Origin of the sequence: Flavobacterium channae, assembly GCF_021172165.1 — a bacterium.
Lineage (GTDB): Bacteria > Bacteroidota > Bacteroidia > Flavobacteriales > Flavobacteriaceae > Flavobacterium > Flavobacterium channae.
In genome coordinates this window covers 403699-519041 of the sequence record NZ_CP089096.1, presented here as the reverse complement: position 1 = coordinate 519041, position 115343 = coordinate 403699, and the positions used below count along the sequence as shown (strand labels likewise).

Here is a 115343-nt window from a genome sequence, read left to right as displayed (position 1 = left end):
GATGTAAAAAAAGGAGCAATTCAATCCGACATTTTACCTAGTTTAGCCACCAGAGTAAAGCATGGATTAAAAATTAAAAATCCGAAATGCGTTGCATACGATATTCTTTTCGGTTGCCCTGGTTGGGTAGAAGGTGTTATACAAGCTTATGCCTTTATCAAAGCGGGAATGGCTAAAAAATGTTTAGTAATCGGCGCCGAAACTTTATCAAGGGTGGCAGACTTACATGACAGAGATTCCATGATTTATTCGGATGGTGCTGGTGCTACAATTGTAGAAGTAACCAATGATGAAGGCGGAATTCTAGCACATGAAACAGCTACATTTACTTATGACGAAGCCTATTATTTGTTTTTTGGAAATTCATTCAACAAAGATCATGACCCAGATGTTCGATACATTAAAATGTATGGTCGTAAAATATATGAATTCGCTTTAAGCAATGTTCCAAAAGCTATGGCTTCTTGTTTGGAAAAAAGTGATATTCCAATTGAAAAAGTAAAAAAAGTATTAATTCATCAAGCCAATGAAAAAATGGACGAAGCTATTATTCATCGTTTTTTCAAACAATACAAACAAACTCCTCCTGAAGGAATTATGCCAATGAGTATTCATAAATTAGGAAACTCGAGTGTCGCAACTGTTCCTACTTTATTTGATTTAATGATTAAAGGACAATTAGACAATCAAGAATTAAATAAAGGTGATGTAATTTTATTTGCATCGGTTGGAGCTGGAATGAACATTAATGCGATTGTGTATCAGATGTAAAAAAGTTAGAAGTTCGAAGTTGGAAGTTGGAAGAAAAAAGTAAATTTGTACTCCAATTTTATTTCAATGTACGAAAACACATATCCGAGTAAACGATTCAATATCACTTTAGATTTTCTAAAAAAACATATTGCAACTTCTGAAACCATTTTTGATTTAGGTGTTCCAAATCCTTTTTCAAAAATTATGGTTGAGAACAACTATTCTGTTATTAATACTAAAGGTGAAGATGTTGATAATGATCAATCAGCGCTTCAAAGTGAAAACTATGATGTGTTTACTGCATTTGAAATTTTCGAACATTTATTAAATCCATACACTGTTTTACAAAATGTAAAAGCGGATAAAGTTTTAATTTCTATTCCGTTACGCTTGTGGTTTTCTCCCGCATATAGAAGCAAAACCGACATGTGGGATCGTCATTATCACGAATTTGAAGATTGGCAATTGGATTGGCTTCTGGAAAAAGCTGGCTACAAAATTGTTGACCGAGTAAAATTTACACATCCAGTTAAAAAACTTGGCTTTAGACCTTTGTTAAGATGGTTTACTCCAAGATATTATTTAGTTTACGCAGAAAGAGTGACTAGTAATTAGCAAATAGTGATTAGTCAAATGAAATACTATATTATCATTCCCGCCTATAATGAAGAAGCTTTTATGAGCTTGACGTTACAATCGTTAGTAGAACAAACTGTTTTACCAACGAAAGTTATAGTTGTGAATGATAATTCTACAGATAAAACTCCAGAAATTGTTTCTAATTTTGCTTCTAAATATCCTTTCATAAAATTAGTTAACAAAAAATCAGATGCTATTCATTTACCCGGAAGTAAAGTAATCCAAGCATTCCATGAAGGAGAAAAAAACATTGATGACAACTACGACATCATTGTAAAAGTTGATGCTGATTTGATTTTTCCAAATAATTACTTTGAAACCATCATCCAGCATTTTCAATCAGATGAAAGAATTGGAATGGTTGGTGGATTTTGTTATATCGAAAAAAACGGTAATTGGGTTTTAGAAAATTTAACCGACAAAGACCATATTCGCGGTGCGTTGAAAGCTTACAGAAAAGAAACTTTCAAACAAATTGGTGGATTAAAACCACAAATGGGTTGGGATACAGTTGACGAATTACTTTGTAAATTTTACAATTGGAAAGTCATAACCGATGGAAGTTTACATGTAAAACATCTAAAACCAACTGGCGCCAGCTACAACCAAGCAGCCAGATTCAAACAAGGTGAAGCATTTTACACCTTGGGATACGGATTTTTCATTACTTCAGTTGCTTCTTTAAAATTAGCAATGCGAAAAGGAAAACCTTTATTGTTTTTAGATTACATCAAAGGGTTTTGGAAAGCCAAAAGAGAAAACAAAACCATGTTAGTTACTCCTGAACAAGCAAAATTTGTTAGAAAATATCGTTGGAAAAAGATGAAGAAAAAGATATTTTAATCTTTTCCATAAAAATATAGTATTTTTACAACTTACTAAATCAGAAAACCATTAGCAGTATATGATGCTCATTCGCTACTTATCGCAAATAGGAAAGTACTTTATTATGTTGAAAGAAATTTTCAACAAACCAACCAAATGGTCGGTTATGAGACAATTGATATTTAAAGAAGTTGATGATTTAATTATCGATTCATTAGGAATTGTTTCTTTTATATCCTTTTTCGTGGGTGGAGTTGTTGCAATTCAAACTGCTTTAAACTTAACAAACCCTTTAATTCCAAAATATTTAATTGGTTTTGCTACTCGTCAATCTGTTGTTTTAGAATTTGCACCTACTTTTATTTCCATCATTATGGCAGGAAAAATGGGTTCGTTCATCACTTCAAGTATTGGGACAATGCGTGTAACAGAACAGATTGATGCATTAGAAGTTATGGGAGTAAATTCTTTAAACTATCTGGTTTTTCCAAAAATAATCGCACTACTTTTATATCCTTTTGTTATTGGATTAAGTATGTTTTTAGGTGTTTTTGGTGGATGGATGGCTGCTGTTTATGGTGGTTTTACGACTAGTTTTGAATTCACAACCGGACTTCAAACTGAATTTATTCCATTTCACATTACTTATGCGTTTATAAAAACGGTTGTTTTTGCTTTACTATTAGCAACTATACCTTCATTTCATGGTTATTACATGAAAGGTGGCGCTTTGGAAGTTGGTAAAGCAAGTACAGTTTCTTTCGTTTGGACGTCAGTTGTGATTATTTTAATGAACTTTATATTAACCCAACTACTATTGAGCTAATGATTGAAGTAAAAGACATTATAAAAAAGTTTGGCGAACAAACGGTTTTAAAAGGCGTTTCTACTCGTTTTGAAGCTGGAATGACTAATCTTATCATTGGACAAAGTGGTTCTGGGAAAACGGTATTTTTAAAGTCACTTTTAGGATTACATACCCCTGATAGCGGAACGATTTCGTTTGATGGCAGAATTTATTCTGAACTATCAAATGATGAAAAAAGGAATTTACGAACAGAAATAGGAATGGTATTCCAAGGAAGTGCATTATTTGACGGCATGACCGTAGAGGAAAACATTGGATTTCCATTAAAAATGTTTTCCAACAAAACACCAAAAGAAATTAAAGAACGTGTTGATTTTGTTATCGACAGAGTTCACTTGGTAAATGCACACCATAAACGCCCTTCTGAAATTTCAGGAGGAATGCAAAAACGTGTAGCCATTGCAAGAGCTATTGTAAACAATCCTAAATACCTTTTTTGCGACGAACCTAACTCTGGTTTGGATCCAAAAACAGCCATCGTAATTGACAATTTGATTCAGGAAATTACCGAAGAATACAACATTACTACCGTGATTAATACACACGATATGAACTCGGTAATGGAAATTGGTAAAAAAATTGTGTTCCTAAAAAATGGTTTATTAGAATGGGAAGGAAGTAATAAAGAAATTTTCAAAACTGATAACGAAGCCGTTACCGATTTTGTTTATTCATCTGAATTATTCAAACGTGTAAGAAAAATGTATCTTGAAGAAGATATTACTTAACAGCTTCAACTCGCAATTTTTGATTTTCGGTTTTAACTCTAAGCCAATTTTGAATTTTATCATTTTTCTCTTCCACATCAACCGATTCTTCACGCCATTGAATGTAGAAAGTAGGTATTGTGTCAATCATGTTGAAATTTGACTTTAAAATCCTACCATAGGAAACCTCAACTATGTTGGTATCCAATGCATGAATTTCTTTGCTTATATCTTCAAAAACAGCTGCTATAGGATATTGATTATTAGCAATTTTTTGAGAAGTTAATAAGATTTTTTCATCTTCATTTAACTTTTTATTCCCTTCTGACTCCTGATAATTCTTAACGATATTTATTTTTACATTATCGTATCCTTTTTGAGATAACAATATCTTTAAACCATTTAAATCTTTATCATCAATTTTATTACCAATAATTGCAAACGAAATTTCTTTCTTTGAGTAATCTTTATCGATGTCAAAAATTAGAACCCCTTTATTCTCTTTCTGATCTTGAATAAAATGACTAATCGTTTGATTAAAATCGGTTTGCTTATACAGTTTATAGAAGAAAAAAACACTTGGAACTAAAATCACAAAAGCGGAAACATAAATTACATTTGAAATCACTTTTTTCCTCTTAGAATCTAAGTAATGCTCAAAAGGAAATTTTAAAAAACGAACAATTGTAAAAGTTGCTGTAGCAATAAAAATTGTATTGATTGAAAACAAAAACATTGCTCCTCTAAAAAAATGCCATTTCCCAGTTGCCAATCCAAATCCAGCAGTACACAATGGTGGCATTAAAGCAGTTGCAATTGCTACTCCAGATATTGTAGTTATTGCTTTAGAACGTCTACTAAAAGCAATAATTAAAGCCAAACCTCCAGCAAATGCTATAATTACATCTCGAACATCTGGACCTGTTCTTGCAATTAATTCTGGCGTTTCGTGTTGGAACACCGGAATACTAAAGTATAAAAACGAAGTAATCAAACTCAACGCGACCATAATCGCAAAATTCTTTACTGCTTTACGAAGTAAAAAAACATCATTAATTCCTAATGACAATCCCATTCCCATAATTGGTCCCATCAAAGGAGAAATAAGCATGGCACCAATAACAACAGCTGTTGAACTTGTATTTAATCCTGCAGATGCAATTAAAATTGAAAATATCAATACCCAAGCCGTTTGTCCTTTAATAGGAATACCTGCCTTAATATCATCAATAGTTGCATTTACATCGGTATCGTCTATAATGTTGAAAGTTTCTTTTAAAAAACCTCTCACACTATTTTTACGATATTCTGAGGATTGTTCTCCGTTAACTTTCATAAATAAATTAATTATTTAATTTAGAAACTATTTTCTTAATGTCTTGTTCTTTATTCTTAGGATAAATTAGCAAAACATCATCTTTATCAACAATAATATAATCTGTTAAACCATCAACCACTACAAGCTTTTTACCTTCAGTTCTGATAATATTATTAGTAGCATTTTCCAAATAAACAGAAGCATTTACTACTGCATTCTCTTGTTCGTCTTTTGGTAATTTATCATATAAAGAACCCCAAGTCCCTAAATCATTCCAATCAAACGTTGCTGGCAACACATATACATTTTGTGCTTTTTCTAAAATTGCGTAATCAACAGAAATGTTTTGAGCTAAAGCGTAATTTTCTTTCACAAATGCTTCTTCATTTGGTGTATTCAACACATCGTAACCCTTCATAAAATGGTCAAACATTACTGGTTGAAATTCTTCAAAAGCTTTTAAAACAGAATTAGCACTCCAAACAAAAATTCCAGCATTCCAAAGGAAATTTCTACTCTGAATAAACTTTCTCGCAGTTGCATAATCTGGTTTTTCACGGAATTGTTTCACTTTTTTTATAGGACGTGAATCCAATTTATCAAATTCAATATAACCATAACCTGTATTAGCGAAGGTTGGTAAAATCCCTAAGGTCATTAAATTTTCATCACGTTCACAAAAATCAAATGCATATTGAAGGTTTGAACAAAACTGGACTTCATCTTCAATCCAATGATCTGAAGGCGCTACTACCATTACCGCATCTGGATTTTGTTTTTTGATTTTCAATGACGCATACAAGATACAAGGCGCAGTATTTCGCATTACAGGCTCTAAAATAATTTGCTCCTGCTTTACCATTGGTAATTGCTCTAAAACAATAGCATTATAGTCTTCATGAGTCAAAATCAAAATATTCTCTTTTGGAATAATTTGAGAAAGACGAGCAAATGTCTTTTGAATTAAAGTCTCACCTGTTCCCAACATATCATGAAATTGTTTAGGAAACTCGGTTGTACTCACTGGCCAGAAGCGAGAACCAACTCCACCAGCCATTAATATTGCGTAATAATTTTTGTTCATTATCATTATTTTTTACCTCAATTAATTAGGTAATAATTCTACTTCAGCATTTGGTTGAAACAAATACAAACGACCAGAACTTATTTCTAAACATTCATATCGTTTTACGCGTAATGCTATTTTCTTAAAAATTTTCCCATTGTGAATTCTAAAATGACTTCCCATCGGAATTTCAAAGATATAATTTTTATCGGTTTCTTTTTGATCAAATTGTTTTAATGCTATAGCTAACTTTGCATCAGTATCACTACTTGCTTTAGGGTTTCTGAAATGCTTTGCTAATAAAGGCAACAACTGATGCGGAAAAATCTCTGGTCGAATAAACGGTATCATTAAACGTTGAAAAGTAAGTTTCCATTCATCGCCATGAGGTTTTATATTTCGACCATATTTTTCAAAAGCAACTAAATGCGCAATTTCATGAATTAAAGTAATTAGAAAACGATATTTATTTAAGCTCGCATTTACAGTAATCAAATGATAACCTTGTGCATCTTTTCGATAATCACCATGACGTGTTTGTCGTTCATTTACAATTTTAAGATGCACATGATTGGCTTTGATTAACTCAAAACAATGATGAACCGCGTGTTCGGGAAGGTATTTTTGTAATATATCCATAAATGGTAATGGGTAAAAGGTGAAAGGTGAAAGGCAAAATCCATTTACCTAATACCCAAAACCTTTAACCTCTTTAAGGTGTTGATGATGAAACCTGCAATACTTTTCCGTTGTAATATTTATTTCCTGTTAAAGCAAAATTAAAAATATAATCAGCCATTTCATTTGCTGAGAGTGGTGCTTCGTAACCAGGAAATGCTTCTTGTAACATTTCAGTATTTACTGCTCCAAGTGCTAAAACATTAAATGCAATTCCTTGCTCTTTGTATTCTTCCGCTAATAATTCCGAAAGTGTAATTACAGCTCCTTTACTTGACGAATAAGCCGCCAATCCAGCAAACTTCATGCTTCCTTGTATTCCTCCCATCGAACTAATTGTTACCACATGACTTCCTTTTTCCATAAAAGGAATACAGATTCTTGTTAATTCTGCAACAGCAAAAACATTTACTTTATAAACTTGCTCAAAATCACTTGGAGTCAATTGCGAAAAAGGTTTATTAACTAACAAACCAGCATTATGAATTAAAACATCTACTTTTTTCCAAATACTATTGATAAAATTTTCTACTTGAAGCAATTCATTTGGATTTGAAATATCAATAGACAAACATGTAATATTTTGATTTTCCATTAACTCCTTAGGTGTCTTACGTGAAATTGCTAACACATTGTGTCCAGCACTTGCAAATTGCAAAGCCATTTCGTAACCTATTCCACGTGAAGTTCCAGTTATGATTATATTTTTACTTTTCATTTAAATTGATTTCTTTTTCTGAAGCGTTAATCATTTTTTCTAAAACAGGAATTGTCTTAGAAATTACATTAGTCATATGTTTTGTATCCATCAATTCGAATTCATCATCAGGTTGGTGATAAAATTCAAAATTTTCAAAATCAAATGTAGAAACTGTTTGAGCAGGAACATTAAATTCAGTAAAAAAAGGATAATTATCCGAAGCTCTAAACAACATATATTTAGTTTCTATTGGCAAGTAACCAACTAATTTTTCTCCAGCATACTCATTCATTTTAGCCGCCATATTTGTTTTACCAAAACCTGTCAAATAGAAATCCATTCCTTTGTCTTTCATTGGTACGCCAATCATCTCGAAATTAAACATAAAATACAAATTCATGTTTTGCTCTTTCAATTTAGCCGCTAAATGTTTAGACCCTAAAAGTCCTTTTTCTTCTGCTGAAAAGAACACAAAAAGCACACTTCTTTTATTATTTTTAAACTTAGCAAAATACTTTGCTACTTCAGTTACCGCAGTTGTTCCAGATGCATTGTCATTAGCGCCATTACCAATACCATCTCCATTAACCGCTTTTATTCTTCCGATGTGATCATAGTGAGCACCAATAATTATAAACTCATTTTTTAGTTTTGAATCTGATCCTTCAATATAACCAACAACATTATAAGAAGGTTTATCATAATTAGATAATGTATCACGATACGTTTTGAAGTAAGGTTTAATTCCGTTTTCTTTAAGTAGATTTTCTAAAAAAACAGCAGCTTTTTCAATTCCTTCACTACCAGAATCACGACCTTCTAATTCGTCAGATGTTAAATACGAAAGTGTTTTGATTACATTTTCTTCAGCAACTCGATATGATTTTGATTCAGATTGAACAACTTTTGTAGACTGTGATGCACATGATGCAAATACAAAAAGCAATAAATAAGAGAAATAACGCATATTGTTAGTTTTTAGTAAAAATAAAAAAATCCCGATTTAAATCGGGATTTTGTATAATAATTTTAATACGCATTACGCTAACATTGTAACTGGATTTTCCATAAACGCTTTGAACGTTTGTAAGAATTGAGCTCCAGTTGCACCATCAACTGTTCTGTGGTCACAAGCCAAAGTAACAGTCATTGTATTACCTACTACAATTTGTCCATTTTTAACCACTGGTTTTTCAATAATAGCACCAACAGATAAAATAGCAGAATTAGGCTGATTAATAATCGATGTGAATGATTGAATTCCGAACATTCCTAAATTAGAAATTGTAAATGTACTTCCTTCCATTTCAGCTGGCTGAATTTTTTTCGATTTAGCTTTACCTGCTAAGTCTTTTACATTAGCACCAATTTGAGACAAACTCATTTGGTCTGTAAATTTCAATACAGGAACCATTAATCCATCTTCAACGGCAACAGCAACACCAATATTTACATGGTGATTAATTACCATAGCATCTTCTCTCCATTGAGAATTTACTTGAGGATGTTTTTTCAATGCCATTGCACTTGCTTTGATTACCATATCATTGAAAGATACTTTAGTATCTGGCAAGCCATTAATCATATTTCTTGAAGCAATCGCATTATCCATATCTAACTCGATAGTTAAATAATAATGAGGTGCTGTAAATTTAGATTCTGATAATCTTCTCGCAATGGTTTTACGCATTTGCGAATTTTTAATTTCTTCTTGGAACACTTCACCAGCAGGAACAAATGGTTTCACAGCAGCAACTGTACTTGTTGCTTCAGCTACTGCTTGAGACGGAGTTGCAACAGCAGATGGAGAGAAGTTCTCAACATCACTTTTTACAATTCTTCCATTCTCACCAGAACCTTTAACCTGAGATAAATTAATTCCTTTTTCTTGAGCAATTTTTTTAGCCAATGGCGAAGCAAAAACTCTTCCACTAGCTTTTGCAACTGGAGCTTGAACACTTGAAGCCTCTACTTGAGCAACAGCTTTTTCTTCAGCTTTTGGAGCTTCAGCAACAGCACCAACTTTATAGTTAGCTGCAATTCCTGAAACATCAGTTCCAGCAGGACCTAAAATTGCTAAAATTGTATCAACCGGAGCAGAATCACCTTCTTGAACTCCAATATATAATAAAGTTCCTTGATTAAAAGATTCGAACTCCATCGTAGCTTTATCTGTTTCGATTTCAGCTAAAATATCACCTTCTTTAACAGCATCACCAACTTTTTTCAACCATGTTGCAACAGTACCTGTTGTCATAGTATCACTTAAGCGAGGCATTGTAATTACTTTAACACCCGCTGGTAATTCAGCAGAAGTTGCTACAGGAGTCGCCTCAACATTAGAAGCAGCAGGAGCTTCTTCTTTTGCCGCAGGAGCACCTCCTCCACTTAATAATGCAGAAATATCTTCACCAGCAGCACCAATAATTGCTAATAATGAATCTACAGGAGCAGATTCTCCTTCTTGAATTCCAATATGTAATAAAACACCATCATAGAAAGATTCAAATTCCATGGTAGCTTTATCAGTTTCAATTTCAGCAAGAATATCGCCAGTTTTAATAGTATCACCCACTTTTTTTAACCAAGAAGCAACAACACCTTCAGTCATTGTATCACTCAAACGGGGCATAGTTATAATTTGTGCCATAGTTCTTATAATTTATGTGGGATAAATGGATAATTTTCTTGTTCGTAAACTACATCGTACAACTGTTGTGCTTCAGGGAATGGAGATTCTTCAGCGAATTTTTCACATTCTGCAACTAAATCAGCAACACGTTGATCGATTACTTCAATTTCTGCTTCAGTAGCATAATTGTTTTCTTTAATAACATCTAAAACTTGAATAATTGGATCGATTTTTTTATACTCTTCCACTTCATCTTTCGTTCTATATAATTGTGCATCAGACATTGAGTGTCCTCTGTAACGATATGTTTTCATTTCAAGGAAAGTTGGTCCATCTCCACGACGTGCTCTTTCCATTGCTTCATGCATAGCTTCAGCAACTTTAACAGGGTTCATTCCATCAACTGGTCCACATGGCATTTCGTATCCTAAACCTAATTTCCAAATATCTGTATGATTAGCCGTTCTTTCAACAGAAGTTCCCATTGCATAACCGTTATTTTCAACGATAAATACAACTGGTAATTTCCAATTCATAGCCATATTGAAGGCTTCGTGTAATGACCCTTGACGAGCAGCACCATCTCCAAAATAAGTTAAAGTAACACCTCCAGTATTAAAATACTTATCTGCAAAAGCAATACCTGCTCCTACAGGGATTTGCGCTCCAACGATACCATGACCACCATAGAAACCATGCTCTTTTGAAAAGATATGCATAGAACCTCCCATACCTTTAGAAGTACCTGTTACTTTTCCGTATAATTCAGCCATTACCTTTCTTGGATCAACTCCCATACCAATTGGCTGAACGTGATTACGATAAGCAGTAATCATTTTATCTTTAGACAAGTCCATCGCATGTAAAGCTCCAGCCAAAACAGCTTCTTGTCCATTATATAAATGTAAAAAACCTCTAACTTTTTGTTGGATATAAACTGCTGCAAGTTTATCTTCAAACTTTCTCCAAAATAGCATATCTTCATACCACTTTAGGTAAACTTCTCTTGTAATTGGCTTCATTTTAGTTTGTTTTTATAATACAATTTAATCGCAAATTTTTCATTTAATTTTTACGATTTTACGAACAGCAAAAATACTACATAGAACCTGATTGAAAAAATTAAATTCTATGATTTTTGTAATTTTTATAACAAAATCGAAAAAAAAAGTTACGAAATCGTTATAGATGATTCTTGTCAAAAACCAAAGGCAAGATATTTTTCAAAGAATCTGATTTATAAATATTTCCTTTAGCTCCCATAAAGAAAATTGCAATATCTAAATCTTGCTTAAATTCATATTCAGCGATTGCTTGTCTACAACTTCCACATGGAGGAATTGGCTCATCTAATTCTCTATCTTGAGGAGAAGCCGTTATAAACATTTTTACAATCTTAGCATCTGGGAAAGTTGCACCAGCATAATAAATTGCAACACGCTCCGCACATAAACCAGATGGATAAGCTGCATTTTCTTGATTAGAACCTTGAATTACTACTCCATTATCTAATAATAAAGCTGCACCAACGGTAAATTTTGAATAAGGAGCGTAAGCCTTAGCTCTTGCTTCAACTGCTTGATCCATTAAACTAACTTCCTCTTGAGATAATTCATCTTTAGAAAGTACCGAAATTGTTGTGTTAATTGAAATTTGCTTCATATGTAAGGAAAAAAAATCCAAATTCTAAAAAAGAATTTGGATTGTTTATTAATTTATTTTTTTAATTATAACTCATCGTAATTATCACCAAAGTTAAACGTTAAAGAAAAACGTAATGTGTTTTCTAATGGGTTTCTAACTTTAGATGCAGAGAACAAGTACGATACATCGATTTTTACTACGTTGTATTTAAAACCTGCTCCTAATGTAAAAAACTTTCTTGCTCCTTTTAATTCATTTTCATTAAAGTAACCTAAACGTAGCGCAAATGAATCTTGATACCAATATTCTGCTCCTAACGCCCAAGTAAACTCTTTTAATTCTTCCGAAAAACCATCAGGCGCATCTCCAAAAGATTTAAAAATACCACTTGTCCAACTAGTTTTTCTATATTCAGAAAGTGCTTGATCATTAGCTTGTTGTGCAGCTGAAGGAGTAATATCTCCAGGATCATCAAAATCTCCATCACCATTCGAGTCAAATTCAAAAACTGTTTTAGGGGGTGTCGGAACTAAAAGTTTAGTAACTTCAGCAATTACTCCTATTTTATTATACTCATCAAATATAAAATCAAAACCAGCCCCTAAACGCATATTAGCCGGTAAAAAGTTATCATTTAAATCATCACTATCATAACTAATTTTTGGACCTAAATTTTGAAAGTTAAAACCAGCTCTCCATCTCCCATTAAAATCCGTGTAAGCCATTTCTTCAGATTGATAATAACCTGCAATATCAACTGCAAAAGTTGTGGCAGCTTTAACATCATTATTTACATCTGGAATTCTTAATGCAGAACGAATAAATCTTCCGCCAACAGCCATAGAAAATCGTTCACTTAATTTTAACGAATAAGAACCATCTAAAGCAAATTCATTTGGGTTAACCGTTTGAACAACCTCATAAGGATCTGGAGTTTGTCTCAATTCAATATCTCCTAAACCAAAATAACGAAACGATGCTGCAAAAGCGCTTCGTTCGTTAATTCTATTATAATATGACAATTGTCCTAAAGAAATATCGTTTGCAATACTAGACAAATAAGGCGTATAACTTACAGAAAAACCTTGTTTTTGAAGTGAAAAAGCAAATTTAGCAGGATTGTATTGTTGCGAAAAAGCATCGGCAGAAGTTGCTACTCCCATATCTCCCATACCAGCCGAACGAGCATCAGCAGCAATTAACAAGAAAGGAACTCCAGTAGTTATTACTCTATTTTCTTGCGCTTTAACATATTGACCTACAATAAATAAGGTTAATAATATAGCAATTTTTTTCATTTTATTCATAGAAATTAATTTGACAAATATAGTATTTTATTACAGTATTACAAGTTTCTCATACTTTTCAACGGTATTCCCGTTTGTAGTAGAGCGAACTTTTAATTTATAAACATAAACCCCTTTTCCGATTTTGTCACCAAAATCGTCTCGACCATCCCATTTTATATCTCGACATAAAAATCCATCAGTTACTACTTGCTGATTGATTGTTTTTACCAATTTACCTGAAATAGTTAAAATTTGCACTTGAACATCTAAAGGCTCAAAAGGCATGTTGTGATTGAACCAAAATTCAGTATAACTCACAAAAGGATTTGGATAATTTAAAACCTTTTCAATTCTTAAGCCATCGTCTGAACAAATAGCGTTGAACTGAATTTCAGCTGTTACCAAATTATTGTAAACATCCCAAGCTTTAAATAAAATCGTATGCATTCCAGGCGTTAAATCTCGAAATGGGAATCTCACAAAACCTTTTGTATAATCATCGTTTTCAGTTTCATAATATTCATTCAACACATACGGATTTGACTCATCTCCATCTAAAATTGCAACAATATCATGACCAATACCACTTGCCGTATTTATTCCGTTTTCATCTTCTAGAAAAGCTAACAAAATAGGAGAACAATTGGTAATTCCACCCGAAACAAAGCCTTCATCATTCATGTGCAATCTTACTCTTGGAGGATTTGCATCACTAACCGCATTTACGTTTACACCACCAATTTGGATTGCTCTATCATATCCTGTTTGATTATCAAGATTTGGAATATTTCGCTTAGCGTAAAAACTTATTTTACCGTTTCCGACAGGAATTCTAATATCTTGCGGAACTACAAAACTAAATTCAAATTGCCCATTATTTACGGAAGCATTACCTCTAAATATAGTTTCGCCCAAAGTTTCAAAATCCATTTTTATTAGCTGACCAGCAGCAAAAAAATTACCCATTATTGACATTCCGCCTGGACTTGGCGCAACAACCCCATTATTAGCCAAAGTAGTTCTATCAATATCTTTATCAAAAATCTGAACCGCCAAATCTCCATTATAACCCGAGATTAAAACATTGTTTTCATCTCTTACTTCACCATTAATTTTAACCAAACTCAATGCTTGCATAACAGGCAAAGGCTGACCAACCGGCACATCGTTAACTTTTGTCAACACCACTTGTTTTCTTGGAATTGCTAATTTTAAAGCAGGATCACCAATACAAAATACAACGCGTCTATTATCAGAACCAGTACTTAACTTTGTTAATCTTAACGCTTCAGCAATTGTTGGATAATCATCAGAACCAAAAGCATATAAATCTTCACTAAAAAGATTATTCATTACAAAACCAGTAGTAACACCTATTTGTCTTGTAGTAGCAATCAACCCAATAGCTCCTCCACTTTTATTCCAATACATGTACTCACCTCCCGTAAAACGGTTTGGATCATCAAAACGTGTAAACTCACATGTTATTGTAATAAATAATGGATATCTGTAGCGATTGATTAAGTTTTGTGCATCTAATTTTTCAAAAAGTCTTTCTCTTGCTAACGATTCTTCATTTCCATGACCAAAATAATTAAAAACTAAAGCACCAAGCTCCAAAGCATCTAAAAAGTCATTTTTAGCCTCTGGGTAACGTTCTCCTCCAGCAGCAACTTGTTGTAAATAAGCATCGGTATGGATTTTTTTAACGTTTACAAATGGTTTTTGAGTTGTTAAAACATCTGCTAAATTATCCAAACCAAATTGTAATGTTGCATCAGTTGTATTATCAGCATCATCCGAATAGATAACATAATTATTTCGCCATCTACCATATGATTTTTCATCATGGTACTCAATTACTTTATCAACCATTTCTTTTGCTTGAGAAACGCTTGAAACCAACATTCTACCAACAGCAACATCAATTCCATCAAAACCACCTAACATTTGCCCTTCCCCATTATCCATAAGACCATAGAAATCATCTGACATAAAAGAAGAATACAATGAAAAATTAGAAATATTATTTACTTCAGAAGCCAAAGGATTGAATCCATGAAAAACCGGAACTATATTCGTATTATTAAAAAGTCTGCTTTTGTAATCATAAGACGCATCTCCAAAAAGATTCACATATTTAACACTTGTAATTCCAGGATTTGAAGCATTCCAATAAACATATTTAACCAAATTTCGGATAGCCGCAATATCTTGTTTACCAGATGAAAATTCTTGGTAAACCTTTTCTAAAGTAATAACTCGAACTCTAAGACCCGAATTGTTTCTATGAAATTCCGCCAAACGTTCCGCTTGTGCAAGTAAAAATTCAGGAGTAAAAATTAAATAATCGATATCTTGAAAATTTCCTTGCGCATCTTTAAAGATTGTTCCTTTGATATTTTGATTAGCTACGTTAGCATTTGACTCACGTAAAGGAGCATAAACATCGGCTAAATCAACAGCTACATATTTTCTTGCCGAACCTAAATCAACTTTGAAATTAAAATTAGCACCAGTTGTATTTTGATAAGTTGTTACATTATACAAATCGGTAACATCCCAAACTTGAGAAATTCCGGAAGCATTTGTAATAGCATATTCACCTATTCCTATATTAGTTTGCTCTTGGTCATTAAAAAACAAAAACTGTTTAGAATAACCAACTAAATTTCTCTTTACTTTTAGTCGAATAAAATCCAAATACCCATTTGAACTTGGAACGCCACCATTATTATAAGTTAATGCAATCGAAACATTTGGACTTGTTGCATTAAAAACATTATTCAATGCTGATTCATAACCTTCAATACCACTACCAGTTGTTAACTGAGGAAAAATAACGGTTCCTAAATCGACATTATTAGCTTTAATATTAAATGATGTATTCCCAAAAGACTTTGAAGCCATATTTACTTTTACCTGTACTGGCACAGAAGTATCTATGTTTGGAAAAGAAAAATCAAATGTTTGTAAATTATTAATATTGAACTGTTCACCAAACCATCTTCTCCCTACTTTTCCAGCATTAACTAAGTCTTTTTCATAATAATGCACATCATCAAATTGAGTAAAAACCATACTCGATGCATTTGTAGGTTGTTGCGCATTAGCAATCCTTTTACCTGCACCTCCTGTAGAAGTAACATAATAATACGATTTATCAGCAAATAAATTCACACTAGTCAAACTCTCTTCATTCCAGGTATCAACACCTTCAGCATAAAAAAGTATATAATCGCTGTTATCAAAAACCCCATCATCCTCACCAATAAATTGAACAGCATTTTCTTCTAAATCTTCAGAATAAGGAAGTGAATTATTCAAAGGCAACATTCTTCCTCCATTACCATAAATTTTAATATTACGCGGATCTACATTTACATTAAAACCTAAACTTTGCAAAAATGTCTTTGAGATTTTATAAATCCCAGATTTTTCAACATAAAAACGATACCAGCTACCCGAAGCTAAAACCGAATTAGAAATTGATTGTGTAACATTTTGAAATTGAGACCGATTTGTTAAATTTCCATCTAATGAATAAGTAAAAGAAACCACTTTCTTAAAAGTATTTCCCTCTTTAATAATAGGATTCAGCGTTAAAACACCTTTTATATCGTTTCTTGCCTGAACAATTTCTACCAAAGGAGATAATGTTGTAGCAATTAAAGTTTTATCTAAATCGTAAAGTTCAGACAAAGAAATAGTTTGATAATTAACATTCGTTATTCTTAAACTACTAGGATTAGACGAAGCCGAAACCTGAATTATCTTTCTAAATTGTATTTTCTTTAAAGGAACATCAATATTATAATATTGCATATCAAACTGAGGAACTTTGATTGAAGTTTCACTTAAATCAAAATTTACATTTGAATTCCAATTAATAGTAATATTATCTGACTGCTGTGCAAAAGCAAGCGTAAAACCAAATAATAACAAGTTTAAAATAATCTTTTTCATCAGCAATAAAACGCGAATAACATATATATATTACAAAGAGAAAAAAAATATTCATTTTATTCTAATTTTTTATAATAAAACTTAGCATAAAACGTTGTAAGAGAAAGGATTTTAACATAGAATTATTTTTTTTTTACAAAATTTTAAAAACATGTTGCATTTTAATTCATTATTATTATCTTGCGACACTAAAATTATTACCTACTAAAGTATGAAAATTAAGAAAATTATGGCTTTAAAAGTGTTAGTAGTATTAGCACTGGCATTAGGTTTTACAGGGTGTAGCAAAAAAGGAAGCACTAAAGGTGGTTCTACTGCTACTGGATGGAAAATCAATGACAAAAAGGGTGGATTTCAGTTTAACGACAAGTTTAAACAGCAAGAAACTCCTCCAGGAATGATTTCTATTGAAGGTGGTACTTTTACTATGGGTAAAGTACAGGATGATGTTATGCATGATTGGAATAACTCTCCAAATCAACAACACGTACAATCTTTCTTCATGGATGAAACTGAAGTTACAAACAAAATGTATTCTGAATACTTGTTTTGGGTAAAAACAGTTTTCCCTCCAACAGAAGAAAATTACAAACATATTTATAATGGAGCTATTCCAGATACTTTAGTATGGAGAAATCGTTTAGGATATAACGAAACGATGACTAACAACTACTTAAGACACCCAGCTTACGCTGATTATCCTGTAGTAGGTGTTAACTGGATTCAAGCTGTTGAATTCAGCAAATGGAGAACTGACCGTGTTAACGAAAATATCTTAGAGCGCGAAGGCTACCTTAAAAAAGACAACAAAATTAAATTAGGTTCTGACGTAACTGCTGAGAACTCATTCAGTACTGAAACTTATATCAATACTCCATCAAAAGCTTTTGGTGGTAATGAAGAAGTTGTATTGAAAAAAGAAATGGGTAAAGGTAGAAGACAAGCTGCAGATACTGCTAAAAACGTTTATGCTCAAAGAAGTTCTGGTTTAATTTTACCAGAGTACAGACTTCCTACTGAAGCTGAATGGGAATATGCTGCAACAGCTTTAGTTGGAAACAGAGAATACAACATTTACAAAGGACAAAAGAAATACCCTTGGAGTGGTCAATATACTCGTTCTTCTAAAAGACAATATAGAGGTGACCAATTAGCGAACTTCAAACAAGGAAAAGGAGACTACGGAGGAATTGCTGGATGGTCTGATGATGGTGCTGATATCACTAATAAAGTAAAAAGCTATGCTCCAAATGATTTTGGATTATACGATATGGCAGGTAACGTTGCTGAGTGGGTACAAGACGTTTACAGACCAATGGTTGATGACGAAGCAAATGACTTTAACTACTTCAGAGGTAACGTTTATACTAAAAACAAAATTGGAGAAGATGGAGTTGTTGAATTAGTAACTTCTGATAACATTACTTATGATACTTTAAGTAACGGTAGAATTATGGCTAGAAATTTCCCTGGTCAAATTGCTCAAGTTCCAGTTGATGAAAACGAAACTTATTTAAGAACACAATTCTCTACTTCTGACAACAGAAACTATAGAGATGGTGATAGACAATCTACTCGTTTCTACAAATTCAATGATTCTGAAGAAGGTGAAGGAGAAAGCGCAGGTGGTTCTGAGAAATTCAGAATGTACGAAGCTCCTAAACACTCTATTACTGCTGACAGTTTAGGTAAAATGAACAAGAAATTTGATAAATCTAACAAAAGAACTACATTAATTGATGACAATGTTAGAGTTTACAAAGGAGGTTCATGGAGAGATAGAGCTTACTGGTTAGATCCAGCTTCTAGAAGATTCTTCCCTCAAGATATGGCTACTGACTACATCGGATTTAGATGTGCAATGTCTAAAGTAGGTCCTAAGTCAAACAAAAAGACTCCTAGAGGAAATCCTAAAAAATAATTTTCATACAAAATACTTAAAAAAGCCCTTTCGATTGAAAGGGCTTTTTTTTATCTTCGTTTCTTCAAAAACACAAACATGACCACTATTAACACTTTACATTCTTTATTTTTAAATTGCTCAGGCGTTTCAACTGATACAAGAAAAATAGATCAAGACTGTCTATTTTTCGCGCTTAAAGGCGAGAACTTTGATGCAAATACTTTCGCTAAAGAAGCAATTGAAAAAGGAGCCAAATATGTGGTTATTGATAATCCAGAATTTCAAATAGAAAACAAGACTTTATTGGTAGAGAATTCATTAGTAGCCCTACAGGAACTAGCTAAATTTCATAGAAACCACTTAGGTTTACCCATTATAGCCTTAACTGGTAGTAATGGAAAAACAACAACTAAGGAACTGATTCACGCGGTCTTATTAAAAAAGTTTAAAACTCTAGCAACAATAGGTAACTTAAACAATCATATTGGAGTACCACTTACACTACTTCGTTTCACAAAAGAAACTGAAATTGGAATCGTAGAAATGGGAGCTAATCATCAAAAGGAAATTGAGTTTTTATGTCAAATTGCGCAACCAGATTATGGTTATATAACCAACTTTGGAAAAGCGCACTTAGAAGGATTTGGAGGAGTTGAAGGCGTTATTAAAGGTAAAAGCGAAATGTATGATTATTTAAGAACAAATAACAAATTAGCGTTTGTCAATTTAGACGATTCTATTCAAAAAGAAAAAACAAAAGACATTAAACAATATAGCTTTGGACTTAACTCTAATGATTCCAATGTAATAATTACCAATATTGAAGCAAATCCAATGGTAAAAATTACTTTTAATGAAATTACAATTCATTCACATCTGATTGGAATTTATAATGCAAATAATATTAATGCCGCTATAACTATTGGAAAGTTTTTTGAAGTTTCAGATGAATTAATTAAAGAAGCTATTGAACATTATATCCCTGAAAATAATCGTTCTCAATTAATTCAAAAAAACACTAATGAAATAATTCTTGATGCTTACAATGCCAATCCAAGCAGTATGGCAGCAGCTATTGAAAATTTTAAACAATTAGACAAAGAAAACAAAATTGCTATATTAGGTGATATGTTTGAATTAGGAGAAGAAAGCTTAGCTGAACACAAAAAAATTGTTGAATTATTAGAAAACAATAGCAACATAACAACTTACTTTATAGGAAAAGATTTTTACTCGAATCGAATCAAAAGTAACCATCTTCATTTCTTTGAAGATTTCAATTCTTTTTCAAAATTCATCGAAGTAAACAAACCAACGAATAGTCTACTTATTATTAAGGGTTCAAGAGGAATGGCTTTAGAGAGAATTTTAGAAAGTATATAAACCAAAAAACTCATGTTAATTTTTTTGCTTTGGGCTAATAAAGCTAAAACGCATTAATAAAAAAAATCACAAAGAGTTGAAATCAAATATTTTGAAAATAAAAAATCCTACATTTCTGTAGGATTTAATTTTTGTGGGCAATAAGGGATTCGAACCCCTGACCCCCTCGGTGTAAACGAGGTGCTCTGAACCAGCTGAGCTAATTGCCCCAATAAAGTGCTTTACTATTTCTGTATTGCGAGTGCAAATATACAAGGATTATTTGTTTCTGCAAGTCTTTTTTAAAAAAAATTAAACAATTTCTGCTACCACAAAAGTACTTCCTCCAATATAAATAAAATCCGATTTTTTAGCCGATTGCATTGCCGTTTCATAAGCTTCTGAAACAGAATTAAATGCATTACCAACTAATCCAAAAGCAGCTGCTTTTTCCTGTAAAACTTTAGCATCTAATCCTCTTGGAACATTTGGCTTACAAAAATAATATTTTGCATTTTTAGGAAACAAAGGCAAAATACTTTCCAAATCTTTATCATTTACAACACCTAAAACAAAATGCAATGTATCAAAATGGTGCTTTTGAATTTGATTTAAAACAATTTTCAAACCATGACTATTATGTGCAGTATCGCAAACCACAAATGGCTCTTTATTTAATATTTGCCATCTACCTAATAATCCCGTATTCTCAACAACATGCTTAAACCCAAGTTTAATATGTTGTTCTTCTATTTTAAAATGTGTTTGAAGAAGTTGAATCGTTTGTATAACAGTTTTCTTGTTATGAAACTGATAATCTCCTAACAAACCACACTCATACAGTACTTCCGAATTTTCAGATGCGAAATAAATAGGTGCGTTTTCAGATTTTGATTTTGAAATAAACACTGGTTTTGTTTCTTCTGTAAATTCTCCAACAACAACAGGAACATCTGGTTTAATAATCCCAGCTTTTTCACCAGCAATTTTATCTAATGTATCTCCTAAAAATTGTGTGTGATCAAATCCAATGTTTGTTATTACAGAAACTAATGGTGTTATAACGTTGGTTGAATCCAGTCTTCCTCCCATTCCAACTTCAATAATAGCCACATCTACTTTTTCAGTTGCAAAATAATCAAAGGCTAAACCTACAGTCATCTCAAAAAAGCTAAGTTGATTTGATTCAAAAAAAGACTTGTTTTGAGCTACAAAATTGACCACATAATCTTCAGAAATCATTTCACCATTAATTCGGATACGTTCACGAAAATCTTTTAAATGAGGAGAAGTATACAATCCAACTTTATATCCTGATTCTTGAAGTATAGAAGCAATCATTGAAGACGTTGAACCTTTTCCATTAGTTCCCGCAATATGAACCGATTTGAATTTAGTTTCAGGATGATTAAGGTGTTCAACTAACAGCAATGTATTTGTTAAGTCCTTCTTATAAGCAGAAGCACCTTGCATTTGAAACATAGGTAACTGGTTAAACAACCACGTTGTAGTTTCTATATAAGTCATTTTTATTATTTGAAACGAATGGTTTGGGCATTCTTGTGGTCCATATTCCCGCTATACATTACAAGCCATGCTAATGCATTGGATTTTCATTACTATCGGGGTTAGTTGGTAAAATTATGGGATTTCTTGTCTAAAAACAAAAACAACATAACCAATTTGAACATCAGGAGCATTTTTGTCTTCTTTCCACTTAAACATCTTAGCTTTATCAATACTTGCCTTAATCAAACAAGAAGAACTATTTGTTGTACCACGTGATACTTGAGCCGTAATAACTTTTCCTTCTTTATTTACTTTAACTTGTATTACAACTTTACCTATCTCTTCACATTTTAAATCCGTAAAATTAAAATCTGATTTCTCTGTAATTCTACCGTTTAAATGAAGATTTGTTTGAACATTGTTATTTCCATAAAAACTATTAGCATAGGTTGATTTTTCGGGCTCACCTTTTCCATAACCATCACCATCAGAATTTTGCCCAAAAGTCATTATAGAAAACAAAATGAAGAAGTAAAATGATTTCATATTTACTCACCCACTTGAAAGTTAACAACCACAAACCCAATTTGAGTTTCTGGAGCATTGGCATCGGGTTGCCATTTGAAAGTTTTAGCAGTTTCAAGTGCAGGGTTAACTAAACATGGATTCGTATTTGTAGTACCTTGAGAACGCTCGGCCTTAATAACATTTCCTTGACGGTTTACCCAAATTTTAACAACTACTTTTCCAGATTCATTACAATCTTGAATCTTTTTACTATTTCCAGATAATTTTCTTCCAGCTAATCCCCAACCTGTTCCTTTTCCTGTTCCAATTCCATCACCAGAACCGTTTCCATAGAAACTATTCGCGTACAAACTTCCGTTAGGATTGCCTTTATCGCCTCCTTCATCATCATCACCATGACCACTTTGAGAAGTTCCATCTTGTTTAGGTCCTTTCAAAATACTATTTAAAGCACTGTTATTTGGCTTTGTTGGTTTTGTTTCAACTGGTTTAGTAACAGGTTTTGTTTCAGAAGGTTTCGTTACTGGCTTTGTTTTCTCTTTTTTAGGCAAAGTTATTGGTGCTTCTTCATCTTGCGTTAAAACATCATCTTCCTCTGCAGGAGTTGGTTGCGACTGCGCTTGATCAGGAGATGTTTGCACAGGTTCTGTAGGTTGTATTTCACCACTTCCGGTATCACTTGTTCCAAAATTAACAGCAATACCATTTTCAGGTGGCGGATCCATATATGTTAATCCTAGAACTGCAAACAATAGAAAAAGTATCACAAAAATAACTGATGTTATTGTGAAAGATTTTTTTTCTTCTGGAGTTTCTAGAAAATTCATTTTACACTATTTAGGATTAACCGCAATAACCATTTTAATCTGATTTCTATAAGCAATTTCCATAACCTTTACCACTTTTTCATGTGGAACCGATTTTTCAGCTCTTAAAACAATCGCTTTATTTTCGGAATTTGCCATTAAAGCCATTAATTGACTTTCTAAATCTGCTTCATTGATTTTATCTTTATCAATGAAAAAATTCAAATCTTTATCAATACTAACAGACGTACTTTTATTACTATCTGTTTTTCCTTTTGCTTTTGGCAAAACCAAATCTAAAGCATTTGTTGTAACCATTGTAGAAGTTAGCATGAAAAAGATTAACAACAAGAATACAATGTCGGTCATAGACGACATATTAAATTCTGTTGAAACTTTATTTCTTGTTTTACCTAACTTCATTATACTGGCTCGTTTAATAAATCTAAAAAGTCTACTGCATTAGCTTCCATTTGATTTACTACTTTATTTGTTTTTACAACCAAGTGATTGTATCCAACGTAAGCAATAATACCAACAATTAAACCAACAACTGTAGTTGTCATAGCAGTATAAATACCTTCAGCTAAAGCGCCTACTTCAATTTGACCACCACCACTTGCCATTTTATGGAAAGCAAGAATCATACCAAGTACTGTTCCTAAGAATCCAACCATTGGACCAGCTCCTGAGATAGTAGCTAACATACTTGTATTTTTCTCTAATTTATACAATTCTAAATTACCTGCGTTTTCAATAGCAGTGTTTATATCTTCAAGCGGTTTTCCGATTCTCGAAATTCCTTTCTCGATTAATCGTGCAACAGGAGAATTTGTTTGAGCACATAACATTTTGGCAGCATCAATTTTTCCAGACATAATATTCATTTTAATATTATTCATAAAACTAGCATCAATTTTAGATGCTTTATTGATTGCCATTAAACGCTCAAAATATAGAAAAAGGGCAGCAAATAATAGTGTAAATAAAACTATCATTATCATTTGACCTCCAATTCCTCCACTGGTTAACAAACTCCAAATAGACAATGTTTTTTCAGTTGGTTGTGCTTCTGTTGCTACTTGACTTGCTACAGCCAAACTATCGGCTTGAAGAAATAAACTCATAAATTACTATTTTGTATTAAAAACGTATATAAATTTCAATTATTGTTTTAATGTGCATTAAGAAGAAAATCTCTTAAAATTACAAACACTGCACTACCTGCTAAAAATCCAATTAAAGCTAATCCTCCAATTTTTTTCAAATACCAGAAGAAGTCGATTTTTTCCATTCCCATTGCTACAACACCTGCAGCAGATCCAATGATTAAAATACTTCCTCCTGTTCCAGCTGCATAAGCAATAAAATGCCAAGCAGGCTCATCCATACCAATTTGAAACATTCCGATACTTGCGGCAACTAAAGGTACATTATCAATTACTGCAGAACCAGCACCTAGTAAAAGTACTACTAAATCAGAAATTTTAGTTGACGCATGTTCTGTACCTAAATAAGGAACATTTGCTTCTAAAGCTCCTGCAAAATCAAATAACATTCCTAATGATTCTAAAGCAGCAACAGCCATTAAAATCCCTAAAAAGAATAGTAAACTAGGCATTTCAATTTTAGATAATGATTTATGAACTGGACTTTGATGTGAATGCGTATCCTCACCCATTGCATGTCCCACTCTAAATTTTCTATTACTTAAATATTCTGCAACTGCAGCTACAACTGCCAATGCTAACATCATACCAACATATGGAGGTAAATGCGTAATTGTTTTAAAAATAGGAACAAAAAGAATTCCACCTAATCCTAAATAAAACATTAATGCGCTACTCGTGTTTTCTGGCTTATCATCCATTGGAATTTCTTCAATCTTTCCTTTAAAAATTGAAAGACGAGAAGCAATTAATGTTGGTAAAGCATAACACACAATAGATGGTAATAAAACATGAATTATTAATTGATTTGCAGATACTTTATTTGCAATCCAAAGCATTGTTGTTGTAACATCACCTATTGGAGACCAAGCACCACCAGCATTTGCAGCAATTACAATTAATCCTGCAAACCACAATCTTATTTCTTTATCACTAATAATTTTTTGTAAAATAGTGATTAAAACTATAGTAGCTGTTAAATTGTCAATGATTGCAGACAATACAAAGGCTAAAGTAGAAAACAACCATAGTAATTTTATTTTACTCTTTGTTCTAATGAAAGATTTGATTGTAGAAAATCCATCAAAATAATCAATGATTTCAACAATTGTCATTGCTCCCATTAAGAAAAATAGAATCTCTGCTGTTTTACCTAAATGATGAAGCAAAACTCCTTCTAAATGATGACTTTCTTTTCCTACACCTGGGATGATTTCAAAAACATCCAAATGATTTACAGCGATTAATGCCCACAAAATAGCCATCATAGCTAATGCGGGAATTAGTTTATCTATTTTAAACGTATGTTCCATAGCTATGGCCACATAACCCAGAACAAAAACTGACACTAATAATAGTTCCATTTATATATAATTAAACAAGTTGTTTTAAAGCAATTTCAAAAGCAGTAGCACTAATATTCTTTTTATCAGAATTTAATTCGTAGGCTTTTTGAATTGCATTTTTTATTGTGTTTGAAGTATCTGAAAAAATAGCTTCATCTGTCATTTGTACTTTTTTCTCCATGAAATAAGCAAATACTCTTGCCATTCCACAATTTGCGATAAAATCTGGAATTAAACTAACTTTTTTATCAGTTTCTTCCATAATTGGACCAAAGAAAATTTCTTTATCTGCAAAAGGAACGTTAGCACCACTTGAAATAACTTCTAAACCTGAAGCCACCATACTATCTACTTGCTCTTTTGTAACCAATCTAGAAGCAGCACATGGAGCAAATACTTGTGCACCCATAGACCAAATCTTCTCATTAATTTCAGCAAAAGGAATCATGTTATCGGCCACCAATTTATTACCATCTTTATTCAAGAATAAAGTTTTAATCTCTTCAAACGAATAACCATTTTCATTAATTAAACCTCCATCTCTATCGATAATACCAACTACTTTAGCACCCATTTGAGCTAAATAAAAAGCAGCTGCTGAACCTACATTTCCAAATCCTTGAACAATTGCTTTTTTACCTACGATACTACCACCATAAATATCATAATAATGACGCGCTGCTTCAGCCACACCATAACCTGTAATCATGTCGGCAACTGTATATTTTCTATTTACATCTGGAGAAAAGTTTGGATTTTCAATTACCTTAATTACACCTTGACGTAATTGTCCAATTCTATTAATTTTATCTGCTTCAGTTGGCTTAAAATGTCCGTTAAAAACACCTTCTTGCGGATGCCAAACACCACAATCTTCTGTCATTGGAATAACTTCGTGAATTTCATCAACATTTAAGTCACCACCTGTTCCGTAATAATTTTTTAATAATGGAGAAACGGCTTTATACCATCTTTCTAAAACGCCTTTTTTTCTTGGGTCATTTGGATCGAAATTAATACCAGACTTAGCTCCACCAATTGCTGGTCCAGAAACTGAAAACTTTACTTCCATTGTTTTTGCTAATGAAAGTACTTCATTCATATCTAATCCTTTACGCATTCTAGTTCCACCACCTGCAGCACCACCTCTTAACGAATTGATTACTGTCCATCCTTCTGCATCTGTTTCAGGGTCTTTCCAATTAAATACTATTTCTGGTTCTTTATTCTCAAATTTTTTTAATAAATCTTTCATTGTGTTGGTTAAATTTTCTGTTTTACAAATATACATATTCTGTTTAAGCCTTAAAACCTAAACGTTTTTTTTTGGTTTTTTATAACAATTACATAAACACTACTCCTGACGAATGATCTTTATTTGCACCTGTTACTGAGGACAGTACATTAATTTCATTTCGTAATTTTAAAACTCCTAAAAATCCAAAAATCAAAGCTTCTTTAAATTGAATTGTCTTATCATCTGGAATAACAATCTGTGCTGTAGGTAAATAATTACATAATCTTTCGATTAAAAATTGATTATAAGCTCCTCCACCAGTTATCAATAACTTTGCATTAGATTTTGAACAAATTTCAGCGATTTGAAAAGCGACATGCTCTACAAAAGTTCTAAGTTTATCTTTAACATCTATTGAAAATGAATTCATAATTGGAAAGATTTCCTGATTAACAAACTCCATTCCTAAAGATTTTGGATAGGACGCTTTATAGAAATCTAAACTGTTTAATTTTTGCAATAAATCTTCATTAAGGTTTCCTAATTTTGCCAAATTTCCTTTGTCATCGTAATCAAAACCTAATTGATTAGCATAAAAATTTAAAACAGTGTTTACGGGAGAAATATCAAATGCTATACGATTGCCTTTTTCATTAAATGATACATTTGAAAACCCTCCTAAATTCAAACAATATTCATAATCAGAAAAAAGTAATTCATCTCCAATTGGCACTAAAGGAGCCCCTTGACCTCCAAACATTACATCTTGCACTCTAAAATCACAAACAATAGTTTGATTAACCAAATCTTTAATGATTGGAAGATTTCCTATTTGAAGCGTGAAACCATTTTGTGGTTGATGTAAAATGGTATGACCATGACTACAAACTGCATCAATTTCTGTAATGTCATTTCTGGAAATAAAATCTGAAATTACTGAGGCCAATAATTTTGTATAAGCCACATTCAAATCCTGTAATTCCTTTTCATTATAATGAATTGCTTCTTTTAAAATATTTAGCCACATATCAGAATACGAAACGGTTTCGGAATGTCCAATTTCGAATACCCAATGTCCTGAATAATTGAATTTTATGCAAGCTAAATCGACTCCATCTAACGATGTGCCCGACATAACTCCTATAACGTTATAGTTTTCTTTAAACATGGGTTAAAATTACAAATTGTTATTGAAAATTTGGTAATAAATATTTACATTTGGTTCCTGAAATTAAAAAATTATCAAACATTACATCTAAATAATATGGATTTTAAATTAACCGAAGAGCATTTAATGATTCAGCAAGCTGCTAGAGATTTTGCTCAAACAGAATTATTACCTGGAGTTATAGAACGAGATGAGCATTCAAAATTCCCAACAGAGCAAGTAAAAATGATGGGAGAACTTGGGTTCTTAGGAATGATGGTTGATCCAAAATATGGTGGAGCTGGTTTAGATAGCGTTTCTTATGTTTTAGCTATGGAAGAGATTGCTAAAGTTGATGCATCAGCTGCAGTAATCATGTCGGTAAACAACTCTTTAGTTTGTGCAGGATTAGAAAAATATGGTTCTGAAGAGCAAAAAGTAAAATACTTAACTCCACTTGCTAAAGGTGAAGTTATTGGAGCTTTCTGTTTATCTGAGCCTGAAGCAGGTTCGGATGCAACTTCACAAAGAACAACAGCAATCGATATGGGTGATCATTATTTAGTAAACGGGACAAAAAACTGGATTACTAATGGAGGAACAGCTTCTACATATTTAGTAATTGCGCAAACTGACGCATCAAAAGGCCACAAAGGAATCAACGTTCTTATCGTGGAAAAAGGAATGCCAGGTTTTGAAGTAGGTCCAAAAGAGAAAAAAATGGGAATCCGTGGTTCAGACACTCATACTTTATTATTTAACGATGTAAAAGTTCCAAAAGAAAATAGAATCGGTGCTGACGGATTTGGATTTGCTTTCGCAATGTCAACTTTAAACGGAGGAAGAATTGGAATTGCATCTCAAGCGTTAGGTATTGCACAAGGAGCTTACGAATTAGCGTTAAAATATTCTCAAGAGCGTGTTGCTTTTGGAAAACCAATTTTTAATCACCAAGCTATTGCTTTCAAATTAGCTGATATGCATGTAAAAATTACATGTGCTAGATTATTAATTCACAAAGCTGCAACTGAAAAAGATTTAGGCGAAGATATCGCACACTCTGGAGCTATGGCAAAATTATACGCTTCTGAAATTGCATTAGAAGTAGCAAACGAAGCTGTACAAATTCATGGTGGTAATGGTTACGTAAGCGAATACCATGTTGAAAGAATGATGCGTGATTCAAAAATTACTCAAATTTACGAAGGAACATCTGAAATTCAACGAATTGTAATATCTAGAGGATTAGTAAAATAATCATATCTAAAACAAATACCTAAAGAGCCTAAACTAAAAGTTAGGCTCTTTTTTTATATCTTTAAAATAAAAAATGCTTTTTAACGAAGAATGGGATATAAAACTCTTACCGATTTTAAATTTGTATAAAGGAAGAAAACATCCTTTAAATTACGAAAATCATTATCAATTACTAATAATGGTAATTTTATCTACTCAAGATTCAGATGCAAATATTAATAAAATAGCACCTAATCTTTTTGCTATTTATCCAAATTTAGAAAGTTTGGCTGTTTCTAATACCGAAGCATTAATACCACACATTTCAAAAGTTAGAAATTTTAGTACAAAAGCAAATTGGATAATTAAAATTGCACAACATTTAAAAGAAGATAAAAATATTCCATCAATCATGGAACATTTAGTTGCTCTTAAAGGAATTGGTAGAAAATCTGCTAATGTTATTATGAGAGAAATGAAATTACCTGCCGAAGGCATAATAGCAGATTTACATGTAATAAGAGTAGCACCCAGAATTGGCTTAATATCTGAGTCAAAAGACGGAAATAAAGTAGAAAAACAATTAATACAGGTGCTTCCTAAAGAAATTTGGAGTGAAATAGGAATGTCACTCTCTTTTTTAGGACGTGAAATTTGTCGTCCAACAAATCCAAAATGTGATATTTGTCCTATAAATACTAACTGTAATTACAACAATAGTTCAAATACGTAGTTATAAATATCATTTTACACGAAGTATTATTTCCAAAACCATATAAAAACAAAAAAGCCTGTCTAAAACTAGACAGGCTTTTCAAAAGAAAGGCGGCGACATACTCTCCCACATAACTGCAGTACCATCTGCGCAGTCGGGCTTAACTTCTCTGTTCGGAAAGGGAAGAGGTGAGCCCCGACGCAATAACCACCTTAAGAGGTTAAATTGCTTTGAGCAATTTTTCAATAGTTAATTACTAATTATCCATTGAACAATATCTTAACATACTGAGATAAATTAATTTAAAGAAAGTTTCACTCCCCCCGAAGGGGGAGTCTTATACATAAGCTTACGGGTTATTAGTACTACTCGGCTATGACATTACTGCCTTTACACCTATAGCCTATCAACGTGGTCATCTTCCACGACCCTTAAAAGAAATCTCATCTTGTGGTGGGTTTCGCGCTTATATGCTTTCAGCGCTTATCCCTTCCGAACGTAGCTACTCAGCAGTGCCCCTGGCGAGACAACTGATACACTAGAGGTTCGTCCAACTCGGTCCTCTCGTACTAGAGTCAGATCCACTCAAATTTCTAACGCCCACAGTAGATAGAGACCGAACTGTCTCACGACGTTCTGAACCCAGCTCGCGTGCCACTTTAATGGGCGAACAGCCCAACCCTTGGGACCTTCTCCAGCCCCAGGATGTGACGAGCCGACATCGAGGTGCCAAACCCCCCCGTCGATATGAGCTCTTGGGGGAGATCAGCCTGTTATCCCCGGCGTACCTTTTATCCTTTGAGCGATGGCCCTTCCATGCGGAACCACCGGATCACTATGCTCTACTTTCGTACCTGATCGACCTGTATGTCTCTCAGTCAAGCTCCCTTATGCCATTGCACTCTACGCACGGTTACCAAGCGTGCTGAGGGAACCTTTAGAAGCCTCCGTTACTCTTTTGGAGGCGACCACCCCAGTCAAACTACCCACCAAGCAATGTCCCCCGCACTGCGGGGTTAGGCCTCAGACAAGCAAAGGGTGGTATTTCAACAATGACTCCAGAACTCCTAGCGAAGCCCCTTCATAGTCTCCCACCTATCCTACACATCACGTGTCCAAGGTCAATACTAAGCTATAGTAAAGGTGCACAGGGTCTTTTCGTCCCACTGCGGGTAATCGGCATCTTCACCGATACTACAATTTCACCGAGCTCATGGCTGAGACAGTGTCCAGATCGTTACACCATTCGTGCAGGTCGGAACTTACCCGACAAGGAATTTCGCTACCTTAGGACCGTTATAGTTACGGCCGCCGTTTACTGGGGCTTCAATTCAATGCTTCTCCGAAGATAACATCTCCTCTTAACCTTCCAGCACCGGGCAGGTGTCAGGCCCTATACTTCATCTTACGATTTTGCAGAGCCCTGTGTTTTTGATAAACAGTCGCCTGGACCTCTTCACTGCGGCCAGCTTGCGCTGGCGACCTTTCTCCCGAAGTTACAGGTCTATTTTGCCTAATTCCTTAGCCATGAATCTCTCGAGCACCTTAGGATTCTCTCCTCAACTACCTGTGTCGGTTTACGGTACGGGTACTTATAATCTAAGTTTAGAAGATTTTCTTGGCAGCCTTTAGGTACACTATCTCGTTGTCCGAAGACTCTGAGTACTATCGCATTTCACCAGTCCCAGCGGATTTGCCTACCGGGCCTATAGCTAAGTGCTTTAACGAACTATTCCGTCAGTTCGCGGTACTTTCACCACTGCGTCTCTCCATCACAATTATAAGTAGTACGGGAATATTAACCCGTTGGCCATCGACTGTCCCTTTCGGGTTCGCCTTAGGACCCGACTAACCCGCAGCTGATTAGCATAGCTGCGGAAACCTTAGTTTTTCGGTGTGCGGGTTTCTCGCCCGCATTATCGTTACTTATGCCTACATTTTCTTTTCTAAACAGTCCAGCATGACTCACATCACACCTTCGACCCAGTTTAGAATGCTCCCCTACCACTTGTATTACTACAAATCCATAGCTTCGGTAGTATGCTTATGCCCGATTATTATCCATGCTCGTCCGCTCGACTAGTGAGCTGTTACGCACTCTTTAAATGAATGGCTGCTTCCAAGCCAACATCCTAGCTGTCTGGGCAGACAAACCTCGTTTTTTCAACTTAGCATACATTTGGGGACCTTAGCTGATGGTCTGGGTTCTTTCCCTCTCGGACATGGACCTTAGCACCCATGCCCTCACTGCTGGTAAACATTATATAGCATTCGGAGTTTGTCAGGAATTGGTAGGCGGTGAAGCCCCCGCATCCAATCAGTAGCTCTACCTCTATATAACTTATACCCAGCGCTGCACCTAAATGCATTTCGGGGAGTACGAGCTATTTCCGAGTTTGATTGGCCTTTCACCCCTACCCACAGGTCATCCGAAGACTTTTCAACGTCAACCGGTTCGGACCTCCACTATGTGTTACCACAGCTTCATCCTGCCCATGGGTAGATCACACGGTTTCGCGTCTACCATTACTGACTAAAGCGCCCTATTCAGACTCGCTTTCGCTACGGATCCACACCTGAAGTGCTTATCCTTGCCAGCAACGGTAACTCGTAGGCTCATTATGCAAAAGGCACGCCGTCACCCCACGAAAGGGCTCCGACCGCTTGTAAGCGTATGGTTTCAGGATCTATTTCACTCCGTTATTCACGGTTCTTTTCACCTTTCCCTCACGGTACTGGTTCACTATCGGTCTCTCAGGAGTATTTAGCCTTAGCGGATGGTCCCGCCAAATTCACACAGGGTTTCACGTGCCCCGCGCTACTCAGGATACCACTATCTATATCTTCTCTTACCCATACAGGACTATCACCCTCTCTGGTTAACCTTTCCAGGTTATTCCGGTTCAATCCGCATAGAATCTCGTGGTCCTACAACCCCAAAATTGCCGTAACAACTCTGGTTTGGGCTAATCCGCGTTCGCTCGCCACTACTTACGGAATCACTTTTGTTTTCTTCTCCTCCGCCTACTTAGATGTTTCAGTTCAGCGGGTTTGCCCCCATACCTGGGTAATGCATCTTCAATGCATTGGGTTGCCCCATTCGGATATCTACGGATCAATTCGTGTGTGCCAATCCCCGTAGCTTTTCGCAGCTTATCACGTCCTTCATCGCCTCTGAGAGCCTAGGCATCCCCCATACGCCCTTATTTTGCTTATGTGCCGCCTATTTCTATTTTCATAAAAACAGGGCTTTCTTTATAAATACGCGATAAATCGCGCATCTACTGTACTTTCTACTTTTTAAATGTATTTTATCTCAATATGTCAATGAACTTGTGGCGCGTCGCCACTGACAAAAATTATCAGCTTTGACTCTATAGCCGTTGTGGAGAATATCGGAGTCGAACCGATGACCTCCTGCGTGCAAGGCAGGCGCTCTAGCCAGCTGAGCTAATCCCCCGTTGTTTTAGTGTTTTCGTTAACAGTTCTAAGTTAACACTACTTCAAACGGTTACTCAACCTCTAAAATTTCCTTCAAACAAGCTTAAAAAAGTAGTCCCGGGCAGACTCGAACTGCCGACCCCTACATTATCAGTGTAGTACTCTAACCAGCTGAGCTACGAGACTCTGTTTTCTTTGCTTATTCTTATTTTTTAAATTAACAGCGAGAGTAATATCTTCCTTTCAACCAAAACCTTGCGGCTCTAATCTTCTCTAGAAAGGAGGTGTTCCAGCCGCACCTTCCGGTACGGCTACCTTGTTACGACTTAGCCCTAGTTACTAGTTTTACCCTAGGCAGCTCCTTGCGGTCACCGACTTCAGGCACCCCCAGCTTCCATGGCTTGACGGGCGGTGTGTACAAGGCCCGGGAACGTATTCACCGGATCATGGCTGATATCCGATTACTAGCGATTCCAGCTTCACGGAGTCGAGTTGCAGACTCCGATCCGAACTGAGATAGGTTTTGTAGATTCGCTCCTGCTCGCGCAGTGGCTGCTCTCTGTACCTACCATTGTAGCACGTGTGTGGCCCAGGACGTAAGGGCCGTGATGATTTGACGTCATCCCCACCTTCCTCACAGTTTACACTGGCAGTCTCGTTAGAGTTCCCGACATGACTCGCTGGCAACTAACGACAGGGGTTGCGCTCGTTATAGGACTTAACCTGACACCTCACGGCACGAGCTGACGACAACCATGCAGCACCTTGTAAATTGTCCGAAGAAAAAACTGTTTCCAGTCCTGTCAATCTACATTTAAGCCCTGGTAAGGTTCCTCGCGTATCATCGAATTAAACCACATGCTCCACCGCTTGTGCGGGCCCCCGTCAATTCCTTTGAGTTTCACACTTGCGTGCGTACTCCCCAGGTGGGATACTTATCACTTTCGCTTAGCCACTCAACTTGCGCCGAACAGCTAGTATCCATCGTTTACGGCGTGGACTACCAGGGTATCTAATCCTGTTCGCTCCCCACGCTTTCGTCCATCAGCGTCAATCACTTAGTAGTAACCTGCCTTCGCAATTGGTATTCCATGTAATATCTAAGCATTTCACCGCTACACTACATATTCTAGTTACTTCCTAAGCATTCAAGTCCTACAGTATCAATGGCAGTTCCATCGTTGAGCGATGGGCTTTCACCACTGACTTATAAGACCGCCTACGGACCCTTTAAACCCAATGATTCCGGATAACGCTTGGATCCTCCGTATTACCGCGGCTGCTGGCACGGAGTTAGCCGATCCTTATTCCTACAGTACCGTCAAGCTCCCACACGTGGGAGGGTTTCTTCCTGTATAAAAGCAGTTTACAATCCATAGGACCGTCTTCCTGCACGCGGCATGGCTGGTTCAGTCTTGCGACCATTGACCAATATTCCTCACTGCTGCCTCCCGTAGGAGTCTGGTCCGTGTCTCAGTACCAGTGTGGGGGATCTCCCTCTCAGGACCCCTACCCATCATCGTCTTGGTAAGCCGTTACCTTACCAACTAACTAATGGGACGCATGCTCATCTTGTACCGTTGGAACTTTAATTACAAAACGATGCCGTTTCGTAATACTATGGGACATTAATCCAAATTTCTCTGGGCTATTCCCCTGTACAAGGTAGATTGCATACGCGTTACGCACCCGTGCGCCGGTCTCAAACACCGAAGTGTTCTACCCCTCGACTTGCATGTGTTAGGCCTGCCGCTAGCGTTCATCCTGAGCCAGGATCAAACTCTTCATCGTATATTGTTTGATAGATTACTCTATCTTGTTTTATTCGATTCAAGTCGCTAGGTTGTTTTCAATTTACTCGAAAAATCTTACTCTCTCTTATTTTCAAAATTACATCACTGTAATTTTGTGCTGTCAATTCAATATGTCTATGAACGTGTCATTCTTTTTTTTAATCTCGCCTCTCATTCGATTAGCGGGTGCAAAAGTACAACTCTTTTTTAATCTGGCAAGCTTTTTTGAAAAAATTTTTTGATTATTTTTTCATGACCACTTTTCCACTATTTTTAAGAACCTGCACTCCCCAATTCTTTCGTTTCGGGTCGGCAAAGATACTACCTATACTTTCTATTATCCAAATCTTTTTTCAACTTTTTTTAAAGTTTTTTTGACTCGGTCAATTTCTCAGTTTGTGTATGAACTTCTGCTTTAATGCGGGTGCAAAAGTAGAAATCTTTTTCATAACCACAAGCCTTTTACCAAACTTTTTTTGTCTTTTTTTTACTTCTTTTCTTAACTCGCTGATAACAAGAACTTAATACAGGAAAGTTTTTTTCTTAAAAAATGGCATAAAAAAATAACCACCCTAAATATTATAGAATGGTTATAAGGTTTTATTCACTAAATAAGAGAAAAGCTATTGTTTTGGACTTTTAGAAAAAACAAATTAATCGAAACGAATTGCTTTTACAGGTGAAATTTTAGTGATTATATAGGATGGAATTAATAAAACTAATAAACAAACAGCAACTGTTCCTACATTTAAAAGTAATATATGTAGCAAATTAATACTAACTGGAGCTTCGTTTACATAATAATTTTCAGGATTAAGTTTTATTACACCAAATATTTTTTGAATAAACAATAATGAAAGTGCTATTGCATTACCCCAAAATAATCCTCGAGCTATTAAATAAAAAGCATTGTAAAGAAAAATTTTTCTAACATTCCAATTATTCGCTCCCATCGCCTTTAAGATTCCTATCATTTGAGTTCTTTCTAAAATAAGAACTAACAATGCTACAACCATATTTATAGTAGCAACAATTATCATTACAATTAATATGACCAAAATATTAAAATCGAAAAGTTTTAACCATTCGAAAATACTATAATACTTATCTTCTATAGTTATACTATTATATGTAGGGGGAATTTCGCTGTACACTTCCTCTCCTTTTTCTTTGATTTTTGTAAAGTCGTCTACAAAAACCTCGAATGCTCCAACTTCTGTTGGTTGCCATTTATTGATAAGTTGAATATGTCGAATATCTCCTATTATATAGGTAGCATCAAATTCTTGAAAACCCGAATTGAATATTCCAGTGATTAGAAAGTTTCTTTTGTTAGGCATTTTCCCATTCTCCTTCATAAAGAACGCCAAAAATTTATCGCCAACTTTTAATTCTAATCGTTTTGCTAAATATTCCGAAATCAAAACCTCGGTATTTAATTCGGATTTTAAATTTGGGATTTTCCCTTCGACCAAATATTCTTCCAAATTGGAGAAATTATAATCTTTTCCTACTCCTTTATATATAATACCTTCAAAAGCTTTTTCTGTACGAATGATTCCTGCCTTACTTGCTACCGCTTGTACATGACTTATCCCTGAAACATTTTTAAATTTTGGATAAAAACTTTGATTGATAGAAATAGGTTCTGAAGTAACCTGAGATTGGTTATCATCAAAATTTGAAATAATTATATGTCCGTTGAATGCCGAAACTTTCTCTCTAATCTTATCTTGCAACCCTACACCAGTTGCTACAGCCATTATCATCATTATAATTCCGATAGCTATAGCAGTAATCGCAATTTTTATAATTGGTGAAGAAATACTACTTTTATAACTTTTAGCAGCAATTAGTCTTTTGGCTATGAAATATTCTAAATTCAAGGTTTTTATGACATCTAAATTATTCTTCAAAAGTACATTTTTATTTTTTTCTTTACTAATCGTTTCGTGCGGAAGTAGTAAAAAGGCAATAGCATCTAAAAAAGTAACTACCGATAATGTAACTTTGAATGTAATTCCTACTGATGCTACTTTTAAAACTGGAGCCGAAAATTTTGAAAGTTATTTACCATTATTAAAAGATAAACGTGTTGGAATTGTTACAAATCAAACGGGAATTCTTTCAAAGGAAAAACATTTGGTTGACTTCCTAATAGAGCAAAATATTAATCTTCAAAAAATATATGCTCCTGAACATGGTTTTAGAGGAACGGCTGATGCTGGCGAATTAATCGTAGACGGAAAAGACACCAAAACAAATTTGCCGATTATTTCCCTTTACGGAAACAACAAAAAGCCAAAACCTGAACAATTAGAAGGAATAGATATTTTGGTTTTTGATTTGCAAGATGTAGGAGCGCGATTTTACACCTATATATCTTCTTTACATTATGTGATGGAAGCTTGTGCTGAAAACAATATTCCACTTTTGGTTTTAGACCGACCAAATCCGAATGGAACTATTATTGATGGACCAATTTTAGAAAAGGAACACAAAAGTTTTGTAGGAATGCATGAAATTCCGGTTTTGCATGGCATGACAATTGGTGAATATGCTAAAATGATTAATGGCGAAAATTGGTTAAATCCTTCGACAAGCTCAGGACAAGCTTTGCAATGTGATTTGAAAATAGCGCCTTGTTTGAATTACTCGCATGATATGAAATATAGTTTACCTATAAAACCATCACCAAACTTACCAAACGATCAATCGATAAATTTATATGCGAGTTTGTGCTTTTTTGAAGGTACAAATGTAAGTTTAGGTCGTGGAACAGAAAAGCAATTCCAAATTTACGGTTCACCCTTTTTACCCGAAAGTGAATTTGATTTTAGTTTTACACCAAAACCAAACTTTGGTGCAAAAGATCCAGTTCATAATGGAAAAGTATGTTTTGGAGAAGATTTAACTGAAATCAGAAAAGTTCACCGATTGGAATTAAAATGGTTATTGAAAGCTTACGAAAACACGTCAGACAAAACCATTTTCTTCAATGATTTCTTTACCAAATTAGCCGGAACCAAAAAACTCCGCGAACAAATTGAAGGCGGAATGACCGAAAAAGAAATTAGAAAAACCTGGCAAGAAGGTTTAGAACAGTTTAAAAAAGTTAGAGCGAAGTATTTGATTTATGAGTAAAAGAAAATAGAGAAAAGATGAAAGAGAAAAGACTACTAATTTTACTTCTATTAATATCTTTAGGGTGTTCAAAAGAAAACAGAACAATTTCTATTAATAATTGGAATAATCAAATAGTTAGTCAATTGAATAAAACTGATTCTTCAATCTATAAACAAGAAGAATTAAAGAATAATATTGATTTTCTTTTAGAATTCAGAAAAGATATTATTAAAGAGATAGACAAATTAAAATCTAAAGAAAAGTTTTCTGAATTTGTTTTTTACGAAAATTATAATTGTGAGTTTAATCCAAAAGACACTTTACAAACCGATATACCATTTACCAAAAACAAGTTTTATTATAACATATTAATTGTTTCTAATAACGAAAATTATTTATACGAATTGAAAGGGTTTTCAGAAGGTAAAAACTTTAATATTATTAAAACCTATATCTATAATAAAGAAGACTATATTCAATTTTTAGACCTTGAAAATATTGGAATTAAAAAGACAAAATATCTTTTGAATGATTTTTCCGTTACTTCAAAAATTACTTGTAATGGAAATGATTTAAAAACAGAAGTTATCTCAACAAGATTAAACTAAGCTTTTGAGATTCCTAGCGGAATGACAAGATTGCGAATAAAACTGAACACTTTCAACTGAACACTGACCACTTTTAAAGCGGCAACTTCTCCTTCATTTTCTCCACAATATTATAAGCGGCTGGACAAATAGCAACGTTCTTCAACGTTAAATCAGAGATTTGTTGGAATTTCTTTCTATCTGTGTGTGGAAATTCACGGCAGGCTTTTGGGCGAACATCGTAGATGAAACATTTGTTGTCGCTATCTAAAAACGTGCACGGAACACTTTTCAACACATAATCATTATCTTCATCAATACGAAGATATTGATCAATAAATTGCTGTGGCTTTTGTCTGAAACTTTTCGAAATTCGTTCAATATCGGCCGAAGTAAATAACGGCCCAGTTGTTTTGCAACAATTGGCACACTCTAAACAATCCGTTTTTTTAAATTCGGCATCGTGTAAATCTTGCATTACATAATCCAAATTCTTTGGTGTTTTCTTTTTTAGCTTGTCAAAATACTTTTTGGTTTCGTTATGCGTATCTTTGGCAAGTTTTCCGAGTTCGTTTAAATTTGGCTTTAGCATTTTATGAATTTTCTACTGCAAAGTTACGATTTTGAATTCCGAATTTAGAATAACGAATGTTGAATTTTGAAATATAAAGCATGAAAGACCTTTTCGGAAAAGCCATTTTAGATTACCAAACAAATAACTCTCCAGAAGATTTAATTACAGAAACTTCTATTTCAGAAGCGGATGAAATGAGCGTTGCTTATTTGTTTCGCGATTTTAAAGAAATGCCAAAATTGGAAAAAAAAGCATTACAATTAGCCAAAGGAAAAGTATTAGACGTTGGATGTGGCGCGGGAAGTCACGCTTTGTATTTGCAAGAAAAAGGTTTTGAAATTACTGCAATAGATATTTCGGAAAACGCGATCAAAGCTTGTAAATTAAGAGGTTTGAAAAATTGTAAAGTTTCAGATGTTTTGGATTTGGACGCTTCAGAAAAATTTGACACCATTCTACTTTTAATGAATGGAACTGGAATTTTTGGCAAAATGAATCAGATTTCGAAGTTTTTACAAAAAATAAAATCGTTATTAAACGAAGGTGGCCAAATTTTAATTGATAGTTCGGACTTGATTTATATGTATGATCAAGACGAAGATGGTGCTTACGAAGTTCCAGCGAATGGTTATTATGGTGAATTAACGTTTACCATTCAATATAAAGGAGAAACCGAAGATACTTTTGATTGGTTGTATTTAGATTACAACACCTTGCAAAATGCAGCATTTGCAAACGGTTTAGAATGCGAGTTGGTTATAGAAGGCAACCATTTTGATTACTTAGCGAAGCTTAGTAATCTTTAATTATAAACACATAGACACATAAGATTTTCTTTATGTAGAAAAGGCGTTTCACTTTACATAGCATTCAATAGAGAAACTTAAAACAGAAACACAGATTCAAAAAATTTTAAAGATTAATCTAATTTCTTAAATCTGTGTTCCGAAAAAAAATGAATTTGAGATTTCCGTTATGGGATATTCAAATATTTATGTGTTTGTAATGATACTCGCCATTTTGGATTATTCATAACGTAATCAACAATCAAAGGCGTCATTTCTTCTTTTTTGCTCCATTCTGGTTGTAAGAATAAAATCGCGTTTGGATTTACTTTAGCTGCTTGCTCTTCTGCAAAAATAAAATCGTGTTTGTTGTAGATGATAACTTTTAATTCGTGAGCCATATCGTAAGCGCTTTGAACTGGTAATTTATTTTTCTTTGGCGACAAACAAAACCAATCCCAAGTTCCGGTTACTTCATAAGCACCCGATGTTTCGATATGAACTTTTAAATTTTGCTCTTTTAATTTTGAAGTAAGCAATTTCATATCCCAAGTTAAAGGCTCTCCACCAGTAACTACAACTGTATCGGCATATTTTTTTGCATTGGCAACAATAATATCAGTATTTGTTGGCGGATGCAATTCTGCATTCCAACTTTCTTTTACATCACACCAATGGCAACCTACGTCGCAACCACCAATTCTTATAAAATAAGCAGCCGTTCCAGTATGATAACCTTCACCTTGAATGGTATAAAACTCCTCCATTAAAGGTAACATTTCACCTTTTTCAACTGCCAATTGTATTTCTTTCTTTAACATTTCAAATAAAAATAGTGGGCAAAGATACAACTTGGAAGTTAGAATTTAGAAATAAGAAGTCAGAAATTATTTTTCTACTTTGACTTACTCTTGAAATTTCCTTCAATTTTAATTACATTTGAAATTAAAATACATAAAAATGAGCAATACTGAAGATTTTAGCAAACATATAAACGAAGGATATACTTGTAAAGGAGAATTTATAACACTAGGAGGTGGGATTTTAGATGGTGAAGCAATTCCAAATACGCATGTAAACATTCCTTTAAAAACTTTAAACCGTCATGGATTAATTGCTGGAGCAACTGGAACAGGAAAAACCAAAACCATTCAAGTGCTTTCGGAACAGTTGTCGCAAAATGGAATTCCTGTTTTGATGATGGATATTAAAGGAGATTTTTCTGGGATTGCAACTCCAGGAGAAGAAAAATCATTTATTACAGAACGTCATGCTAAAATTTCAATTCCATACGAAACAAAGGGCTTCCCTGTTGAATTAATGACGATTTCTGAACAAAACGGTGTTCGACTACGCGCAACTGTTTCAGAATTTGGACCTGTTTTATTTTCAAGAATTTTAGATTTGAACGACACGCAATCAGGAGTTGTCTCGGTAATTTTTAAATATTGCGACGATCATAGTTTACCATTATTGGATTTAAAAGATTTCAAAAAAGTATTGCAATACGCAACAGAAGAAGGAAAATCAGAATTTGAAGCCGAATACGGAAGAATTTCTACAAGTTCAACTGGTTCTATATTAAGAAAGATTATCGAATTAGAACAGCAAGGTGCTGCCTTATTTTTTGGTGAAAAATCATTTGATATTCAAGATTTAATGCGAATTGACGAAAACGGAAACGGTTACGTTAATATCATGCGATTAACGGATATTCAAGATAAACCGAAATTATTCTCGACTTTTATGTTGAGTTTATTAGCCGAAATCTACAACACTATGCCAGAGCAAGGTGATGCTGGCCGACCAGAATTGGTTATTTTCATTGACGAAGCGCATTTGATTTTTGATGAAGCAAGTAAAGCGTTACTAAATCAAATTGAAACGATTGTGAAATTAATCCGTTCGAAAGGAATTGGAGTTTATTTCATTACGCAAAACCCAATGGATGTTCCAACTGGTGTTTTGGCGCAATTGGGTTTAAAAATTCAACATGCTTTAAGAGCTTTTACTGCAAATGATAGAAAAGCAATAAAAATGACAGCGGAAAACTATCCAGAAACTAAATTTTACAAAACTGACGAAGTGTTAACGGCTTTAGGAATTGGAGAAGCTTTTGTAACTGCATTAAGCGAAAAAGGAACACCAACACCTTTAGTTGCAACTATGATGCGTGCACCAATGAGTAGAATGGATGTTTTAACAGAAGCCGAAATTGAAGCGAGTATTGCAAAATCGAAATTGGCTAAGAAATACAATGAAGTTGTTGACAGAGAAAGTGCTTACGAATTATTGAACAAAAAAATTGCTGAAGCACAAGAAGTAGCTGCCGAACAAGAAGTTGAAAAACCAACCAGAAAAACAAAACAAGAACCAAGTACAGCAGAAGTTATTGGTAAATCAGTTACTAAAGTAGTTACAAGTGCAAGTTTTATTCGTGGTGCTTTTGGTTTGCTAATGAAAATGTTTAAGAAATAATGAAAAAATATTTTATACAAAAATCGCCATTCGTAGTTCCAACAACCGATGGCAAATTAATAGAAGAACACCACGGATTAGCAACTACAAGTAATTCAGAAATTTCAATTGCACATATGATTGCGCCTCCTGGATGGAGCGAACCTTTTCAAACACCTGAATTTGATGAATACACGTATATCATTAAAGGGAAAAAACAATTTACCATTGAAGACGAAGTGGTGATTTTAGAAACAGGCCAATCGATAAAAATAGAAAGAAATACAAGAGTTCAATATTCAAATCCTTTTGATGAACCTTGCGAATATATTGCGATTTGTACACCAGCTTTTGATTTTAATAAAGTTCATAGAGAAGAAAATTAATTTTTCTTCTCTACATCTTTTAATAAACCTAAAGCAAAATATCCGATAATAATTCCTGCTATAACAATTGCCGTCCACAAAAACCATTGTGTTTGCCAAAAAGGTTTTGGTTTTTCTTGTTTAGAAACAGTTTCAATTGGTTTAAAATTATCAATTGCAATCACATCTAACATTTCATCCGAATTTGGAATAAAATTCACGATATCATAATTCGGTTTTGTAAAGTCTTTAGAAACTATTATTTCATAATTTTCGCCTTCATTTAAATTAGCTAACACATATTTTGGCGTTTGAAATAACTGTATTTTTTCAATTTCTAAAGTTGGATTGTCTTGATTGTCAATTTCAATTATAAACTCTTTTTCAAAAAACTCTGGAAAGGCAAAACTTGCATTCATTTTTGAATTTAGCACAAAAGTGAAAATTTCGTCTTGATACTTTTCGGTTTTATTCTTTATTTTTCTTTCTCTATTTACCAAAATTCGAGCGGTTCTAAAATACATGTCAGAACGTATATCGAAATCCAACCTTGAAATTAATTGCGGCTTTTCAAAAGAAACCAAAATCACTGATTTTTTTCTTGAATTATCTACGATTGCCTTTTGAACAAAATCTGTTAATTCTAATTGCTCAACGTAATTTATTTTAGATTGATAAACTCCAAAATCTTTGCATTCTATTGGCAAACTAATTTTATCATTAAAATCCAATTTCAGAAACTTGTAATTGTTTAATGGTAATACAATCGATTTTTCTACATGTTGCAATTTCGTATCTTCTAAATTCGACAACAAATGATTCTGAACCAATCCAAACCATTCTTTTCCGTCATTACTTCCAGAAATGTTTACCGATTTTGAAACCGAAGAATTAGAAATCACAACAAACAATTCGTTCAATTGTATTTGTTTCTCATTTGAAATTACAAATGATGTTAACGAATCGGTTTTTGTTTTTGAAGCTATTGGAAAACTTAAAAAAGATTTCTTTGTAGTTTCTGGTTTTGAATATACCGCATATGGAACTTCTTTTTTACTTTTTGTTTCATTAATTCTAATAAAATCAACATTGTTTTCTGCTTCTGAAATCACTTGTGGCGATAACAAAACCAATTGCAAACCTGTTTTTTGTACATTCTTGATTTCGCCAATTTTAGCTTCTTGGCCAAACAAAATTTGTATCAAAAAAAGACATACTATACTAATTACTCTCTTCATTTGAACTAACATTTTGAGTTTCATCTACCACTAATTTCTTGATTTTTTGATATACAAATGAGATTATCAAAATAAGCACTCCTAATAATATGAAGGCAATTATTTTTCCAGTTTCTGAAACGTTATTAATATCGTATGCAAACAATTTCAAAATGGTTAATCCTAATAACGAAAGTGCGATAATTCGCAATTGTTTCCATTGTCTTTTTATACCATAAATCAACAAAGCAAACGATAAAATTCCCCATAAAATTGGATAACCAATCTTAACTACTTGAGTTTTTATTATGTCTAATTTTCCTTGAACAACATATTCGTCCAAATAAAATGTTTCCATTGGTAAATTTGATCCTTTATAATCCTCATCAATTTGTTTTAGAATTATAGCTCTGTCAACACTAAATAAATGATGAACTATTAATTCGTTACTTAAAATGTAAACTCCACAAAAAACCAATAACCAAATCGCTATTTTAGATTTCAAAAATGCAACATGCGTTTTATCTAAAATTTGATTAGCTAAAATTACTATGTAATAAATTAAACATCCCAAAATAATGTAATGCAAATTGAAAGCTATTGATGAATTCCAATTTTTGGTTATATTCCAAAGAACTTCTTTTGATGGAATATTGTACCACCAAACAACATATAATACTATGTTTGCCATTGCTAAAACGGTTGCAATTTTTTGAAGTAATTCTTCTTTCGATTTCAATCCTAAGAAAATGAAAACGGTACTGAAAATAAAATGATAGCAAACCGATAGCGAAAAAGCGGTTGACTCGTTTTCAAAATTTTGACCGGCTTGATGTATGATTTCAAGAATTCCAACAAAATATCCTATAATTAATGCAATCCATAAAATCCCATTGCGATACATTACAGGATCAAATTCGAATTTAAAAATAGTTGCTACTTCGTTTTCTTTCTTAAACAAGAAGTATGTTCCAATTAAAGAAGCTAACACTACAATTCCGGTGATGAATATCGGATTTATTAAAATAGACAATTCTGTATTTGAAAAGCGATATTGTTTTTCCCAATCAATAATTAAACTAATAATAGCCAAAAACTGAACTAACATGGCACTTAGTTTAAACAAACTAATTTTAGATTTTTGGGATAACCAAAATAACAACACCGCTTCAATTGCCCAGAACAATGTAATTTGATTGCCTTCAAACTGAATTGGAATAGTTAACGTTAAAAATGTCAGAACCAAACCAATTAACAAATACACTGCATTTTTGTCCAATCCGAATTTCTTAAACAAAATGGCAACGTAAATAAGGTTGTAAACAGCTAATGAAAGTGTAAATAATCCTTTATAATTGATTCCCCAATTATGTAAAATTCCCATTCCTATTCCAAAATAAAGGAATGTATTGGCTACAACTATGAAATAATCTATCGTTGAAAATTCGCCTTTTCGTCTTACATTATTTAAAACAGCAACAATACTGAAGATAAAATAAAACAAGGTTGCAAATACTAAAGCGCCTTGATGTGGTAATTTATCCGCATACAATTCTTTATTGTACCAAGAAAATAATAACAGGTTTGTAAACACAAAAGATAGTATTGTTACGATATTCCATTTTTTGAAATAAGCAATTCCAAGTATTCCAATATTTAAAATAGCGATGTATGTAAACAGCACAACGTAATTTCCTTCACCTGTACTTACCATAAACGGAACTGCAAAACCTCCAATTGATGATAAAACTGCCAATTCTTGTCGATTATAAACTACCGAAACAAAAGTGCTAAAAGCAGTAATTACAACCATTATTGCAAATGCAACTGTTTGAGAAAACAAATGATAATCGTGAAAAGCAATTGCAATTGTAAAATAGAATATACTTATTGCTCCAGCAACCATTACCGAACTAAACGCTTGGTAGTTTTTCTTTAATTTGTGAGCTACACCCATAACCAAAGAACCTGCTAAAATTCCAATTCCAACACGAGCTGTTTCGTTTATCCAATCTTTATCAATTGCATATTTTACAAAGAAACTAATCCCTAAAACCAAAATTAAAATACCGATTTTATTGATTAAGTTTTCACCTATAAACTTCTCTAAATCTGGATTGTTTTCTTTAAATGTTTCAAACCATGATTTTTCAGGTTCTCTTGGAAGAACTGGTTCAATTTTTTCTACTTGTGGAATTATTTCTTCTCTTATCTCCTCTTTAACCGATTCTACAACAGGAACAATTTCAGGAGCTTTCTCAATAACCTCAATAGGTTTTTCAACTACTTTTTCTTCTATTACAGGTTCAACAACAGAAACTGTTTCTTTTTGAATTTCAGTTGTAATCTTAGGCGTTTCTTGAATTGTTTTCGAATACAATTCATCTCGTAAATCATTTATTTTTTCGTGAAGACTATAAACGGTTTCTTGAAGATTTTGAAACTTTGAATTGATACTTGTTAGAATAACAATAACAATTATTAAAATGGCAATTAGAAGAATAGTTTCCATAAGAGCGAATAATTAGCAATCTCAAAGATAAACTATTTTGTAAGAAAAAAATCCAAATTTCAAATTAATGAAACTTGGATTTTGATTTATTGTAGTAACTCTAAAATTCGATTTTCAACTTGTTCTGAATTCCAAATCTCTTCTATATTATCAATTTTTAGTACATCTTGCATAATTTCATTCTGAAAATCACCAATGGCTAATGCTTCAGAATAAGGTTGCAAACTAAAAGTTACTCTGCTGTATAAAGGCATCCATTTATCTGGATGTTTATCTGAAAACCATTTTTCGATTTTCTTTTGCAATAAAAACTTCTCATCGGCAGTTTTATTACTCATTTCTTCGAAATTTCTGCGAGAAAGTTCTGCAATTGCATCGGCATTAGGCTTTCTTGAAACTTCATATTCTGAAAATATTTTACCCCAATCATCACCATATTCATTCATCAACTCGCTCAAAATGGTAATATCTTCAAAACCGGCATTCATTCCGTGACCATAAAAAGGAACTATTGCATGAGCTGAATCTCCAATTAAAGCTACTTTATCCTCGAAAGTCCAAGGAAAACACTTCATAATTGCCAAATAACTCGTTGGATTTTTAAAGAAATCACGAACTAAATCTGGTATTACTTCTTTAGTATCAGGAAAGTATTTAGCAAAAAAATCAACTAATGATGTTTCATCTTTTAATGATTCAAACGAATTTTCACCTTCAAACGGCATGAATAAAGTACAAGTAAACGAACCATCTAAGTTTGCCAACGCCATTAACATGAAATTACCTCTTGGCCAAATGTGCAATGAATTTTTATCTACTTTATGAGTACCATCTGAATTTGCAGGAATATGCAATTCTTTATAACCAATTTTCATGAACTCTTGCGAATAATCAAACATGGATTGACGTTGCATTCTATGTCTTATTCTCGAAAAAGCACCATCAGCACCAAATACTTTATCGTATTTTAATTCTGTCCATTCTCCTTGTTCGGTTTCTCCTTCAAAAAGTGTAGCGGTTGCCAAACTTACATCCCAAATTTTATGTTCAAAGAAAAACTCCACTCCTTCCGCTTCAGCCAAATCCACCATTTTTCGATTCAAAACGCCTCTCGATAACGAAAAAATAGCTTCACCTTCTTTCCCGTAGTATTGATAATTAAGTTTTCCATCTTGTAAATGAATTGCTCTTTTATCAACAGGGATTCCAATATTTCGAATTGCTGTATCTAAGCCTACATCTTCCAGAGCTTTCCAACCACGATCTGACATTACCAAATTTATAGAACGTCCTGAAAATTGAATTGTTCTTATATCTGGACTTCTGTCATAAACATGAACGGTATGTCCGGCTCTTTTTAAATAGATTGCCAATAAAGTTCCAACTAATCCAGAACCTACAACGGCAATTTTTTGTGGCGTTTGCATGAAGTTTTTGTAAAAATTCGGACTACAAAAATACATAATAATAAATTTTAATACCTGACTTTTATCAGATTTTTGTTTGTGAAATATTTTTTTGTTTAATATTTTTTATTATTTGTTAAACAAAATGTATATTTGAATAAAAATGCTATGAGAAAAATTACTAGAGAGGAATTATTTACTATGTCAAAAGTTCCTAGACTAAATTTAATTAATTGTGTTACTGGTTATAAATCGGCTAATTTAATCGGAACCGTTTCAAATGAAGGAGTTTTAAATTTAGCTATTTTTAGCAGTGTGACGCATTTAGGAAGCGAACCACCATTATTAGGATTCATTTTAAGACCAACGACTGTTCCAAGAGATACTTATAAAAACCTAAAAGAAACAGGCTATTTTACTGTAAATCATATTACTGAAGAAATGATTGCCGATGCGCATCATACATCTTCAAGTTATGACGAACATATTTCAGAATTTGACAAAACAAATTTAGAACCAGAATTCATTGAAAATCATAAAGTCCCTTTTGTAAAAAATAGCCCTGTTCAATTGCTTTGTAAATATGTAAATGAATACAAAATTGAAGAAAATGATTGTATACATATTATTGCTTCAATAGAAACCATATATGCTAATGAACATCTGTTTTATGATGATAATTGGCTGCAATTAGACAGAGGAAATGTTATTGCTATTAACGGATTAGATGGTTACGCATTGCCAAAATTGGTGGATAGATTTCATTATGCGCGACCAGATAAAACAACTTTATCAATGTTGTAATGGCGCATAAAAAAGTAAACCTTCCCGAAAAAATCTGTAAAACCTGTAGTCGGCCTTTTTCATGGCGCAAAAAATGGGAGAAAAACTGGGAAGAAGTAATGTATTGTAGTGACAAATGTAGGATGAATAAAATCAAATAACATGAACGGATTAGTATGGTTTAGAAACGATTTGCGCACGATTGACAATCATTCGTTGTACAATGCATGTCGAGAAAATGAAAAGGTAATTGGTATTTATTGTCTAGATCCGAGACATTTCGAAACTACACAATATGGTTTCAAGAAAACAGAAAAATTCAGAACCCAATTTCTTTTAGAAAGCCTAGGTGAATTACAACAAAATTTAGAAGAGAAAAAGATTACGTTACTAGTTTATTATGGATATCCTGAACAATTGATTCCAGAAATTGCTGCAAAATATCAAATTGACACGATTTACATTCAAAAGGAATGGACACAAGAAGAAGTAGATGTAGAAACTGAAGTGCGAAATCAAATTCCAGCTGTGAATTGGAAAACGTATTATGATCAATTTTTATTTCATCCTGATGATGTTCCGTATGAAGATTGGGAGAAAATTCCTGAAGTTTTTACCGAATTTAGAAAGCAATTGGAAAAGAAAATTCGAATACGACCAACAGTTTCAAATGCGGCAAAACCCACTTCAAATCTAATTGAAGAAAAAACAAGTATTCCAACTCTAGAAGATTTAGGATTTGAAGAGTTTAAACAACCGAATAAAACTGCATTCCCTTTTAAAGGTGGCGAAAATCAAGCTAAAAAAAGAATCAAAGACTACTTTTGGGATACCAAAAAACTTTCGGTTTATAAGAAAACTCGAAATGGTTTGGTTGGAAAAGATTATAGTTCGAAACTTTCGGCTTGGTTGGCAAATGGTAGTATTTCTGCAAGAATCATTTATTGGGAAGTGCAACAATTTGAGAAAAAAGTGGTCAAAAACGAAGATACGTATTGGTTAATATTCGAGTTAATTTGGCGCGACTATTTCAAATACATTTCGCTAAAACACGGCAACAAAATTTTTCAATTGAATGGTATTTTACAAAAAGAATACCATTGGAATCAAAACACAAAAGCCTTCAACCAATGGACAAATGGAACCACACCTGAACATTTCGTTAATGCCAACATGATAGAACTACAAAAAACGGGTTGGATGAGCAATCGCGGTCGTCAAAATGTAGCGAGTTATTGGGCAAAAGAATGGGAACAAGATTGGCGAATTGGTGCAGCATATTTCGAAAGTATACTAATCGATTATGATGTGCATAGCAATTATGGCAATTGGATGTACAATGCAGGTGTTGGAAACGATCCAAGAGACAGAAAATTCAACATTAAACGCCAAGCGGAAATGTATGATGGTGATGGAAAATTTCAAAAAATGTGGTTAATTCCTGAATTATTTTAGATGAAAACACTTCGATTAATTTTGGGTGACCAACTCAATTCGAAACATTCTTGGTTTGATGAAGTCAACTCTGATGTGGTTTATGTGATGGTAGAAATGCGTCAGGAAACGGATTATGTAAAACATCATATTCAAAAAGTAGTAGCGTTTTTTCTTTCTATGCGAAATTTCTCAGAAGAACTGATGAATAAAGGTCATCAAGTTATTTATTATAAAATTTCGGATGCCAATAATCCTCATGATTTAGAAAAATTGATTTTGGTTTTGGTTGAAAAGAATAAAATCGACCAATTTGAATACCAATTTCCTGATGAATATCGCTTGGACGAGCAATTGAAAGCCATCTGTAAAAAACTTTCCATTCCTACAAAATCAGTAGATTCTGAACATTTTTACACGTCTAGAAATGAATTAGATGATTTTTTCAAAGGGAAAAAGCAACTTTTGATGGAAAGTTTCTATCGCATGATGCGAAAAAAACATGATGTATTGATGGTTGGTGATCAACCACTTGACGGAAAATGGAATTTTGACCACAACAACCGCAATCAATATAAAAATGAAGTTCCGATTCCGTTCCCATTGGAATTCAATAAAAATGTAAGCGAAATTGTTACTGAAATTGAAAGCCAAAACATCACCACTTTTGGAAGTATTGATAGAGAAAATTTCAACTGGCCGACTTCAAGAAAGGAAAGTTTGCAATTGATTGACTATTTCTGTGAGTATTTGTTGGCGCATTTTGGAACGTATCAAGATTCGCTATTTAGCGGACATAAATTTCTATTTCACTCGCGTTTGTCTTTTGCAATGAATTCCAAAATGATAAGTCCGAAAGAAGTGGTGGATGCTGTGATTTCCTATTATTATCAAAACCAAGAGACCATTGAATTGGCGCAAGTAGAAGGTTTTGTGCGACAAATTATTGGTTGGCGCGAATATGTTAGAGGGATTTATTGGAAAGAGATGCCCAATTATTCCCAAATCAACGCATTGGAAAACTACAATCCGCTACCTGATTTCTTTTGGACCGGAAAAACCAAAATGAAATGCATGCAACATTCGATTTCTCAAAGTTTATCGGAAGCGTATGCCCATCATATTCAGCGTTTGATGGTGATTGGAAATTTTTCTCTATTAGCCCAATTGCATCCGGATGAAGTTGATGCTTGGTATTTAGGTGTCTACATCGATGCTATAGAATGGGTTGAGATGCCGAATACGCGTGGTATGAGTCAATATTCGGATGGTGGCATTGTGGCAACAAAACCGTATGTTTCTTCGGGAAGTTACATTAATAAAATGAGCAATTATTGTGGCAGTTGTCAATACGAAGTAAAAGAGAAATTGGGCGAAAAAGCGTGTCCGTTTAACAGTTTGTATTGGCATTTTTTAGATGAGAAAAAGCAGCATTTTGCTAATAATCAAAGAATGAGCATGATGTTAGCATTACTCAAAAAAATGAAACCAGAAGAACTAGCCGCAACGAAAGAAAAAGCGATTTCGATTTTGGAAGATATGGAAAACATATAAAAAAAACCGAAGCATTTGATCTTCGGTTTTATAATTTACTTATTAAACTTAATCTTATTACCCACATTCATTTTTTGAGATTTGGCAAAAACTCCACACATATGAAATAACATTCTTGCACCTACATTACCATCCCAATCGTCATCTCCAGGAGCAACTTCTACTAAATCAAAACCGATAATTTCTTTATTGGTATCTGCTAATCGACTTAACAAATAAGCCGCTTGCTCAAACGAAAACCCACCTGGAACTGGAGTTCCTGTATTTGGACAATACCATGGATACATTCCGTCAATATCAAATGAAACACATACTTTATCAGGTAAAGATACTATAATTTGATCACATTGTTGTTCCCATGTTTTACCTTCGAAAGTTTCTTTTTTCAAATCACTGTCAGTATGAACTAATACTCTATCGTTTAAAGCAACTTCAACTTCTTGTTCGCAGAAATCGCGAATTCCTACTTGAACAATCTTAGAAATTTGAGGAATTTGTAACGCATTGTACATAATAGAAGCATGTGAATATGTGAATCCTTCATACGCAATACGTAAATCCATGTGTGCATCTAAATGCAAGATTCCGAAATTATCGTATTTAGTTGACAGAGCTTGGTAATAACCCAGAGGTGTTGAGTGATCACCACCTAAAAGTGCTACTTTTTTACCTCTTTCCATCCAACTTAATGTTTGCTCGCGAACAGCTTCAACCATATCTGAACAAGCATAATTTATTTCTTCTAAATCTTTAGTTAACGATGGATGATGTTCTAAAATCATTCCGCTTTCCAAAGCCTTAATAATTGGAGCAGCTTGTTTCTTATATTTTTTTGATTTCTTTTTTAATTCTTTCGCTGGTTTATCTAAATATATTCCTAATTTCCATAATTCTGGAAACTCTTGATGATTTAAATCTACTTGAAACGATGCATCTAAAACAGCATCTGGGCCTTTTGAAGCGCCTGCTCCATAACTTACTGTAACTTCCCAAGGAACTGGAATTACAATAATTTCACTTTGTTCTGCCGAAAAAGGCAAACCAAAAATAGTTGCATCTGCCAACCCAGGTTGAGATGGATCAAAACTTTCTAAAATTTGTTCTTTAGTCATGATTTATGTAATTCTGTTTGTAATTACAAAGATAGTTCATTTTAACAAAAAAAAGCCGAACAAAATTGTCCGGCTTTCTCTGCTATATAATCAAACCTATTTATTGCTTCACAAATTTATGAGAAGCTTTTGCATTTATAAAGTAAACAACGTAAACGCCATTTGCTAAATTAGATATATCAACAGTATATTCATTTGTAATTAAGTTTTTACCCATTACTTTTTGACCTAACATATTATAAATTTCGATTTCTTCATTTTCAAAGTTATCTCCTTTGATAGTTATTGATGTTGAAGCAGGATTTGGATAAATACTAAATGTGTTTTTGATAACATCTTCAACTCCTAAACTAGCTTCTACAACTAAATTAAAATTACAATTTACTGAAGTTCCGCTTGTAGCTGTCATAGTAATCACATGTGTTCCTACTCCAACAACTGAACCTACAGGAGGGTTTTGAGTTACGACTGCATCACAATTAGAATTGATTGCATTGGCTAAACTTGCAAAACTTGGAACAGTATAATTTCCAGAACCATCTGCAGTTACAGTTTGTGTACCAGGACAATTGATTCTTAAAGCAATTGCTGGCATTGTGTAACCTGCCGCAGTATATTTTTCAGTCATTACTTTAATATCTGCGCAACTATAATTCATATTGATAGCCGCTTGTCTAACTGCAATAGCTGCATTTTGTTGATTAGTTGAACTATTCGTTAAAGCTAATCCTTCTAAAAACGCTTTATCTGTTTTTGTTCTTCCTAAAACATCCCAAATTTTCATATTAACCGTTGACCATATTTGACCATCTGTGTGAACTTGATTTACTAAGCCACCTGGATAAATTGCAGCATAATTTGTAGTTCTTCCTCCCCAACAAGTATTATGACCATCCCAATTGAACATCCAATGATACGCAGCATCAGCAGAAGTCCATTGATTAGCTAAAGATCTACTATTTGATTGTGCCCAATAATCACCACAACCTTCACTCAATCCATTTACTTGAGATAACGAACCTCCAGTTACCCAATCATGCAAACCATGACCTAGTTCATGCCAAATAACATCACCATCTTCTCCATCATCAACACATCCTTCTCCAAAAGATAAATCATTACCCGCAGAAGAATAGCGAGAATTATCAGATCCATTATATCCAGATGGATCAAACCAAAGAATTCCTGAATTTCTAAATGGACGACAATTTACTCCTAATGTTTCATTAATATATCTCATATTATTATCCAAATGATAAAACACATTGGCAGCCTCAAAACCATCTTCATTTCTTGTAAATAAAAAGTTGGGAGAAGATTGCGTAAACAAACCTTTATTTGGATTTTCAATATTCTTAATCTCTACATAAGAACTCTTTAACAGATAAGTCCCAGCTGTATTTTCAACTTCAGGAAGATTAACTAAAACACGTTGCGCATTTAATTCAGGTGTATCAACATCACCTTGTCCATTACCATCAGAATAATTTCCACCATAAGCAACTCTCGCTGAAGATAAAGGATCTGATAAAAATACCATTGCAGTACCTGATTCAAATGCTAGAGTCGAATTTGATTCAATTGGCATGAAAAATTTTGATTTACCTGATGTTTTAGCTAAATGTTGATGATTTGAACCGCATTCTGTTCCACAATTAATTGCAATATCTTTTACACTTAAAATTGCACCATTCATTGCATCAATTATCACTTCCCATGAACCTGGTTTTTCCTCAAAATTAGTAACCGTTCTATAAACCAGTTTTGTTTCTTCAAATTTGTTATAAACAAAGAGTTTTGCTTCTTGCACAGAAACCATTCCAGAAACACCAATTTCTTTATCGGCAATGGCAATAGCACTCTCTCTTGTAATTTGTGGTGTAGTATTAATTTGAACTACATCTTTTGTAACATTGTGATCTGTATAGGAAACCTGACCATTTAAATCGAAATGAATAACAATTTCCGTATCAAAAACAGGAATATTGTTTACCATTTGTTGAAAACGCAATGTTTCTCCTGAAATACTTTTACGTACAAAACGTAAATTAATATCAGAATCAGAATTGATTTTAAGTTCTTTAAAATTGGATTTTATCCATTGTCTAGCCATAGCTTCCTTTTCAGAAACTTGAGCCGTTACAAATTGCCAAGCACCAAAAGTGCAAAACAAAATAGTAAGTAAAGTTTTTTTCATTTTTTGTAATTTTTGATTTAGGTTATAACAAATAAACTTAAAAAAATCACAAAAAACAAAAAAATGTTAAAAATATTTATTAATTAACGATAAGATTTTTTAAAATTTGACCAAAATCATACATATCTTCAAACGAACAATAAAAAGGAGCTGGTGCTAATCGAATTACATTTGGCTCTCTCCAATCTGTAATTACACCATTTTTCATCAATTTTTCAAACAAATCTCTTCCTTGTCCGTGTAGATAAACAGATAATTGACAACCTCTTTCTTCTTGATTCGCTGGAGTAAGAATTTCGAATTCAGCACCTTCAAGTTCTTTATCAATTTCGTGTAGCACAAATTCTAAATAAGCGGTAATATGATTTCTTTTAGCAATTAATTTATCCATACCAACCTCAGCAAACATTTCAACAGAAGCTAAATATGGCGCTAAAGACAATATTGGTAAATTACTTACTTGCCAACCATCCGCTCCATGAACCGGGTCAAAATCAGGTTCCATCTTAAAACGACGCTCTTTGTTATGCCCGTACCAACCTGCAAAACGATTTAATTCTTTATCATTATGGTGCTTTTCATGAACAAAGAATCCGGATGCATTTCCTGGTCCTGAATTCATATATTTATAACTACACCAAGCAGCGAAATCTACATTCCAATCGTGAAGTTCTAATTTAATATTTCCAGCAGCGTGTGCTAAATCCCAACCTACATAAGCTCCGTGTTTTTGTCCAGCAGCAGTAATGGTTTTCATATCGAAAACTTGACCAGTATAGTAATTTACACCACCTATTAAAACCAAAGCCAATTCATTTCCAACCTCATCAATTTTTGCCAAAATATCTTCTAAACGAATATTTACTTCTCCTTCTCTACGCTTAATTTCAACAATTGCATCTTTTGGATCATAACCATGAAACTTCACTTGACTTTGAAACATGTACTGATCACTTGGAAATGCTTTTTCTTCACAAATGATTTTATATTTTTGAGGTGTAGGATTATAAAATGAAACCATTAACAAATGTAAGTTCACCGTTAATGTGTTCATAACTCCTACTTCAGCAGGTTTTGCACCAACAATTTCGCTCAAAGGTCCGGCGAAACGTTCTTGATAATCCCACCAAGGTTTATCTGCATAAAAATGACCTTCAACAGCTAAATTTGCCCAATCAGACATTACTTCATCTACATAAGATTTAGTTCTTTTTGGCTGTAATCCTAATGAATTTCCAGTAAAATAAATTACCTGTTTTCCATTTACTTGAGGAAAATAAAACTCATCTCTATATTTTCTTAATTCATCTTGAGCGTCTAAACTTTGTGCGAATTCGCGGGTATTTTCAAAAATCATCTGTTAGGTTGTTTGTTGTGGCAAAAGTAGTTAAAAGTTAGAAAGTGTCAAAGTTGTAAAATACTCAAAATTGACATTCGTAATATTTACACAAACTTGCTTTGTTTTGTTTTACAAATAAAAAAACCCTAATCTTTCGATTAGGGTTTTAAAATTATATGATTAACATCGCATCTCCATAAGAGTAAAAACGATATTTTTCTTTGATTGCTTCTTCATAAGCTTTCTTCATTAAATCATGACCACAAAATGCGGAAATCATCATTAATAAAGTTGATTTTGGAGTATGAAAATTAGTAATCATGCAATCTGCAATACTAAAATCATAAGGAGGATAAATAAATTTATTAGTCCAACCTGTGTAAGGATTTAATGTTTTTTGAGAAGAAACCGAACTTTCCATCGCTCTCATTGAAGTAGTTCCTACACAACAAACTTTTTTCTTTTTCGCTTTAGCAGCATTTACAATATCACAAGCTTCTTGAGTAATAATCATTTCCTCAGAATCCATTTTGTGCTTTGATAAATCTTCTACTTCTACTGGATTAAAAGTCCCTAAACCAACGTGTAATGTTACTTCAGCAAAATCTACACCTTTAATTTCTAAACGTTTTAATAAGTGTTTAGAAAAGTGTAAACCAGCAGTAGGAGCAGCAACTGCACCTTCTTCTTTAGCATAAATAGTTTGGTAACGCTCTGCATCTTCTGGAGTTACTTCACGATTGATATATTTAGGAATTGGAGTTTCTCCTAATTCTACTAATTTTTCTCTGAACTCTTCATACGAACCATCGTATAAGAAACGTAATGTTCTTCCACGAGATGTAGTATTATCAATAACTTCAGCAACTAAAGAATCGTCATCTCCAAAGTATAATTTATTTCCAATACGAATTTTTCTTGCTGGATCTACTAAAACATCCCACAAACGTTGTTCTGCGTTTAATTCTCTTAACAAGAAAACTTCTATACGAGCTCCTGTTTTTTCTTTATTTCCATATAAACGAGCAGGAAAAACTTTAGTATTATTTAAAACCATTACATCGCCATCATCAAAATAATCGATAACGTCTTTAAACAATTTGTGTTCAATAGTGTTCGTTTTTCTATTAACTACCATTAAACGAGATTCATCGCGATTTTCAGCAGGAAACTCAGCTAATAATTCATCTGGTAAATTGAAATTGAAATGAGATAATTTCATTAAAAAATGTTTAAGAGTTTAAATGTTGAATGTTTAAGAGTTTATTTCATAAAACACTAAAATTCAGTCCGCAAATATACGATTATGAAATAGGCGTTGTCAAGTAAAAAGCAGTTTATTTTTCAAAACCCTTTATTTACTTGACAACGCCAGAAAACTAAAACCAAAAAACTTACTACTTAATTACAATTTTCTTTGTAGCTATATTGTTATCAGTATCTTCAATTCTTACTAAATAAATCCCAGCAGCTAAATCAGAAACGTTTACTTGTTTTTGATTTGATTGCATTACTTTTTGCCCTTGAATGTTGTAAATTTCAACTGATTTAATTTCTAAAGCTGTTTCAATATTTAAAATATCGCGAACAGGATTTGGATACAAAGTAACTTCTAAATCATTTTGATTAAAGTCTGAAGATGATAACACGTTATAGTTATACAAATTTGAAATTTCTGTTGGAGACAATTCGTAATTATAAATTTTCAAATCGTCTACAGTTCCTTCAAATGAACCTGAAGATAAATTAAACGTTGTATTATTTGCAGTATTCCAAGCAGATTTAACAGCACTTGTAATCAATACCCCATCAAGATATATCGATGCTACATCAGTTACACTATTAAAAGTAACTACTAAATGCTTCCATGTATTTAATGGAATACTTGTAGGACTCGTTAAGTCATTAGCCCATGCATAATTGTTTATTTGACTAGATGTTAACGAAAAACCATAATACTGATTAGCTGATTGAGTCCCATAACCAAATAAATAATTATCACTCCAATAAGATTGCATTTTTAACCAAATAGAAATTGAGCGAGAAGAATTACCTACAGGTAAATTTTCTAAATTTACAGTTGTACCCGTATTTGTAAACTTTAGGGCAGAATTTGGATTTCCATTTCTATCTAGGGCGAAAGTACCTGCTGTTGCAAAGTTTTTATTTCCTGTTACATCTGAATAGCTATTATCAAAATTAAATTGATACACTAAAGAATTACCCATCAACGAATTATTTGCATATAAACTTGAAATTTGACTATCATTTAATGCATAATTATAAATCTTTAAATCATCTATCGCACCAACAAAATTTAATTCACCACCTACTCCAACACCAAGTTTAAACAAATCATTATTATTCAAAGTATTCCAAGATTTTGCTTGAGAACTTAAAAGTATTCCGTTTTTGTAAATTTTAGCTGTAGTACCATCATAAACATAAGCAAAATGATACCATGTAGAAGCATTACTACTACTACTAGCACTTAAATTATTAGCATAGCCAAAATAATCAACCGTAGTTGAATTGAAAGACCCTCCTATTGCATTATTCATACTACCTTGCCCATATGAAAAAGTCATATTATAAGGTGTTTGAATCATGTTCAATTTAGCCCAAAATGAAATTGTTCTTGCTGAATTCCCATAAGGTAATCCTGGAATGGTTGCCGAAACTCCAGAATTGCTGGTTATATTTAATGCTCTGTTTGCGTTTCCATTTCTATCTGATGTAAAAGAAGTATAAACAGTTGGAATAAAAGGATTAGAACCTGATGTATTAACATAAGTTCCGTCGAAATTGTATTCTGTTGAAGAGTTAGCTAAAATAGCTTGAGTTGCCTGAACATTATCAATATAAACAACACCACCACTTACAATAAAATTAATTTGTGCTCTAAAACGAATTGGAGTTCCTGCTGGAACAACACCTGCAGCCAAAGTTGCAGAAAGAGTTTGACAATTTGTAGAAAAAACATCACTTGTATTTACTTGAGTCCAAGTATTTGTATTGTTAACTTCATAATATAGTCTTGCAATCAAATAACCAGTACTTGAGCTTTGTGCTTTATATCCATAAGAAAATGTGATTGCATTTCCATTCGAAATGTAACTTGTTGTTTGAAGATTGGCATTACTGCCACTTGTAAATAACGAAGCCGTTAATGATTGAGAACCCGAGCAACTGGCAGCTGTCGTTAGTGAATAATTAGAATTACTCCAACCTGCTGGTAAACCTGATTCAAAACTTTCATTTAAAGTAATTTGTGAAAAAGAAAAAGCACAAATTAAAAAGAATAAAAAAGAAAATAATTTTGTTTTCATAATTGTCTCATTAAAAATTTTGGTAAAATTAGTAGTCGGATTCATCATAAAATGAATGAGTTAACGAAACTGCATTTTGAGTTAACGAAAACAAAAACAAAATAAAAACCACTTCTTCATTAACTGAAATAGGAATTTCATTAACTGAATAATAACAGAATTAATTATATTTTTACATTTGAACAAAATCTAGAATTGAAATACCTTTATAGCATATCCATACTATTATTAACCCAAATTACTTTTGGGCAAAATCCGTATTTCAACACCATAGATAAATCGCAAGGATTACTAACCAATAGTGTTTACGATATTTTTCAGGATAAAGACAACTTTATGTGGTTTGCCACTGAAAAAGGTCTGTGTCAATTTAATGGTTACACTTTTCAATATTTTAGCACAAGCGATATGACTTCTAAAGCCGGTTCTTGTATTCAACAAGATGCTTTCGGAAGAGTTTGGTACGAGAACTTTGATGGTTATTTATATTATGTAGAAAACAATCAGTTGAAAAAGTTGAACCAAAACAAATCAATTGGTTACTTCAAATTCGGGATTATCAAAGACCAATTGTATATCATTAATGAAAATATGATTGATGTTTACGATTTGAAAACATTACTATTAAAAAAAGAAATAAAACTCAACACAAAAGATTCGAAATATATTTTTTTTAGTGATGAAACGATTTATGTTTTTGCTAATCAGTTGATAATTATTAAAAATGATGTAATTCAGAAAAAAGTCGAATTCCCAGACGGTTTCTTAGAAAATTTCAACTCCATTTTGGTTGAAAAAACTAAAAACGGATTATTAATTGGTTCCAAATTTTCAAACTATTGTTATCTTTTCTCTAACAACCAATTCGCTAGAAAAGAATTGAATCTAGAAAATACAATTGTTCAAAATTTAAGTTGGTGCAACAACAAAAATTGGCTTTGCACTACAACTGGAATCATAGAAATGGATTGTAAATTGGGAACAAAACGTGAATTTTTCAACGGAACTAATATTTCTTATATCTACAAAACCAAAAACAATAATTATTGGATTTCTACTTTAACCGAAGGTTTATTTTACATTGAAGATTTTGACACACAACTAATTAGTTCTCACGAAAGTTTAACTTCTTTGTGTTTTAAAAACGACCAATTGGTTATTGGAACCAAAAATGATAAGATTCTCGCTTTAGAAAAAAAACAGTTTAAAACTATTTTTACTGGAAAAGACAACCACCAAATGGGGCAAGTTTTTCATGATAAAATCTCTAACCAATTGTATTTTACTTCTTCCAAATTTGGTGTTTTAAATTCTGCGCTAAAACTAACCAAAGAATTACCCATTGCTGTTAAAAGTGTTTGCGCTGTCGACCATAAATATATCGCGTTTGCTGCTAGTAGTTCTTCCGGATTGATTAAAACAAATGACAACAGCAAAAGCGATTGGGATTTTGTTTACGAAAGTTTTATCCAATTAAAAAACCACAACTACAACAATATTGTCATCAATGCTAAAGGAAAATCTACAGCTTACGACAGTATCCATAAAACGATTTATTTTGCTACAAACAATGGTTTGTTTTATGTTGGTCAAAATGGTTTACTTTCCGAATTAAAACATAAAAACACCTCATTAAACATTACCAAACTTTCATATGAAAAAGGTATAATTTATGCTTGTAATGGTGATTTGAATGTATATCAAATTAATAAAAATATCATTTCAGAAATTAATTTTCCTACGATTATTCAAAAGGACAATGTTGAAAAAACAATTCTTAAAGACAGACTTCTTTTTATCATTACCAATAAATACATTTTTGAGCACGATTTGGTTACCAAAAAGCTAAAGCAAATTATTCACATTAATAGCAATATTGAAGTGAATGACATAATCTTGAAAAACAACAGCTATTTCATTTCGACCAATAGAGGTTTAATTATCAAAAAACAAGAAGTTTACAATCGTTCCAATCCTATTTTTAGTATTGAAAACATAAAAATAAATAATGAAGTTGTAACAAAATTGAAATTGAATGATTTGTCTTATAACGAAAATAACATTACTATTAAGTATCGTTTTTTATCGCCAACACCTTTTGAAGAACACGAATTGTTATATCGCATTAACGAATCACAATGGCAAAAAGTTGATATTTTAAATCCGGAATTAGTTTTAAACTCATTAAATCATGGAAGTTATACGATTGAGTTTGTACTAAATTCCGATTTTAAAAATACAACCAAAATTCATTTTAAAATCAATCGTCCGTTTTGGTTGCAATTTCCTTTCATTTTTGGAGTAACGCTTTTTATTTTGGGTTGCATTTATTGGTTGTACCAAAATAACATCAAGAAAATTCAAAAGCGTAATCAAATGGTTTTGGATAAAATCAACTTGGAAAAAAACGTGAATCAATCGAAGTTAAAAGCCATAAAATCGCAAATGAATCCGCATTTCTTTTACAATGCGTTAAACACGTTACAGTCATTTATTTTGTCGAACGAAAAGCGTTTGGCTATTGATTATTTGTCGAAATTTTCAAACCTAACGCGAACCATTTTAGAAATGACGGAGAAAGATTTTATTTCAATTGCCGAGGAAGTTAAAACACTACAACTGTATTTGGATATTGAAAAAGGTCGTTTTGATGAAGATTTTAGTTACGAGATACAAATAGGGAAAAATATAGACCAAGAAAGTATTAAAATTCCAACGATGTTATTGCAACCTTATCTAGAAAATGCGGTAAAACACGGATTGCTTCACAAACAAGGCGATAAAAAAGTTACGATTTCGTTCGAAATACAGAATAACGAATTGCATATAGGCATTGATGATAATGGCATTGGTCGACAAAAAAGCAGCGAATTGAATCAAATTAAAAACAAAAATCATCAATCGTTTGCTACTGAAGCGTTGCAAAACCGAATTGCTTTGCTGAACGAATACAACCATAAAAACATTTCGTTGCAAATTATTGACAAACACAATTTACAAAATCAGTCTACCGGAACATTGGTAGCCATAATAATACCATTAGAAACTACATGAAAGCTATAATTATAGATGATGAAAAAAGAGCGCGTTTAAACCTATCGCTACTCGTTGACGAATACTGCAAAAATGTGGAAGTCGTTGCAGAATGTGAAAATTTACCAGAAGGTGTGAAAGCAATTCGTAAACACCAACCTGATTTAGTTTTATTAGATATTGAAATGCCTGGTCATAGTGGCTTGGAATTATTAGATTTTTTTGATGAAAATGAAGTGAAGTTTAAAATTATTTTCACTACGGCTTATCATGAATATGCGCTACAAGCGTTCAAATTTTCGGCGGTTGATTATTTATTAAAACCAATCAATCCAGAAGAATTATCGAATGCCATTGCTAGAATTGAAAAACAAAAATCAACAGAAACTAATTATTCGCTTTTAAAGGAAACCATGAAGCAAGATGTATTGCAACGTATTGCGGTGCCAAGTGGTAACAGCATTTTGTTTTTGGAAACCGAAGATATTCAATTCATTAAAGGAGACGGCGCTTATTCAGAAATTAAATGTGTCAATGATGTAAAACATGTGGTAAGTAGAAATTTGAAAAACTTCGAAGACATTTTATGTAGTAACCCAAATTTCGTTCGTATTCACAAATCGTATATTGTTAACGTGAACTTTGTTTCGGCTTATAACAAATCGGATGGTGGAAATTTGGTATTAAAAAATGGTTTGCAATTACCTATTTCGTCAGATAAAGTACAAACCATTTTAGATAGTATTCAATTGATCAAAAGATAATTTATTCTATTTGAAAACCTACTGCTTTTAAATCGTTCCAAAAATCAGGATACGATTTCGAAACCACTTCAGCTTCTTCAATAATTATTGGAACACGAAGTGCTAAAGGTGCAAAAGCCATTGCCATTCTATGGTCTTGATACGTTTTAATTGCAATATTTTCATTGATTGAATTCGAAGGTTGTAAATGCAACGAATCATTGGTTACTGAAATCTCGGCACCTAATTTCGTCAACTCAGCTTTCAATGCTTCTAAACGATCAGTTTCTTTAATTTTTAACGTGTGTAATCCAAATAAATCACATCCAATTCCTAACCCAAAACATGTAACCGAAATAGTTTGAGCGATGTCGGGACAATCTTTTAGGTTTTGGGTCAAAGGTAAAAGGTTATGAGCTTTTTCTTTTGAAATTGTGATTGTATTATTTTCATTGAATAAAGTTTCAACTCCAAAATCTTTATAAATTTCAGCCAAAGCAGCATCGCCTTGCAAACTGTTTTTCTTATAACTTGACAACGTTATTTGAGTTCCAATTTCAGATAAAGCAACTATAGAATACCAGTATGAAACTGAACTCCAGTCTGATTCAACAGTTAATCTTGTTGCTCCGACATATTTAGCATGACAAACTGTAATTTTGTTATTTTCGAAAGAGGTTTCTATCCCAATTTCATTTAACAATGCTAACGTCATTTTGATATAAGGAACCGACGTGATTTCACCTTCTAATGTCAATTCCAAACCATTTTCTAATTTTGGCGCAATCAACAACAAAGCCGAAATATATTGGCTACTTACATTCGCAGGTAGAGAAACTTTATTTTGCGTTAGTTTTTTCCCTTTAATTTGAATTGGAGGATAGCCGTCGTTTTCGACATACGAAATCTCAGCTCCCAGTTGTTGTAATGCTTCAACTAAAATTTTAATTGGTCTTTCTTTCATTCTAGAAGAACCTGTTAAAACAATTTCCTTTTCTTCTTGGATAGCAAAAAAAGCAGTAAGAAAACGCATAGCGGTTCCTGCGTGATGTACGTCTATCGTTTGGGTGATGGGTGATGGGTAATGGGTGAAAGCTAATGCTTTTTGCATCACTTCTGAATCATCTGAATTGGAAATATTATCTATAGTCAAATTAGGATACAACGCTTGTAGAAGCAATAATCTATTGGTTTCAGATTTACTTCCCGTTATTGTAACTTGTAACTCTTGATTTTTGACTTTTGACTTTTGTAAATGTAAATTCATTATTCAGAAACGTATTTTAATCCAACGATAGAGACAATTAATGTCATTAGAAAGAAAATTCGCCAGAACGTTGCCGGTTCTTTGAAAATAAAAATCCCGACTAAAACGCTTCCTACGGCTCCAATTCCTGTCCAAACGGCATACGCTGTCCCTATTGGAATATCTTTGGTTACTTTTACTAATAGCACCATGCTGATGGTAAGACAAATTAAAAAGCCTAAATACCACAACCACATGGTTTGCCCTGAAGTTTCTTTAGCTTTACCTAAACAACTAGCAAAACCGACTTCAAATAATCCGGCTATGATTAGTAAAATCCAGTTCATATTTTATGGGTAAAAGTTGATGGGTAAAAGGTTAATGGTAAAAAATCCTCAACATCAACAAGTGAACTTATACCTATAACCCTTTTCCATTAACCCTATTTAAGTTTATTATTATTGTGATGACGATCGTGATCGCGTTTTGTTTTCAAATCCATTTTCTTATCGAAAGCCGCTTGTAAGTCAACTCCTGTTTGATTTGCCAAACACAATACCACAAAAACTACATCAGCTAGTTCTTCGCCTAAGTCTTTGTTTTTATCACTTTCTTTTTCCGATTGTTCGCCATAACGACGCGCAATAATTCGGGCAACTTCTCCAACTTCTTCAGTTAGTTGTGCCATATTTGTTAATTCGTTAAAGTAACGAACGCCGTGTTCTTTAATCCAATTATCTACGTCTAATTGTGCGTTTTTGATGTTCATTTATTCTTTATTTTTTGTATCAATAATTATAGTAACCGGTCCATCATTTATCAAGGCTACTTTCATATCAGCTCCAAACTGACCCGTTTGTATTTTTTTACCTAACTCTAATTCGATTTGTTTTACAAAAGCTTCATAGAGCGGAATCGCAATATCTGGTTTTGATGCTTTAATATAACTTGGTCTATTTCCTTTCTTTGTTAAGGCATGCAAAGTGAATTGACTAACAACAATCATTTCTCCATTTATATCTTTTAACGACAAATTCATGACATTATTTTCATCTCCAAAAATTCTTAAATTGGCTATTTTAGATGTTAACCAAACGACATCTTCTTGATTATCGGCGTCTTCAATTCCAACCAAAACTAATAAGCCTTGTTGAATTTGAGCAACAGTTTCGTTGTTAATAGTAACTGAAGATTGAGAAACTCTTTGAACAACTGCTTTCACTTCTTACTTGATTTTTTTATTTTTTACTTTCTCGTATCATCGCTCGCTCTACGCTCAGCATCATAAATATCAGCACGATACTGCTCTTCATCACCTTCTAAAATTTGCGTATAACTTTTGTAACGAGACCATGAAATTTCATCTTTTTCTAGAGCATTTTTTATGGCACAATGTGGCTCATCTTTATGCAAACAATTGTTGAATTTGCATTGATCTTTTAAAGCAAAAAATTCTGGAAAATAATCTCCAATTTCTTGTTTTTCCATATCAACAATTCCAAAACCACGAATTCCAGGAGTGTCGATAATTTTAGCTCCGAAAGACAAGTCAAACATTTCAGCAAATGTAGTAGTGTGTTTTCCTTGAGAATGTGATTCTGATATTTGTTTGGTTTTTAAGTTTAAAGAAGGTTCTAAAGTATTGACTAATGTAGATTTTCCAACACCAGAATGTCCAGAAAACATTGAAACTTTATCTTTCATTAAAGCTTTCAATTCTTCAATTCCTTTCCCATCTTTTGCTGAAACACGCAAACACTTATATCCAATAGTTGAATACACATGTTGTAGATATAATTGTTCGTCTAAAGTGGCATCATCAAAAGTGTCAATTTTATTAAAAACCAACACAGCTTCGATACCGTAAGCCTCTGCAGTTACCAAAAATCGATCAATAAAGCTTGTAGTAGTAGGGGGATTATTTATCGTAATTAGCAAAAAAACCACATCAATATTAGCTGCAATTATGTGCATTTGATGCGATAAATTTACTGATTTTCTAACAATATAATTTTTTCTATCATGAATGTTGGTGATAACACCAGTCGTTTCGTCGGTTGTATTTTCGATATCATAATCTACAATATCACCAACAGCAATTGGATTGGTACTTTTAATACCTTTCATTCTAAATTTACCTTTTATACGGCACTCCAAAAAATCACCATTTTCAGTTTTGATGGTGTACCAACTTCCGGTAGATTTATAAACGATTCCTGTCATTCAATGTTTGAAATTATAAGTTAGAAGTAGATGTTTTCTAAATCTACTTCATTAATTGCAACAAAGATAGTGTTTCTAGTTAAAATTAGAGAAATAAAAAAGGCTGCAAATGCAGCCTTCAATAATTTTTATATTAGATATTAATATTTGTATCCAATACCTTTTTTGATAGCTTGAGAACCACCTAAAGAGTTAGAGTTTGCTCCAACTGTAGTTTTGTCAGCAGTTTGTAAAATGAAAGGACATCCCATTTTAGCAGCCTCCATTTTTAATTTTTTCTCTGCTTTTTTATCTCCAGTGTTTCCAGTGTGAAAGTTTACTAAACCTGTTTTACCTCTTAATTCACCATCTTTCTTTAATCCTGCGATATAAGCTTTATCTTCTAAAATTACAACTTTTTCCCAATCAGCCTCACCATTAATAACGATTTTTTCAGTTACTTCTTCTACTCTTCCTGATTTTCCATAAACAATTTTTTCAATTGCATATTTACTAATTGTATTTTCTGCATCTTCTCCATCATATTTGAAGATTACAGTATACTCTTCTAATTTAACTACTTTACCTTCTACAACTTCACCATTGTGCTTGTAAATTTTGTCAACCTGAGCATTAATAGCCATTCCAACAAAGAAAAGAGCTAATACTAAAAATTTTTTCATTCGTTTAAATTTTAATTGTTTGAATGATGCGAAAATATAAAAAGATTTAACATAAAAGTATTTTTATATGTGTTTTTCGTTATTTATTTATCACTTTTTCCTGATGGCTAATACTTTCTTGGTGAATTGCTTTAAATAACAACATTACAAATTCACTACTAAGTCCCTTTTCTTCACCTTCCAAAATCATTTTGCCTAATATTTCATTCCAACGTTTGTTTTGTAAAATCGCGACGTTTTTCTCTTTTTTCAATAAACCAATTTTATCAGCAACTTTCATTCGGTTACCTAAAATTTCCAACAACTTCCCATCAAATTCATCGATTTGCATACGAAGTTTGGCCATTTTTTGACTGTATTCGCTTTCATCATCTGTAACTTTTCTAACACGTAAATCAACAAACATTTTTTTTAAAGTTGTTGGCGTTACCTGTTGTGCCGCATCACTCCATGCGTTATCAGGATCAATATGAGTTTCAACAATTAATCCATCGTAATTTAAATCAAGAGCTTGTTGTGAAACTTCTTGAATCATATCTCTTTTTCCTGTTATGTGTGAAGGATCGCAGATTAATGGTAAATCTGGAAAGCGATTTTGTAAATCAATAGCAATTTGCCATTCTGGATTATTACGATATTTGGTTTTATCATAAGTAGAAAAACCTCTGTGAATTACACCCAATTTCTTAATATCGGCATTATACAAACGCTCTAATCCACCAATCCACAAAGACAAATCTGGATTTACTGGGTTTTTCAACAAAACTATCTTATCAGTTCCTTTAAGTGCGTCAGCTAGTTCTTGAACCGCAAAAGGGTTTACAGTTGTTCGTGCTCCTATCCACAAAACATCAATATCGTGTTCCAAAGCTAATTTTACATGCGCTGCTGTTGCTACTTCAGTTGCCATCAACAATCCTGTTTCTGCTTTTGCTTTTTGCAACCATTTTAATCCAATTTCACCAACACCTTCAAAACCTCCCGGACGTGTACGAGGTTTCCAAATTCCAGCACGAAAAATGGACACATCTGAATTCTTTAATTCGTGTGCTATTTTTAAAACTTGATCTTCTGTTTCAGCACTACATGGTCCTGCAATTACTAAAGGATGATTTAACTGAAAATCATCTAACCAAGTGCGCAATTCTTTTTTATTTTCCATAACCATTATTTCAATGTAAAATTACTATTTATTCTTAAATTATTCATTGTTTACTTCTCTCATATTCACCTAAAACCTTAAAATGGGTCGTCATAATTTCCATCACTTTTTTAGCTTTTTCAAAGTGTTTGTATTTTTCAAATACTACATCAACAAAAAAGGCATATGTGAATGGAGTTTCAATAATTGGCAACGATTGAATTTTAGTTAAATTCAGCTTACAATTATTCAAAACATTTAAAACCGTTGCCAATGAACCAGGCGTATCATCTAACTCAAATTTGACAGATGCTTTGTTAATTAATTCTTTTGGAATTTCTTTATTAGTAGCTTTCAAAACCACAAATCGAGTTTTGTTACTTTTTACTGTATGAATTCCATCGGCTAAAATTTCTAAATTATAAATCGATGCAGCATCAGGTCCTGCTAAAGCACCAATTCCTTTTAATTGATTTTCCTGAATTCGTTTAGCTGTTATAGCAGTATCAGAACTTTCTACCAATTTAATATTTGGATATTGACTGAAAAAATTAGCACACTGCAACAACGCAATTGGATGCGAATGCACTTCTTTTATATCTTCAATTTTTTGACCGTACAAACCCATTAAATTCATATGAATATCCAAAAAATATTCTCCTATAATATGCAAATTGTTCGAATCGATAAGCGCATAATTTGGTAAAATGGCACCTGCTATAGAATTCTCAATTGCCATTATTGCTTTATCTGCTTGCTGATTTTTCAAACTTAAAACTACATCCCTAAATGTGAGACATTCTTCCAAATGGATTTCTTCATCAAAATAGCGACTGACTACTTGATGATGAAACGATCCTTGAATTCCTTGAATTGCTACTTTTAATCCCATAAGTTTGAACAAAAAAAAATCCCGATTTGCATCGGGATTGTATGTTTATAAAATATTTTTTTTGATTTATATAATAGCACAACAATCCCTCATCTGTCTCCAGAAGAAATAAAAAGAATTGTTATAAAAAAATGTGCTATTTGTTAGCATAATGCTTTTGTTGTTATTTTTGGCTAAAGTAATAAAAAAAAGAATGCAAAATACTTTTTTAAATAAATTTGAGTTCTTTTAAAAAAAGTTATTTTTGCTAAAATTTATCTAACATGTCAATAGAGGTTCAAAATATTTCAAAAAATTACGGAGAACAAAAAGCGCTAGACAACGTGAGCTTTTCTGTAAAAAAAGGAGAAATTGTAGGTTTCTTGGGTCCAAATGGAGCAGGAAAATCGACTTTAATGAAAATTTTGACAACCTATTTAAATGCCGATAGCGGAACAGCAACTGTTAATGAATTTGATGTGACTAATTCTCAAAAAGAAGTTCAAAAATCGGTTGGGTATTTGCCAGAACACAATCCGTTGTATTTGGATTTATACGTAAAAGAATATTTAGCTTTTAATGCCGATCTTCATAAAATAGCCAAATCGAGAATTGAAGAAGTAATAACTTTAACTGGATTAACACCAGAATCTAATAAAAAAATTGGCGAACTTTCTAAAGGTTATCGTCAACGTGTTGGATTAGCCACGGCTCTTTTACATAATCCTGATGTTATGATCTTAGACGAACCAACAACAGGTTTAGATCCGAATCAATTGGTAGAAATTCGTGATTTGATTAAGAACATTGGAAAAAACAAAACAGTGTTTTTATCTACACACATTATGCAAGAAGTAGAAGCTATTTGTGATCGAATTATCATTATAAATAATGGCAAGATTGTTACGGATAAAAAACTAGACAACTTAGTTACTGAAGAAGCTGAACAAGTTATAGAAGTAGAATTTGATAAAAAAATCGAGGAATCTATTTTAACTGCTTTATCTAATTTGAAAACTGCAAAAAATACCCACGATTTAGTTTGGGAACTTACTTTTTCAACCGAAAAAGACATGCGTTCTGAAATATTTGATTTTGCTCAAAACAACAACTTAAAAACATTACAGATTGTTTTAAAAAGCAAAAACTTAGAACAAATTTTCAGAGAAAAAACATCAAAGAAATAAATATAAAACTTACTACATAAAAAAATCTCCTTACAATAAACCTTGTAAGGAGATTTCAAAAAAGTATTGGCTAAAAAACTAATCCAATGTTGCCAAGTACTTTTTTCTAAGCTTGAAATAATCGTCATAAACTACAGAAAGCGCATATGATGACAATTTTTCATCTAAAATAGAACTGTAAATAAAATCTTCTTCGGTAAAGCCATATTTTGAAATGGCGTCTTTGATATATTTTACAACAGCATCTTTTTTATTTTGATAGAAATAACAATTTGCAACTTCTATATAAACATCTTTCAAATTTTCACCTTGAGCCAACTTGATATAGTTTTCATATGTCTTGATAGCCTCTGTGTAATCTTTTTTCTCTGTTAATAATCTAGATTTAGCTAAGATAGAATCTAATTCGCCTGCAAAACTTAATTGAGCTACGAATAAAACCACGAAAGTAAGTACTGTTTTGTTCATAATAACCGAGATTTATTTCCATGAAATTACAATAAAAAAACTATACCAACAAATTTAATTCGCAATAAATTTTAAAATCAACAATAATTGAAATAAAAAATTAACAAAAACAATAAATATTTTTTATCAAAAAAAGACAAAAACAAATAAAAACCCAAAAAAGAGAACTGTTTTAATCAAAATTAACCAATATTAATAAAAGTTTATCTTTTTTAAACTAAAAATAAAGACACTTTAAAAAATCTCCTTTGCGATAGCCTTAACATTTTCCGCTTTTCCCATCGAATAATAATGTAAAACCGGAATTCCTGCCGCAACTAATTCTTTACTTTGATGCGTACACCACTCAATACCAATTTGTTTCACAGCATCGTTATCTTTTGCCTTAACCACTTCCATTATCAAATCATCCGGTAAATCAACCTTAAAACGGTGTGGAATTAAATTCAATTGCTTCTTTGTTGCAATTGGTTTCAATCCTGGAATAATTGGAACCGTAATTCCAGCTGCTCTGCATTTTGCTACAAAATCAAAAAACTTTTGGTTATCAAAAAACATTTGCGTTATAATGTAATCTGCCCCATTTTTTATTTTTTGTTTCATAAAATGCAAATCGCTATCCATACTTGGTGCTTCCATGTGTTTCTCAGGATAACCAGCTACTCCAATGCAAAAATCGGTTTTGGTAGAATTTTGCAAATCTTCGTCCAAATAAATTCCGTTATTTAAATTACTGATTTGAGTTACTAATTCTGAAGCATAAGCATGCCCCTCTTTTTCTGGCTTGAAGTAAATTTCACTTTTAACGGCATCACCACGAAGCGCTACAACATTATCAATTCCTAAGAAATCTAAATCAATTAAAAGATTTTCAGTATCTTCTTTTGTAAATCCACCACATAAAATATGCGGAATAGCATCTACATCATATTTGTTTTGAATTCCCGCACAAATACCAACAGTTCCAGGACGTTTCTTCACCACCTTTTTCTGAAGCAATCCGTTAGCTAATTCTTTAAACTCATATTCCTCACGATGATAAGTTACATCAATAAAAGGCGGATTGAACTCCATAAGTGGATCAATACTATCAAAAATAGATTGAATGTTTTGTCCTTTTAATGGTGGTAATATTTCAAACGAAAACAATGTTTTTCCGTTAGCGTTTTGTATATGTTCAGTTACTTTCATCTTAATCTGCTAAATTTGGTGATAGCCATTTTTCGGCTTGCTCAATACTAATATTTCTTCTTTTGGCATAATCTTCTATTTGATCTTTTTTTATTTTTCCTAATCCAAAATATTTACTTTGTGGATTGGCAAAATAATAACCCGATACTGATGAAGCAGGCCACATCGCCATACTTTCGGTTAGCTTAACACCTATATTTTCTTCAACATTTAATAATTTCCAAATGGTTGGTTTTTCTAAATGATCTGGACAAGCCGGATAACCTGGTGCCGGGCGAATACCTTGATATTTTTCTTTTATTAATTCATCGTTTGACAAACATTCTTCAGAAGCATAACCCCAAATTTCTTTTCGGACTTTTAAATGCAAATATTCCGCAAAAGCTTCTGCTAATCTATCTCCTAATGCTTTTACCAAAATGGAATTATAATCGTCTAATTGCTTTTCAAATTCTAAAGCTTTTTCATCAACTCCAAAACCTGTTGACACACAGAAACACCCAATATAATCTTGTTTACCAATTTCTTTCGGAGCAATAAAATCTGCTAAAGCGATGTTTGGAGCTCCAACCGTTTTTTGAGATTGTTGTCTTAAACTCAGGAACTTCTCGACTCCGCTCGAAGTGACAAGCTCTACATCATCGTGATTTATTGTATTCGCAGGGAAAATCCCTAAAACACCTTTTGCTTCAAACCATTTCTCAGCAACAATTTGAGAAAGCATTTTTTGTGCATCTTCAAACAAATGAGTCGCTTGTTCGCCTACAATTTCATCGGTTAAAATCGCTGGAAATTTCCCATACAATTCCCATGACTGAAAAAACGGAGTCCAATCGATAAAATCTACTAATTCTGAAAGTTCAACTTCAACTGTTTTTGTTCCAGTGAAATTTGGTTTTACAGGTTCGTAATTATCCCATTCGATTTTGAATTTATTTTTACGCGCTTCATCAATTGATAAGAAATTTTTCTCACGACTTCTATTTAAATATCCTTCTCGAAGCAAATCATATTCTTCTCGAAGCGATTTTGCATAGGTAAATTTAGTATCGGGTTGTAATAAATTGGTTGCAACTGTTACTGCTCGAGACGCATCGTTCACATGAACCACGGTTTCTTTATATTCTGGAGCAATTTTCACAGCCGTATGTGCACGTGAAGTTGTCGCACCACCAATCATTACGGGGATTTTGATATTTAATTTATCCATTTCTTTGGCTAAATACACCATTTCATCAAGAGAAGGCGTAATCAATCCGCTTAAACCAATAATATCAACATTTTCTTTTACAGCAGTTTCAATAATTTTTTCTGGCGGAACCATCACACCTAAATCGATGATTTCGAAATTATTACACGCTAAAACTACCGAAACAATATTTTTACCAATATCGTGAACATCGCCTTTTACAGTTGCCATCAATACTTTCCCAGCACTTGACGAAGTAGAACCATCTTTTGAAGCTTCGATATAAGGAAGCAGATAAGCAACTGCTTTTTTCATCACCCGTGCTGATTTTACTACTTGCGGCAAAAACATTTTTCCCGAACCAAACAAATCACCCACCACGTTCATTCCAGCCATTAAATTGATTTCGATAACTTCGATAGGTTTTGAAGCCAGCAAACGTGCTTCTTCGATATCGATTTCGATAAACTCATCAATTCCTTTAACTAACGAATGCGTTAATCGTTCTTGAACTGAACCATTTCGCCATTCGGCCACAGCTTTTTCATTTGATTTTACATCACCTTTAAAACTTTCGGCTAAATCTAATAAACGTTCTGTGGCATCTTCTCTTCTATTTAATAAAACATCTTCAACATGTTCTAAAAGATTTTTATCAATTTCATCGTAAATCTCTAACATTTCAGGATTCACAATTCCCATCGTCATTCCGTTTTGAATGGCATGATATAAGAATGCGGAATGCATTGCTTCTCGCACTTTATCGTTACCACGGAAAGAAAAAGACACATTACTCACTCCACCCGAAACATGAGCATAAGGAAGATTTTCGCGAATCCATTTGGTCGCTTGGAAGAAATCTAATGCATTTAATTTATGCTCTTCCATTCCGGTTGCAACTGGAAAAATATTGGGATCAAAAATGATATCTTCTGCTGGAAAACCCACTTGGTTCACCAAAATATCATAACTTCTTTTACAGATTTCGATACGTCTTTCGTAAGTATCAGCTTGACCTTTTTCATCAAAAGCCATAACGATTACAGCGGCTCCGTAGCGTTTGATTAATTTGGCATGATGAATGAAAGTAGCTTCTCCTTCTTTTAACGAAATCGAATTCACCACGCCTTTTCCTTGAATAACTTTCAACCCAGCTTCAATGATTTCCCATTTCGAAGAATCAATCATTACTGGAACTCGGGCAATATCGGGTTCGGCTGCTATTAGATTTAGAAATTTAGTCATCGCATAAACGCCATCTAACATTCCTTCATCCATATTAACATCGATGATTTGCGCGCCACCTTCAACTTGAGCACGTGCAATTTCAAGCGCTTCATCGTATTTTTCTTCTTTAATTAATCGAAGAAATTTTCTAGAACCGGTTACGTTTGTTCGTTCTCCAACGTTTACAAAATTGGTTTCTGGAGTTACAATCAAAGGTTCTAAACCTGATAATTTTAAATATTTATCGGAATTATAACTCATTACTTATTCTTTTATAATGTTTCGCAACATCCTTCCAAAAAGATTTACTGTTGCTCACGTATTGGCAAACCCAACATCGTTGCGACTGTAAAAATGTTTCGAATTGTATTTTTATGGTATTGTTTTTCATTGTTCTATTTTTTGCCACGGATTTCACCGACTAAACGGATTTCAATTGTTGTGTCCTAGGTTGAAATTCATTTGCTACTTCAGCAATTAATTTGATGTGTTCGGGAGTTGTTCCGCAACATCCACCGATGATATTCACTAGATTTTCTTGTAAATACTCGCGAATTAATTGTTGCATTTCTTCAGGCGTTTGGTCATATTGTCCGAAGGCATTGGGTAAACCTGCATTGGGATGCGCTGAAATATTTAACGAGGTACTATTTCCTAGTCGCTTCAAATACGGTTTCAATTGATCAGCTCCTAAAGCGCAATTAAATCCAACACTTAACAACGGAATATGTGAAATCGAAATCAAAAAAGCTTCCACGGTTTGTCCTGAAAGTGTTCTTCCAGAAGCATCGGTAATTGTTCCTGAAACCATTACTGGAATATCGATATTGCGTTCCTCTTTCACTTCCTCAATCGCAAACAAAGCGGCTTTTGCATTTAAAGTATCGAAAATGGTTTCTACCAAAAGTAAATCGCAACCACCATCAATTAAAGCTTCGACTTGCTGTTTGTAAGCAATTTTTAAGTCGTCAAAATTCACCGCGCGAAATCCTGGGTCATTCACATCTGGACTCATAGAAGCGGTTCTATTTGTTGGACCAATTGAACCCGCAACAAATCTTGGTTTATCTGTAAATTCATCAGCAACTTCACGAGCGATTTTTGCTGATTGAAAATTCAACTCATAGACTAAATCTTCCATGTGATAATCCGCCATTCCGATAGTAGTTCCCGAAAAAGTATTGGTTTCTACAATATCGGCACCTGCTTCAAAATAAGCGCGATGTACCGATTTTACAGCTTCGGGTTGAGTAATGGAAAGTAAATCGTTATTTCCTTTTAAAGGATGTGGAAAATCTTTGAAACGTTCTCCTCTAAAATCTTCTTCTTCAAATTTATAACGTTGCAACATCGTTCCCATAGCTCCATCGAGCACGAGAATTCGTTTTTTGATTTCTTCTTGAATTTTTGACATTGTATTCTCTCGCAAAGGCTAATTACCTAATTTTCTTTATTAACTTAATTTGTTACCGTAGAAAGTTGGAGAGCAATTCTAACGTTATCTGCTTCCGATAAATCGGAATAGAATGTAGCACCTTTCCACTGGCGCGGGAGGTTGCTAAGCTTTCACAGGGTCTATTCCCTCCAGCTTTCGTGATAACAAACACTATAATTATGAACACTGCAAATGTAGTGACAAAATTGAAATTATGAAATATTTTCTAAAATTTCATTAAAAAAAGATTATTTATAGATTTACATTCTAAATTAATAATTTTAAACAGAATATAAATCTGTAAAATATCTTAAAAACTTTTATTCTAACGCTTGTTTTAAGTCGTTAATTACATCTTGAACTGTTTCCAAACCCACAGAAACGCGTACCAAACCATCAGTAATACTTACTGCTAATCGTTCTTCTTCAGTCAACTTACTATGAGTTGTGGAAGCTGGATGCGTAACAATCGAACGTGTGTCACCTAAATTCGCGGACAACGAACACAACTTGATTTTATCTAAAAATTGTCTTCCAGCTTCGATTCCTCCTTTGATTTCAAACGCTACAATATTTCCACCCAACTTCATTTGTCGTTTTGCTACTTCATATTGTGGATGCGATTTCAAAAATGGGTATTTCACAGCAGCAACATTAGGATGACTTTCTAAAAATTCAGCTACTTTTTGAGCATTTTCACAATGTTTTTCTATTCGAACTGGCAACGTTTCCAAGCTCTTAGACAACACCCAAGCATTAAATGGTGATAATGCCGGACCTGTATTTCTTGAAAACAAATAGATTTCTCTGATTAAATCGGCACGACCAACAGTAACTCCACCTAAAACACGACCTTGACCATCAATTAATTTCGTAGCAGAATGAATTACTAAATCGGCACCAAATTGAATTGGATTTTGAATGTAAGGTGTTGCAAAACAATTATCAATAACTAAAATTAAATTGTGTTTTTTAGCAATTTGTCCTAATAATTCTAAATCTAATATATCAACCGCAGGATTTGTTGGCGATTCAGCATATAAGATTTTGGTATTCGGTTGAATGAAATCTTCAATCGTTTCTGGTTTGTTTACATCAAAATAACTCGTTGTAATATTCCATTTTGGAAAATACTTGGTAAACAACGTATGTGTTGAACCAAAAACACTACTTGCCGAAACGATATGGTCACCAGCATTAAGTAAAGCTGCAAAAGTTGAATACACTGCTGCCATTCCTGTTGCAAAAGCAAATCCATCTTCGGCTCCTTCTAATTTACAAATCTTGTCTACAAATTCTGATGTGTTTGGATTTGAAAAACGGCTATAAATATTACGTTGTTTTTCTTCTGCAAAAGAAGAACGCATGTCTTCTGCATCTTCAAAAACAAAACTTGATGTTAAATATAATGGAACCGAATGCTCTAAATATTGCGTACGTTCTAATTGTGTTCTTATTAGCTGGGTTTCTAATCCTAATTCTTGATTATCCATGATTTTTTGTTGTATTGTTTAACTTTTAAAGTGTAAAACCCACAAGAACTAAAAAATCTTGCAGGTTTTGAATTTGGGTGGTTATAATTTTTTCTCTGATAAACGCAAAATATCTCCAAAAACACCTCTTGCAGTTACAGAAGCTCCTGCTCCTGCTCCTTGAATTACAATTGGTTGTTCACCATACGATTCAGTATAAATTTCGAAAATAGAATCTGAACCTTTTAATGATCCTAAAGCAGAATTAGCTGGAACTGAAATTAATTTTACTTCTAAATTCCCTTTATCTTGTTGTAAATCTCCAGACAATTCACCAATATAACGCAAAACTTCATCAGCTTTTTTAGATGCTTTTACTTCATCGTAAATTCCGTCTAATTCAGTTAATTTCTCTAAGAAACTTGCAGCACTTCCTTCTCTTAAATTTTCTGGAATTAAGTTTTGAATTTTTATTTCTTCAAACTCATTTTGCAAATCCAATTCACGAGCCAAGATTAATAACTTTCTACCAACGTCATTTCCGTTTAAATCTTCACGCGGATCTGGTTCTGTAAATCCTTTATCGATTGCTTCTTGCAAAACTTCGCTAAATTTCTTGTCTTGAACTGAGAAATTATTGAACAAATAACTCAATGTTCCTGAAAAAACACCTTTTATTTTAGTGATATTTTCTCCTGATAAATGCAGTAATTTAATCGTGTCAATTAATGGCAAACCTGCGCCAACATTAGTTTCATACAAATATTCCTTTTGATTTTCAGCTAATACTTTTCGAAGTTTTTTATAAAAATCATAACTTACCGTATTGGCTACTTTATTAGACGAAATTAAATCGAAACTATTTTCTGCCAAAGCAATATAATTCTCAATAAAAGTATCACTTGCCGTATTATCAATTGCGATTAAATTTTCTAAATGATGCTCTTTTGCGTAAGCAATAATATCTTCTACTTTATATTCTTGACCTTTATCTTCTAATACCGCTTTCCAGTTTTCGCCTATTCCAAATTTATTCAACAATACTTCTTTAGAATTTGCAATCGCAAACACATTTAGCTTAATTCCTTTTCGCTTTTCGATATTTTTTGCTGATTCTAAAATTTGGTTAATTAAAGTTCCACCAACAGTTCCATGACCAAAAATAGCAATGTTGATTTTTTTTGCCACACCAAAAACTTCACCATGAATTACGTTTAATGCGCGTTTGAATTCCTCTTTACTGATTACCAAACTGATATTTCTACCCGTAACCGTATTGTTTAATAAAATAGGTGTGATTTTATTTCGGATTAAAGCCGTATAAGGTTTGTGGAAATTCGTCAAATCTTGTCCAATAATTGAAATCACCGCAATGTTATCGTTTACCGAAATTTTATTGACATCTTTCGTGTAAAAATCGGTTTCAAATTCTTTTTCCAAACCCACTAAAGCTTTCGAAGCCTTATCAGAACTCACAACTAAACCAATTCCCCTTTCTGAAGAACCTTGCGAAATAATGCTAACACTAATATCATTTTCAGCCATCACACGGAAAATTCTTGCATCAACCCCTGTTTTCCCTAACAAACCTCTTCCTTCTAAATTAATCAGCGACACATTGGTTAAAACCGAAAGCGATTTGATGCCTTCATTAGTTTGTTCCGAAGTAATTAACGTTCCGTTATTTTCCGGATTGAAAGTATTTAAAATGCGTAATGGAATGTTTTTTTCCACCAAAGGAATAATGGTTTTGGCATGTAAAATTTGCGCCCCGAAGTTTGCCAACTCATTTGCTTCATTAAAAGACAAATGCTCAATTTTTTTTGCATCAGCTACTAAATCTGGGTTAGCGGTAAAAATTCCGTCTACGTGTGTGTAATTTTGAAATTCTTCCGCATTAAGATAATTTGCAATTAACGAAGCAGTGTAATTACTCCCGTTTCTTCCTAAAGTTGTTGTTTCGTTAAGCACAGTTGAACCGATAAAACCTGTAATAATATTTACTTTATCGCCGTTTTTAACGAAATATTCCAATATATTTTGCTTTGAAGTAGCTTCTATTGGTTGCGCATTTCCAAAATTTGCATCGGTTTTAATTAGTTGGCGTGAATCGACAAATTGTGCTTTAATACTGTTTTCATTTAAAACATAAGCAACATATTTTGCTGATAAAATTTCGCCATAAGCAATAACTTGATCTTTAATTTTTTCGCTATAATCTCCTAAAAGCGAAACACCTTCTAATAATTTCTGCAAAACTGAGAATTCTTCTTCGAAGATGTTTTCTTTCAAACCTTCCAATTGGTATTTTTTGAATTGCTCAAAATCTGCTTGAAAACTAATGTTGGCTTGTGCTTTTTTTAGTAGAATTACCAATTCATCAGTAGCGTTTCCTCTTGCTGAAACGACCACTGCTATAGGTTCATTATTAAAATATTTTTGAGCAATGGTTTGAATTACTTTTTGCAATCCTTCTCCGTTTGCTAATGATTTTCCTCCAAATTTTAATATTTTCATTTGATTTCTAATTAAATATAGGTTTTAGTATGTTGTTTAGTTGTTCAAATTCAATCAAGAAAGCATCGTGTCCGTGAATGGATTTGATTTCGTGATAAAACACATTGTTTTTGTAGTTTTTGATTTCCTGAAAAGCTGTTTTGATTTCGTTTGCAGTAAAAAAATAATCGGTATCCACGCTTACCAAATGAATGTTTGCTGTAATGCTTTTTATAATTTCAGATTGGTTGTTATTTCTAAAAATATCGGTAGTTTTCAACAAATGATTCATCAGTTTATAAGCTGAAAGTTGAAATCTGTTTTGCAATTTTTCTCCGTGATGGAACAACCAACTTTCCACTTGAAACAATCCTTCCGAATTTTGCAATTTGGTCTGAAATTTTTCTTGCAATGATTCGGGAGTTCGATACAACAACATGGCGTGAATTCTAGCATCGTGAATAGGATTTTTAGAATTTTTCAAAATCAAATCTTGAATTAAGACGTTTCCAATTAACCAATCAGAAGATTTCCAACTTGTAGCTACTGGAATTAAATTCTGAACTGCATTTGGACGAAGTGCATTCATTTCCCAAGCAATTGCTCCACCTAAACTTCCGCCTATAATTGCAAAAACACTTTCAATTTTAAATGAATCTATTCCTTTCCAAAATAGATTAGCAATATCTTTTGTGGTAAAATCTTGATAGTTTTCAATTAGATTATTTTCATCTTGATAACCATTTCCTGGAATATTGAAAACTAAAACTGTATACTTATTTGTATCAATCGTTTTTTGTTCTCCAATTAAAGATTCCCACCAACCATTTTCTCCAATAACATGCGAATTGCCTGTTAACGCATGATTTACCAAAACTAAAGGCGCTGTTCCAATAGACTGCCCGAACAATTGATAAGAAAGAATAACCTTTGATTGCAACACTCCATTTTGCAATGGGAAATTCTCGAACACTATTTTTTGAATATAACTCATCTTACTTTTTAAAAAAGACTGCCTTTAGGTAGGTTTTCTATCGGCAGTCTTCAAACAAACAAAAATCTAAACTTCATTAAATAATCATGAACACATTCGGCAATATCTTCTTGGAATATAAATTCTCACTTCCATATCTTTAATTTTTACAATAAAAAAACCTCTGTTTAAAACAGAGGTAGCATTGAATATTTTTTTGATTTAAAATTATACAATAGTCGACCTCTGCGGAAAATTCCACATCATCATACACATATTGCAAATCGTATAAATCATTTTTTACTTTTGTTTTACAGGGCAAAATTAGAATAAAAATCTATCACAAAAAATATTTAGAATAAAAATCTAAATTTTGTTATTTTATTTTCAATATTTAGAAAAATAATCTAAATTAATTTAATTAGAAAGTTAATTATTCTATTTAACACAAACATTTTAAATTATCTTTAAAAACACTCTGACACTAAACACTATAACTAGGAAAGAAACAAATAAAAGTGCTGCTTTTTGCGGAAGTCTTCCTGCTAATTTTGCCGCAATTGGCGAAGCAATAACTCCACCTAAAATCAATCCTAACACAATGTACCAATGACTTACTCCTAACGAAGTAAAAAACACTATTGAAGCCGCCAAGGTTATAAAAAATTCAGCTAAACTAACTGTACCAACAACGTATTTTGATTTTCTTCCTTTTGCCAACAACGTTGAAGTTACAATTGGTCCCCAACCACCACCACCAAAGGCATCCATAAAACCTCCAGTAAATCCTAATACTCCTAAAAATTTTATCTTCTTTTTCATTTGAATCTTTTTAAAAGCAATAACAAGCAATCGAACACCAATAACAAAAGTATAGGAAGACAAAACCAAATAAGCAAAATTCTCATACTCATTACCTAAATAAACCAAGAAAAAAGCCCCTAAAACAGCTCCAACAACTCCAAAAGAAGCCAACCAAAAAAGCAATCGCTTGTTTACATTACCAAATTTATAATGCGAAAAACCACTTATAGCACTTGAAAACATTTCAGCCGTGTGAATACTTCCGCTTATAGCTGGTAATTTTACTCCTAAAATCATCATACTTGTTGCACACGTAACACCATATCCTAAACCAACTGCGCCATCAATTAATTGTGCTACAAAACCTATTAAAAGCATGTAATAAAACTCATTAGGAATTAAGCTCAACCCATTTTGAATATCAGAAAAAGTCACTAAAGTTGAACAACCATAACCAATAAAGAACATCAAAAAAGATGATGCCAATGTAAAAGCCAATCGCTTGTATTTCTTTGGTTCGTTGTTTTTTTGAAAACTCGCTGTAGCTTTATTCAAATCACTCAATTTTTCTTGAAAATCTCCTTTGTGTTGACTTCGGAAAGTATTCAAAACCTCAATACTTTCTTCGATATTATCCGGAATAACTTCTGTAAAATATTCGCGTAATCGACGGGCTAAAACTGGCGACTTTCCATTGGTTGAAATAGCAATTTTTAAACTTCCTTTATTCACAATAGAACCCAAATAAAAATCACATAACGCAGGCTGATCCGCTGCATTAACTTTAATTCCTTTTGATTTGGCTAATTCTCGAATTGCTAAATTAACTTCTGGTTTATCCGTTGCTATAATTACATAATCTACACCAATTAAATCTTGCTCCTCAAAAGGACGTTCAAGAAAAGTTATATTAGAATGTTTCTTTCCAATTTCGGTTAAATTAGCATGAAAATAAGTAGCTACAATTCTAATTTTAATATCCGGATTTTGCCTCAACAAAGTTTCTGTTTTTTCTAAACCAACATTTCCTCCGCCTACAATTAAAAAATGAGCCGAATCGGTTTTTAAAAAAACTGGAAAAAGTGTATTCTTCATATTTTATTTTTTATGAAATAGTGTGAAAAATTGAAAAACGTAATATATCTCTATTATAATAATTGCCTCCTGATTTTTGCTGTTGAAACCAATTCAAATAACCAACTTCAAATGCAAGTTTTGGCGTTACAACAAAATTCAAAACTAAGTAAACTCGATTTTGATCAAATGTATTTTTAACGATTTGATTACCCACATTCAACATTATTTCATCTTTTAATTTTATAATTATTTTATCAGAATCATCTACTTTCAACAAGGGATAATCAAATCCTAATTGGTATCGAAAACGAAAATTTAAAAACGAATAGCCAGAAACCAATTCTCCATCAACTTGATTTTGAAAAAATCGAGCTTCTAATTGATATTTATGATTCATTTTTAACTTTCCAAAATGTTCAAAATTCGCAAAACCAACACTTGGTCGAAGCTCTGGCACCATCAAATTTGATGATGAATAAGGATCATTTGGACTTTGTAAAAACAATGCCATCCCAGCCAAAGCCGACCAATTGTTAATTATCTTTCTTTCAATATTTGTTCGTACAACCAATTGATGTTGTTTTACTGGACTTATAAAATGACGTTCTTGTATTTCCGCATTTAACTTCCAATTTGGATTCAATTTCAAGTTAATATAATAGCCATACCAAATTAATTTTTGATGCTCGACATTTTTTTGTCCAAAACCATTTTGAAAAAACAACACCAAGAAAAAGCAAACTACTTTTACTAGATGATTTTTAATTTGCAAAAAGAGTTCTAAAAGCAAAATCTCCAAATGTTTCATGCAAATTTCTATTGGTTACATAATCCGAAAACAAGCGATCTACTTCTTCTAAAATTTGGCTTTCATTTAATTTTTCCTTGTACAAAACATTCAATCTTTCACCAAAACGATCACCTCCCAACATAAAATTGTAATGTTCCGGACCTGTACCAATAAACCCTAATTCTGCAACATAAGGACGACCACATCCATTTGGACAACCCGTCATACGAATTGAAATTTCATCATCTGAAAGTTGGTATTTTTCTAAAATCGGCTCTATTTTGGTAACCAATTCTGGCAAATAACGTTGTGCTTCAGCCAATGCTAATGGACAGGTAGGCAAGGCCACACAAGCCATCGAGTTTTTTCGCAAGGCACTCACTTTTTGTTCAATATCATGCGCTTTTAATAACACTTCTACTTTCGCTTTATCAGCTTCACTTATTTCTCCTAAAATCAAGTTTTGATTTCCTGAAAAAATAAAATTAGAAATTCCAAGTTGTGCCAATTCAAATAGAAATTGCTTCTGATAAGGCTTTATCACCCCGTGTTCTACAAATAAAGTATAAAACCATTTTCCTAAATGATTTTGCTCCCAACCATACCTGTCACTTCTTTCGGTAAATGTAAAAGGCTTCGCTGGTAACAATTCGAATCCTATTCGGCTTTCTAACTCCTTTTTAAATCCTTCTACTGTTAAACGATCAACTGTATATTTTAAGCGAGACAGCTTTCGATCAACACGATTACCAAAATCACGTTGTACGGTTAATATTTCATAAACCGCCTTTAAAGTTTTCTCTTCCGTATCGGTAAATCCAATAATACTTCCCAATCGAGAATACGTATTCGGATTACCATGTGTAGTAGCCAAACCACCGCCAATAGCAATATTAAAACCTTTTAATTCATTGTTTTCAACAACAGCAATCAGTCCAATGTCATTTGTAAAAACATCAACATCATTACTTGGCGGAATTGCAATGGCAATTTTAAATTTTCTTGGCAAATAACGATCTTCATACAACGGATCGGCTTCTGCGGAACGTTCGTAAATTTTCTCTCCATCAATAAATACCTCATAATACGATTGTGTTTTAGGCAACAGTAAAGTCGAAATTTTATCGGCATACTCGTAAATTTCTTGATGAAGCGGTGAAATTTGCGGATGCGAACTCACAATTACATTACGATTCACGTCACCACAGGCTGCAATAGAATCCAATTTTGCCGTATTAAATGCTTGGATGGTTGGTCGTAATTGATGTTTCAGCAAACCGTGTAATTGTAATGTCTGACGTGTTGTTATTTTTAACGTTCCAGTACCATACTGCTCAGAAATTTCATGCGTTGCTATCCATTGATCAGCCGAAATAACACCTCCCGGAATTCGCAAACGAATCATGAAAGAATATAATTTATCCAATTTTTTTGCTGCACGCTCAGCCCTTCTATCACGATCATCTTGAACATACATTCCATGAAACTTCACTAAAGTTTCGTCATCGGGACGCAAATTACCCGTATGATTATCCAAATCAATACTTTCTTTCAATGTTCCTCTCAACCCATCGCTTTGGGTTTTTATTGCTTCTATTGAGGATAATTTTTCACTCATTTTTATAGTTTTTAATAAACGTCTTTTTGATATTTTCCTTGATTTTCTAATGTTTCCAAAACTCCTTTCGCAGCTTCAACAGAAATATTACGTTCTTGCGCAATCACTTCTATAATTGCTTCTTCCACATCTTGACTCATTGGATTTTTTTGCCCACAGATGTAAATATTCGCGCCTTCTTCCAACCAACGATTAAACTCTGATGCTTTCTCTCGAATACGATCTTGCACATAAATTTTACGCTCCTGATCTCTTGAAAAGGCTGTATCCAATTTGGTCAAAACTCCCGTAGTCAACCATTCTTGAATTTCAGTTTGATAATAGAAATCCAATACAAAATGTTGCTCGCCGAAAAACAACCAATTTTCACCTTCCGCAGCTGTAGCATCTCGATGCGCTAAGAAACTTCTGAATGGTGCTATTCCCGTTCCGGGACCAATCATGATGACTTTTTCACCAGGTTCAGGCAACCTGAAATTGTTATTTTTATGAATGTAAAATTCGATAAGAGTGTCTAGTGGAAAATCCGCTAAAAATTGAGATGCCAATCCTGTTTTCACTTCTTCATTTATTGTAAACGTATTCAAGTTTACCGTAAGATGCACTTCTCCATCATGTGCTTCTGAAGATGACGAAATAGAATACAAACGCGGAGCAATTGGCAATAAAAGCTCAATCACACTTTCTATTTTCAAGTCTTTACTAATTTCAACTTGCTTTAGAATATCTATTAAATCCGATTTTTCTGAATTGATTCCTACTTGAAGAAGTAATGCTAATTGTTCGATAGAACGCTTACTCAATCCTTTTATGTTTCGTTCCAACAACCATTTTTCAGCAGTCTGTTTTTGATCTTTCACAGTAATTTCTTGATTGGCATCAACACTAAAATAATTTAAAATAAAAGCCACATCTTCAGTGCTGTTTTTAGGAATAATTCCTAAAGCATCTCCTGGTTTGTAAACAATTTCATCTTCTGAAGAAATTTCAATATGGTAGGTTTCTTTATTAGAACCCACATCATTTAATACCACTTTGTGATGGATTACTCCAGTATAATTTTGCTTGCGTGAAGTTGTATTAGCCGTTTGTACTTTTACAGTTTCTTGTGAAGTACCTTGATTTTGAAAAGCTGCTTTTAAATTAGTTTCCCAATTGCTAACAGTATCTGCAAAATCAACATCCGCTTTCACCAATGGCAACAAACGCTTAGCTCCTTTTTCAGCCAAAACTTCGTCTAGTAAAACTCCTGCATTACAGAATAAAGGATATGAAGAATCACCCAATCCCAAAACTGCAAAAGACACCTTACTCAAATCTACTTCAGAACCTTTTAAGTTTTCATAAAAAGCAACCGCATTTTGAGGAAACTCTCCTTCTCCTTGCGTACTCATTACAAATACTACTAGATTTTCCTTTGAAAGTTTAGTGGCATCGTATTGAAAAACATCAACCGCTTTGGCTTGAATTTTATTCTTTTTAAAATTAGCCAATAATTGAGAAGCTACTTTTTTAGAATTACCCGTTTCGGTTCCATAAATAATTAATGGTTTGACGGCAACTGGAATATTGGTTACATTAGTTTCTTTTGTAACAGAAAAATCTGATTTACTTCCATCTAAAAAACCAGCCAAATATCCTTTTGTCCAAATAATTTCTTCATTTGATGCATTTTGCACCAATTGTTTTAGTAATGATAATTTATTTTCAGATAGCATTTTGAAAAACATTTTTATGATTATCGAAATAAGATTCCGTTGTATTCTTTTCATTGAACCAAGCAAAATCTTGGTGTAAACTCACCACTTTACCAATTATTAAAAGTGTAGGAACGTATTCAAAAGCAGGCAATTCTGAGCTTTTTAATTGTTCAAAAGAAAATACTTGTGTTTTCTGATTAGGTGTTGTGGCTTGTTGTACTACAGCAATTCCTTTTTGCTCATCAATACCTAACTCCAAAAGTTGTTGGGTTAACGCATTTAATCTTTGGCCACTCATGTAAAAAATCAAAGTATCTTCGGTTGTAGCCCAATCGTTCCATTGTTGGGATTGAACCGTATTCAAATCATACAAGGTTAAAAAACGAACTCCTCTTGAATAACCTCTAGCCGTCAATGGAATACCTGTGTATGCTGCCGCTCCGAAAGCCGCAGAAATTCCAGGGATAATTTCGTAGTCTATTGTATTTTCTTTTAAAACTAAGAGCTCATCCAACACATTGGAAAACAATGAAGCATCTCCACCTTTTAATCGCAACACTAATTTATCCTGCAACGCATAATCAACCATTAATTCATTAATATCCTTTTGTGGTGTCCAAATTCCCTTAGAACATTGTTTTCCTACATAAATTACCTCAGCATCTTTTCGAGCATAGGTATCGATTAACTCTGGAGAAACCAATCTATCGGTTAAAACAATATCGGCAGTTTGCAAATATTTCAATGCTTTTAAGCTTATCAAGTCTGGATCACCAGGCCCCGCGCCAGCTAAAACCACCTTTCCTTTTTTTACTATTTGTATCATTTTTCTTTTGAATAAAGCATAGCATTCCCCGCTCCACTAAAAAATGGAGTAAAAACCCTACAAAAAAATTATTGATTTATTTTTAGAACAACCCTTCAGTTGACAGGTAACGCTCTCCTGTATCGTAATTAAAAGTCAGCACTACTGCATCATCAGGTAAACTTTGTACTTTCTTAGCAACTGCTGCTAAAGAAGCCCCAGTAGAAATACCTACTAAAATTCCTTCTTGTTTTGCTACTGCTCTAGCAAACTCAAATGCTTCATCTTTTGAAACTTGAACAACCTCATCGATTAAATTACCATGGTAATTCTCAGGTACAAAACCTGCTCCAATTCCTTGTATTGGATGTGGTCCTGGTTCTCCACCACTCAAAACTGGTGATAATTCTGGTTCAACCGCAATTACTTTTACATTTGGAAATTTTGCTTTTACTGCGGATGCTACTCCAGAAATGTGTCCACCAGTTCCTACTCCAGTGATGATATAATCTAAACCATCAGGAAAATCAGCTAAAATTTCTTGACCTGTTGTTTTTTGATGTACTTCTACATTTGCAGGATTGACAAATTGAGATGGTGACCAAGCATTTGGCGTTTGTGAAACTAATTCGGCAGCTCTTTCAATTGCTCCTTTCATTCCTTTTTCGCGTGGTGTTAAATCGAATTCAGCTCCGTAGATTTCCATCAACTTTCTTCGTTCCACACTCATCGATTCTGGCATAACAAGAATTACTTTATAGCCTTTTACAGCTGCTACCAAAGCCAAACCGATACCTGTATTTCCAGAAGTTGGTTCGATAATTACACTCTCGGGTTTTAGTAAACCTTTTGCTTCAGCATCTTCAATCATCGCTAGCGCAATTCGATCCTTAATACTATTACCAGGATTGGTTCTTTCTAATTTGATGAATACATTTTTATTTGCACCATAAAGTTTATTAATTTTTACTACTGGTGTTTTTCCAATCGTTTCTAAAATATTATTTGCTTTCATACTATTGTATTTTGTTGTGTTGTTAAATACTAAAATCTATAATTTTATTATACTCTATTTTTGTTTTTACGATGATTTCACTTTTATGATACACTAGCGACTGTGCAGGAATTGATTCGGTTATCCAAACATTTCCGCCAATTACGGCTCCTTTTCCAATTGTTGTATTTCCTCCTAGAATAGTGGCATTAGCATAAATAATAACATCATCTTCTATCGTTGGATGTCTTTTTTGTTCGGCTTTATCTTTACTAACACTTAATGCTCCTAATGTTACCCCTTGATAAATCTTTACATTATTACCGATTTTTGCTGTTTCACCAATAACAACTCCTGTTCCGTGATCGATAAAAAAGCTTTTTCCTATTTCTGCACCCGGATGAATATCGATTCCTGTTTTACTATGAGCGTATTCAGACAAAACTCTTGGCAAAATTTGCACCTGATTTTTCCATAAAAAATTAGCTATTCGGTAAACGAATATGCAGTAAAAACCAGGATAAGAAAGCAAAACTTCAGCTCTTGATTTAGCCGCTGGATCAAAATCTAAAATTGCTTTTAAATCATGCAATAAATCGGAATGAATATCAACTAAGCTCTCAAAAAAACGATTCGAAAACTCAGTACTTGAATCAACATCGACCTGTTTTAAAATAATTTGCAACTCCTTTTTTAAAACCGATTCTTTTTCTTGAAACAATTTAAAATCCAAACATTCTTCTTGTGTACAAAACAGCCACGCAAATACATTTTCTAACCAATTTTGCGCATTAGCTTTATTTAGAAAATTTCGTTTTTCGCTTAAATTTCTCTGAAATAACTCTTTACTGTATGAATTAGAAAGTTCCATAATTTTAATTTTACAAAAACATTAAAGCCCCAACCGTATTATAAGTGGTTTCGTCTATAAGAATTGCATTTCCTGACTTTGCATTTTTATCGAAAGCATCAAAAAATAATGGTTGATTTGTTTTAATCGATACTTGTGCAATGTCATTCAATTTAACTTCGTCAGTTGCAGTAAATTTCCAATCGTTAATATTCCACTTTTGATTTATGGATTGCACTTTAACTCTAACATTTTTGAAACGATGTTGTAACAAATAGGTTTTTCCAAGTTGAAGATGATTATTATCTAACCATGAAATCCAAGTATTTATTTGATTTGATTCTTGTGGTAATTGATGTGTTAACACTACTGTATCACCACGACTGATATCGATATTGTTTTCAAAATGAAAAACAACATTTTCGCCCGCTTTGGCTTCTTCAATAGTTTCAAGATTTCTTTCAATTTTAGAAATTTTAGAAGCAATTTTTGCAGGCAAAACAACTATTTCATCTCCTACTTTATAACTTCCGCTTAAAACCAAACCAGCATATCCTCTGTAGTCGTGATTTTCTTCGTCTTTTGGTCGGATCACCCATTGCACTTGAAAACGAGCGTCTAAATTGAAAGTAGATTCAATTTCAATTGTTTCTAAAGTTTCCAACAAAGCTTTTCCATTATACCAAGGTGTTTCAGAAGATTTAGCAACAATATTATCACCAACTAAAGCACTCACTGGTATATAACTAATTGTATTGTAATTTAATTCCGATTTTAAGTCTTCAAAATCAGCTACTATTTGATTGAAAGTAGCCTCAGAATAATCCACTAAATCTATTTTATTGATGGCAACGACTGCTTTTTTAATCCCCATTAAAGAACCAATACTAGCATGACGTTTTGTTTGTTCTGTAATTCCTTTTCGAGCATCAACTAAAATGATGATTAAATCAGAATTAGATGCTCCAGTAATCATGTTTCTTGTATACTGTTCGTGTCCTGGCGCATCGGCAATTATAAATTTTCTCTTTTTTGTTGAAAAGTATTTATAAGCTACATCTATAGTAATTCCTTGTTCGCGTTCCGCTCGAAGTCCGTCAGTAATCAAAGACAAATCGATATCAACTCCTTCTTGCTTGGTTTGTTTTTGCAAAACCCCTAATTGATCGGTATGTATACTATCGGAATCGTACAACAATCTTCCAATTAAAGTACTTTTTCCATCGTCTACGTTACCAGCTGTTATAAATCGTAATGTATTCATTTTTTAATCTTTTTCTTTTTAAAAATACCCTTGTTTTTTTCTGTCTTCCATTGCAGCTTCAGAAAGCTGATCATCTAATCTTGTTTGTCCTCTTTCACTAATTCTCGTTTGAATAATATCATCTATTATATCTTGAACTGTACTAGCGTTTGAAGGAACAGCAGCAGTACACGTCATATCTCCTACTGTCCTATAGCGAACCTTTTCTACAACAACTGTATCATCTTCTAAAGGCTGAATAAACTTTGAAGTAGCAACCAATTTATCGTGATGCACAATACATTCTCTATCGTGAGCAAAATACAAACCGGGCAATTCGATATTGTATTTTTGAATATAATTCCAAACATCTAATTCTGTCCAATTGCTTATTGGAAAAACACGAACATTATGCCCTTTTTGAACTTTTCCATTTAATATATCCCAAAGCTCTGGTCGTTGTAATTTTGGATCCCACTGTCCGAAATCATCACGGACAGAAAAAATTCTTTCTTTAGCTCTAGCTTTTTCTTCATCTCTACGCGCACCACCTATACAAGCATCAAACTCATTTTCTTCAATAACATCTAAAAGAGCATACGTTTGTAAAGCATTTCTCGATGGAAAACGACCAGCAGTTTCTTTTAAATTGTATTTTTTAATACTTTCTTCAACAGACGCAACAATTAATTTTTCTCCAATTTTGTTAGCCAGATAATCTCTAAATTCTAAAGCTTCAGGAAAATTATGTCCAGTATCTACGTGTACTAATGGAAATGGAAATTTTCCAGGTCGGAATGCTTTTAATGCTAAATGCACTAAAACAATGGAATCTTTACCTCCTGAAAACAACAACGCAGGTTTTTCAAATTGTGCAGCTGTTTCACGAAGGATGTAGATTGCTTCATTTTCAAGCTGTTCTAAATATTGATTTGTATTTGACATTTTATATGTATTTCAGTTATTAATTTATCTATGTAAGCCACATTCTTTTTTCGATTTATCTTCCCACCACCATCGTCCATCTCTAAAGTTTTCTCCAGGTTTTAATGCTCTGGTACAAGGAGCACAACCAATACTAACAAAATTTTCATCATGAAGTGTATTGTATGGAACACCAAACTTTTTTAGAAAATTTGTCACTTCTGCTGTTGTCCAATTGATAAGTGGGTTGTATTTGTAAAGTTGTTTTTCTTCATCCCACTCAATTTTTTTAAGTGAATTTCTGTTTTCAGATTGTTCAGTTCGTAATCCTGTTATCCAAACTTTCGCTCCATTTAAAGCTCTTCCTAACGGTTCTACTTTTCTTATGTAACAACATTCTTTTCGCAATTCAATAGAATTATAAAAAGCATTGATTCCGTTTTCATTTACATGGGATTCTACTTTTTGGGTGTTTGGATAATAGGCTTTGATAGGCTTATTGTATTGCAACAATGTTTTATCCCAAACCGCGTACGTTTCTGCAAAAAATCTTCCAGTATCTAAAGTAAACACTTCAATAGCATCTAGATTTTGAGAAAAAACAGCATGAGAAATTACCTGATCTTCAATACCAAAACTGGTTGAAAAAACAATTTTATCATTAAAATTCTCTGCCAAAAATTCTAATTCTTGTTGCAAATCATTAGCATTTTCTAAAAACTGTATAATCTTAGTATTCATATTTTCTTGAGTTATAGAAATAAAAAAACCTCTGCTTTCGACAGAGGTTTAATATTGATTATTTTTAATTTAAAAATTATGCAATAGGTGTCCTCTGCAGAAATTTCCACATGATACAACACATATTGCAAACGTTTAAAATCATTTTTTTTCTTGTTAATTTGATGGTACAAAAATAGAATTATTTTCTTCAATAAAAAAATAAATAGATTATTTTTCTGTTTTTTGTTGTTTAAATTTAATTTTTTAGAATAAAAAACATTTTAAAAACCGAATGACCCGAAAAAAAATCTACAAACAAGTACATTTAAAAAACCCACTTTAAATTTTTAATATTAAAAAAAAGCTAACAACTATTTGGATTTCAATTTCATTTCATACATTTGCAAACGAAAACTAAGAGGAAAAATTTGAACTGATTGCAACCTCATTAAAAAAATGCTAAAGCAGTAATCTTTACTCCTTTACGCAATCTCTGCAATTTTTTTTCCTCACTTAAATTTTAAAATAATTAATTATGGCTTATTTATTTACGTCAGAATCAGTGAGTGAAGGACATCCTGACAAAGTTGCGGATCAAATTTCAGACGCATTAATTGATAACTTTTTAGCATTTGACCCAGAGTCAAAAGTAGCTTGTGAAACTTTAGTTACAACTGGTCAGGTAATTTTAGCTGGAGAAGTAAAATCAAACACATATTTAGATGTACAAACTATCGCAAGAGAAGTAATCAAAAAAATTGGCTATACAAAAAGCGAATACATGTTTGAAGCTAATTCATGTGGTGTTTTATCAGCAATTCACGAACAATCTGCCGATATTAATCAAGGTGTTGATAGAGCAAGCAAAGAAGAGCAAGGAGCTGGTGACCAAGGAATGATGTTTGGTTATGCAACTAACGAAACTGCTGATTTTATGCCTTTAGCATTAAAATTATCTCATCAAATTCTTCAAGAATTAGCTGATTTAAGAAGAGAAAATGCAGCAATCACTTATTTACGTCCTGATGCAAAATCGCAAGTTACTTTAGAATATTCTGATGATAACAAACCAGTTCGTATTGATGCTATCGTAGTTTCTACTCAACATGATGATTTTGCTGACGAACCAACAATGTTAGCTAAAATCAAAAAAGATATTATTGAGATTTTAATTCCGAGAGTAATTGCTAAAAACCCTCAATATGCTCATTTATTTAATGATGCTATTAAATACCACATTAACCCAACAGGAAAATTCGTAATTGGAGGTCCTCACGGAGATACTGGTTTAACTGGAAGAAAAATTATCGTAGATACTTACGGTGGAAAAGGAGCTCACGGTGGTGGTGCTTTCTCAGGAAAAGATCCATCTAAAGTAGACCGTTCTGCTGCTTATGCAACTCGTCATATCGCTAAAAACTTAGTAGCTGCTGGTGTTGCTGATGAAATTTTAGTACAAGTTTCTTATGCAATTGGTGTTGCTCAACCTACATCTATCAACGTAAACACTTACGGAACTTCTAAAGTAAATTTAACTGACGGAGAAATCAGTAAAGTAGTTGAAGGTATTTTTGATATGCGTCCTTACTTTATTGAACAACGTTTAAAATTAAGAAACCCTATTTATAGCGAAACTGCTGCTTACGGACACATGGGAAGAACTCCTGAAACTGTAACTAAAACGTTTACTGCTCCAGGTGGAGAAAGCAAAACATTAACAGTTGAATTATTTACTTGGGAAAAGTTAGACTTCGTAGATAAAGTAAAAGCTGCTTTTAATATTTAACAAACTATTGAATATAAAACAATTAAAACCCATTTATTAAAAAATAAATGGGTTTTTTATTACATATTTTATACATTAGCAAAAAATATTTTTAATGCAAACCTTAAGAATTGTATTACTTTTTATAGCTATTTCAAGTAACCTAATTTCCTTTTCACAAGTTGGTATTAACACTACCAATCCTAATGCTACTCTTGATATTCAAGCCAGCAATTTATCTAATCCAAACAATACTGATGGAATTCTTATTCCTAGAGTCAGTAGTTTTCCTAGTATCAACCCAGGCAACAATCAAAACGGATTACTCGTTTATTTAACAACAACCGTAGGGAATAATGAGCCAGGATTTTATTATTGGGATAACAACAATACTGAATGGAAATCGGTAACCAACACTAAAAATGTTTGGTTAATAAGTGGAAATAGCAATACAAATCCAAACAACAATTATATTGGAACTAAAGATAATACTGATTTAATTTTTAAAAGAAACAACAATCATTCTGGGATAATTAGTCAAAGTAACACCTCATTTGGTAATAACTCATACAAACCTGTTGGTAGTAGTTCTAATAATACAGCATTTGGAAGTTTTACCTTAAGTAATACAACAAATGGAAATTCAAACACAGCTATTGGATTTAACACATTAAAAAACAACACTACTGGTTATTCTAACAGCGCAATGGGTGCTCAAGCCATGGTAAACAATACCGTAGGAAACTCCAACACAGCATTAGGAATATATTCTTTAAACAATAATACTACTGGAAACTCGAACACTTCAATTGGATCAAATTCATTGTTAATGAATATCAACGGAAATGAAAATTCTGCGATTGGGAACAATAGTTTGTATAGTAATACCAATGGGAATTACAATGTTGCTATTGGAACGTATTCTTTATACAGCAACTCTAGTGGTAATAACAATACAGGAATTGGATCATATACTTTGACGACAAATTCAACAGGAAACAACAATGTAGCTGTTGGCCTTGCATCATTAAATTTTAACACAACTGGAAATCAAAATACTGCAATCGGGAATAACTCTTTAAACAACAACACTATTGGAAACCAAAACACAAGTTTAGGTTCGTATTCGTTGTATAAATCAAAAACTGGAAATCAAAATACTGCCCTTGGAAACAATTCCTTGTACAATAACGATTCTGGCTCAAATAATACCGCATCTGGCTACAATAGTCTTTACAATAATGTAAATGGAAATAAAAATAGTGCTTTTGGAAACAACGCATTATATTCTTTAACAAACGGCACAGGAAATTCCGCATTTGGTAATGAATCGCTTTACTTTAACACAGGAAGTTACAACTCTGCCTATGGTGAACTCTCTTTAAAATCAAACACAACAGGAACAAACAATGTTGCTTTTGGCTCAAGTTCATTAGAAAACAACAAGACAGGAAGCAACAATATTGGTATTGGGAAAGATGCTTCTAAAAACAACATTAATGGCGAGAACAACTTAAGTATTGGCACAAACGCACTAACAAATAACAACTCCGGAAATAACAACACCTCTATTGGAAATAATAGCTTATTAAACAACAATGGCTCTTACAATGTTGGCGTTGGAAACAATACTTTAAATTCAAATGTGAGCGGAAATTACAATACTTCTATTGGCTATAACGCTTATAATGCTGGCGAATACAATAATTCTACTGCAATAGGATACAATACTTACATATCTGGAGACAATCAAATTCGATTTGGAAACTTTGGCATTACAAGTATTGGTGGAGCTGTGGGGTGGTCTAGCATATCTGACGCTAGATTAAAAGAAAATATCAAAGAAAATGTTGTAGGATTGGATTTCATTTTACAATTAAAACCCGTAACCTACAACTACAATTTCAAACGTATTGATCCAAATGGTTCTTATAACAACATAAGATATTCAGGATTTTTAGCTCAAGATGTAGAACAATCTGCAAAAAATGTTAATTATGATTTTAGCGGAGTTGACACACCTAAAAACAGCAATGATTTTTACAGTTTAAGATATGCCGAATTTGTTGTTCCTATTGTTAAATCGATACAAGAGCAGCAAAAAACTATTGAAGCATTAAAACAAGAATTAGAACTTGAAAAGCAAAAAAATGAGGCTTTAGAAAAACGACTTAAAGCTATTGAAGAAAAATTAAAATAAAAAAGTCCCGATGAAATCGGGACTTTTTTATTACAATATTTTACAAAGTATATTTCAAACTTAGAATTACATATCTTGGCTGCACTCTATAACTTGAAAAACTACTTGTTCCTCCAAGTTGACTAAAACTATTTGTATCTAAAGATCGTGTATCTAATAGGTTTGTTCCTGAAAGTTTCCATTCCCATTTACTATCTTTCTTTTGATACATTAAACTAGCAGTTAAGAAATCATACTCACTATCGATTGTTTTAGATTTATTTCTATTATGATAATACGAATACTCTGAAACAAAAGAAAAAGCATCTAAGAAATAATATTCTAATGTTAATGTTGGACTATCAACATAAATTACATCTGAAAAGTTATCATTAATTGTGAAATTATAACCTAAAGTTAAGTTTGGCAACGTTTTGTAATTCGTTGAAAAATTCAATCCATAACTTTGTGCTACCGATTCTGTAGATTGTACTTCTGTTGGATTATTTGTCGGATCTGTATCAGTATCTGGGAAGACACGAATATTATTAAACTTAGACCAGTTAACTCCAACTCTCAAATTTGCTTTATAATATTTAGCAAACGAGCGCCCATAATTTCCTGCTGCAGATAATGTTTCATCTGGAAAATCAGAGTTCATGTTTTCAGCAGAAGAAATTTGGTTAACACCTAATAACAAAGCTCTATTTTTTATTGCTTCAACTTGTCTTGTATAAGTTACGTTAGCAAAAATGTTCTCAAAATTAAACATGTTATATTTAAAATAACGCAATGAATGTACTTGAGAAGTAGAGTTTTCTAAATAACGATTTCCACTAAATAAACTGTTATAATTTGAAAACACATAACCTTGAGCCAACTTATTAATATCAGTAAAATTGTTTGTTAACGAATAGTTATACGTTAATGTTTCTGATTTTTTAATTTGCCATAAAGCATACACATCTGGCAAAATTCTATTGAAAGATTGTTTATTAGATGTTCCTAACTGCTCATCATTTGTATTGAATTGATGCACACTAAATCCAGGATTGAATGTAAATTTCCCTAATAAAAATTTATAATGAACTCCTAAAAACACATCATTAAAAGCATAATTAACATCATTAACCGTTGAAGCGTCCGTTAAATTATTCTGATTCCCATTTTGAAGAATTTGAAAAATAGAAGAATCAAAATTTTGATACGAATACGTATTTCCTAATGTCAAGTTGATATTACTTTTTGGCGTAAGCATGTAGTAATAATCAAATTTTGTATCTACTTTATTTGTTTGTACAAAACGATTTTGCGATATATCATCTCTAACTCCTGCTCCTTCATCTACATATCCTGTTAATAATGGCGCAAATGGCAAAGTTTCTAAATTAGCATTATAAAACGGATCTTCTTTTTGATACAAATGTTGCATTTCAAAAGCAAACACATGTTTATCGTTTAGTGTATAATAATAATTAAGGTTTTGATTTATTGAAAATGGATTTTGCTTTTTACCTGTATAAATATCAGAAAGTAAACTAGAAAAAACACTCGTATTTTCTTTTTGATCAGAAAATTTAACTAAAGCATCGTAATCAAAATGTGCTTTTTCAGAAGGCACATAACTTGAACTTAATTTAAGTAAAATCTGTTTACTATCTTGCTTTGTATAATCTTCTCTAGTTTCAGAAATAGTTTGAGAAGAGCCATCAGGTAAATTATCAATACGATTTGAGATGGTCGTGTTTTCTATTTCCGTTTTATTCCCAAGTAAAATTCCAAATCCACTTAAAGTCCATGCTTTTGAAGGATTAAAACTAAAATTAGCTGCTCCAAAAGTTGACTCAATATTTGCCGCTTGATTGTTGCGAAGTCCTAAAATTCCTAAATCATTTGAAGACACATTAAAGGAAGATCCGCCTTTACGCATCATATTTTTAAAACCTCCAGTAAACTTGAAATAATCTTGAGCAGTTAAGGGTAATTCGCCAATATTATTCACATTAGCAATTACATTTAAACTGTATTTTGGGTTATAATAAAACAACTTTGGATTCACAATAAAGCGAGTATCTTCCATCCCAACTCCAATACCTGCATTCATATCACCAAACCAAAAATTCTTTTTACCTTCTTTTAATTTGATATTTAAAGCAATACTCTCTTCATTATTTTCTAGTCCTTTTAAATTAGAAACTTCGTTGTAATTTCTTAAAACTTGGATTTTATCTAAAGCATCAGCTGGAATGTTTTTAGTAGCTAACTTTGTGTCGCCATCAAAAAAGTCTTTTCCTTCCACCATTACTTTTTGGACTTTTTTACCTTCCACTTCAATTTCTCCGTCTTTATTTACTTCAACACCTGGGAGTTTTTTAAGAACATCTTCCAACTTTCGTTCCGTTCCATTTGTAAAAGAATCGGAATTGTAAATAATGGTATCTCCCGAAACACTCACTGGCATTTCGTGTACAATTTCTACTTCATTTAATTGAGTTCCTTCTTTTAAAACTACAGGAAAATTCATGTTAGTAGTCCCAGTAGTAATTGCTTTTTCAAAAGTTTGAAACCCTATATAACTTACCTTAAGCGTATAGTCTGTGCTTGGCTTAAGGTTTAGTGTGAATTTTCCCGCTTCATTAGTAATGGCATAAGCATCCATTGCTTTGGTTTGCTTGTTAATTGCCATAATATTGGCCATTTCTAAACCAACTCCTGTTGTATCTTTAACAGTTCCTTCGAAACGAATATTTTGAGAAAAGGCAATTGCGCTAAATAATAAAAGTAGAAAAAGTATATTTTTTTTCATTTGTTAATAATATTAAATAAATAAGACTAATATTATGAAGTTTTGTTACAAATTTATTAATCAAAATTTTGTTACATTTTAATTTCTATAACTCCATCTTCATTTTTCATACTATTTAGTTTCTTTTCTTGGATATCATCAAATTCTTTTTGAGTCACTTTTTTTCCATTTTTTGGTACTTTAATCTCTATTTTTTCTTGAGGATTTAAAACTATTTTTGAACATAAAAATGTGGTTTCACCTTCATGTAATTCTAAAATTAAACCTGGTAAACCCCAATATTTATCTGGTCCATTTGAAACTGGAATTTCGATGGTGTACCATGCTTCAATTATTCTCTCTTTAGGTTCACTTGGTGTAAAAAAAGTTGTTTTACCACTTTCTGCTTTTTTCTTATATTCTTCATATTCTTTTAAATCTTCTTCTGTGACAGGAATAATAATTAGTGCCTTAATACAAGTGTAATTGCCAATTTTCTTTTCATCACCAGTCATAACCCAATTAAATTTTGGTAAAGAATCTACAACTAAAAATTCTTTTCCAAAAATATCTAAATCGGTTATGTATTGTTTTGTTTTAAAATTTTTATAATATTTAGAATCGGCTCCACCTGAAAAACTAACAGTGACTCCATTACTAGATGGTTTTGGAGCAGCTAATTTTTCTTCTTCTGAATAAATGGACTCCACAGTATTAAATGATAAAACATAGTTTTTTTCAAAAGCCTTTTTCATACTTTCCATCATTTTTTCTTTTACATCTGGTGTCATATCATCACTTGTAAAATTAAAATTCTTCATGCTTGTTTGTGAAGAATAATAAGCTATTCCTTGAAAATTTTGCGCAAATGAGCTTAGAGTTAGCCATAAAAATGCACTTGAAAAAAATAGTGTTTTCATTTCTTTTAGTTTTTAATTAATGAAGCAAATTAACAGTTATAAAATCAAATAATAAGTTAATGAATGTTAACGTGTGTTAACGGTTAAATTAATATGCAAATAGTTTTTACTTTTGAAGTATGAAAATTAATCTAAAAAGAATATTTGCAGTCATTAGCCTTTTAGTTTTAGCAACTATTTGTTTACAAGTTTATTGGAATTATAAAAATTATTTGAGTAATAAAGAGCGGATAAAAAACGAAGTGCAAATTGCTTATGACAAGGCTATAGAGACATATTTTGATGAAGATTCTAAGGAAAATTTTATTAGTATCGTTAGCAAGGATTCGACCACTAAAGTTGAAGATTTAATTCATGTTATTAAACTAGATTCAAAATTAAGAAAACAATTTATCAAGCTAAAAAAAACTGATGCAATAAATGCAAATGCTCCTAATAAAATTAAAAAACTAGTAAAAAACCAAAAGAACACACATCCTATTAATATCAAAGCAGTTAAGGTTGAAGAAATTTCATCCATACAAATTCTTAAAGGAAAAAAAGCAATAGATTCAATTGGAGGATTAGAAAACTTTCCTAGTAAAATTACGATGTCATTTAAGAATGATTCTATTAAATATAAAATGTTAGATTCTATTTTTAAAGTAGAACTAGATCGTAAAAATATTGCTTTAAATTATGAAATAAAACATTTAAAAAACGACACTTTAATTTATACTTATTTAAAAAGCAAAGCAAAATTACCTCTCCAAATTGTACCAAATTCTGTCTATTTCAAAAACGAGGAAACTTTAAATCTAAATTATGATTATTCAAATAGTTTATTGATTAAAAGAATTGGAAACGAATTGTTGCTTTCTTTATTATTTTCTTTAGCAATTATTGGGTGTTTGTTTTTTTTACTTTATATCATTAAAAAACAGAAAAAAATTGACGAAATCAAAAATGATTTCATCAACAACATCACTCACGAATTCAAAACACCAATAACCACAATAGCAACTGCTTTAGAAGGAATGAGCATATTTAATCCAGAAAATAATTTAGAAAAAAATAAAAAATATATTGCCATTTCATTCAATCAATTGTATAAATTGGAAAACATGGTCGAAAAGATATTAGAAACAGCAACATTAAACTCTAAAGAACTTCAATTGAATTTAGAAAATATTAATTTAATAGTTTTAATTAAATCAATTATTGAAAAACATCAGGATATTTCTAAAAAACAGATCACTTTTGAATTTGAAAAAGAAGAATTATATATTAGGGCAGATTCATTTTATCTAGAAAATGCAATTTCAAATTTAATTGATAATGCAATAAAATATGGCGGAAATAATGTTCAAATCAATTGCTTTCAAACAGATAAAACAACTATAATTAAAGTTAAAGACAACGGAAATTCAATATTAAAATCTCAAGAAAAATTAATATTTGAAAAGTTTTATAGAATTCCAAAAGGAAACATTCACAACATAAAAGGGCATGGAATTGGATTATATTTTGCAAAAACTATAGTTGAAAAACACTTTGGAACAATTGAATTAACTATAACAAACAAAACTATTTTTAAAATAACTTTACCAAATGACTAACAAAATTAATCTGCTTTTGGCTGAGGACGAAGCATCATTAGGAATAATTATTAAGGAAAGTTTAGAAAGTAGAAACTTTACGGTTACCTTATGTGAAAATGGAGAATTTGCTTTTGAAGAATTTAGAAAATCGAACTTTGACGCTTTGGTTTTAGATATAATGATGCCCAAAAAAGACGGCTTTACATTAGCCGAAGAAATTAGACAAATTAATAAAACTATTCCTATTTTATTTTTAACATCAAAATCACAAACAGCTGATGTAGTTAAAGGATTTAAAATAGGTTGCAATGATTACATAAAAAAACCTTTTAGTATAGAAGAATTAATTGTAAGAATCATATCTTTAACTAATAACCTTCAGAATAAAACTACAGCAACAAGATTTACAATTGGATCTTATGAATTTGAAACTGAATCACAATTATTAATTCACGGAGAAAAAACAGTTAAATTAACTAATAGAGAATCTATTTTACTAGAATTTTTAGTAAAAAATAAGGGAAAAACGATAGAAAGAACCTTGATATTAAATACCGTATGGGGAAATGAAGATTTTTTTAGTGGGAGAAGTATGGATGTATTTATAACGAAGCTAAGAAAAAAATTAAACCTCGATCCTACTGTAGAAATTATTAACAGTAGGGGACGAGGTTATAAATTAATATTTTAGATTATCTACCCATTCTAAATCCACCACCTCTTTGACCGCCTGGACCAGAATTCATTTCACGCATTTCTTCCATTTTCTTTTTCACGATTTCGTCGTATTCTTTTTGGGTTACTTCTTTTCCTTTAGAAGCAGGTTTTATTTCTACTTTATCTTTAGAATTCAATACTAATTTTGAACATAAAATTACTGTTTTACCATCATTAACTTCTAAAATCAAACCTGGCAAACCCCAATAATTTTCTGGACCTTGATTTACTGGAATTTCTGGACAATACCATGCTGTAATTGTATTTTCTTTTGGCATTTCCCAATCATCTGTAAAATTTGTTTTCTTAGCTTTCGCTGTATCTTTAACTGTTTCCGCTTTTTTATCGCCATCTTTAGCGTTGTTATTGTTTCTAAATCTAAAATTTCTGAAATCAGATTCACTAACTTTAACAACAGCCGTTGCTTTAAAACAAAAATAATCACCAATTTGTTTAGATTCGCTTCCTAAAACCCATTCATAATTTGGCAATGAATCTTTAATTAAAAATTCTTTTCCAAAAAATTCTTTATCCACAATGAATTGTTTGGTTTTTGCATTTTTATAATGCGTTCCACCACCGCCCATCATAGACATCATCATTCTACCACCACCTTGTTGTCCTGGCGCATCTAATTTTTCTTCCTCTTTATATATCGAAGCCGATTTATCAAAATTTAAAATGAATGTTTTTTCAAACATTTTTTTCATACGTTCTTCGATTTGTTTTTGCATTTCAGGAGTAATATCTTTATTTCCTTGCATGCCTTTCATAAAATCTGCCGTACTTGTTTTTGATTCATAAACCGCCATACCTTGAAAATTCTGAGCTTGTATGAAACCAGAAATCATTAAAATTGAAGCAATAATTATTTTTTTCATTGTTTTAGAATAAATTAGATACTTGTTTAGACCTCCAAAAATGCAAATTGTTACACAATTTATCTACTAATTTTGTGTTAAAGTAGTATATTAGACACTTGAATTTCAAATTAGTTTAAAAACAATGTTACGAAAAACCGCCGTGTTATTTTGTTTTCTCTTTCTTTTTGCTAAAAGTGTGTTTTCTCAAGAAACAATTTTAACAGAAAAAATCAATAGCACTAAAATTCAAGCTCAAGAATTTTTAGGATTTGACAACCAACAAAACTTTTATACTACAAAAGACAATGTTCTTTTTAAAAATAATACACAAAATCATTTTGAATATAAAAATGTAAGTTTAGGAAAAATTACACAAGTAGATTTTCAAAACCCGCTTCAAATTGTGGTTTTTTATAACGATTTCAATACCACAATTTTATTAGACAATCAATTAAATGAAACAAAAAAAATAAATTTCAATCATTTATCTGAGCCTGTCAATATTGGAGCAATTGCATTATCGTCACAAAATAAATTATGGTTTTTTGACACTATCTCTTCAAAAATTGGATTATACGATTTAACCAAAGATACTTTTTATTGGATTTCAACAAGTTTGGAAAACCCTATAAAATATTATCATTCAAACTATACTAATTTTTATTGGCTTGACACTAAAAACAAACTCTATTCTATTTCAATTTACGGGACAATCAAAGCCCTTACTGAACTCCCAAATTTTGACAATATTCAATTGATTAATGACGAAATCGCAATCTATAGCTATGAAAATCAACTATATTATTATAAAATAAAAACCAACACAAATCTAAAAATTAAAATTGCTGAAAATTTCGCTACTAATTTTTTCTTTGCGGATGGAATTTTAGCTATTTTTACCCAAAATGAAATTACTAATTATAAAATAATTTTACCATAATGCACATAGCAGTAGCAGGAAATATAGGCGCAGGAAAAACAACACTTACCCGATTATTAGCCAAACATTTTAAATGGGAACCGCATTTTGAAGATGTGGTAGACAATCCCTATTTAGATGATTTTTATCACCAAATGGAACGATGGAGTTTTAATCTTCAAATCTATTTCTTAAACAGTCGTTTTCGTCAAGTATTGCAAATTCGCGAAAGTGGTAAAAACATTATTCAAGACCGAACTATTTATGAAGATGCGCATATTTTCGCACCCAATCTTCATGCTATGGGATTAATGTCGAACAGAGATTATAACAACTATACTTCGCTTTTCGAATTGATGGAAAGTTTAGTAGGTTCGCCTGACTTATTGATTTATTTGAGAAGTTCTATTCCAAATTTAGTGAGTCAAATTCATAAAAGAGGAAGAGATTACGAAAACTCGATTTCAATTGATTATTTAAGTCGTTTGAACGAAAGATACGAAGCTTGGATTCAAACCTACAACAAAGGAAAATTAGTAATCATTGATGTTGACAATATTGATTTCGTTAACAATCCAGAAGATTTAGGAATGATTATCAATAGAATTGACGCTGAATTAAACGGATTATTTTAAAATAAAAAGCCTCACAATTGTGAGGCTTTTCTCTTTATTGCTTTACATTATTTCCCAAGTTCGGCAATTTTTGCTTCTACTTCTAAATCATCTCCTTCAAAAACTTTTTCTTCGGTAGTTTCTTTTCCATCAACCATTTTAGTTAAAGTAACCGTTGCTTTCACTTTTCCGTTGGCATCTTTTACTTTTTTAACGTCCATGTTGATGATTTCTTGGTGATCACCGTGGTTGCAATTTGGTCCGTGAACGTGTTTTTCTTTGCCAATGAATTTTCCGTTTTCATCATAAATTGACATACAGTTTTCTTTACACTCTTCAGAACAACCGTTTGCTTCACACATTTTTGCACATTCGTCTTTTGTCATAGTTGCACATTTAGATAAATCGCATTTTCCATCTGTACAAACCATTTCTTTTTTATCGCCTGAACAACAAGAACCATTTTCAGTTGTAGCACCGTGACCTCCTAAGATTGGAGCGATTACTAAACCAATTAAACATGTTAATTTGATTAAGATGTTCATTGATGGACCAGAAGTATCTTTAAATGGATCTCCAACAGTATCTCCAGTTACCGCTGCTTTGTGCGCATCAGAACCTTTGTACGTCATTTCTCCGTTGATTTCAACTCCAGCTTCGAATGATTTTTTAGCGTTATCCCAAGCACCACCAGCGTTGTTTTGGAACACTGCCCAAAGTACACCTGAAACGGTAACTCCCGCCATGTAACCACCTAACATTTCAGCAATTAATTGGTTGTTATCTCCGTAAACTAATTTACCTAATAATACGATTGCAATTGGGAAACCAATAGTTAAAATTCCTGGCAACATCATTTCGCGTAAAGCGGCTTTTGTAGAAATTTCAACACACTTTCCGTATTCTGGTTTGCCAGTTCCTTCCATAATTCCTGGAATTTCTTTGAACTGACGACGTACTTCATAAACCATGTCCATTGCTGCTTTACCAACAGAATTCATTGCTAATGCAGAGAATACTACCGGAATCATACCTCCAATAAATAACATAGCTAATACTGGCGCTTTGAAGATGTTGATTCCATCAATTCCTGTGAAAGTAACGTATGCAGCGAATAAAGCTAACGATGTTAAAGCAGCAGAAGCGATTGCGAAACCTTTACCTGTTGCAGCAGTTGTATTACCAACTGAATCTAAAATATCTGTACGAGTACGAACTTCTTTTGGTAATTCACTCATCTCAGCGATTCCACCCGCGTTATCAGAAATTGGTCCGAATGCATCGATTGCTAATTGCATTGCAGTTGTAGCCATCATTGCAGATGCAGCCAAAGCAACACCGTAGAATCCAGCTAAAGCATAAGTTGACCAAATAGCTGCTCCAAATAATAATACCGTTGGGAAAGTTGAAATCATACCCGTTGCTAAACCAGCGATTACGTTAGTTCCAGCTCCAGTTGAAGATTTTTGTACGATGGCTAAAACTGGTTTTGTACCTAATCCTGTGTAATATTCTGTAACTGATGAAATAGCTCCACCAACAAATAAACCGATTAAAGTAGCGTAGAAAACACGCATTGCTGAAATTTCTTGTGCTCCTTCACCGAAGAATTCCATTGTCATTACTTCAGGAAGCATGAATTTCACTAAGAAGAAACAAGAAACCGCAGTTAAAACGATTGAAACCCAGTTTCCTATATTTAGTGCTTTTTGTACTTGAGCTTCTTTAGCATCGTCACTTGAAATTTTCACTAACATGGTTCCAATGATAGAAAATAAAATTCCGAAACCAGCGATTGCCATTGGTAATAAAATTGGTCCAATTCCGCCAAATGCGTCATCGATTTTACCACCCATATCTTTAATTACGTAATTTCCTAAAACCATTGCCGCTAAAACTGTTGCTACATACGAACCGAATAAATCGGCACCCATACCCGCTACGTCTCCTACGTTATCCCCAACGTTATCTGCAATTGTTGCAGGATTACGTGGATCGTCTTCTGGAATACCAGCTTCTACTTTTCCTACTAAGTCAGCCCCTACGTCAGCAGCTTTAGTGTAAATACCACCACCTACACGAGCAAACAATGCGATAGATTCAGCTCCAAGAGAGAATCCCGCTAAAGTTTCTAGAACGATAGTCATGTCATCTGTTGATGTCCATTCTCCGTTCATGAAAAATCTAAAGAATATAATGAAGAATCCGGTTAATCCTAAAACAGCTAAACCAGCAACTCCTAATCCCATAACCGTTCCACCACCAAAAGAAACTTTTAATGCTTGTGGTAAACTCGTACGAGCGGCTTGCGTAGTTCTAACGTTTGTTTTTGTTGCGATTTTCATTCCGATATTCCCAGCATAAGCTGAGAAAATTGCTCCGAAAATAAATGCAAATACGATTAACCAATGTGTTGTTGGAACAATAAATGAAATTCCCGCAAGAACCACACTCGCTCCAAGAACGAAAAACGTTAATAATTTGTATTCTGCTTTTAAAAAGGCTAAGGCTCCTTCGTAAATGTAATCTGAAATTTCTTTCATTTTACCATCTCCAGCATCTTGTTTAAGAACCCAAGCGCGTTTGGCTGTCATAAATGCCAATCCCAATAAAGCCATAACTATTGGAACGTAAATCATCATTGATTCCATAAAATATAATTTAGATTTTGTTAGTTTATTTTATGGTAATATTAAGAAAATAAAACAAAAAAGGCAATATTTTTATCAAAATACTGCCTTTCTATTTAAAATTTAATTGATTATTTAATACTAAACAATCCTTCAGGTTTATTTTCAAGTTCGTTGAAACGGTTTGTACATTTCACAAGAATCTCTTTTGCTTCATTTACATCTCCCCAACCTTCAACATCAACTTTTTTGTTTTCTAAATCTTTGTATACTTGGAAGAAATGTTCGATTTCTTTAATTAAGTGAGGATTTACATCACTCAAATCATTTAATTTGTTCCAAATTGGATCTGAGACCGGCACACAAATTACTTTTTCATCTGGCCCTTTATCGTCTGCCATGTGGAAAACACCGATAGGTTTAACTTCCATAACACAACCTGGGAAAGTTGGTTCATTTACTAATACTAAAACATCTAACGGGTCACCATCTAAAGCTAAAGTTTCTGGAATAAAACCGTAATCTGCTGGATACATCATTGACGAAAATAACATTCTGTCAAAACGCATTCTTTTTAATTCAAAATCGTACTCGTATTTGTTTCTACTTCCTCTTGGAATCTCAATCAATACATCAAATGTAGTAATTTTATCTGCTGTCATTATCTTATGTTTTTTAAAGCGGGTGCAAAGTTACCATTATAAAACATTAGAAACAAAAGAGTTTTGCAAAAAAAATATAGATTTTACATAGATTTAATATGTAATCTTCCTTCCTCGTTTTTGTAAATAATAATGCCACAGAAAATAGGTTGCAAAAGAGCGATATGGCTTCCATTTTAAGGCATATTCTTCCATTTCTTCTCTGGTGTGAATATCCAGGAGTTCTTTCATTGTATTTACAATAGCAATATCTCCTAAAGGAATAATATCGGGTGAATTTAAACAGAACATCAAATAGATATCTATAGTCCAATTACCAATCCCTTTTATCTTAATAAGCTCTTGTCGAACAACATCAGGATGTTTAAATTCCAAACTTGCTAAATCCAATTCATTTGAAATTACTGCATCGGAAAGCGCTTTTATGTATTTCGTTTTTTGACGACTTACACCACAAGTTCTAAAATCTTCATCGGAAAAAAGAATAAGGTTTTCTGGATGGAATTCAGGAATTGCTTGCTTGAGCCTTATAAATGTAGCTTTGGCTGAATCTATAGAGACTTGTTGTTCTAAAATAAGTAAAACTAAGGTTTCAAATCCTTGAGAGCGCTTAGGCTGAACAGGGATTCCGTATTTTTGAATAATTTTTTCAAAAACAGCATCAACATTTACAAGATAAGCAACAGCTTGTTTCATTAAAAGTAGAATCCAAAAGAAGCTCTAATGGCAAATTTTCTAGCATCTGGCATTTCTAAGTAACTTCCTCTCCAAGCAAAATCAATTCGTAATACTTTAAAAATATTACCAACTCCTGCATGGTATTCCCAGTAAATATCTTCTGGAGCAACATATGGCAAGCCAGAAGCATTTAACGCTACATTTTCACCAGAAACTCTTCCGTAAACTCCTTTAATTCCAACAATTTCACGTAAGTTTAATTTTCTTAAATAAGGAATTCTAGAAAATAACCTTCCGTTAAAATGGTGTTCAAAATGCAATGACGCATATTCGTCTGCAACGAAATCATAATAATCAAGTAAATTATAAGTATTTTCAATTACAAACCAAGATTGATTTCCAGGAATAACTCCCATCAAACCAAGTGGAACTTCACCAAATGTTTTACCAATTTCTAACGTTGAAAATAAACGTCCAAAACCACCAATTAAAACTGGTTGACGGTAATAGAATTGTAATTTCTGATAATCGAAATCGCTATTTAAAACACCCTTTAATCCCTGACTATAACTCAAGAAAATACGAGCATAATTATTATCTACTTCTAACCTTTCAACACCATAACCAACCGTTCTTCTTCCTGGAGTGAACTCTGCAACTAAATTAATTTCAGATTGTTTGACTTCGCTTTCAGTAGTAGTGTGTGTATCATCAGTGTAATAATCCAAACTAAATTCATTTGAAGCCGATTCTAAAGTTCGGTAAGAAAAATTGGTTTGAAAGGTAATATTCTTCACTGGCTCAATTTCAAAACCTAAAGTCGTAAGATTTACAGACGTTAATTTATTATTTGATCCACTTGAAAACAATGATGATGATGCAAAACTTCTTCCTAAAACATCATTTGAAGTTGTTAAACTTACACCTATTTGCTCAACATCTCTCCTATTTCCAGCAGAAAGAATGATTCGATTCTTCTTATCTACCATCCATTTTCCAGAAATACCGTATTTGAATTTATTATCTTTAAATCCATAAGCTCCATAACCTTGAATTCTCCAAGTGTCATTTGGTCCAAAATATGTTCTACCACCGGCTCTTAAACGCATTCCTTCTACATCATTGTATCCAAAAGTTGAAAAAATCGGTCCATAATCCAATTTGAGTTTTGGGATTTCGATGTAACCACTACCCAAAATAGAAGCTAAATTGTAAATTCGTTTAAAACGAGGAACATCTTTTAATGTATCGAGCATTTTGTAAATACCAGCTTCGTTTTTATTTAATTCTTCGAAGCGATTTTCCGCCCAATATTCATCAGATTTATTAAAAACGGAATTGTCGTAGAAATTGACTTCTTCCTTATAGAATTTATTATCCTTTTTAATATCGAATTTATGATTTCTAGCCAAAGTTGTTCTTTTACCATAAACCCCTTTCGATTCTTCTTTCTTCGAGAAACTAAAATCAGACATCATATAATCTCTCGTTAATAAGAAAACAGAATCATTAACCACATCATATTCTTGCTCAATATAAATCTCTTTTACCCAGTTGATGTTAGCACTTTTACTAGCTTCCAGATTAATTTTTTTAATTGCGAAAGTAGTATCGTTTACCCAAAAATCACCTTTAAAAGTAAGTTCGTTTTTACGTCTTGGATAGTATACTATATTGTAACACCATTTGTTATCAATAAACATACTATCATTTAAAACATAATTATAAACGTTAATTCCTGTTCTTGAAAGCGGACTTACGAAATCCTTATCAAAAAACTTTAGATAATTATCGTAAATATCAAATTCAGCATATAAATCTTTAATAAATGTATTAACGCCATCACCCGATCCAAATCCTGAATTTTTATTCGCTTTTGTTATCTCTTTGTACTTTTTATCTTCATTATCTCCATAAACTTCACTTAAGGTTTCGTTTATAAAAATAGGCAAGTATGTTTTTCCTGAAATACTTGAAGTATCAATTTGATCAAAAATAAATTCCATTCCTTTAAAAACCTTACTGTTCATGAAAGCAGAATCAATAGTATTTAAATCAAACTCTACTTTTTCGTATTTATCATACTCGTATTGTTTGAACATTTTGAGACCATTCTTCCTGCGGCGTTCCCAAATTTTACGCAAAATATCGATGGCAGGATTGTTCTTTTTTGAGGTTTTTCCGGTATAAATTACAACTTCTTTAAGTTCCGTTCCGGACTTTAATTGTATTTTAAGTCCTGTATTTAAACCTGGTTTTAAAGAAATCTCTTTTTTCTCAAATCCAATGTAAGAAACCACTAATACAGAATAGTTTTCTTTGGATTCGAAATAAAAATTCCCATTCTCATCCGTAATCACACCTTCTTTGGAATTTTTGAAAATAACATTCGCGAAAGCAATAGGCTCATTAAGTTCATCAACAACTTTACCGCCTACTTTTGTTTGTGCGAAAAGAACAGCGTTTAGGAATAAAAAGAATACTACAATTTTTGTCTTCATAGGGAAAAAAAAACTTCATCAGAAATGTACTGATGAAGTTTCAAATATAATAAGTTATTTCTTATTTGTACATAACTTTTTTTACAGCCTTAATTACATCTTCAGAATTAGGCAACCACTCTTTTAATAAAGTTGGAGAATAAGGAGCCGGAGCATCAGCAGTTGTAATTCTTTGAACTGGAGCATCTAAATAATCAAACGCTCTTTCTTGAACCATATAAGTAATCTCAGAAGCAACTGAAGCAAATGGCCAAGCTTCTTCTAAAACTACTAATCTATTTGTTTTCTTAACTGAATTAATAATGGCATCATAATCCATTGGACGAACGGTTCTTAAATCGATAATTTCACAAGAAATACCTTCTTTAGCTAATTCTTCAGCTGCAGCAAGTGCTTCTTTAATAATTTTACCAAATGAAACAATTGTCACATCAGAACCTTCTCTTTTAACATCAGCAACTCCTAACGGAATTGTGTATTCTCCTTCTGGAACTTCACCTTTATCACCATACATTTGCTCTGATTCCATGAAAATAACAGGGTCATTATCACGAATTGCTGCTTTTAACAAACCTTTAGCATCGTAAGGAGTTGAAGGCACAACCACTTTAAGACCTGGAGTATTGGCAAACCAATTTTCAAAAGCTTGTGAGTGTGTAGCTCCTAACTGACCTGCAGAAGCTGTTGGACCTCTAAATACCATTGGCATTGGGAATTGTCCACCCGACATTTGACGCATTTTTGCTGCGTTATTGATAATTTGATCAATTCCTACTAATGAGAAGTTGAATGTCATGAACTCTACAATAGGACGATTTCCATTCATAGCCGAACCAACGGCGATTCCTGCAAATCCTAATTCAGCAATAGGAGCGTCAATTACACGTTTTGGTCCAAATTCATCAAGCATTCCTTTTGAAGCTTTGTAAGCTCCGTTATATTCTGCTACTTCTTCTCCAATTAAATAAATCGATTCATCGCGACGCATTTCTTCGCTCATCGCCTCACATACTGCTTCTCTAAATTGTATCGTTCTCATGAAAGTAATTTCTTTGAATTATGATTGGCAAAAGTAAGAAAAATAAAATTATTCCAATTCGATTACAAAAAAAATGGCATCACTTTCTACTAAAACGTTTTAGCGTTAAAAATCTTCAACCAAAACTCTAAAGTTGTATTAACAATTAAACTATTCATAAAAAAAAGCTAATTTATATAAGAAAAACATATTTATTATGCATGCATAGTTTTTATTTCGAAATTAATTTGTATTTTTGGAACTGAAAATATTCACTAACAAAACATATAAAAATGAAAATATTAGTTTGCATCAGTCACGTACCTGATACTACTTCAAAGATTAATTTTGTCAATGGTGACAGCGAATTTGACACGAATGGTGTTCAATTTGTAATTAATCCTAATGATGAATTTGGTTTAACTAGAGCCATTTGGTTTAAAGAACAACAAGGAGCAACTGTTACCGTAGTAAACGTTGGTGGTGCTGACGCTGAAGCAACTTTAAGAAAAGCATTAGCTATTGGTGCTGACGAAGCAATTCGTATTAACGCAAACCCAACAGACGGAATGTTTGTAGCAAAACAATTAGCAGAAGTTGTTAAAAATGGAGGTTACGATTTAATCATCGCTGGGAAAGAATCTTTAGACTACAATGGAGGAATGGTTCCAGGAATGATGGCCGCTATGTTAGGTTACAATTTCGTAAACGCTTGTGTGGGTATTGATGTAAACGGAAACGAAGCCAAAGTAACAAGAGAAATCGACGGTGGAAAAGAAATCGTTTCTGCAGGTTTACCATTAATTATTGGCGGTCAAAAAGGTCTAGTAGAAGAAAAAGATTTACGTATTCCTAACATGAGAGGTATCATGATGGCAAGAACTAAAGCTTTAACTTTAGTAGAGCCAACAGGAGATGCAACAGCAACTAAAGCGGTTAAATTTGAAAAACCAGCTGCAAAATCAGCAGTTAAATTAGTAAGTGCTGATAATTTAGATGAATTAATCAGTTTGTTACACAACGAAGCTAAGGTTATTTAGTTTTCGGTTTCAGTCTTCGTTTCCAGTTAAAATAAGACTCAAACCTTTTAAACTCATAAACTTTATTAAACTTTTAAACTTATAAAATCATGTCGATATTAATATATGCTGAATCAGCAGAAGGAAAAATTAAAAAAGTAGCTTTAGAATTAGCTTCATACGCAAAAAAAGTAGCTGCTTCTATGGGAACAACAGTTACAGCGGTAACTATCAACAATTCTGATAACAACGCTTTAGCTGCTTACGGAGTAGACAAAGTTTTAAACGTTTCTAACGATAAATTAAACAATTTTAGTGCAAAAGCTTACGCTGATGTAATTGCTCAAGCAGCTAAAAAAGAAGGAACTCAAATTGTTTTAGTTTCTTCATCAACAGATAGTTTATATTTAGCGCCACTTGTTGCAGTAGCTTTAGAAGCGGGTTATGCATCAAATGTTGTAGCTTTACCAGTTAGCACTTCTCCTTTCCAAGTGAAAAGAACCGCTTTCTCAAACAAAGCCTTCAATATTACTGAAATTTCAACTCCAGTAAAAGTTTTAGGAATTGCTAAAAACTCTTTTGGTTTAGTGGAAGATGCAGTTGCAATGACAGAAGAAGCTTTCGCACCATCATTAAATGATGCGGATTTCGGAATCAAAATTGAAAATGTAGAAAAAGTAACTGGAAAAGTAACTATCGCTGACGCTGAAATCGTAGTTTCTGCAGGTCGTGGAATGAAAGGTCCAGAAAACTGGGGAATGATTGAAGAATTAGCTTCAGTTTTAGGTGCCGCTACAGCATGTTCTAAACCAGTTTCTGATATTGGATGGAGACCTCATAGTGAGCACGTAGGACAAACAGGAAAACCAGTAGCTTCTAACCTGTATATTGCTGTTGGAATCTCGGGAGCAATCCAACATATTGCAGGTATTAACTCATCAAAAGTAAAAGTTGTTATCAACTCAGATCCTGAAGCGCCTTTCTTTAAAGTTGCTGATTACGGAGTGGTAGGTGATGCTTTCACTGTAGTACCTCAATTAATTGAAAAATTAAAAGCATTTAAAGCAAGCAACTCTTAATAAAATAGTTGTTTAAAAATATATTATATTAAAATTAGAGTTATCTTTGTTTAGATAGCTCTTTTTTTTATTTTTGGGGCAAATGGCTAACCGTTTTTCAGTTAGCCATTTTCTGACTTTGCAATTCATTCAAAAATTGAAATCAGGATATCAAAGAAATGATAATTAACACATTAAAATGAGTTTAGTAAAATTAACCATAAAAGGCATTTCCTATAGTCAAACACAAAATGGAGCATATGCCTTAATCTTAAATGAAGTGGATGGTGAGCGAA

The 115343-nt window shown here is 32.8% G+C and carries 92 protein-coding genes, 3 tRNA genes, 3 rRNA genes and 1 riboswitch (2 of these 99 only partly in view); of the genes, 30 read left to right on the top strand and 68 right to left on the bottom strand.

Annotation, left to right across the window (positions count from 1 at the left end):
- From LOS89_RS02125 to LOS89_RS02105, 5 genes are all read left to right on the top strand, one after another.
- A protein-coding gene (locus tag LOS89_RS02125) for a 3-oxoacyl-ACP synthase III family protein (protein WP_231836079.1) crosses the window boundary here: on the top strand, nucleotides 1-771 show its 3' portion. The gene continues 288 nt to the left of window position 1, outside the view; 771 of the gene's 1059 nt are visible here — the last part of the coding sequence; the start codon falls outside the window, past its left edge; its stop codon occupies nucleotides 769-771.
- Nucleotides 772-837: 66 nt separating this feature from the next.
- Nucleotides 838-1368, top strand: coding sequence for a class I SAM-dependent methyltransferase (locus LOS89_RS02120; RefSeq protein ID WP_231836078.1), 531 nt, complete (start codon nucleotides 838-840; stop codon nucleotides 1366-1368).
- 18 nt (nucleotides 1369-1386) lie between these two features.
- Nucleotides 1387-2235 carry a glycosyltransferase family 2 protein gene (locus tag LOS89_RS02115; protein ID WP_231836077.1) on the top strand — a complete coding sequence of 283 codons (849 nt, stop codon included), beginning with the start codon at nucleotides 1387-1389 and terminating at the stop codon, nucleotides 2233-2235.
- 61 nt (nucleotides 2236-2296) lie between these two features.
- The gene (locus LOS89_RS02110; protein ID WP_231836076.1) at nucleotides 2297-3043 is read left to right on the top strand and encodes an MlaE family ABC transporter permease; all 747 of its coding nucleotides are present in this window, start codon (nucleotides 2297-2299) and stop codon (nucleotides 3041-3043) included.
- Entirely contained in the window at nucleotides 3043-3813 is a 771-nt protein-coding gene (locus tag LOS89_RS02105; RefSeq protein ID WP_231836075.1) for an ABC transporter ATP-binding protein, read from the top strand. The genes LOS89_RS02110 and LOS89_RS02105 overlap by 1 nt, the downstream gene beginning before the upstream one ends.
- On the opposite strand, the gene LOS89_RS02100 is transcribed toward LOS89_RS02105, so the two are convergent.
- The 10 genes from LOS89_RS02100 to porU all read right to left on the bottom strand — a co-directional run bounded on the left by LOS89_RS02100 (nucleotide 3806) and on the right by porU (nucleotide 17085).
- Nucleotides 3806-5128: a DUF389 domain-containing protein gene (locus LOS89_RS02100; RefSeq protein ID WP_231836074.1), complete on the bottom strand. Its 1323-nt coding sequence runs from the start codon at nucleotides 5126-5128 to the stop codon at nucleotides 3806-3808. The two genes, LOS89_RS02105 and LOS89_RS02100, sit on opposite strands and share 8 nt — an antisense overlap.
- A gap of 7 nt (nucleotides 5129-5135) precedes the next feature.
- The gene (locus tag LOS89_RS02095) at nucleotides 5136-6194 is read right to left on the bottom strand and encodes a mannose-1-phosphate guanylyltransferase (protein WP_231836073.1); all 1059 of its coding nucleotides are present in this window, start codon (nucleotides 6192-6194) and stop codon (nucleotides 5136-5138) included.
- A 21-nt stretch (nucleotides 6195-6215) separates the two neighbouring features.
- A complete protein-coding gene (locus tag LOS89_RS02090; RefSeq protein ID WP_231836072.1) occupies nucleotides 6216-6815 on the bottom strand; it encodes a SprT-like domain-containing protein in 600 nt (199 codons plus the stop codon).
- A gap of 73 nt (nucleotides 6816-6888) precedes the next feature.
- Nucleotides 6889-7572, bottom strand: a complete 684-nt coding sequence (locus LOS89_RS02085) for an SDR family NAD(P)-dependent oxidoreductase (RefSeq protein WP_231836071.1) — start codon at nucleotides 7570-7572, stop codon at nucleotides 6889-6891.
- On the bottom strand, nucleotides 7562-8521 hold the full coding sequence (locus LOS89_RS02080; RefSeq protein WP_231836070.1) for a M28 family metallopeptidase: 960 nt from the start codon (nucleotides 8519-8521) through the stop codon (nucleotides 7562-7564). Before LOS89_RS02080 ends, LOS89_RS02085 begins: the two co-directional genes overlap by 11 nt.
- Nucleotides 8522-8593: 72 nt before the next feature.
- Complete coding sequence (locus LOS89_RS02075; RefSeq protein ID WP_231836069.1) at nucleotides 8594-10204, bottom strand: pyruvate dehydrogenase complex dihydrolipoamide acetyltransferase; 1611 nt, start codon at nucleotides 10202-10204, stop codon at nucleotides 8594-8596.
- 5 nt (nucleotides 10205-10209) lie between these two features.
- Nucleotides 10210-11208, bottom strand: coding sequence for a pyruvate dehydrogenase (acetyl-transferring) E1 component subunit alpha (gene pdhA, locus LOS89_RS02070; RefSeq protein WP_231836068.1), 999 nt, complete (start codon nucleotides 11206-11208; stop codon nucleotides 10210-10212).
- A gap of 160 nt (nucleotides 11209-11368) precedes the next feature.
- Nucleotides 11369-11848: a cytidine deaminase gene (gene cdd / locus LOS89_RS02065; protein WP_231836067.1), complete on the bottom strand. Its 480-nt coding sequence runs from the start codon at nucleotides 11846-11848 to the stop codon at nucleotides 11369-11371.
- 65 nt (nucleotides 11849-11913) lie between these two features.
- Nucleotides 11914-13128, bottom strand: a complete 1215-nt coding sequence (gene porV, locus LOS89_RS02060) for a type IX secretion system outer membrane channel protein PorV (RefSeq protein ID WP_231836066.1) — start codon at nucleotides 13126-13128, stop codon at nucleotides 11914-11916.
- Nucleotides 13129-13167: 39 nt separating this feature from the next.
- Nucleotides 13168-17085 (bottom strand): type IX secretion system sortase PorU, encoded by a 3918-nt coding sequence (gene porU / locus LOS89_RS02055; protein WP_231836065.1) that lies wholly within the window; start codon nucleotides 17083-17085, stop codon nucleotides 13168-13170.
- A gap of 211 nt (nucleotides 17086-17296) precedes the next feature.
- Here porU and gldJ point away from each other — a divergent pair, with 211 nt between their 5' ends.
- Entirely contained in the window at nucleotides 17297-19006 is a 1710-nt protein-coding gene (gene gldJ / locus LOS89_RS02050) for a gliding motility lipoprotein GldJ (RefSeq protein WP_231836064.1), read from the top strand.
- A 78-nt stretch (nucleotides 19007-19084) separates the two neighbouring features.
- Entirely contained in the window at nucleotides 19085-20371 is a 1287-nt protein-coding gene (locus tag LOS89_RS02045) for a UDP-N-acetylmuramoyl-tripeptide--D-alanyl-D-alanine ligase (protein ID WP_231836063.1), read from the top strand.
- Between the two features lie 134 nt (nucleotides 20372-20505).
- Here the strand turns inward: LOS89_RS02045 and LOS89_RS02040 are convergent.
- From LOS89_RS02040 to LOS89_RS02000, 9 genes are all read right to left on the bottom strand, one after another.
- Nucleotides 20506-20580, bottom strand: a tRNA-Val gene (locus tag LOS89_RS02040).
- A gap of 82 nt (nucleotides 20581-20662) precedes the next feature.
- Nucleotides 20663-21877 (bottom strand): bifunctional folylpolyglutamate synthase/dihydrofolate synthase, encoded by a 1215-nt coding sequence (locus LOS89_RS02035; protein ID WP_231836062.1) that lies wholly within the window; start codon nucleotides 21875-21877, stop codon nucleotides 20663-20665.
- A 114-nt stretch (nucleotides 21878-21991) separates the two neighbouring features.
- Nucleotides 21992-22405: an energy transducer TonB gene (locus LOS89_RS02030; protein ID WP_231836061.1), complete on the bottom strand. Its 414-nt coding sequence runs from the start codon at nucleotides 22403-22405 to the stop codon at nucleotides 21992-21994.
- Nucleotides 22406-22407: 2 nt separating this feature from the next.
- The gene (locus LOS89_RS02025) at nucleotides 22408-23214 is read right to left on the bottom strand and encodes an energy transducer TonB (RefSeq protein ID WP_231836060.1); all 807 of its coding nucleotides are present in this window, start codon (nucleotides 23212-23214) and stop codon (nucleotides 22408-22410) included.
- A gap of 6 nt (nucleotides 23215-23220) precedes the next feature.
- Entirely contained in the window at nucleotides 23221-23616 is a 396-nt protein-coding gene (locus LOS89_RS02020) for an ExbD/TolR family protein (RefSeq protein WP_231836059.1), read from the bottom strand.
- Nucleotides 23616-24320, bottom strand: coding sequence for a MotA/TolQ/ExbB proton channel family protein (locus LOS89_RS02015; RefSeq protein WP_231836058.1), 705 nt, complete (start codon nucleotides 24318-24320; stop codon nucleotides 23616-23618). Before LOS89_RS02015 ends, LOS89_RS02020 begins: the two co-directional genes overlap by 1 nt.
- Nucleotides 24321-24367: 47 nt before the next feature.
- Nucleotides 24368-25726: a sodium:proton antiporter NhaD gene (gene nhaD, locus LOS89_RS02010; RefSeq protein ID WP_231836057.1), complete on the bottom strand. Its 1359-nt coding sequence runs from the start codon at nucleotides 25724-25726 to the stop codon at nucleotides 24368-24370.
- Between the two features lie 10 nt (nucleotides 25727-25736).
- Entirely contained in the window at nucleotides 25737-26963 is a 1227-nt protein-coding gene (locus tag LOS89_RS02005) for a Glu/Leu/Phe/Val dehydrogenase dimerization domain-containing protein (protein ID WP_231836056.1), read from the bottom strand.
- 88 nt (nucleotides 26964-27051) lie between these two features.
- Nucleotides 27052-28113 carry an anhydro-N-acetylmuramic acid kinase gene (locus LOS89_RS02000; RefSeq protein ID WP_231836055.1) on the bottom strand — a complete coding sequence of 354 codons (1062 nt, stop codon included), beginning with the start codon at nucleotides 28111-28113 and terminating at the stop codon, nucleotides 27052-27054.
- A 96-nt stretch (nucleotides 28114-28209) separates the two neighbouring features.
- On the opposite strand from LOS89_RS02000, the gene LOS89_RS01995 reads away from it, so the two are divergent.
- A complete protein-coding gene (locus LOS89_RS01995) occupies nucleotides 28210-29349 on the top strand; it encodes an acyl-CoA dehydrogenase (protein WP_231836054.1) in 1140 nt (379 codons plus the stop codon).
- Nucleotides 29350-29422: 73 nt separating this feature from the next.
- On the top strand, nucleotides 29423-30061 hold the full coding sequence (locus LOS89_RS01990) for an endonuclease III domain-containing protein (RefSeq protein ID WP_231836053.1): 639 nt from the start codon (nucleotides 29423-29425) through the stop codon (nucleotides 30059-30061).
- Nucleotides 30062-30148: 87 nt separating this feature from the next.
- Here LOS89_RS01990 and rrf read toward each other — a convergent pair.
- From rrf to LOS89_RS01960, 6 genes are all read right to left on the bottom strand, one after another.
- Nucleotides 30149-30258: ribosomal RNA gene (rrf, locus tag LOS89_RS01985) — 5S ribosomal RNA — on the bottom strand.
- Nucleotides 30259-30382: 124 nt separating this feature from the next.
- Nucleotides 30383-33261: ribosomal RNA gene (locus tag LOS89_RS01980) — 23S ribosomal RNA — on the bottom strand.
- 168 nt (nucleotides 33262-33429) lie between these two features.
- Nucleotides 33430-33503: transfer RNA gene (locus tag LOS89_RS01975), tRNA-Ala, on the bottom strand.
- A gap of 93 nt (nucleotides 33504-33596) precedes the next feature.
- Nucleotides 33597-33670: transfer RNA gene (locus LOS89_RS01970), tRNA-Ile, on the bottom strand.
- A gap of 91 nt (nucleotides 33671-33761) precedes the next feature.
- Nucleotides 33762-35275: ribosomal RNA gene (locus LOS89_RS01965) — 16S ribosomal RNA — on the bottom strand.
- The 16S, 23S and 5S rRNA genes sit together here with 2 tRNA genes alongside, the layout of an rRNA operon.
- A 655-nt stretch (nucleotides 35276-35930) precedes the next feature.
- Nucleotides 35931-37163 carry an ABC transporter permease gene (locus LOS89_RS01960; RefSeq protein ID WP_231837027.1) on the bottom strand — a complete coding sequence of 411 codons (1233 nt, stop codon included), beginning with the start codon at nucleotides 37161-37163 and terminating at the stop codon, nucleotides 35931-35933.
- 7 nt (nucleotides 37164-37170) lie between these two features.
- On the opposite strand from LOS89_RS01960, the gene LOS89_RS01955 reads away from it, so the two are divergent.
- Nucleotides 37171-38421 carry an exo-beta-N-acetylmuramidase NamZ family protein gene (locus LOS89_RS01955; RefSeq protein WP_231836052.1) on the top strand — a complete coding sequence of 417 codons (1251 nt, stop codon included), beginning with the start codon at nucleotides 37171-37173 and terminating at the stop codon, nucleotides 38419-38421.
- A gap of 17 nt (nucleotides 38422-38438) precedes the next feature.
- A complete protein-coding gene (locus LOS89_RS01950) occupies nucleotides 38439-39011 on the top strand; it encodes a hypothetical protein (protein WP_231836051.1) in 573 nt (190 codons plus the stop codon).
- Nucleotides 39012-39084: 73 nt separating this feature from the next.
- Here the strand turns inward: LOS89_RS01950 and LOS89_RS01945 are convergent, their stop codons facing one another.
- Nucleotides 39085-39582 (bottom strand): YkgJ family cysteine cluster protein, encoded by a 498-nt coding sequence (locus LOS89_RS01945; protein ID WP_213242419.1) that lies wholly within the window; start codon nucleotides 39580-39582, stop codon nucleotides 39085-39087.
- 80 nt (nucleotides 39583-39662) lie between these two features.
- On the opposite strand from LOS89_RS01945, the gene LOS89_RS01940 reads away from it, so the two are divergent.
- Entirely contained in the window at nucleotides 39663-40370 is a 708-nt protein-coding gene (locus tag LOS89_RS01940) for a class I SAM-dependent methyltransferase (protein ID WP_231836050.1), read from the top strand.
- 167 nt (nucleotides 40371-40537) lie between these two features.
- Here the strand turns inward: LOS89_RS01940 and LOS89_RS01935 are convergent, their stop codons facing one another.
- A complete protein-coding gene (locus LOS89_RS01935; protein ID WP_231836049.1) occupies nucleotides 40538-41170 on the bottom strand; it encodes a 7-carboxy-7-deazaguanine synthase QueE in 633 nt (210 codons plus the stop codon).
- Between the two features lie 139 nt (nucleotides 41171-41309).
- On the opposite strand from LOS89_RS01935, the gene LOS89_RS01930 reads away from it, so the two are divergent.
- A complete protein-coding gene (locus LOS89_RS01930; RefSeq protein WP_231836048.1) occupies nucleotides 41310-42827 on the top strand; it encodes a helicase HerA-like domain-containing protein in 1518 nt (505 codons plus the stop codon).
- Nucleotides 42827-43192 (top strand): cupin domain-containing protein, encoded by a 366-nt coding sequence (locus LOS89_RS01925; protein ID WP_231836047.1) that lies wholly within the window; start codon nucleotides 42827-42829, stop codon nucleotides 43190-43192. The genes LOS89_RS01930 and LOS89_RS01925 overlap by 1 nt, the downstream gene beginning before the upstream one ends.
- Here LOS89_RS01925 and LOS89_RS01920 read toward each other — a convergent pair.
- The 3 genes from LOS89_RS01920 to LOS89_RS01910 all read right to left on the bottom strand — a co-directional run bounded on the left by LOS89_RS01920 (nucleotide 43189) and on the right by LOS89_RS01910 (nucleotide 48327).
- Nucleotides 43189-44409 (bottom strand): hypothetical protein, encoded by a 1221-nt coding sequence (locus LOS89_RS01920; protein ID WP_231836046.1) that lies wholly within the window; start codon nucleotides 44407-44409, stop codon nucleotides 43189-43191. The two genes, LOS89_RS01925 and LOS89_RS01920, sit on opposite strands and share 4 nt — an antisense overlap.
- Nucleotides 44393-46900 (bottom strand): DUF2339 domain-containing protein, encoded by a 2508-nt coding sequence (locus tag LOS89_RS01915; RefSeq protein ID WP_231836045.1) that lies wholly within the window; start codon nucleotides 46898-46900, stop codon nucleotides 44393-44395. Before LOS89_RS01915 ends, LOS89_RS01920 begins: the two co-directional genes overlap by 17 nt.
- An 86-nt stretch (nucleotides 46901-46986) precedes the next feature.
- Nucleotides 46987-48327 (bottom strand): FAD-dependent oxidoreductase, encoded by a 1341-nt coding sequence (locus LOS89_RS01910; protein ID WP_231836044.1) that lies wholly within the window; start codon nucleotides 48325-48327, stop codon nucleotides 46987-46989.
- 147 nt (nucleotides 48328-48474) lie between these two features.
- Between LOS89_RS01910 and LOS89_RS01905 the strand changes: the two genes are divergently transcribed.
- From LOS89_RS01905 to LOS89_RS01890, 4 genes are read left to right on the top strand one after another with little or no spacing between them, the layout of a single operon-like run.
- Complete coding sequence (locus LOS89_RS01905; protein WP_231836043.1) at nucleotides 48475-49110, top strand: flavin reductase family protein; 636 nt, start codon at nucleotides 48475-48477, stop codon at nucleotides 49108-49110.
- Nucleotides 49110-49250 (top strand): DUF2256 domain-containing protein, encoded by a 141-nt coding sequence (locus LOS89_RS01900; RefSeq protein WP_231836042.1) that lies wholly within the window; start codon nucleotides 49110-49112, stop codon nucleotides 49248-49250. The genes LOS89_RS01905 and LOS89_RS01900 overlap by 1 nt, the downstream gene beginning before the upstream one ends.
- A gap of 1 nt (nucleotide 49251) precedes the next feature.
- A complete protein-coding gene (locus LOS89_RS01895) occupies nucleotides 49252-50544 on the top strand; it encodes a DASH family cryptochrome (protein ID WP_231836041.1) in 1293 nt (430 codons plus the stop codon).
- Nucleotides 50545-52077, top strand: coding sequence for a cryptochrome/photolyase family protein (locus LOS89_RS01890; protein ID WP_231836040.1), 1533 nt, complete (start codon nucleotides 50545-50547; stop codon nucleotides 52075-52077).
- 35 nt (nucleotides 52078-52112) lie between these two features.
- On the opposite strand, the gene LOS89_RS01885 is transcribed toward LOS89_RS01890, so the two are convergent.
- The 5 genes from LOS89_RS01885 to LOS89_RS01865 all read right to left on the bottom strand — a co-directional run bounded on the left by LOS89_RS01885 (nucleotide 52113) and on the right by LOS89_RS01865 (nucleotide 60054).
- Entirely contained in the window at nucleotides 52113-53189 is a 1077-nt protein-coding gene (locus LOS89_RS01885; protein ID WP_231836039.1) for an agmatinase family protein, read from the bottom strand.
- A 100-nt stretch (nucleotides 53190-53289) separates the two neighbouring features.
- Nucleotides 53290-55386, bottom strand: a complete 2097-nt coding sequence (locus LOS89_RS01880; RefSeq protein WP_231836038.1) for a T9SS type A sorting domain-containing protein — start codon at nucleotides 55384-55386, stop codon at nucleotides 53290-53292.
- Nucleotides 55387-55465: 79 nt separating this feature from the next.
- Complete coding sequence (kynU, locus tag LOS89_RS01875) at nucleotides 55466-56743, bottom strand: kynureninase (RefSeq protein WP_231836037.1); 1278 nt, start codon at nucleotides 56741-56743, stop codon at nucleotides 55466-55468.
- Nucleotides 56744-56897: 154 nt separating this feature from the next.
- A complete protein-coding gene (queA, locus tag LOS89_RS01870) occupies nucleotides 56898-57947 on the bottom strand; it encodes a tRNA preQ1(34) S-adenosylmethionine ribosyltransferase-isomerase QueA (protein WP_231836036.1) in 1050 nt (349 codons plus the stop codon).
- 175 nt (nucleotides 57948-58122) lie between these two features.
- A complete protein-coding gene (locus LOS89_RS01865; RefSeq protein ID WP_231836035.1) occupies nucleotides 58123-60054 on the bottom strand; it encodes a T9SS type A sorting domain-containing protein in 1932 nt (643 codons plus the stop codon).
- Between the two features lie 195 nt (nucleotides 60055-60249).
- Between LOS89_RS01865 and LOS89_RS01860 the strand changes: the two genes are divergently transcribed.
- Nucleotides 60250-63108: a sensor histidine kinase gene (locus tag LOS89_RS01860; RefSeq protein ID WP_231836034.1), complete on the top strand. Its 2859-nt coding sequence runs from the start codon at nucleotides 60250-60252 to the stop codon at nucleotides 63106-63108.
- Entirely contained in the window at nucleotides 63105-63851 is a 747-nt protein-coding gene (locus LOS89_RS01855; protein ID WP_231836033.1) for a LytR/AlgR family response regulator transcription factor, read from the top strand. The genes LOS89_RS01860 and LOS89_RS01855 overlap by 4 nt, the downstream gene beginning before the upstream one ends.
- Nucleotide 63852: 1 nt before the next feature.
- Here the strand turns inward: LOS89_RS01855 and aroA are convergent, their stop codons facing one another.
- The 8 genes from aroA to LOS89_RS01815 form a co-directional block, all read right to left on the bottom strand.
- Nucleotides 63853-65097, bottom strand: coding sequence for a 3-phosphoshikimate 1-carboxyvinyltransferase (gene aroA / locus LOS89_RS01850; RefSeq protein ID WP_231836032.1), 1245 nt, complete (start codon nucleotides 65095-65097; stop codon nucleotides 63853-63855).
- Entirely contained in the window at nucleotides 65097-65423 is a 327-nt protein-coding gene (locus LOS89_RS01845) for a DMT family transporter (RefSeq protein ID WP_231836031.1), read from the bottom strand. Before LOS89_RS01845 ends, aroA begins: the two co-directional genes overlap by 1 nt.
- A 95-nt stretch (nucleotides 65424-65518) precedes the next feature.
- Nucleotides 65519-65845, bottom strand: coding sequence for a nucleotide pyrophosphohydrolase (locus tag LOS89_RS01840; RefSeq protein WP_143146167.1), 327 nt, complete (start codon nucleotides 65843-65845; stop codon nucleotides 65519-65521).
- Nucleotides 65846-66298: a D-aminoacyl-tRNA deacylase gene (gene dtd / locus LOS89_RS01835; RefSeq protein WP_231836030.1), complete on the bottom strand. Its 453-nt coding sequence runs from the start codon at nucleotides 66296-66298 to the stop codon at nucleotides 65846-65848.
- Between the two features lie 23 nt (nucleotides 66299-66321).
- A complete protein-coding gene (gene rsgA, locus LOS89_RS01830; protein ID WP_231836029.1) occupies nucleotides 66322-67299 on the bottom strand; it encodes a ribosome small subunit-dependent GTPase A in 978 nt (325 codons plus the stop codon).
- Nucleotides 67300-67439: 140 nt separating this feature from the next.
- Nucleotides 67440-67961, bottom strand: coding sequence for a hypothetical protein (locus tag LOS89_RS01825; RefSeq protein WP_231836028.1), 522 nt, complete (start codon nucleotides 67959-67961; stop codon nucleotides 67440-67442).
- Between the two features lie 79 nt (nucleotides 67962-68040).
- The gene (locus LOS89_RS01820) at nucleotides 68041-69123 is read right to left on the bottom strand and encodes a bifunctional 3-deoxy-7-phosphoheptulonate synthase/chorismate mutase type II (RefSeq protein WP_231836027.1); all 1083 of its coding nucleotides are present in this window, start codon (nucleotides 69121-69123) and stop codon (nucleotides 68041-68043) included.
- 43 nt (nucleotides 69124-69166) lie between these two features.
- The gene (locus LOS89_RS01815; protein ID WP_231836026.1) at nucleotides 69167-69994 is read right to left on the bottom strand and encodes a prephenate dehydratase; all 828 of its coding nucleotides are present in this window, start codon (nucleotides 69992-69994) and stop codon (nucleotides 69167-69169) included.
- 263 nt (nucleotides 69995-70257) lie between these two features.
- On the opposite strand from LOS89_RS01815, the gene gldA reads away from it, so the two are divergent.
- The gene (gldA, locus tag LOS89_RS01810) at nucleotides 70258-71160 is read left to right on the top strand and encodes a gliding motility-associated ABC transporter ATP-binding subunit GldA (RefSeq protein WP_231836025.1); all 903 of its coding nucleotides are present in this window, start codon (nucleotides 70258-70260) and stop codon (nucleotides 71158-71160) included.
- A gap of 78 nt (nucleotides 71161-71238) precedes the next feature.
- Here gldA and LOS89_RS01805 read toward each other — a convergent pair whose 3' ends face one another.
- The 17 genes from LOS89_RS01805 to LOS89_RS01725 form a co-directional block, all read right to left on the bottom strand.
- On the bottom strand, nucleotides 71239-71628 hold the full coding sequence (locus LOS89_RS01805) for a tetratricopeptide repeat protein (RefSeq protein ID WP_231836024.1): 390 nt from the start codon (nucleotides 71626-71628) through the stop codon (nucleotides 71239-71241).
- 234 nt (nucleotides 71629-71862) lie between these two features.
- The gene (gene metF, locus LOS89_RS01800; protein ID WP_231836023.1) at nucleotides 71863-72819 is read right to left on the bottom strand and encodes a methylenetetrahydrofolate reductase [NAD(P)H]; all 957 of its coding nucleotides are present in this window, start codon (nucleotides 72817-72819) and stop codon (nucleotides 71863-71865) included.
- Between the two features lies 1 nt (nucleotide 72820).
- A complete protein-coding gene (gene metH, locus LOS89_RS01795) occupies nucleotides 72821-75496 on the bottom strand; it encodes a methionine synthase (protein ID WP_231836022.1) in 2676 nt (891 codons plus the stop codon).
- A 160-nt stretch (nucleotides 75497-75656) separates the two neighbouring features.
- Nucleotides 75657-76649 carry a homocysteine S-methyltransferase family protein gene (locus LOS89_RS01790; RefSeq protein ID WP_231836021.1) on the bottom strand — a complete coding sequence of 331 codons (993 nt, stop codon included), beginning with the start codon at nucleotides 76647-76649 and terminating at the stop codon, nucleotides 75657-75659.
- Between the two features lie 81 nt (nucleotides 76650-76730).
- Nucleotides 76731-76838, bottom strand: a riboswitch (SAM riboswitch).
- 152 nt (nucleotides 76839-76990) lie between these two features.
- On the bottom strand, nucleotides 76991-78163 hold the full coding sequence (locus LOS89_RS01785; RefSeq protein WP_231836020.1) for a trans-sulfuration enzyme family protein: 1173 nt from the start codon (nucleotides 78161-78163) through the stop codon (nucleotides 76991-76993).
- 81 nt (nucleotides 78164-78244) lie between these two features.
- The gene (thrA, locus tag LOS89_RS01780) at nucleotides 78245-80659 is read right to left on the bottom strand and encodes a bifunctional aspartate kinase/homoserine dehydrogenase I (RefSeq protein WP_231836019.1); all 2415 of its coding nucleotides are present in this window, start codon (nucleotides 80657-80659) and stop codon (nucleotides 78245-78247) included.
- Nucleotides 80660-80666: 7 nt separating this feature from the next.
- On the bottom strand, nucleotides 80667-81632 hold the full coding sequence (locus LOS89_RS01775; protein ID WP_231836018.1) for an alpha/beta fold hydrolase: 966 nt from the start codon (nucleotides 81630-81632) through the stop codon (nucleotides 80667-80669).
- Between the two features lie 435 nt (nucleotides 81633-82067).
- On the bottom strand, nucleotides 82068-83510 hold the full coding sequence (locus LOS89_RS01770; RefSeq protein ID WP_231836017.1) for a TSUP family transporter: 1443 nt from the start codon (nucleotides 83508-83510) through the stop codon (nucleotides 82068-82070).
- Between the two features lie 10 nt (nucleotides 83511-83520).
- Complete coding sequence (locus tag LOS89_RS01765; protein WP_231836016.1) at nucleotides 83521-84300, bottom strand: DUF2490 domain-containing protein; 780 nt, start codon at nucleotides 84298-84300, stop codon at nucleotides 83521-83523.
- A complete protein-coding gene (locus tag LOS89_RS01760; RefSeq protein ID WP_231836015.1) occupies nucleotides 84254-85900 on the bottom strand; it encodes an NADPH-dependent assimilatory sulfite reductase hemoprotein subunit in 1647 nt (548 codons plus the stop codon). Before LOS89_RS01760 ends, LOS89_RS01765 begins: the two co-directional genes overlap by 47 nt.
- Before the next feature lie 11 nt (nucleotides 85901-85911).
- Nucleotides 85912-87618, bottom strand: a complete 1707-nt coding sequence (locus tag LOS89_RS01755) for a diflavin oxidoreductase (protein WP_231836014.1) — start codon at nucleotides 87616-87618, stop codon at nucleotides 85912-85914.
- Nucleotides 87608-88426, bottom strand: a complete 819-nt coding sequence (cobA, locus tag LOS89_RS01750; RefSeq protein WP_231836013.1) for a uroporphyrinogen-III C-methyltransferase — start codon at nucleotides 88424-88426, stop codon at nucleotides 87608-87610. Before cobA ends, LOS89_RS01755 begins: the two co-directional genes overlap by 11 nt.
- 82 nt (nucleotides 88427-88508) lie before the next feature.
- Entirely contained in the window at nucleotides 88509-89420 is a 912-nt protein-coding gene (cysK, locus tag LOS89_RS01745) for a cysteine synthase A (RefSeq protein WP_231836012.1), read from the bottom strand.
- Nucleotides 89421-89442: 22 nt separating this feature from the next.
- Nucleotides 89443-90270, bottom strand: coding sequence for a serine O-acetyltransferase EpsC (gene epsC, locus LOS89_RS01740; protein ID WP_231836011.1), 828 nt, complete (start codon nucleotides 90268-90270; stop codon nucleotides 89443-89445).
- Nucleotides 90271-90280: 10 nt separating this feature from the next.
- Nucleotides 90281-91513: a sulfate adenylyltransferase subunit 1 gene (locus LOS89_RS01735; RefSeq protein ID WP_231836010.1), complete on the bottom strand. Its 1233-nt coding sequence runs from the start codon at nucleotides 91511-91513 to the stop codon at nucleotides 90281-90283.
- 18 nt (nucleotides 91514-91531) lie between these two features.
- Complete coding sequence (gene cysD, locus LOS89_RS01730; RefSeq protein WP_231836009.1) at nucleotides 91532-92437, bottom strand: sulfate adenylyltransferase subunit CysD; 906 nt, start codon at nucleotides 92435-92437, stop codon at nucleotides 91532-91534.
- Between the two features lie 24 nt (nucleotides 92438-92461).
- The gene (locus LOS89_RS01725) at nucleotides 92462-93157 is read right to left on the bottom strand and encodes a phosphoadenylyl-sulfate reductase (RefSeq protein ID WP_231836008.1); all 696 of its coding nucleotides are present in this window, start codon (nucleotides 93155-93157) and stop codon (nucleotides 92462-92464) included.
- A gap of 517 nt (nucleotides 93158-93674) precedes the next feature.
- On the opposite strand from LOS89_RS01725, the gene metK reads away from it, so the two are divergent.
- Both metK and LOS89_RS01715 read left to right on the top strand, forming a co-directional pair.
- Nucleotides 93675-94925, top strand: a complete 1251-nt coding sequence (metK, locus tag LOS89_RS01720; RefSeq protein ID WP_231836007.1) for a methionine adenosyltransferase — start codon at nucleotides 93675-93677, stop codon at nucleotides 94923-94925.
- Between the two features lie 94 nt (nucleotides 94926-95019).
- Nucleotides 95020-97104 (top strand): phage tail-like protein, encoded by a 2085-nt coding sequence (locus tag LOS89_RS01715; RefSeq protein WP_231836006.1) that lies wholly within the window; start codon nucleotides 95020-95022, stop codon nucleotides 97102-97104.
- Between the two features lie 40 nt (nucleotides 97105-97144).
- On the opposite strand, the gene LOS89_RS01710 is transcribed toward LOS89_RS01715, so the two are convergent.
- Both LOS89_RS01710 and LOS89_RS01705 read right to left on the bottom strand, forming a co-directional pair.
- Nucleotides 97145-99889 carry a TonB-dependent receptor gene (locus LOS89_RS01710; RefSeq protein WP_231836005.1) on the bottom strand — a complete coding sequence of 915 codons (2745 nt, stop codon included), beginning with the start codon at nucleotides 99887-99889 and terminating at the stop codon, nucleotides 97145-97147.
- 71 nt (nucleotides 99890-99960) lie between these two features.
- Complete coding sequence (locus LOS89_RS01705) at nucleotides 99961-100788, bottom strand: GLPGLI family protein (protein ID WP_231836004.1); 828 nt, start codon at nucleotides 100786-100788, stop codon at nucleotides 99961-99963.
- A gap of 119 nt (nucleotides 100789-100907) precedes the next feature.
- Here LOS89_RS01705 and LOS89_RS01700 point away from each other — a divergent pair, with 119 nt between their 5' ends.
- Both LOS89_RS01700 and LOS89_RS01695 read left to right on the top strand, forming a co-directional pair.
- Nucleotides 100908-102386 (top strand): sensor histidine kinase, encoded by a 1479-nt coding sequence (locus LOS89_RS01700; RefSeq protein WP_231836003.1) that lies wholly within the window; start codon nucleotides 100908-100910, stop codon nucleotides 102384-102386.
- Complete coding sequence (locus LOS89_RS01695) at nucleotides 102379-103059, top strand: response regulator transcription factor (protein WP_231836002.1); 681 nt, start codon at nucleotides 102379-102381, stop codon at nucleotides 103057-103059. Before LOS89_RS01700 ends, LOS89_RS01695 begins: the two co-directional genes overlap by 8 nt.
- Before the next feature lies 1 nt (nucleotide 103060).
- Here LOS89_RS01695 and LOS89_RS01690 read toward each other — a convergent pair whose 3' ends face one another.
- Nucleotides 103061-103966, bottom strand: coding sequence for a GLPGLI family protein (locus LOS89_RS01690; protein WP_231836001.1), 906 nt, complete (start codon nucleotides 103964-103966; stop codon nucleotides 103061-103063).
- 178 nt (nucleotides 103967-104144) lie between these two features.
- Between LOS89_RS01690 and LOS89_RS01685 the strand changes: the two genes are divergently transcribed.
- Nucleotides 104145-104888 (top strand): hypothetical protein, encoded by a 744-nt coding sequence (locus LOS89_RS01685; RefSeq protein ID WP_231836000.1) that lies wholly within the window; start codon nucleotides 104145-104147, stop codon nucleotides 104886-104888.
- Nucleotides 104888-105502 carry a deoxynucleoside kinase gene (locus LOS89_RS01680; RefSeq protein ID WP_231835999.1) on the top strand — a complete coding sequence of 205 codons (615 nt, stop codon included), beginning with the start codon at nucleotides 104888-104890 and terminating at the stop codon, nucleotides 105500-105502. The genes LOS89_RS01685 and LOS89_RS01680 overlap by 1 nt, the downstream gene beginning before the upstream one ends.
- A gap of 47 nt (nucleotides 105503-105549) precedes the next feature.
- Here the strand turns inward: LOS89_RS01680 and LOS89_RS01675 are convergent, their stop codons facing one another.
- The 5 genes from LOS89_RS01675 to LOS89_RS01655 form a co-directional block, all read right to left on the bottom strand.
- Nucleotides 105550-108132: a sodium-translocating pyrophosphatase gene (locus tag LOS89_RS01675; protein ID WP_231835998.1), complete on the bottom strand. Its 2583-nt coding sequence runs from the start codon at nucleotides 108130-108132 to the stop codon at nucleotides 105550-105552.
- A gap of 110 nt (nucleotides 108133-108242) precedes the next feature.
- A complete protein-coding gene (locus tag LOS89_RS01670) occupies nucleotides 108243-108773 on the bottom strand; it encodes an inorganic diphosphatase (protein WP_026725259.1) in 531 nt (176 codons plus the stop codon).
- A 93-nt stretch (nucleotides 108774-108866) separates the two neighbouring features.
- The gene (locus tag LOS89_RS01665; RefSeq protein WP_231835997.1) at nucleotides 108867-109469 is read right to left on the bottom strand and encodes a DNA-3-methyladenine glycosylase family protein; all 603 of its coding nucleotides are present in this window, start codon (nucleotides 109467-109469) and stop codon (nucleotides 108867-108869) included.
- Nucleotides 109469-111952 (bottom strand): DUF5686 and carboxypeptidase-like regulatory domain-containing protein, encoded by a 2484-nt coding sequence (locus tag LOS89_RS01660; protein WP_231835996.1) that lies wholly within the window; start codon nucleotides 111950-111952, stop codon nucleotides 109469-109471. Before LOS89_RS01660 ends, LOS89_RS01665 begins: the two co-directional genes overlap by 1 nt.
- 61 nt (nucleotides 111953-112013) lie before the next feature.
- Nucleotides 112014-113000, bottom strand: a complete 987-nt coding sequence (locus tag LOS89_RS01655; protein WP_309508570.1) for a pyruvate dehydrogenase complex E1 component subunit beta — start codon at nucleotides 112998-113000, stop codon at nucleotides 112014-112016.
- A 263-nt stretch (nucleotides 113001-113263) separates the two neighbouring features.
- On the opposite strand from LOS89_RS01655, the gene LOS89_RS01650 reads away from it, so the two are divergent.
- The 3 genes from LOS89_RS01650 to LOS89_RS01640 all read left to right on the top strand — a co-directional run.
- Complete coding sequence (locus tag LOS89_RS01650) at nucleotides 113264-114010, top strand: electron transfer flavoprotein subunit beta/FixA family protein (RefSeq protein WP_231835994.1); 747 nt, start codon at nucleotides 113264-113266, stop codon at nucleotides 114008-114010.
- An 89-nt stretch (nucleotides 114011-114099) separates the two neighbouring features.
- Nucleotides 114100-115068, top strand: a complete 969-nt coding sequence (locus LOS89_RS01645; protein ID WP_231835993.1) for an electron transfer flavoprotein subunit alpha/FixB family protein — start codon at nucleotides 114100-114102, stop codon at nucleotides 115066-115068.
- Nucleotides 115069-115246: 178 nt separating this feature from the next.
- On the top strand, nucleotides 115247-115343 hold the beginning of the coding sequence (locus LOS89_RS01640; protein ID WP_231835992.1) for a bifunctional nuclease family protein. The gene runs 527 nt beyond the window's last position; only the first 97 of its 624 coding nucleotides appear in the window; the start codon lies at nucleotides 115247-115249; the stop codon falls past the right edge of the window.

What these genes read in the sequence shown, in the direction of transcription:
- LOS89_RS02120 (WP_231836078.1), top strand. Translation starts at nt 838, where the DNA reads ATGTACGAAAACACATATCCGAGTAAACGATTCAATATCACTTTAGAT.
- LOS89_RS02115 (WP_231836077.1), top strand. Translation starts at nt 1,387, where the DNA reads ATGAAATACTATATTATCATTCCCGCCTATAATGAAGAAGCTTTTATG.
- LOS89_RS02110 (WP_231836076.1), top strand. Translation starts at nt 2,297, where the DNA reads ATGATGCTCATTCGCTACTTATCGCAAATAGGAAAGTACTTTATTATG.
- LOS89_RS02105 (WP_231836075.1), top strand. Translation starts at nt 3,043, where the DNA reads ATGATTGAAGTAAAAGACATTATAAAAAAGTTTGGCGAACAAACGGTT.
- LOS89_RS02100 (WP_231836074.1), bottom strand. Translation starts at nt 5,128, where the DNA reads ATGAAAGTTAACGGAGAACAATCCTCAGAATATCGTAAAAATAGTGTG.
- LOS89_RS02095 (WP_231836073.1), bottom strand. Translation starts at nt 6,194, where the DNA reads ATGAACAAAAATTATTACGCAATATTAATGGCTGGTGGAGTTGGTTCT.
- LOS89_RS02090 (WP_231836072.1), bottom strand. Translation starts at nt 6,815, where the DNA reads ATGGATATATTACAAAAATACCTTCCCGAACACGCGGTTCATCATTGT.
- LOS89_RS02085 (WP_231836071.1), bottom strand. Translation starts at nt 7,572, where the DNA reads ATGAAAAGTAAAAATATAATCATAACTGGAACTTCACGTGGAATAGGT.
- LOS89_RS02080 (WP_231836070.1), bottom strand. Translation starts at nt 8,521, where the DNA reads ATGCGTTATTTCTCTTATTTATTGCTTTTTGTATTTGCATCATGTGCA.
- LOS89_RS02075 (WP_231836069.1), bottom strand. Translation starts at nt 10,204, where the DNA reads ATGGCACAAATTATAACTATGCCCCGTTTGAGTGATACAATGACTGAA.
- pdhA (WP_231836068.1), bottom strand. Translation starts at nt 11,208, where the DNA reads ATGAAGCCAATTACAAGAGAAGTTTACCTAAAGTGGTATGAAGATATG.
- cdd (WP_231836067.1), bottom strand. Translation starts at nt 11,848, where the DNA reads ATGAAGCAAATTTCAATTAACACAACAATTTCGGTACTTTCTAAAGAT.
- porV (WP_231836066.1), bottom strand. Translation starts at nt 13,128, where the DNA reads ATGAAAAAAATTGCTATATTATTAACCTTATTTATTGTAGGTCAATAT.
- porU (WP_231836065.1), bottom strand. Translation starts at nt 17,085, where the DNA reads ATGAAAAAGATTATTTTAAACTTGTTATTATTTGGTTTTACGCTTGCT.
- gldJ (WP_231836064.1), top strand. Translation starts at nt 17,297, where the DNA reads ATGAAAATTAAGAAAATTATGGCTTTAAAAGTGTTAGTAGTATTAGCA.
- LOS89_RS02045 (WP_231836063.1), top strand. Translation starts at nt 19,085, where the DNA reads ATGACCACTATTAACACTTTACATTCTTTATTTTTAAATTGCTCAGGC.
- LOS89_RS02035 (WP_231836062.1), bottom strand. Translation starts at nt 21,877, where the DNA reads ATGACTTATATAGAAACTACAACGTGGTTGTTTAACCAGTTACCTATG.
- LOS89_RS02030 (WP_231836061.1), bottom strand. Translation starts at nt 22,405, where the DNA reads ATGAAATCATTTTACTTCTTCATTTTGTTTTCTATAATGACTTTTGGG.
- LOS89_RS02025 (WP_231836060.1), bottom strand. Translation starts at nt 23,214, where the DNA reads ATGAATTTTCTAGAAACTCCAGAAGAAAAAAAATCTTTCACAATAACA.
- LOS89_RS02020 (WP_231836059.1), bottom strand. Translation starts at nt 23,616, where the DNA reads ATGAAGTTAGGTAAAACAAGAAATAAAGTTTCAACAGAATTTAATATG.
- LOS89_RS02015 (WP_231836058.1), bottom strand. Translation starts at nt 24,320, where the DNA reads ATGAGTTTATTTCTTCAAGCCGATAGTTTGGCTGTAGCAAGTCAAGTA.
- nhaD (WP_231836057.1), bottom strand. Translation starts at nt 25,726, where the DNA reads ATGGAACTATTATTAGTGTCAGTTTTTGTTCTGGGTTATGTGGCCATA.
- LOS89_RS02005 (WP_231836056.1), bottom strand. Translation starts at nt 26,963, where the DNA reads ATGAAAGATTTATTAAAAAAATTTGAGAATAAAGAACCAGAAATAGTA.
- LOS89_RS02000 (WP_231836055.1), bottom strand. Translation starts at nt 28,113, where the DNA reads ATGTTTAAAGAAAACTATAACGTTATAGGAGTTATGTCGGGCACATCG.
- LOS89_RS01995 (WP_231836054.1), top strand. Translation starts at nt 28,210, where the DNA reads ATGGATTTTAAATTAACCGAAGAGCATTTAATGATTCAGCAAGCTGCT.
- LOS89_RS01990 (WP_231836053.1), top strand. Translation starts at nt 29,423, where the DNA reads ATGCTTTTTAACGAAGAATGGGATATAAAACTCTTACCGATTTTAAAT.
- LOS89_RS01955 (WP_231836052.1), top strand. Translation starts at nt 37,171, where the DNA reads ATGACATCTAAATTATTCTTCAAAAGTACATTTTTATTTTTTTCTTTA.
- LOS89_RS01950 (WP_231836051.1), top strand. Translation starts at nt 38,439, where the DNA reads ATGAAAGAGAAAAGACTACTAATTTTACTTCTATTAATATCTTTAGGG.
- LOS89_RS01945 (WP_213242419.1), bottom strand. Translation starts at nt 39,582, where the DNA reads ATGCTAAAGCCAAATTTAAACGAACTCGGAAAACTTGCCAAAGATACG.
- LOS89_RS01940 (WP_231836050.1), top strand. Translation starts at nt 39,663, where the DNA reads ATGAAAGACCTTTTCGGAAAAGCCATTTTAGATTACCAAACAAATAAC.
- LOS89_RS01935 (WP_231836049.1), bottom strand. Translation starts at nt 41,170, where the DNA reads ATGTTAAAGAAAGAAATACAATTGGCAGTTGAAAAAGGTGAAATGTTA.
- LOS89_RS01930 (WP_231836048.1), top strand. Translation starts at nt 41,310, where the DNA reads ATGAGCAATACTGAAGATTTTAGCAAACATATAAACGAAGGATATACT.
- LOS89_RS01925 (WP_231836047.1), top strand. Translation starts at nt 42,827, where the DNA reads ATGAAAAAATATTTTATACAAAAATCGCCATTCGTAGTTCCAACAACC.
- LOS89_RS01920 (WP_231836046.1), bottom strand. Translation starts at nt 44,409, where the DNA reads ATGAAGAGAGTAATTAGTATAGTATGTCTTTTTTTGATACAAATTTTG.
- LOS89_RS01915 (WP_231836045.1), bottom strand. Translation starts at nt 46,900, where the DNA reads ATGGAAACTATTCTTCTAATTGCCATTTTAATAATTGTTATTGTTATT.
- LOS89_RS01910 (WP_231836044.1), bottom strand. Translation starts at nt 48,327, where the DNA reads ATGCAAACGCCACAAAAAATTGCCGTTGTAGGTTCTGGATTAGTTGGA.
- LOS89_RS01905 (WP_231836043.1), top strand. Translation starts at nt 48,475, where the DNA reads ATGAGAAAAATTACTAGAGAGGAATTATTTACTATGTCAAAAGTTCCT.
- LOS89_RS01900 (WP_231836042.1), top strand. Translation starts at nt 49,110, where the DNA reads ATGGCGCATAAAAAAGTAAACCTTCCCGAAAAAATCTGTAAAACCTGT.
- LOS89_RS01895 (WP_231836041.1), top strand. Translation starts at nt 49,252, where the DNA reads ATGAACGGATTAGTATGGTTTAGAAACGATTTGCGCACGATTGACAAT.
- LOS89_RS01890 (WP_231836040.1), top strand. Translation starts at nt 50,545, where the DNA reads ATGAAAACACTTCGATTAATTTTGGGTGACCAACTCAATTCGAAACAT.
- LOS89_RS01885 (WP_231836039.1), bottom strand. Translation starts at nt 53,189, where the DNA reads ATGACTAAAGAACAAATTTTAGAAAGTTTTGATCCATCTCAACCTGGG.
- LOS89_RS01880 (WP_231836038.1), bottom strand. Translation starts at nt 55,386, where the DNA reads ATGAAAAAAACTTTACTTACTATTTTGTTTTGCACTTTTGGTGCTTGG.
- kynU (WP_231836037.1), bottom strand. Translation starts at nt 56,743, where the DNA reads ATGATTTTTGAAAATACCCGCGAATTCGCACAAAGTTTAGACGCTCAA.
- queA (WP_231836036.1), bottom strand. Translation starts at nt 57,947, where the DNA reads ATGAAATTATCTCATTTCAATTTCAATTTACCAGATGAATTATTAGCT.
- LOS89_RS01865 (WP_231836035.1), bottom strand. Translation starts at nt 60,054, where the DNA reads ATGAAAACAAAATTATTTTCTTTTTTATTCTTTTTAATTTGTGCTTTT.
- LOS89_RS01855 (WP_231836033.1), top strand. Translation starts at nt 63,105, where the DNA reads ATGAAAGCTATAATTATAGATGATGAAAAAAGAGCGCGTTTAAACCTA.
- aroA (WP_231836032.1), bottom strand. Translation starts at nt 65,097, where the DNA reads ATGAATTTACATTTACAAAAGTCAAAAGTCAAAAATCAAGAGTTACAA.
- LOS89_RS01845 (WP_231836031.1), bottom strand. Translation starts at nt 65,423, where the DNA reads ATGAACTGGATTTTACTAATCATAGCCGGATTATTTGAAGTCGGTTTT.
- LOS89_RS01840 (WP_143146167.1), bottom strand. Translation starts at nt 65,845, where the DNA reads ATGAACATCAAAAACGCACAATTAGACGTAGATAATTGGATTAAAGAA.
- rsgA (WP_231836029.1), bottom strand. Translation starts at nt 67,299, where the DNA reads ATGACAGGAATCGTTTATAAATCTACCGGAAGTTGGTACACCATCAAA.
- LOS89_RS01825 (WP_231836028.1), bottom strand. Translation starts at nt 67,961, where the DNA reads ATGAAAAAATTTTTAGTATTAGCTCTTTTCTTTGTTGGAATGGCTATT.
- LOS89_RS01820 (WP_231836027.1), bottom strand. Translation starts at nt 69,123, where the DNA reads ATGGAAAATAAAAAAGAATTGCGCACTTGGTTAGATGATTTTCAGTTA.
- LOS89_RS01815 (WP_231836026.1), bottom strand. Translation starts at nt 69,994, where the DNA reads ATGGGATTAAAAGTAGCAATTCAAGGAATTCAAGGATCGTTTCATCAT.
- gldA (WP_231836025.1), top strand. Translation starts at nt 70,258, where the DNA reads ATGTCAATAGAGGTTCAAAATATTTCAAAAAATTACGGAGAACAAAAA.
- LOS89_RS01805 (WP_231836024.1), bottom strand. Translation starts at nt 71,628, where the DNA reads ATGAACAAAACAGTACTTACTTTCGTGGTTTTATTCGTAGCTCAATTA.
- metF (WP_231836023.1), bottom strand. Translation starts at nt 72,819, where the DNA reads ATGAAAGTAACTGAACATATACAAAACGCTAACGGAAAAACATTGTTT.
- metH (WP_231836022.1), bottom strand. Translation starts at nt 75,496, where the DNA reads ATGAGTTATAATTCCGATAAATATTTAAAATTATCAGGTTTAGAACCT.
- LOS89_RS01790 (WP_231836021.1), bottom strand. Translation starts at nt 76,649, where the DNA reads ATGTCAAAAATTCAAGAAGAAATCAAAAAACGAATTCTCGTGCTCGAT.
- LOS89_RS01785 (WP_231836020.1), bottom strand. Translation starts at nt 78,163, where the DNA reads ATGGATAATCAAGAATTAGGATTAGAAACCCAGCTAATAAGAACACAA.
- thrA (WP_231836019.1), bottom strand. Translation starts at nt 80,659, where the DNA reads ATGAAAATATTAAAATTTGGAGGAAAATCATTAGCAAACGGAGAAGGA.
- LOS89_RS01775 (WP_231836018.1), bottom strand. Translation starts at nt 81,632, where the DNA reads ATGAGTTATATTCAAAAAATAGTGTTCGAGAATTTCCCATTGCAAAAT.
- LOS89_RS01770 (WP_231836017.1), bottom strand. Translation starts at nt 83,510, where the DNA reads ATGAAGAATACACTTTTTCCAGTTTTTTTAAAAACCGATTCGGCTCAT.
- LOS89_RS01765 (WP_231836016.1), bottom strand. Translation starts at nt 84,300, where the DNA reads ATGAAACATTTGGAGATTTTGCTTTTAGAACTCTTTTTGCAAATTAAA.
- LOS89_RS01760 (WP_231836015.1), bottom strand. Translation starts at nt 85,900, where the DNA reads ATGAGTGAAAAATTATCCTCAATAGAAGCAATAAAAACCCAAAGCGAT.
- LOS89_RS01755 (WP_231836014.1), bottom strand. Translation starts at nt 87,618, where the DNA reads ATGCTATCTGAAAATAAATTATCATTACTAAAACAATTGGTGCAAAAT.
- cobA (WP_231836013.1), bottom strand. Translation starts at nt 88,426, where the DNA reads ATGATACAAATAGTAAAAAAAGGAAAGGTGGTTTTAGCTGGCGCGGGG.
- cysK (WP_231836012.1), bottom strand. Translation starts at nt 89,420, where the DNA reads ATGAAAGCAAATAATATTTTAGAAACGATTGGAAAAACACCAGTAGTA.
- epsC (WP_231836011.1), bottom strand. Translation starts at nt 90,270, where the DNA reads ATGGAACTTTCTAATTCATACAGTAAAGAGTTATTTCAGAGAAATTTA.
- LOS89_RS01735 (WP_231836010.1), bottom strand. Translation starts at nt 91,513, where the DNA reads ATGAATACATTACGATTTATAACAGCTGGTAACGTAGACGATGGAAAA.
- cysD (WP_231836009.1), bottom strand. Translation starts at nt 92,437, where the DNA reads ATGTCAAATACAAATCAATATTTAGAACAGCTTGAAAATGAAGCAATC.
- LOS89_RS01725 (WP_231836008.1), bottom strand. Translation starts at nt 93,157, where the DNA reads ATGAATACTAAGATTATACAGTTTTTAGAAAATGCTAATGATTTGCAA.
- metK (WP_231836007.1), top strand. Translation starts at nt 93,675, where the DNA reads ATGGCTTATTTATTTACGTCAGAATCAGTGAGTGAAGGACATCCTGAC.
- LOS89_RS01715 (WP_231836006.1), top strand. Translation starts at nt 95,020, where the DNA reads ATGCAAACCTTAAGAATTGTATTACTTTTTATAGCTATTTCAAGTAAC.
- LOS89_RS01710 (WP_231836005.1), bottom strand. Translation starts at nt 99,889, where the DNA reads ATGAAAAAAAATATACTTTTTCTACTTTTATTATTTAGCGCAATTGCC.
- LOS89_RS01705 (WP_231836004.1), bottom strand. Translation starts at nt 100,788, where the DNA reads ATGAAAACACTATTTTTTTCAAGTGCATTTTTATGGCTAACTCTAAGC.
- LOS89_RS01700 (WP_231836003.1), top strand. Translation starts at nt 100,908, where the DNA reads ATGAAAATTAATCTAAAAAGAATATTTGCAGTCATTAGCCTTTTAGTT.
- LOS89_RS01695 (WP_231836002.1), top strand. Translation starts at nt 102,379, where the DNA reads ATGACTAACAAAATTAATCTGCTTTTGGCTGAGGACGAAGCATCATTA.
- LOS89_RS01690 (WP_231836001.1), bottom strand. Translation starts at nt 103,966, where the DNA reads ATGAAAAAAATAATTATTGCTTCAATTTTAATGATTTCTGGTTTCATA.
- LOS89_RS01680 (WP_231835999.1), top strand. Translation starts at nt 104,888, where the DNA reads ATGCACATAGCAGTAGCAGGAAATATAGGCGCAGGAAAAACAACACTT.
- LOS89_RS01675 (WP_231835998.1), bottom strand. Translation starts at nt 108,132, where the DNA reads ATGGAATCAATGATGATTTACGTTCCAATAGTTATGGCTTTATTGGGA.
- LOS89_RS01670 (WP_026725259.1), bottom strand. Translation starts at nt 108,773, where the DNA reads ATGACAGCAGATAAAATTACTACATTTGATGTATTGATTGAGATTCCA.
- LOS89_RS01665 (WP_231835997.1), bottom strand. Translation starts at nt 109,469, where the DNA reads ATGAAACAAGCTGTTGCTTATCTTGTAAATGTTGATGCTGTTTTTGAA.
- LOS89_RS01660 (WP_231835996.1), bottom strand. Translation starts at nt 111,952, where the DNA reads ATGAAGACAAAAATTGTAGTATTCTTTTTATTCCTAAACGCTGTTCTT.
- LOS89_RS01650 (WP_231835994.1), top strand. Translation starts at nt 113,264, where the DNA reads ATGAAAATATTAGTTTGCATCAGTCACGTACCTGATACTACTTCAAAG.
- LOS89_RS01645 (WP_231835993.1), top strand. Translation starts at nt 114,100, where the DNA reads ATGTCGATATTAATATATGCTGAATCAGCAGAAGGAAAAATTAAAAAA.